Source organism: Nocardia sp. NPDC057353 (assembly GCF_042667085.1).
Taxonomy (GTDB): domain Bacteria; phylum Actinomycetota; class Actinomycetes; order Mycobacteriales; family Mycobacteriaceae; genus Nocardia.
On sequence record NZ_JBHVAK010000001.1, the window covers coordinates 1 to 110,033 of the forward strand.

Below are 110,033 nucleotides of genomic sequence, written 5' to 3' on the forward strand. Positions count from 1 at the left end.
CGCGATCGATGACCAGCTGGGCCAGGCGCAGTCGTGCGCGTGGTGTCAGGGCTGCGTTAGCGTGGGACACGAAGGCCTCCGGGTTGTGGTGAAGCGGTTCCTAGACAGCTCCACTTCACTACCGGGGGCCTTCACCTGTCACATCGACTCACCCACGTGGGGCAGGACAACCTCCCTGGACATCACACCTAGTCCGCGCGGGGGTGTCGGACCGCGATGGCAGGATTCCGGGCCATGACCGCCTCGGGGGACGATGTCCGCGCCTACGCCCTGTCGCTGCCGGAGACCGCCGAGGACTTCCTCTGGCAGATGCCGATCTTCCGGGTCGGCCGCTCGCTCTTCCTGACGCTGCCCGACGACGAGACCTCGATGGCGGTGCGCTGCCCGATCGTGGACCGGGACGAGTTGGTGGCGGCGGAGCCGGAGAAGTTCTGGATCGCCCCGCACGAGGCCGGGAACGCCTGGGTGCGGGTGCGGCTCGCCGCGCTCGACGACCACGAGGAGCTGCGCGCCATCGTGCTCGACTCCTGGCGGCTGGCCGCGCCGAAGCGGTTGCTCGAAACCTGAGCAACCGACCGGAATTTGGCCGGATCCGCCGCGATATGGGCAGTTCACGCCGCGTTTGCTCACCGGAAGCCACGGCGGCGGAACGCGAGTTGTGAGCGCGGCCGACGGCGAGAATCGTTGAGTCATGCAATTCGATGACTACGCCCAGTTCCTGCCGCCGGAGTACCGGGAGCGGGCGCGTCTCCGCCCGGCCGCGACGTGGTGGGAGTGGCGCGGCCGTCGGGTGCACATCGCGCGCGCGGCGGCGCCCGACGCGGGCGTGCGGGTGCTGGTGCTGCACGGCGGCGGCGGGCACGTCGGCGCGCTGTGGCCGCTGGCCGCCGCGGTCGTGCCGGACGGGGTGGAGTTGCTCGCGGTGGACCTGCCGCTCTACGGCGCCACCGACGAGCCGCGGCCGCGCGCGGTGCGGTACGGCGACTGGGTCGACCTGGTCTGCGATCTGGTGCGCGCCGAGACCGAGCGGGACCGGCGGCCGCTGGTGCTGTTCGGGGCGAGCATGGGCGGAATGCTCGCCTACGAGGCGTCGAGCCGCACCGGCGCGGTGGCGCACGTGCTCACCACCTGCCTGCTCGACCCGGCCGACCCGGCGGCCAGGCGCGCCGCCGCCCGCACCCCCGCCGCCGCGCGGATGGCGCCCGCGCTGGCCGCGCTGGAGCCGGTGCTCGGCGGGGTCATGGTGCCGATCCGGCTGCTCGGCGATCTCCGGGCAATGAGCACGAACCGGGAGCTGGCCCGGTACTGCGCCCGCGACCCGCGCGGCGGCGGCGCGCGGGTGCCGCTCGGCTTCATGTCCAGCTTCCTGAGCTACGCGCACACCGCGCCCGCGCGCTACACCGGCGCGCCGGTGACGCTGGTGCACCCGGCGGCGGACGCCTGGACCCCGCCCGAGCTCAGCCTGCGGGTGCTGCGGCGGATCGCGGCGCCGACCGAGGTGGTCATGCTGCCGGAGAGCGGGCACTTCCCGGTGGAGCGGCCGGGGCTCGACCAGCTCGCCGCCACCGTGCTCCGGCTGCGCGACACCGTTCAACCGGTCAGCCGCAGCACCAGCGCGACCAGCTGATCGACGTCCCGCGACACCCGGTGCACCTGCGCGTCGACCACGTGCACGACGGTGCGCGCCAGCGCCGCGGGGTCGTCGCCGCCGCGGCCGCAGCGCGCGAGGTGGAAGGCGACCTCGGCGGCCAGCCGGTCCTCGAGTGCGCGCACCGCGGCGAGCTCCTCGACCCGGCCCGCGGCCACCCGGTGCATGAGGTCGTGCAGCGCGGGGCGGTCGCTGTGCAGCTCGACGACGGCGGTCACCAGGGCGCGCACCGTCTCCTCGAAGGGCGGTGCGGTCGCCCTGAGCTCGGCCGTGACCGTCGCCAAGCGGGTTTCGGCCTGCCGCACGTGCCGGTGCGCGAGGCCGCGCAGCAGCGCCTGCTTGTCCGGGAAGTACTGGTAGAGCGTGCCGATGGAGAACCCGGCGCGCTCGGCGATCCGGTTCGTCGTGGTACCGAGCCCCTCCCGGGCGAACAGCTGGGCCGCCGCCTCGAGCAGGATGTCGACGGTCTCGCGCGCCCGCCGCTGCACCGGTCGCCTGCGGGCGGTCATGCCCGCGAGTCTAGCGCCGCAACCTGCGCTCGGCGGTGCGCAGCACCAGCTCGAAGCCGCTCCGCACGATCGGCGTCCAGACCCGGGTGAGCACCCCGGCCGCGACCGGCGTCGCGAGGGCGAACTCCGAGCGCCAGCGCACCAGGGTGCCGCCCGGCACCTCGGTGCAGGTGATGCTGCCCGCCTCGTGCCGCAGCGGCGGCACCGCGCGGACGATCCGGTACTCCATCCGGTGCGGCGGGTCGTAGGCGGTGACCAGCTCGGTCAGCGCCAGCGCCGCGGTCACCACCTGTCGCACCGCGCCGACGCCCTGCGGTACCGGGGCGCCCGGCGTCACCAGCCGGGCGCGCAGCACGCCGGGCACCGACCGGTAGTTCGCCGAGTCGGTGAGGAAGCCGAACACCTCGGCGATCGGCGCGGCCACCACCCGCTCCACCTCGACCGTGCGCGCCGCGGTCATCGTGCCCGCGCCCGGATCCGGCGGATCGTGCTGTGCCAGAGCAGCGCGGGCACCGCCGCCGCGCTCCGCCCGAGCTGCCCGGAGCTGCGGGTGAGCGCGATCTGGTCCTGCATGGCGAGGCGCCGCACCGCCGCCGACGCCTTGCTCGGGTGCCCGGCGTCCACCGGCGGCCGCGGGTCGTACTCGATGTCCAGCTGCGCCACCTCGGCGCGCTCCCGGCCGTGCAGCTCCTCGACCAGCCAGAGCGCGAGGTCGATGCCCGCCGAGACCCCGGCGGCGGTGGCGACCCGGTCGCCGTGCACCACCCGCTCGCCCGGCTGCGGCACCGCGCCGAGCGCGGCGAGCGCCCGCTCCGCCGCCCAGTGCGTGGTGGCGGGTCTGCCCTGCAGCAGCCCGGCCCCGGCCAGCACCAGCGAGCCGGTGCAGACCGAGACGGTCCAGCGGGTGCCGGGGTGCACCCGGCGCAGCCAGGCGAGCACCGCGGAGTCGGCGGCGGCCGCGAAGGCGCCGGGCCCGCCGGGGACGAGCACGATGTCCGGCGCGGGTGTCTCGGACAATGTGTGCGTCGCGCCGAGCACGAGCACCCCGCTGTCCGCCACGACCGGCCCGGTGGTGGTCGCGACGAAGCGCAGCTCGGTGCCGGGCGGCCAGCGCAGTACCTCGTACGGGCCGATCGCGTCCAGCGCCGTGAAGCCCGGATACAGCAGAACAGCGACCTGCACCGCGGTGCTCCCTCCACTCGAAACGCGCTCGCGAGCGTGCGAACGACAACTAACTTAGCGGTTTCCGCGCGCCGGTGGGCGGTAAATTCCCGGCACTCTTCTCGCCGATATGGACCACGGGGTCTCGGAATCAGCGGTAACATCGCCGTCTGAATCGTGTGGTGGTGCGCCCTGATCCGGGCCACCGGGAGCAGGGAGTTTCTCGTGGGCGTCGAGGTCAGGACCGAAGGTGTCACCAAATCGTTCGGCTCGCAGCGGATCTGGCAGGACGTCTCGCTGACGCTGCCCTCCGGTGAGGTCAGCGCCCTGCTCGGCCCGTCCGGGACGGGCAAGTCGGTGTTCCTGAAGTCGCTGATCGGGTTGCTGCGCCCGGAGCGCGGCTCCATCTACATCGACGGCGTCGACATCACGACGTGTTCGAACAAGCAGCTATACGACATTCGCAAGCTCTTCGGGGTGCTCTTCCAGGACGGCGCGCTCTTCGGCTCCATGACGCTCTTCGACAATGTGGCGTTCCCGCTGCGCGAGCACACCAAGAAGTCCGAGTCCGAGATCAAGCAGATCGTGATGGAGAAGCTGGAGCTGACCGGTCTGATCGGGGCGGAGGGCAAGCTGCCGGGTGAGATCTCCGGTGGTATGCGCAAGCGCGCCGGGTTGGCGCGTGCCCTGGTGCTGGATCCGCAGATCATCCTGGTCGACGAGCCGGACTCGGGTCTGGACCCGGTGCGGACCTCGTACCTGTCGCAGTTGCTGATCGATATCAACGCCCAGATCGATGCGACGATTCTGATCGTCACGCACAACATCAACCTGGCGCGGACGGTTCCGGACAATATCGGGATGCTGTTCCGGCGGCAGCTGGTCATGTTCGGCCCGCGCGAGGTGCTGCTCACCTCCGACGAGCCGGTGGTCAAGCAGTTCCTGAACGGCCGCATCATCGGCCCGATCGGCATGTCCGAGGAGAAGGACGAGACCCAGATGGCCCGCGAGCAGGCCATGGTCGACGCCGGGCACCACCACGGCGGCGCCGAGGAGGTCGAGGGCATCGCCCCGCAGATGCGCGCCACCCCCGGCATGCCGGTGCGCCAGGGCATGCTGCGGCGCAGGCAGCGGGTGCAGGAGATCCTGCACACCCTGCCGCCGAACGCGCAGGCCGCCATCCGCAACTCCTACGAGGACGGCGAGCGCACCGAGGTCATCGAGCACTACCCGGCGCAGAGCCGCTACTGAGCGGTCCTCCGTTCGTGGGCTTCGTTACGGCGGAAATTCGTCCTGGCGGGTATACGGCTGAGGAGTAGCCCGCTGACAGGAGAAGCCCATGAGCGCCGTGCGCACCGAGGACCGGACCGTACCCGGGCGGCAGGGCGCGATACCGGTCCGCGACTACCTGCCCGCGGCGCCGCGGGCCGGGGCGGCGCCGGTGATCTGGCTGCACGGCGGCGGCTTCGTCACCGGTGACCTGGACACCCCCGAATCGCACCGGGTGGCGCTGCGGCTGGCCGCCGGGGGGCGGCCGGTGCGCGCCGTCGACTACCGGCTCGCGCCGCGGCCGTGGGGGCGGCGCACGCGGAACACCCCGCCGGGGCACCACTACCCGGCCGCACTGGACGACGTGGTCGACGCGAGCCGGGACTTCGCCGATCGGCACGGGCGGATCGTGCTCGGCGGCGCCAGCGCGGGCGCCTGCCTCGCGGTGACCGCGGCCCAGCGGCTGGGCGGGACCGCGGGGCTGCTGCTCTGCTACGGCCTCTTCCACGCCGAACTCCCCGCGCTGCCCCCCTCGGTGCGCAGGCGCACCCGCGGGCTGGCGGGGTACCGGCAGTTCACCCCCGCGGCGGTGTACAAGATGAACGTCAACTACGTCGGCCACGCCGAGCTGCTCACCGGCGGCGCCTTCCCCGGCGGCACCGACCTCACCGGGCTGCCGCCCACCCTCATGCTCGACGCCGACTTCGACACCCTGCGCGCCTCCGGCGAGACCTTCGCGGGCGAGCTCGACGCCGCCGGGGTCCCGGTGGCGCACGCCGTGGTCCCGCACTCCTGGCACGGCTACCTGAACCGCCACCGCCTCAACGCCTTCCGCTTCGCGCTCACCGCCATGAACGGCTGGCTGGCCAAGCGCGACGCCGCCCGCACCGGCACGCCCTGATCAGCCGAGCCCGCGCCGGATCGCCGCCGACACCGGGAACGGCGCCGCGAGGTCGAGCTCGCCCACCGGCTCCAGCGGCGGCTGCGCCAGGAAGCGCGGCGCCCGGCCGCGGTGCGCCTGCGCGGAGTGCACCAGGAACGGGTGGCACAGGAAGACGTCGCCGATCCGCCCGGTCGCCGCGACCACCGGAAGCTCCGCGGTAGCGGGCACGACATCGGCGCAGACATCCATCCACGGCCGCCCCTCCCGGTCGGCGTCGCGCAGGAAGGGCGGCACGACCAGGTGCGACCCGATCCGGAGCAGCGTCGGCGCGTCGTCCACGCCGATATCGGAGAACAGGAAGAGCATGAGCAGCGCCCGCCCGCGCGAGCGCAGGTCGACGCGGGGCCCGCCGTCGGCGCCCGCGAACGACGCCTCGACGTGCCACCCCGCGGCCTCCGCGGGTTCGGTGCTGGGAAAGCGGAGCGGGAAGGTGCCGAGGCCGAGCCGCGGCCGCCAGCGGCCCGGCCCCACCAGCCGGTCGTACGCCGCCACCAGCGCCTCGGTGCCCGCCGCCGCGGTGAACGGCGGCGAGCTCAGCCCGGGCACCCAGATCAGGGGGCGGGTCCAGGACGCCGGGTCGTCGGCGTCGAGCCCGATGTGCGCCCAGAGCTCGGCGGCGCAGCGCAGCCCGAGGTCGCGCTCGAAGGCGCCCTCGATCCGCACGAAGCCGTCGGTGCTGAAGCGTTCGACCGCCGCGTCGTCCATGGGGCGTGAGGCTGCCGTCTCGCGACGGCAGCCGCAACCGAATTCCGGCTGCCATGGACACTGTCGGCGACCCCGGGCAGCGGCGGCCGCCTCGGGCAGCGGCGAGTGCCGGGGCGGGGCGGCTGCCCGAGGGGGGCGGCTCAGCTCAATTCCGCGGCGCGGGCCCAGACCCGGTGCTCGGGCAGCGCGGCGGCGAGCGCCGCGAACCCGGCGGTGAGCCCGTCGGCGGCGTCCACCCCGGCCGAGCCGGTGTCGATCCCGGCACGGGTCAGCGCCTCGGCGCCGCGCTCGGTGTAGGCGATGCCCTTGAGGTGCCGGTGCGCCTCCTGCAGCAGCACCCCGAGCTTGGGGTGCGCGGGCGCCGCGGCGATCAGCAGCGCGTCGAACTCGATCGAACGCGCGGTGTCCAGCGTCCGGGAGATCGGCACCGGGCCGAACTCGCCGCCGTGCGGGCCGATCACCAGCGGGGTCACCCCGGCCGCGAAGGCCGCCGCGACCGCGTCGGCCAGCTCACCGGTGTCGGTCTCGTCGTCGGCGACGATCCCGACCAGCCGCCCGTCCACCGGCCACTCCGCGCCGAGCTGGGAGAGCGCGGGCGACGGCGTGACCTCGGCGAGCTCGGGCGCGGGGCCGTCAAGCGCGAGCCCGAGGTTGCCCGCGACGGTGCGCGCCAGCTCCTCGTCGATGTGCCGCAGCACCCCGAGCGTGCGCTGCTTGATCGCCTTCTCGTACACCTTGCCCAGCTCGAAGGAGTACGCCTCGGCGACGTGCGCCCGCTCGATCGGGGTCAGGCTGGCGTAGAAGAGCCGCGCCCCGCTGAAGTGGTCGTCGAAGCTCGCGGGCGACTCGCGCACCTTGGTGCCCGCCACCATCTCCGGGAACTCGATGAGCGCCGCGGCCGGGTCCGCGGTGAACGGGCAGCCGCCGTCCAGGCTGTTCGGCCGGTACGGCGCGACCCCGGTGTGCACGGCGGTCTGGTGCATGCCGTCCCGCAGCATGTCGTTGACCGGGGCGTGCGGCCGGTTGATCGGCAGCTGCGCGAAGTTCGGCCCGCCGAGCCGGGTGATCTGGGTGTCGATGTAGGAGAAGAGCCTGCCCTGCAGCAGCGGGTCGTTGGTGACGTCGATGCCGCGCACCAGGTGGCCGGGGTGGAAGGCCACCTGCTCGGTCTCGGCGAAGTAGCTGCGCGGGTTGGCGTTCAGCGTCATGGTGCCGATGATCCGCACCGGCGCCAGCTCCTCCGGCACGATCTTGGTGGGGTCGAGCAGGTCGAAGCCCTCGAAGGTCTGCTCCTCGGTGTCCGGGAAGACCTGCACGCCCAGGTCCCACTCCGGGAAGGCGCCCGCCTCGATGGCGTCGGCCAGGTCGCGGCGGTGGAAGTCGGGGTCGACGCCGCCCGCGATCTGCGCCTCCTCCCAGAGCAGCGAGTGCACCCCGAGCCGCGGCTTCCAGTGGAACTTCACCAGCGACGAGCGGCCGTCGGCGTCGATCAGCCGGAAGGTGTGCACCCCGAACCCCTCCATGGTCCGGTAGGAGCGCGGGATGCCGCGGTCGGACATGTTCCACAGGGTGTGCGCGGTGGCCTCGGTGTGCAGCGAGACGAAGTCCCAGAAGGTGTCGTGCGCGCTCTGCGCCTGCGGGATCTCCCGGTCCGGGTGCGGCTTGGCGGCGTGCACCACGTCCGGGAACTTGATCGCGTCCTGGATGAAGAAGACCGGGATGTTGTTGCCGACCAGGTCCCAGACGCCGTCGTCGGTGTAGAACTTGGTGGCGAAGCCGCGGGTGTCACGGACCGTGTCGGCCGAGCCGCGCGAGCCGAGCACGGTGGAGAAGCGCACGAAGACCGGGGTCTCGACGCCTTCGGCGAAGAGCCCCGCGCAGCAGATCTCGGCGGCCGCGCCGTTGCCGATGAAGACGCCGTGCGCGGCGGCGCCGCGGGCGTGCACGGCCCGCTCCGGGATCCGCTCGTGGTCGAAGTGGGTGATCTTCTCGCGCAGGTGGTGGTCCTGCAGCAGCACCGGGCCGCGCGGCCCGGCCTTGAGCGAGTGGTCGGTGTCGCGCAGCCTGCCGCCCTGCGCGGTGGTCAGCGTCGCCCCCTGCTGGTTCCGTGCGCCCGGCTCGCCGCCGGTGGGGGAGACCGGCGCGGGGCCGCGCTGGTCGGCCTTGGGGGGCAGCGGTTCGCGGGGGGTGGTCGGCTCGGCGAGCGGGGCGGGCTCGGTGCCGGGCACACCGGGCGGCTGCGGGGTTTCCGACATGGCGGAGGAACCTCCTCGATCGGGGCTGATGCGGGCGCAAGCCGTGCTACCCGGACCCCGCCGCGTCGAAACGCCGCCCCGCTCAGCCCCGCTGATGCACCGTCAGCAGCACGTGGTCGAAGACCGTGCGCAGCCGGGCGGGCACCTCGACGCCGTCGGCCACCGCCGCGCAGAGCAGCTCGGCGAAGCGCGGAAGCTCCAGCCCGTGCTCGGCGGCGCGGGCGCGCAGCAGCTCGTCCGCGCGCCGGGCCTGCACGCCGTAGACCACCATGAGCATCCCCGCCGCCTGCTCGATCGGGCCGCGCAGCCGCGCGTAGTCCGGCAGCGCGGCATCGATCAGCGTGCGGTGCTGCGCCGCCACCGGGCCGGTGAGGTCGACGTAGAAGCCGTTCAGCCCGGTGCGGCCCGGCTCGGCGACCACGATCACCACCCGGTTGTCGCCCCCGGCGGCGGTGAGCCGCTGGCGCAGGCAGAAGCCGTCCCCGGCGCCGACGGCGGCGAGGAACAGCGCGCGGTCGTCCTGGTGCTGGTGCGCGGCGAGCAGTTCCGCGGTCGGCACCACCTCGCCGAGTTCGTAGCCGTGCATGGCCGCGGTCTCCGCGGACCACTGCCAGCGCTGCTCGTCGGCCCGGTAGCCGAAGGTGCCGGTGCGCAGCGCCGCCGGGGATCGCCTGCTTCTCATGAATCGGGTTCGGTGGGGGAGATGGTCATGGCCGTTTCAGTATCGTCCAGTCGCTCGGCGGTGCTGTGCGCGGGTCGGTGTCGCCGCTCGTGCGCCGCCTTCGCCCTGGCGTGCGCGGCGGTGAACAGCGCGGGCAGCGCGGAAGCGGTTCGGGGGCCGGGGTTCACCACCGCGAGCCAGCCCGCGCCCGCGTAGAGCGGGTGTGCGAAGAGGGTGTCGGTGGCGGCGGGGTCCGGGGCGGGTATCCCGGCCCGGGGAGGGTGCCCGGTGTGCGCGGTGAAGGCTTCGGCGCCCGCGGCGATATTGAGCCGGAAGCGCTCCGGGGCGCGCAGTCGGGAGCCGGTGTCGCCGGGGTAGTCCTTGGTCACGATGGTCGCGAAGGGCTGGGCGCGGGGGAGCTCGCCGTCCGGGGCGTAGAAGAAGAAGGTGTCGCCCCAGGCGATCTCGGGCACGGTGGGGTCGCCGTGTCGTGGGCGCTGCGCCAGCACCCCGTCGAGGCCGGAGACGTGGCGGGTGATCTCGTCGATGTCCATGCCTTCGAGCGTTACATTCGACTGCTTGTGGAGACTTTCATCGCGTCCACCCGGGAATCCGACCACCCGACCCTCCACTACGGCACGGCGCAGCTCGCCCGCCGGGCCCGCTGCTCGGCGCAGCACGTGCGCGACCTGGAGGCCGCCGGGGTGCTGCCGCCCGCCCGCCGCGCGGCCAACGGCTACCGCCGCTACGGCGCCACCCACCTGCACTGCCTGCTCGCCTACCGCGCGCTGGCCGGTGCCGTCGGCCCGGTGGCGGCGAAGGAGCTGCTGCGCGCGCTGCACCGCGAGCCGCGGGACGCCGTGCTCGCCCGGCTCGACGCCGCGCACGCCGGGCTGCACCGGGAGCGCGCCGAGCTCGCCGCGGCGACGGTTGCGGCCGCCGCCGTCGCGGCCGAGCCGGTGCCCGACCCGCGCCCCGCCGACGCCATGGGCATCGCGGAACTCGCGGCGGCGCTCGGCATCAGGGCCTCGGCGCTGCGGCACTGGGAGGCCGAGGGGCTGATCGGCCCGGACCGCGACCGCACCGGCACCCGCCGCTACACCCCGGTCCAGGTGCGCGACGTCAGGATCGTGCATCAGCTGCGCGAAGCGGGTTACCGGATCGGCGCGGTGCGCGCGGTGCTCGCGGGGCTGCCGCGCGGCGGCACAGCGACCGTCACTGCCGCGCTCGCCGCCAGGGAGCGCGATATCGCGACCCGTTCGCTGGCGCTGCTGACCGCGGCCGCCGCGCTGGCGCCGCTCTGCGCGGACGCGCACGTGCTCGCCGCGCCGCTCGGGCAGCCGGACATGACGGATCTCTCACCGCCGACCGGCGCCGGGCAGGGCATGCTCGATGGGGCGGCGATCGTCGAGTGAAAGGTGCTCCATGTCCGCGCTTCCCCACGGTCCGGAGCGGCCCGTCCGCTTCGGGTGGATGCGGCCGTGGCATCCGAGCCCGCTGCTGCGCCCGCTGGACCGCCTCGAGGCGGTGCTCCGGCTCGCCGTCGTCGCCGCCGTGCTGCTCACCGTCCCGCTGGCCTGGGGACTCGGCACCGAGGTCTACGCCGTCGACGCGGAGCGCATCCGGGTCGAGCGGGCGACCAGGACCCCGGTGCAGGCCACCGTGGTCACCGAGCCGGCCGAGGTCGCGCCGTACACCGTGCGGGCCACCGTGCGCTGGGACGAGAACGGCCGGTCCGGCACCGCGGAGACCTCGGTGCCGCAGACCGCATCGGCCGGTGATCGCGTCACGCTCTGGCTCGACCCCGCGAACCGCCCGGTGCTCGCGCCGCGCAGCCCCGACGCCGCCCCGATCGGCGGCATCGGCACCGGGCTGCTGGTGGTGTTCACCGCCGCCGGGCTCGGCTGGGCGCTGGTGCGCGCCGTCGCCGTGCTGCTCGACCGCCGCCGCTACGCCGCCTGGGGCGCGGCCTGGGAGCGCAGCGCCCCGCGCCGCTACCGGGACCCGCCCGCCGCGGTGTAGCGCAGCCCCCAGCTCCGCTCGGCCCGCTCGCCCGGCGCCAGCCGGACCAGCCCGCGCCCGGAGTTCAGCGCGTCCGGCGGCGCCGTCATCGGCTCCACCGCCACCGCGAGGCCGCGCACGCCGTTCCGCGGGAAGATCCGCGGCGTGAACACCTGCGCGTACCCCCAGTCCCGACCGTGCAGCAGCTCGACCGCGGCGCCGTCCGGCGCGGTGAGCCGGGCCGCGACGCCGTCCACCGGGGTCACCTCGCCGAAGGCGGTGTCCAGGTCCAGCTCCCCGACCCGCACCCCGCCGCGCAGGTCGAACGGGGTGCCCGCCACCGGGTGCTCGGCCACCGGGTTCATCCGCTCGTCCGCCTCGAACCGGGTGCCCGCGTGCAGCGTGAGCACCAGCTCCTCGATCGGGTGCGCACCGACCCGCAGGTAGGGGTGCGCGCCGACCGCCCACGGCGCGGTGCGCTCGGAGAGGTTGCGCACGGCGTGCGTGACCGCGAGGCCGTCCGGGCGCAGCGCGTACCGGACCGTGGTGTCGAGCAGGAAGGGCCAGCCGTGCTGCGGCGGGATCAGCGCGCCCAGCGTCACCGCGTCGGCGGCCCGCTCGAGCACGGTGTACTCGGTATTGCGGAGCAGGCCGTGGATGGCGTTGCCGCGGGCCGGTTCGGTGAGGTCGAGCTGCTGGGGCGCGCCGTCCAGGGTCCAGCGGCCGTCGCGCACCCGATTCGGCCACGGGACCAGGACCAGCCCGCAGCCCTGCGGCGGCGGCGCGGTGGCGGGCACCGGTTCGGTGACGGCGGTGCCGCCGACGGTCAGCGAACGGAGGACCGCGGCCACGGTGCCGATCTCGGCGCGCACGCCCGCCGCCTCCAGCGTGACCGCCCTTCCGGTGGCGGTGATTGCGGATTCGAGCACGTCGTGAGCCTACGGGGGAAAATGCCGGCTATCGTGGTCCGGTGCCATCCGGAATCGTGAAGCGGCAGGCGCGGCTCGCCGACGGCCGCGACCTGTTCTACTTCGACGACGCCGACACCACCCTCGGTCCAGAGCGCCGGATCGATGCCAGGACGCTGGAGCCGCGCCCCGGCACCGCCGCCATGCGGCTCGACGTGCTCACCGGTGAGTGGATCTCGATCGCCGCGGCCAGGCAGAACCGGGTGGTGCTGCCGCCGTCGGACCGCGACCCGCTGGCCCCGCAGACCCCGACCAACCCCTCCGAGATCCCGGACCGCTACGACGTGGCGGTCTTCGAGAACCGCTCGCCGTCCTTCGGCCCCGCGCTGCCCCCCGACGTCACCGGCGCGCCCACCGGCCTCACCGACCTGGCCACGCTCGGCCTGGGCCGCGAACTGGCCGCGGTGGGGCGCTGCGAGGTGGTGTGCTTCAGCCCGGAGCAGCACGGCTCGCTCGGGACGCTCGGCACCGGCCGGGCGCGCACCGTGATCGAGGCGTGGGCCGACCGCACCGCCGCGCTCTCCGCGCTGCCAGGCATCCAGCAGGTCTTCCCGTTCGAGAACCGCGGCGAGGCGATCGGGGTGACGCTGCACCACCCGCACGGCCAGATCTACGCCTACCCCTACGTCACCCCGCGCACCGCCCGCCTGCTGGACGCCGCCGAGCGGCTCGGGCCCGGGCTCTTCGGCGACATCCTCGACTTCGAGCGCGCGGGCCCGCGGGTGCTGCTCACCGGCGAGCACTGGACCGCGTTCGTGCCCTTCGCCGCGCGCTGGCCCATCGAGGTGCACCTGCTGCCGCACCGGCACGTCCCCGACTTCGCCGCCACCGACGAGGCCGAGCGCGCCGAGCTGGCCGAGTTGCTGCCGCGGCTGCTGCGCGGCATCGACGCGCTCTACGACACCCCGACGCCCTACATCGCGGCCTGGCACCAGGCCCCGGTGCGCGTCGGCCGGGACGCGCTGCGGCTGCACCTGCAGCTCACCTCGCCGCGGCGCGGCACGAACAAACTCAAGTACCCCGCGGGATCGGAGGCGGCCATGGGCGCGTGGATCGGGGACATCCCGCCGGAGACCGCGGCGGCGCGGATCCGCGAGGCGCTGGCATGAGCGGGTCAGGCCCGGAGGCGGGAGCGCAGCGTAGCCACGGAGGGCCCCCGCTCGTGCCGAGGGGAGACAGCATGAGCGGGTCGAGTCCTGAACGCGGTGGGGGCGCGGGGGCGCTGTTCCGGGAGTTGACCGGTGCCGATGCGGCCGGGGTGTGGTCGGCGCCGGGGCGGGTGAACCTGATCGGCGAGCACACCGACTACAACGAGGGCTTCGTGCTCCCGTTCGCCATCGACCGGCGCACCGAGGTCGCCGCCGCGCCGCGCGCCGACGGCGTGCTCCGGGTGGCGAGCACCTTCGGCGGCGACCCGGTCGCGCTCCCGGTGACCGAGCTGGTGCGCGCGCACGCCGCGGGCGAGCTGCGCGGCTGGTCCGCCTACCCGCTCGGCGTCGCCTGGGCGCTCGGCGAGTTCGGCGCCGACCTCGCCGCCGTGCCCGGCGCCGACCTCGCCATCGACTCCTCCGTCCCGGTCGGCGCGGGGCTCTCCTCCTCGGCGGCGATCGAGAGCGCCGTCGCGCTCGCGCTCACCGAGCTGTGGGGGCTCGAGCTCTCGAGGGAGACCCTGGCGAAGGTGGGGCAGCGCGCGGAGAACGACGCGGTCGGCGCCCCCACCGGCATCATGGACCAGTCCGCCGCGCTGCTCGGCGAGCTCGACGCCGCCGTCTTCCTCGACTGCCGCACGCTCGCCGCCGAGGTGGTCCCGCTCGGCTTCGCCGAGGCCGGGCTGGTGCTGCGCGTCATCGACACCGGGGTCAGGCACGAGCACGCCACCGGCGGCTACCGCGAGCGCCGCGCCTCCTGCGAGGCGGGCGCCGCCGCGCTGGGCGTCCCGGCGCTGCGCGACCTCGAGGTCGCCGACCTGGACCGGGCGCGCGAGCTGCTCGACGACGTCACCTTCCGCCGGGTCAGGCACGTGGTGACCGAGGACCGCCGCGTCCTCGACACCGTGCGCACCCTGCGCGCCGACGGCGCCGCCGCCATCGGCCCGCTGCTTGACGCCTCGCACGCCTCCATGCGCGACGACTTCGAGATCTCCGTCCCCGAGCTGGACGTCGCGGTGGCGGCGGCGCGCGCCGCAGGCGCGCTGGGGGCGCGGATGACCGGCGGCGGATTCGGCGGCGCCGCCATCGCGCTGGCGCCCGCCGATGCCGTCGCGGCGATCTCCGAGGCGGTCGAGCTGGCCTTCGCCGCACGGGGTTTCGCGCCGCCGACGCAGTTCACCGTCGTCCCCTCGGACGGCGCGCACCGGGACTCGTGAGCCGCGGCACCGACAGCGAGCCAGGCCGCGCCGCCGAAGCACCGCGCGACCCGCGCCGAGCCGGTCGGCTCAGCGGCGGTGCGAGCCCGCCTGCGCGGCGGGCGCGATCCGGCGCAGCACCGCGCCCCCGGCGATCCCGACCGCGATCAGCCCGATCCCGACCGCCGCGTGCGTGCCGTCGGTGATCAGCCCGGCGACGCCGACGCCGATCAGGAAGGGCGGGAACCAGTCCAGCAGCCGCGCGACCGGCTTGGGCGGGTCGGTGGGCTTGCCCGCCGCCTGCGCCGCCCGGTTCGGCGCGTACTCCGGGTACCACTCGGTGAAGGCGATGGCGAAGAGCGTGATGCCGATCTGCAGCACCCACCCGGTCCAGAAATTGTCCGGGTCGTGCTGGACCCCGTCGGCGAGGAAACCGAGCAGCGCGTTCGCCGCGAACGCCGCCGCCCACACCCCGGTGATCATGTAGTTCACCCGCAGGAAGAGCGGCGAGAGCCAGTACTCGCGCGGCGTCTGCTCGCGTGCGTACTGCAGGGTGAACGGCACCCGCGCGAGCAGCGAGCCGAGCGCGAAGAGCGCCAGCGCGATATTGGAGAGCTCCCCGGCCCAGAGCTCCAGCCACTCGATGAAGCCGGGCGAGGCCAGGATCCCGACCACCGCCAGCGCCCCGAAGAAGACCAGGTCGAACAGCTCCAGCAACTTCACCGAGGTGCCGCGCCGCCGCCCGGCCACGAAGACGAGCAGCGCGAACCCGAACGCCGCCGCCACCGCCTCCTCGAACCGGCCCGGCCCGTTGAACAGCGACATCACGATCCACGGCGCCAACCCGGCGAGCGGGGATTCGACGAAGCGGTCGAGCAGCCCGGAACGGGAGACGTGCGGACGGTTCACAGCGCCCTCCTCGACGGTCGGGATCCAGCGTATCCCCGCCTCGGGCGAATGTCCGGCAATCAGCGCCGCGGCGGCGAGGTGCTCCACAGCGCGAGCCCGATCAGCACCGGCTGGAAGAACAGCCGGATCAGCCGCTTCCGGTCGGTGTCGAGGCCGAAGCCGTCCCGCTTGTTCGTGTACTGCGCGATATTGCCCGGGAAGACCGCCACGAAGAAGAGCGCCAGCAGCCTGCCGAAGCGCGCCCGGTCCCGCGAACTCGCGGCGAGCAGCGTGCCGAGCGTGATCTCCACCCCGCCCGAGGCCATGACCACGCCGTCCTCGTCCAGCGGCGTCCAGCTCGGCACCTGGGCGCGGAAGGTCTCCCGGCCCCAGAACAGGTGGCTGAGCCCGGCGAAGACCATGCCGCCCGCCAGCCCGTAGCGGACGACGTCGCGCGCGGTCGTAGAAGAGTCCATGGTCGGAGGGCTACCCGCCCCGGCCGGTGCCAACCCGCCGGTTTCCGGCCGCGGAAACCGGACACCCCGCCGGTGGAACACCCGAACCGAGAGGAGCACGCGAATGTCGGACGAGGACATCGTCGCCCAGTTGAAGCAGGACATCACCACCGCCGACAACCTCGGTGACACCGCCACCGTCGAGCGGCTCACCGGTGAGCTGGAGAAGGCGAAGCAGGCCGCCGCCACCGGGGACGCGAGCCCGGAGTGAGCGCGCGCGGCGGAGCCGGGCCGGCTCCGCCGCACCCGGCAACCCCTGGGCTAGGTTCGTGGCGGACCGTCTGAGAGGGGAAATCCTTGCCGGATTACGAGAACCACGCGGGCACCCGCCCCGCCGCCTGGTACGAAGACGCCACCGCGGGCGCCGATTCGCCCTACGCGGGCCGCCCCGAGCCGGTGCGCGAACATCGCTACGCCACCCTCACCTACGAGGTCACCGACCGCGTCGCGCGGATCACCTTCGACCGTCCCGAGCAGGGCAACGCCATCACCCCGGACACCCCGCTCGACCTCGCGCACGCCGTCGAGCGCGCCGACCTGGACCCGGCGGTGCACGTCATCCTGGTCTCCGGCCGCGGCAAGGGGTTCTGCGGCGGCTACGACCTGTCGCTCTTCGCCGAGCAGTCCGGCACGCGGGACGACCCCGATTCCACCCTCGGCACCGCGCTCGACCCGATGGTGCAGGCGCGCAACCACAACCCGTGGGGCACCTGGGACCCGGTGCTCGACTACCAGATGATGAGCCGCTTCAACCGCGGCTTCGCCAGCCTGCTGCACGCGAACAAGCCGACCGTCGCCAAGCTGCACGGCTTCGCCATCGCGGGCGGCACCGACATCGCGCTCTACGCCGACCAGATCGTCTGCGCCGACGACACCCGCATCGGCTACCCGCCCACCCGGGTCTGGGGCATCCCGGCCGCGGGCATGTGGGCGCACCGCCTCGGGGACCAGCGCGCCAAGCGGCTGCTCTTCACCGGGGACTCGCTCACCGGCGCGCAGGCCGCCGAGTGGGGGCTCGCCGTCGAATCCTGGCCCGCCGCCGAACTCGACGCCCGCACCGAGGAATTCGTCGCCCGCATCGCCCGCATGCCGCTGAACCAGCTGGTCATGGCGAAGCTCGCGGTGACGAGTTCGCTGCTCGCCCAGGGCGTCGCCAACTCCGGCATGATCAGCACGGTCTTCGACGGCATCTCCCGACACACCCGCGAGGGCTACGCCTTCCAGCTCCGCGCCGCCACCGCGGGCTTCCGCGAAGCGGTCCGCGAGCGGGACGAGCCGTTCGGCGACTGGAAGGGGAAGCCGCAGGGCTGACCCCTGCCAATTCGCTTGCCACCGGCCGTATTTCACACCGTCGAGCCGCGCGTTCGGGCTACCCTGGAACCCGGCCGGCCGGAGCGGGGGATCCAGTGGCGAACATCGGGGTGGAGCGTAGGCGGCGCTGGGCGCAGGCACAGCTCGAGCGGTACCCGTTCCTGACCGCGCCGCAGCGCCGCTTCCTGTCGGTGCCGTTGATGGCGAGCGGCTGGCACCTGGTGGTGGACGGCTCCGGCGGTTCGCCCGGCCGGGCCGCCGCCTTCGCCATCGGGCGCACCGGCGTATACGCCCTGGTCTTCACCGACGAGGTCCCGGACCGGGGCAGGCTCCGACGGGTGCGCGTGCACGCCGAGGAGCTGTTCGCCGCGGCGCTCGCCGATGGGAGCAGGCTGGTGCCGCACACGCTGGAAGTGGTGCTGCTGATGCCGCGCGCGGTGCCGGTTCAGGTACACGACCCGTTCCTGGCGGCGGACGAGGCAGGCTTCGGGGCACTGCTGTTCGACGGCGACCGCACGGTGTCGCGGCCGCGGGTGCGCGAGCTGGCGCTCTCCGTCGCCGCGCGGTCCGAGCGGTACGAGCTGATCGCCGAGGACGACGCGCCCCGGCCCGAGCCGGACGGCACCGGCGAGCTCTTCGGCATCGGCGACCTGCGCGACGACGAGCGCCGCCGTGCCCTGGGCCGCCCGTTCCCGTAGTGGGTCACCTTCCTCGACCCGGACCAGATCGCCCTGGTGCACGCCGCTTTCACCGGCCCGGCCCGGCTCAGCGGCCCCGCGGGCACCGGGAAGACCGTCGTCGCGCTGCACCGCATGGCGCGCTTCGCGAAGACCAGGCCGGGCAGGCTGCTGTTCACCAGCTTCGTCCGGACCCTGCCCGGCTACCACCGCGCGGGTTTCGACCGGCTGGCCCCGCGGGTCGGGGAGCGGGCCGAGTTCATGGGGCTGCACGCCTGGGCGAGCCGATTCCTCGCCTGGCGCGGAGTCGCCTACCGGCTGCCGCGGGCGGACGAGAAGCCGTACGAGGACGCCTTCGCCCGCGCCTGGACCAGGGCCAGGAACGACCTCGCCGCGATCGAGGGCACCGACTACGAGTACTGGAGGGAGGAGGTGGGCCGGGTGATCGAGGGCCGCGGCATCACCACCCTCGCGGAGTACCTGGCGATCGACCGGCCCGGCCGCAACCGGATCCGGCTCGGTGCCACCCAGCGCACGACGGTGTGGCACCGGTTCTACCTCCCGTACCGGGAGCGGCTGGCGGAGCGCGGGATCGACACCTTCCACGACGTGATCGCGAAGGCGCTGGCCGAGATCACCGCCCGGCCGCTGGACCACACCGAGGACTACGGCCTCGTCGTCGTGGACGAGGTCCAGGATTTCACCCTCACGCAGCTGAGGCTGGCGCACCACATCGCGGGCGGCGGGCCGAACGCCCCGCTGCTGCTGGTCGGGGACGGGCAGCAGCAGGTCTACGCGGGCGGCTGGCGGCTCTCGGACGCCGGTATCCCGCTCGGCGGCGGCCGGGGCCGCGTGCTGCGGACCAACTACCGCAACCGGGACGCGGTGCTGCGCTACGCCCAGCGCATCGAGGCCATGGACACCGTCGACGACCTCGACGGCGGGCCCGGCTTCGCCGTCCGGGACAGCGACGGCGTCCTGCCCGGCGGCGACGCCGTCGAACTCCGGGTGCCGCGCACCGAGGTCGACGCCGCGCTGCTGCGGGCGGTCGCCGCGGTGCCGCCCGGCTCCGATATCGCGGTGCTGGTCGACGGCCGCACCGCCGTCAGGCACTACCTGCGGCTGCTGACCCGCGCCGGGCACGACGCGCTCGCCCTCGAGGAGTACGACGGGATGGAGGTCGCGGCGATCAAGGTCGGGACCGTGCACCGGGCCAAGGGCATGGACTTCGCCGCCGTCTTCCGGCTGGTGGACGAGGAACCCGACCAGGGCGACCGCGACCGGGCCGAGCTGCTCGCCCGGCAGCACCTGGTCGCCGCGAGCCGGGCCCGCGACTACCTCTGGGTCGCCACCGTGACCGGGCTCAGCGCTCCGAAATCCCCTCCGCGCGCGCGAAGCTCGCCTCCTCCCGGTCGACCAGGCCGAGCAGGGCCAGCGGGCGCTGGGTGACGGTGTTGGTCAGGTAGGTGATGACGACCGCCCACCGGTTCACCCCGCGCGGCACCGCGAAGGTGTGGTAGGCGCGGGTGACGGCCTTGGCGACCAGCCCGGAGAGCGGGATGCCGAGCGGGTTGGCGACCGCGAAGCGCGGGCCCAGGTCGACGACGAGGCCGAGGTCGCGGTGCCGGTACGGCGCGAAGGTGCCGATGCCGAGGCTGGCGGCGACATTGCGGGCCAGCGTCTTGCCCTGCCTGGAGGCGTGCTGCGCGGTGGGCGGGGTGATCTCGCCCGGCTTGGTGAGGTCGGGCACGGCGGCGGCGTCGCCACCGGCGAAGACCGACGGGTGGCCGGGCACCCGCAGCTCGGCGTCGACCACCAGCCTGCCGCGCTCCAGCGGCAGGTCGAGCGTTTCCAGCACGGGCGCGCCGGTCACGCCGGTCACCCAGGCGACGGTGTGCGTCGGGACGACGGTGCCGTCGGTGAGCTGCACCCGGTCCGCGTGCAGCTCGGCGAGCGAGGTCTCCAGCCGGATCTCGATGCCGCGCCCGCGCAGTTCGTGCAGCACCTGCTCGCCGAGCTCGGCGCCGACCTCGGGCATGACCTGCTTCGCGGTGTCGAGCAGCAGGAACCGGATGTCGTCGCGGCGCAGCCCGCGCCGGGCGGCGTAGTCGTCGGCGAGTGCGCGGAGCTGGGCGATGAGCTCGGTGCCCGCGTACGAGGCGCCGACCACGACGACGGTGCGGCGGGCGATCCGCACCTGCTCGTCCTCCTCCTGGTCGGCCAGCTCCAGCTGCCGCAGCAGCTGCTCGCGCAGGTAGAGCGCCTCGGCGACGGTCTTCAGCCCGCGCGCGTGCTCGTGCAGCCCCGGCACGTCGAAGAGCCGGGTCACCGAGCCGGGGGTGAGCACCAGCCGGTCCCAGGAGAGCGTGCGCGGCGCGTGGTGCTCGCTGGTCACCGTCACCGTGCGGGCCGCCAGGTCGACCGAGTCCGCGCTCGCCACCACCAGCCGCACCTTCGGCAGCGCGTCGGCCAGCGGGATGGCGACGAAGCGCGGATCGATCAGCCCGCCTGCCACGTCGGGCAGCAGCGGGGTGTAGAGCATGTAGTCCTGCGGGGTCACCAGCACGATCTCGATGTCGCGCCCCGACTTCGCCAGGCGCTTGCAGAGCTCACCGGCGCAGGTGAACCCGGCGAAACCGCTGCCGACGACGACGATCCGTTCACGGGCGGCACTGGTCTCGGGCACGGCGCACCCCTCCTTCGGTTTCGACTACGTTCGGCGTTGCCCGATCCGCGCCGCGGAAAACTCAGCCTGCCAGGCCGATGGCGAGGATCACGATGCCGAGCAGCGGCGCGGTCAGCTGGATCAGCGCGGGCCGCCGCTTGCGCGGGTCGGAGAGCAGCAGCACCAGCCCGGCCGCGACCATGCTGCCCGCACCGGCGAAGACCAGCGCCGCGCCGACCGCCCGGTGGTCGAGCGCGACCGCGACGATGCCGACCGCGACCATGACCGCCAGGAACAGGTTGTAGAAGCCCTGGTTGAAGGCGAGCGGCTTGGTGATCTCGGCATCCTGGGCGTTCACCCCGAAGATCGCCCGCGTGCGCGGCGCGGTCCAGGCCAGCGATTCCAGCTGGAAGATGTACACGTGGATCGCCGCGGCGATCCCGGCCAGGACGAGTCCGATGACGACGAGCATCAGCTCAGCGCCTCCGCGATCCGGCGCCACTCCGCGCGCGGCAGGGCACGCTGGTCGGCGCGGAGCACCTGCACGCAGACGTGGTCGGCGCCCGCCTCCCGGTGCTCGGCGATCCGGCGCAGCACCGCCTCCTCGTCGCCCCAGGCGATCACCGCGTCGAACAGCCGGTCGCTGACGGTCGCGATGTCCTCCTCGGTGAAGCCGGAGCGCAGCAGGTTGTTCGCGTAGTTCGGCATGGAGAGGTAGCCGCGCAGCCACGGCGTGCCGATCTCGCGCGCCTCGGCGGCGTCGGAGGTGAGGATGACGGTCTGCTCCGGCGCCAGCAGCGGGCCCGCGCCGAGCACCTCGCGCGCGGTCCGGGTGTGCTCGGGCAGCACCAGGTAGGGGTGCGCGCCGCTGGTCCGCTCCGCGGCCAGCGCGAGCATCTTCGGGCCGAGCGCGGCCAGCACCATGCGGTCCGCGGGCACCGGGCGCTCGGCGGCGTCCAACCCGTCCAGGAAGGCCTTCGTCGCGGCCAGCGGCTTGCGGTAGCGGCCGGGGGACTTCGCGTCGATGAGCGGGGCGTGGCTCACGCCGATGCCGAGCAGGAAGCGGTCGCCGTAGCTCTCCGCGAGGCGGTGGTACGCCGCCGCCACCTCGGCGGGCTCGTGCATCCAGAGGTTCAGGATGCCGGTCGCGATCACCACCTTCGAGGTGGCCCGCAGCAGGTTCTCCACCGAGTCCAGCACCGGGCCGCCGACGTCCGGGATCCAGAGCGCGGTGAAGCCCGCCTCCTCCAGTTCGGCCGCGGCCTCCGCCGCCGCCACCGGGTCGCCGTAGCGCAGCGGGGAGCTCCAAATTCCGACACCTGAGAGATTCACGGTCGCCATCTTTCCCACCGTTCGGGCTCCGCGCCAGCCCCGCCGGTCAGGGCGGGGGAGTGGTCGTCGAGGACGGGGTGGTCGTTGCGGGGAGTTCGCGGGCCGCGGGCGGGGTGGTGGTCGTGGTGGTCGGTGCGGGGGGCGGAGGTTGCGGGGCGGGGGTCGTCGTGGTGGTCACCGGAGCCGGGGGCGGGGCCGTGCTCGGTGTGGCGGTGGTGGTGGGGGCGCTCGTCGGGGGAGCGGTGGTGCCGGTCGGGGTCGTGGTGGCGGCGGCGCTGCTCGACGGAATCGACTGGGAGCGCAGGCCCGCGGCGGGACAGGCCACCGAGGTGGTGGTGACCGTCAGGTTCTGCTGCGCGAACTCGCTGGAGACGGCGGTGCCGTTCGTGGTCCGGATCTCCGCGACGGCGGCATTGCCGGTGCGCTGGGTCAGATCGAGGTCGGCGACCGCGATCGTGCTGGTCAGGCTCTGCCCGGCGGGCGCGGTGCCACCGGGCACCTGACGGGTCGACATGATGTTGCGGCTGGTGCCGTCCCGCACGATCACGGTGTAGCTGTACGGCGAGCCCAGATGCGGCCAGGCCAGGGTGGCGCGCGGAGCGGCATTGGTGCAGGAGGCCGAGGCGGGTCCGGGCACGTAGGCGGGAGCGCCGTTCTGCTCGGTGCGCAGCACGCCGCAGTCGAGGTCCTCCGGGGTGACCAATCCGACGAGCAGCACCTGCTGCACGCCGAAGCCACGCCACGCGGTGCCGACCGCACCCGAGGAAACGGGCGGGCCCGGAAGCACCGTGTGCACCTCCAGGTCGTAGAGATAGGGCAGGGCCAGCCGGGCGGGCAGCCCCGCTCCGGTGATCACGAAGCTCACCGTGTCGCCGGCCGCGGCCGGAACGGTGGTGACGTCCCAGGTGCGCCAGATCGTGTTGCTGAGATCGCGCAGCACCAGCCGGTAGAGGTACGGCGCGCCGATGTGCCGCCAGCGGATCGTCACCGGGTCCGGCCCCGACGCGGTCGCTTTGGCACAGGTGACGTAGGTGCCGTTGGAGAACGGCTGGTTGATCCGCGGCACGAACTCGGTGCGCGAGGTGAAGGCCCCGCTGTTCGCCGCCGCGGCATCGGTGCCTGCCTGCGCCTTCGCCTCCGGTGCCCCGCCCAACCCGGTGGCGGTGACCAGCGCCGCCACCAGGACCAGCGGCGCCGCGGCGTGCCTGCCGCTCCCCCCGGAGGCCGTGCGGGGGCGGAACGCGACGGCGAGCAGCAGCCCGGCGAAGGCGCCGCCGAGGAAGACCGCGGGCGGGCTCGCCAGCCACGCCACCGCGTAGCCGAGTTTCTCGACGTGGAAGAGAACCCGCTCGGCCTCGGTCACGGTGTAGGGCTGGGCGTCCTCGGCCTCGTTCGCATCGCCCTTGAGCCGGATCGTCGCGCTGTTGCCGGTGATCGAATCCACCGCCACCACCCGGTGCGTGAGCCGCTCGCCCGCGGCATTGCGCACCGACACCACGTCACCGGCCGCGAGCTCCGTCGCGTCGACGGCGCGCACCAGCGCCACCGCCCCGGTCCCGATCGCGGGCTCCATCGACCCGGAGCGGAACAGCAGCGGCTTGATCCCGAACAGCAGCGCCAGCGCCGCCGCGAGCAGGCAGATCGTCCCCGCCACCGCCCCGATCGTCAGCGCGATCTGCGCGGGGGTCCGCAACTCCGGCCGCGCGTGCCTCCGGCCCCCCGACTCCCCGTCCGGAACCGCAGGCCCACCGTTCCCGGCGCCCGTCCCCGGACCATCTCCGGCGCGCTCGAACCCCTCCCGCAGCGCCTCCCCGCGCCGCTCTGTCACGTCGGCCGCACGGAGGTGACCGGTCTCCGCCGTCCACCCGCCCGCATCGGGGTTCGCGGGAGCCGCTGCCCCCGGCCCCGGCCGCGGGAAATCCCGATTCCGCTGCCACGGCGGCCGCGCCGCCGGAACCCCGGTCACGGCTGCCCCACCGCGGTCGCGGTGAACGCGAAGCGCACCGAGGCGACGCTCTGGTTCTGCACCGCCACCGGCGCACCGGTGCTCAGCTGCGCCACCACGCAGAGCGGGTCGGTGCCCGTGCTCCCGGCGAGCGGCCGCGCCGTGGTCACCAGCGGCGTCGACCCGCCCGCGGTCAGCGTGCCCTGCGCCAGCCTGGCCCCGCTGCAGGTCCCGGTGCGCATCCCGTTCGCGGTGGCATTGCTCGCCGCCCCGCCGGGGTGGATGGAGATCGTCAGGAACCCGGCGAGCGCGGCACTGCCTGCCGGAGTGCTCGCCGCCATCGTGTAGGTCAACGGAATCGTCCCCCTGTTCTGCGCGGTGAGCTGAGCGGCGACGCTCTCGCCGGGCAGCATGCCGGTGAGCGCGAGCGCGGGCAGCGCGAGCTCCTTGGTGTCGTTGACCCTGAGGTCGAGCGTGCCGATGCTGAAGGTGCCCGAGGTGGCGGTGGCCGAGTCGCTCCACGCCGCGAGCGTGCCCGCGGTCCCGAGCCCGAGCACGATCCCGAGCGTCAGCAGGGCGCGCACCCGCGCACTCGCCCACAGGTTCCCGAGCGCGGTCAGGTATTTCACCGGTCCTCCCGCTTGGCCCGCACCCGGTCCCTGGTGTCGGTGGCGAGCGCGAACAGCGCGTACCCGCCGAGCAGCACGATGAGCGCGGCGATGGTGTAGGTCCGCTTCGGCCCGGAGAACCAGTTGTTGACGTAGCCGAGGTAGGGGATGGAATACCAGACCGCGCCGCGGATCTGCTCCGGCCGCACGATCTCCTGATCGTCGACCTGGTTGGCGTCGCCCCTGGTGATGAAGCCGATCTCGCCGTCGGCGCTGCGCCGGATCTGCACGATCCGGTGCGTCACCACCTCCGGCTGCCCCGAGCGGAGCTGATAGGTGATCGGGGTGCCGACCGCGAACTCGACCGGCTCCTCGGGCCGCACCACCACCAGCGTGCCCGGGGGATAGGTGGGCTGCATGGACCCGGTCAGGATGGTGTAGCGGTGCCCGCCCACCAGCAGCGGCAGCACGATGGTCACCACCAGCAACCCGACCAGCAGGAAGAGCAGCACCCAGGTCAGCACGGACTTGATCCACCAGCCCGCGCCGGTGGATTCCTCGGTGGGCGCCGCAGGCGCCGCGGTGCGGTGTGCGTTCACGATGAACTCGCCAGGAAGTCGAAGGTCACGGTCGTGGAGGTGTTCGGGGCGGCGGCCGCGCCGACGGTGGCGCGCAGGCACCAGACCGCGGTCGCGCCGGGCGTGAGCGTCGGCGCCCAGCCGGGTGCGCCCGGCACCTGGGCGCCCGCCATCTGCCCGCTGTAGAGCGCGGTCCCGCCGGGCGCCGCCGAGGCAGGGCAGCCGGATTCCGCGCCGACCAGCCAGATCTGCAGGGTGAGCGGCACCGCCGCGGAGCTCTGCCGCACGTTCTGTAGCCGGTAGAACATAGTGACGTCACCGGCATTGCGCACGGTGAGCGGCTTCTGCACCACCGCCGCGGGCGCCAGGTTCGCGCCGCCGAAGGCGTCGAAGACGTAGTTGCTCACCTGACTCGACGCCCCGCCGACGCGCAGCGCCAGCGTTCCGGAGCGAATGATGTCGCCGCCGATCCGCGACTCGGCGCGCCAGTAGGCGCCGGACTGCTCGGCCACCCCGAAGGCCAGCAGTGCCAGCGCCGCACCGGCGATCGCCCACCATCGCAACCGTCGCATTCCGCGGATCCCGGGTCAGGGTGCGGGATTGGTGTTCTGCGTGAGCGTGATCGCCACCCGGTTGAGGGTGACGCTCGCGTTCTGCGCCTCCTTGTTCGGCGTGGCCGGGTCGAAGGTGAGCCGGGCCGCGACCGTCAGGGTGTCGCCGTCGTTCGCCTCGGTGATCTGGGCGTTCGGCAGCACGCCGCCGCTGCTGCTGGTGGCGGTGAGCGAGGTGTCGATCAGTCGGGCCCGCAGCGCGGGATCGCTTGCCGGGTCGAACATCTGCGTGGTGTCCGCCGCGAGCGTCGCCGTCAGGTTGTCGCCGTCCGCGGCGACCGTGGTGGTGCAGGTGTAGCGCAGCGTGTCGCCCGGGACGATGCGGAAGTTCGCCACGTCGATGGGTTCCGCGGTGCCGCCGGTGATGTCCTCCCAGCCGGTGGCTCCGACCGGGGTGCACGGGCTGAGCGCCAACTCACCGGCGGTGATGGTGCCGCCGCCGGACTGCGTGCTGTCCTGCCAAAAGGCCAGACTACCGGCGCCGCCGAGCAGCAGAATCGCGGCCGCTCCGGCGGCGAGTGCCGCCTTTCCTCTCCTGTCCATTCGTCCTCATCCTCACGTCGCTGTCGGCTCGGTCGAATTGCATTGCGATGATTCCCGGGAATCCGGAGAAGCAAACATGTGGCAAATAGCCGTTTTCCGCACCGTAAAGTGGACTGAATGCCCAGTTCAGGGCGTACGGGGATGCGAGTGGGAGCGGGTCGAATTTTCCGGCTGAAAGCGTACCGCTAATCCGGTGGTTGAACCGGCGCCCTGGGCCGCAAGTAACATGCCAATACTTGGATATGCGCATCTAATTATGAGTTGCCCTGGTCGAGGCGGCGGCATCGGTCACGACTCTCGGCTGATCCCGGCGAGGGCCGCGATGGCGATAGCGAATCGATTGCCGTCGGGGAGTGGGGCATCGGGGGCGATGGTGTGCAGGAGCCCGAGGCCCTGCGAGAAGACGAAATGCAGCTCCGCGATGGCCCGCACCTGCTCGTCGGTGAGCTCCGGATGGGCGTCGCGCAGTGCGTCGGCGAGGTCGTCGAAACCGCCCTCGAGCATGGCCGCGAAGTGCTGCTGCGCCTCGGGGGAGCGGGCTACCCGGACCAGGTTCTCGGCGCTGGCGAGCATGGCCGCCCGGTTGGCGGCGAAGGCGGCGGGCATGGCGTTCCAGACGGCTGCGAAGCCGTCCAGCGGGGTGTGGCCGCGGCCCTCGCGGATGCGGTCCTCCATGGCATCGCCGATGGCGGTGCCGAGGGTGTCGCTGAGCGCCTCGGTGATCAGCTGCTCCTTGGAGCCGAAGTGGTAGCCGATGGCCGCGAGGCTGACCCCGGCGGCGGCCGCGATCTCCCGCGCGGTGGCCTTGGCGACGCCGCGCTCCACGATCACCCGCCGCGCACCGGCCAGCAGGTCCTCCCAATGCGGTGGTGGAATCGCGGGGAATGCGCTCGCGCTCGGGTTGGCGGCGAAGGGAACGCGCGCGACCGTGGTGGAGCGCGCGGCGGCGCCGCGGCCGGGCGGGCAGGCGGTGGATCTCCGCGGGCAGAGCCGCGCGGTGGTGGAGCGGATGGGGCTGCTGCCCGCCATCCGCGAGCGCAGGTTGCACGAGCGCGGCATGGCCTACGTCGACGCGCAGCGCAGGGTCTATGCCCGGCTGCCCGCGGAGATGTTCGACGGTGCGGGCCCGGTGGCCGATCTGGAGATCACCAGGGGCGACCTGAACGACGTGCTGCTCACCGCGCTCGGTGACCGCGCGGAGTACCGCTACGGCGAGTCGATCACGGCGCTGCGCGACGACGGCGCGGGTGTCGATGTCACCTTCGCCTCGGGGCACCGCGAGCGCTACGACCTGGTGGTCGCCGCGGACGGGCTGCACTCCGCCACCAGGGCGCTGGTTTTCGGCGCGGAGGAGCGGTTCACCACCCACCTGGGCGGCGCCATGTCGTTCTTCACCGTGCCGACGCCCGCCGATGCCGAGCCGGGCTGGTTCAGCCTGCACCCGGCGGTCGGGGTCTCCGTCGGAGTCCGCCCGGACGCCGACCCGGCCACCGCCAAGGCGATCGTGACGCTGCGCGCCCCCGCCGCCCCTGCGCTGCGCGGCGACGCCGACGCGCAGCGGGAGCTGGTGCGGCGCAGACTGACCGGGGTCGGCGGACACGCGCCGCACATCCTGGCCGCGCTCCCGGACGCGCCGGACTTCTACTTCGACGAGCTGGTGCGGGTCGACATGCCGTCGCTCTCGGCCGGGCGGGTGACGCTGCTCGGCGACGCCGGGTACTGCGGCTCTCCGCTCACCGGCATGGGTACCGCAGCGGCGATCGTCGGCGCCCACGTGCTGTGCGGCGAGCTCACCGCGGGCCCGGACGACATCCCCGCCGCGCTGGCCAGGGTCGAGCGGGTGCTCACGCCGTACCTGAAGCGGGCCAAGCAGGTGCCCGGCGGCGGCATCCGGGCCATGGTTCCCGGCTCCGCGGCGACCGCCGGCTGGCCCGCGCCGCGGCCGGGGTGATGACCTCGCGGGCGGCCCGCCCGATCATGCGCCGCATGTTCACCGGAACCGAGGAAGCCGTCCTCCCGGTGTACTGACCCGACGGGACCGGAGTTTGCTGCAACCCGTACTCACGCCTACTGTGGCCGTTCACAAGATACGTGGGCGTAGGAACTGGATTGCACGGGAGACCTCCGGCTCGCCCCCGACCCCCGGCGCACTCCGATACCGTCTGTCGCCGCACGGTCGACGGCGAACGAGACGGTGGGCGAGGGAGGAAGCGGCGTGGAGGACCGAAGGGGTACCGGAGAGCGCGACACCCGCGCGGCGACGCACGCGGCCTTCCACGTCGTGCTGACCCTGCTCGAAGTCGCGGAGCGATCGGGGATGCCGACCCTGGAGCGGCTGGAGCGCGCGGTGCGCAGCTGCGCCCAGCAGGGCATCCCGGCGCCGCGCGTGCTGGACGCGGTGGACGAGGGCATCGACGACGCGCTGCACCGGTGGCCCGGCGGGCGCCGCCCGGCGGTCACCGGGGAGACCGACGACTACCGGACCGCGCTGCGCGGGGTGATCCTGCGCGGTTACGCCTCCTGAGCGGGCGCTCCGGCTACGGCCGGAAGGGCGGGACCGGCATGTCGGCGCCGAAGATGTCCGGGATGTCGGCGCTCGGCCGGTCCGGGAAGCGGGCGGGCCGCTTCTCCAGGAAGGCGGTGACGCCCTCGCGGGCATCGGCGCTGGCCCCGCGGGAGAGGATGCCGCGGGTCTCCACCCGGTGCGCGATCATCGGGTGCTCGACGCCGAGCCCGCGCAGCAGCATCTGCCTGGAGAGCGCCACCGAGACCGGCGCCGAGTGCTCGGTCACCGAGCGGGCCAGCGCATACGCCTCGTCCAGCAGCTGCTCGACGGGGTACAGCCGGTAGAGCAGCCCGGCCTCGTGCGCCTCGGCGGCCTCCACCAGGCGCCCGGAGTAGACCCAGTCCAGCGCGGTCTGCAGCGGCACCAGCCGGGGCAGGAACCAGCTGGAGCCCGACTCCGGCACGATGCCGCGCCGGTTGAAGACGAAGCCGATCCGCGCGTTGTCGGCGGCCAGCCGGAAGTCCGCCGCGAGCGTCATGGTGATGCCGACGCCGACCGCGGGGCCGTTGATCGCGGCGATGATCGGCTTGCGCGATTCGAACATCCGCAGCACCACCCGGCCGCCGCCGTCGCGCCAGTCCTCGGGGGCGACGAAGGTGTCGGCGCCCGCGGAGAGGTCGGCGCCCGCGCAGAAGGCGCGCCCCGCGCCCGTGAGCACCACCGCGCGCACGGCGTCGTCGGCGTCGGTGCGGTCGAACGCCTCGATCAGCTCGTTCTCCATCACGGTGGTGAAGGCATTGAGCTTGGCCGGGCGGTCGAGGGTGATGGTGGCGATGTCGCCGCTGATCTCGAGACGAATGTCGGGCATTCGGACAGCATGCCACGACGGGGTGTCCGATTCGGATACCGCGTGAAACAGCACATTCGGGCTCAGCCCGCCAGGGCGGCGTCCACGCTGTCGTAGGTCGGGATCACCTTGGCCAGGCCGGTGGCCTCCATCGGCCGGTGCACCGCGCGCGAGGCGGCGATCCGCAGCTCGGCGCCGTCCGAGGCCTGGATGAGCGCGTTCAGCCCGGCCGAGTCGAAGAACGGGACGGCGGTCAGGTCGGCGACGACGATGCCGGAGCCCGCCTCGGTGAGCGCCTGCTGCAGCCGGGGCGCGGTGATGATGTCGACCTCGCCGCGGGCGGTCACCACGACAGCGGCATCGACCGACCTGACCTCGATCTGGAAATCGCGGGGCTGATCTGTGAAGCGCACGGTGAACCTCTCTCGACGGCGAAGGCCGGGCGGGCGTCGTCGGTTCCGGCACCGCCGGCACCGCGCGGGATCCCGCCGCGGGAGATCGCGGGAAGAGTTCGCTGCGGCTGTGAGCTCAACCGCCGTCCTCAGCGTATCCCATGGAAAACCCCGTTCCGGCGGTTCCGCCGGGGGGCGTTGCGGGGAAAACATACCGCAGGACGGTCATCCCGCGCCGGGCTCGGCCGCCAGGGTGAAGAGCACGGTGGTGCCGGTACCGGGCGCGGATTCCAACCACAGCGTGCCGCCGTGCCGCTCCACGATCCGGTCCACGATGGCGAGCCCGGCGCCGTGGCCGCCGCCGCGCGACTCCCGCGGGTGCAGCCTGCGGAACAGCCGCAGCACCTCCTTCTGGTCCGCCTCCGGGATGCCGATCCCGTTGTCCCGCACGAAGTACACCGGGACCCCGCCGTCGGCCCGCACCCCGACCTCGACCGTGCGCGGCAGCTCGTCGCCCGCGTACTTGGCGGCATTGACCAGCAGGTTGATCAGGATCTCCTGCAGCCGGTCCGGGTCGGCCGGAACGGTCACCCCCGGCTCGGGCAGGGTGACCTCGACCCGCTCCTCCTCCAGCCTCGCGCCCGCGATCTGCAGCGCGCGCTCGGCGGCGGCGCGCAGGTCGACCGGCTCTCGGCGCAGCTCGCCCTGGCCCAGCTGGGCGAAGTGCAGCAGCGAGTTGATCAGCTCGTCCATCCGCACCGCGAGCGTGCGGATGGTGCCGAGCCTGCGCACGGTGGTGGGGTCGAGGGTGTCGCCCGCGTCCTCGCCGATGAAGGTGGCGGAGTTGGAGATGCCGCGCAGCGGCTCCTTGAGCTCGTGCGCGGCGGCGTGCGCGAAGGTGTCGAGATCGTGGTTGGCCCTGCGCAGTTCGTTGTTCAGCGCGGCCAGCCGCGCGGTGTGCCTGAGCACGACGGTGGTGATGGCGTGCCCGAACTCCTGCACCACCGCCTCGTCCGGCGCGGTCCACGGCACCGAGCAGCCGCGCACCACCGCCTGGTAGACCGCCGACGAGCCGCGCGGCGTGAGCCGCTCGCCGCGCGGGCCGAGCCGCACCGGCTGCGCCGGATCGGTGGCCCAGGTGCGCGCCGCCCTGCGCTCCCGGCGCAGCCAGGCGATGCAGGTACCGGCGCCGTCCAGCGCGAGGACGAGCGCGCCGCTGAGCGCGGGGGAGAGCGCGGTGAGCGCCGGGTCGTGGTCGCCGAGGCAGCCGCTGCTCCAGACCTGCCCGGCCGGGATCGCGGGGATGAGCCGCCACAGGGTGTCCAGCGCGGCGGCGTCGAACTCGGCGTCGCCGTGCGCGACGGTGGTGGCGAACGCGCCGGTGGCCACGTCGGCGGCGCGCAGCACGACGGCGTCGGCAGGGACCAGCTGGGCCAGCAGCGCCCCGTTGTCGCGCACCGACTGGCCGATGTCGGTGTCCAGCGCGGTGACCAGCTCGGCCAGCGCCTTGCGCGCGGTCTGCCTCGCCTTCGAGGTCTCGGCGTCCTCCAGCGCGGCCAGCTGCAGCGAGAGCATCACGCCGAAGAACTCGCAGGCGGTGCGGACCTCGGGGCTCAGCGTGCGGGGCTCGATGCCGTGGCAGGCGATCAGCCCCCAGAGCTCGCCGTCGCGCAGCAGCGACACCGACATCGACGACCTGACCTCGATATTGCGCAGGTACTCCAGGTGGAAGCCGGAGACCGTGCGCAGCGTGGAGTCGGAGAGGTCGAGCGGGGCGCCGGTGTCGGAGAGCAGCGGCGGCACCAGCACCGCGGTGTCGTCGTCGACGTCGGAGATGACCCGGATCCAGTTGCGCTCGTAGAGCCTGCGCGCCTGCGGCGGGATGTCGGTGGCCGGGAACCACAGCCCCTGCCAGGGGTCGAGGCCGTCGGCGACCGACTCCGCGATCACCTCGCCGGGGCCGTCGCGGCCCTCGAAGCGGTAGGCGACGACCCGGTCGTAGCCGGTCAGCGCGCGGATCTCGGCGACTGCGGCGGCACAGGCGGCGAGCACGGTCCGCTCGTTCTGCAGGCGGGTGAGGGTGCCGCGCAGCCGGGGGTAGAAGCGGGCGAACTGGAACGGCCGCTCGACGGCGGCGGGCTCCAACTCGATGACGAGGGCGCCGTCCGCGCGGTAGACGGTGGCGTCGAACTCGGGGCCGCCGGGCGGGATGTGCAGCCCGATCAGCCCGCGGTCGCCGGTGGGGGCGCGCAGCGTCTCGTGCACGGCGAGCAGCCCGTCCCGGCCGATCAGCTCGGCGACCGGGGTGCCGACCAGGGCGGCGGCCGGGCGGCCGAGCACCTGCTCGCTGTTCGACCCGGCGACCGCGATCACGTCCGCGGCGTCCAGCGCGAGCAGGGTGCCGTAGGACTGGATGCCGCCGAGCAGGTGGATCGGCTCGTTGACGCACTGCGACAGGTCGAACGCGGTACCGGTCGCGGTTTCGGCCGCCAGGTCGCGGTCGTCGAGCCGGAACAGGGCGTCGTCGTCGGAGAGCGATGTCATCGCGGCTTCTTTTCCTGTGGGTCGCCGGGTGGAGCGAACGTGCGGGAACCTTACAGTAGGGGTCTGACCCGATCGGGGTCCGACGAGGAGCGGGAGGACGAGCCACCGATGCCGACGACCCCGCGCACCCCGTGGTCGACGCTGCTGCACGCCTCGTGGCGCTCGGCCTTCGACGCCCGCAGCGTGGCCGACCTGCCGGACGAGCTGGTCGGCGGGCTGCTCTCGCTGCCGGGGGTGGTGGCGACCTTCGCCGTCGGCGTCACGGCCGCCGACGCCGCGGTGGCGGCCCGCTGGGCCGACCGCGACGGCACCGCATCGGTGCCCGCCACGCTCGCCGCCGAGCTGGCCGAGCGGGCCGCCGAGTGGTGCCCGGACCGCGCCGACGGCTCCGCCGAGGCGACCCTGGTCGAGGTCGAGCCCGCCGAGCTGGCGGCCCGCACCCCGGAGCTCGCCGCCCGGCTGACCGCGCTCGGGGTGCGCGCGCTGCTGGTGGCGCCGTACCGGCCGCAGGCGGGGCCGCGCGGGCTGGTCGCGCTGGCGACCGACGTGGTCGGCCCGGTCGAGGCGGAGAGCGTGGTCGCGCTGCGGCAGGCCAGGGACATCATGATCACCATCGATCGGCAGGTCACCGAGCAGCGGGCGCTCTCCGACCGCAGCCTCGCCGACGCCATCCTGGCCGAGGCCTCGCTGCGGATGGGCTCCTCGCTGGAGATCGAGGAGACGCTGCGCGCGGTGGTCAGGATGATCGTGCCCGGCCTCGCCGACGGCGCGGCGGTGCACGTGGCCCGCGCCGGGCAGATGGAGCTGGTCGCGGTGGCGCACCTGGACGCGCGCCGGGAGCGCAGGCTGGCCGAGCACCTGCGCGCTGGCCGCTGGGCGGGCGCGCCGGTGCTGCTGCGCGCCGACCGCTCCGACTGGGAGGACGCGCGCCCCGCCGAGCTCCCGGCCGACGCGAACCTGGACACCGCCACCCTCTCCGTGCTGCGGGCGCGCGGCCAGGTGGTCGGGGTGCTGACCCTGTTCCACCGGCACGGCTCGGCGCGCAGGCCGACGCAGGCCTTCCTGCGCAACCTCGCTGGCCGGGCGGCGCTGGCCATCGACAACGCCGCGCTCTACGCCCAGCAGCGCGACGACGTCATGTCGCTGCAGCAGCACCTGCTCCCGGCCGCGCTGCCCGAGGTGCCAGGGCTGGAGATGGCGACCGCGTACCGGGTCGCCGACCACAGCCTCGAGGTCGGCGGCGACTTCTACGGCCTGGTGCACGAGCCGGGGCGGACGCTCACCGCGCTGATGGGCGACGTCTGCGGCCGCGGCGCCCCCGCCGCCGCGCTCACCGGGCTGGCCAGGCACACGCTGGAGACCATCCTGGCCGAGGGGCACAGCCCGGAGCACGCCTTCGACATCCTGAACACCAAGATGCTGCGCGCCGGGGTCGGCCGGTTCCTGACCCTGACCGCGGTCACCCTCGACCTGGCCGCGGCGGGCCCCGACGGGGTGCCGATCCGGGTGCTCTCCGGCGGCCACCCGGCGCCGCTGATCCTGCGCCGCGGCGGCGAGGTCGAGCAGCCGGACTGCTCCGGGCTGCTGGTCGGGGTGCGGCCGGAGCTCGGGCTGAAGCCCTACGACGGCGTGCTGCGCCCCGGCGACCTGATCCTGCTCTACACCGACGGGCTCACCGAGGCCAGGGACGAGGCGGGCCGGTTCTTCGAGGACGAGCTGCCCGCCACCCTCGCGGGGCTGCGCGACCTGCCCGCGGCCGAGCTGACCGAGACGCTCGCGGCCGGCGCCGAGCGCTACCGGGTCGGCGACGACGCCGCCCTGCTCGCCATCCGGCACCGCGGCGGCATCGGGGAGGCCCCGTGACCGAGCAGCGCCTGGTCCTGGTGATCGAGGACTCCGACGACGACCGCGAGGCGATCGAGCGCGCGCTGCGCGCCTCGCACCCGGACCTGCTGGTCGAGTTCGTCGCCGACGGCACCGAGGGGCTCGTCCGGCTCCGCGACCCGAGCGCCCCGCGCCCCGCCCTGGTACTCCTGGATCTGAACATGCCGGGCACCGACGGCTACACGGTGCTTTCCCGGATCCGGGCCGAGCCCGCCGCCGCGGAGCTCACGGTCGTGGTCTTCACCTCGTCAACGGCCTCCGGCGACATCGACCGGTGTTATGCGGCGGGTGCGGACAGCTATATCTACAAGCCGGTGGATTTCACCCTGTTCCGGACCGTGCTCCAGGGTGCGGTGGACTATTGGCTGGAGCAGGATCTGGACGACGGGGAACCGGGCGGGCCGGGGCCGGGGTGAGACGAACCTCAGGTGTGCATCCCGGAAAGACGGGTAGGCCCAGGAATGCCGGTTTTCGACGTGAATGAGGAGAGATGGACATAGTGGATCGCTCCCCGCGGGCGTTGGAGCTCGAGTTCCCGGCGCGCGCCGCCGTGCTCGCGGACGTCAGGCACGCCCTGCGCGACTGGCTCGCGGAGAACACGGCCGACCCGGACCGGGCCTACGACCTGCTGCTCGCGGCCAGTGAGGCCTGTACCAACTCGGTCGAGCACGGCCACCGCGAGGACGGCAGGGTGATCACGCTGCGCGCGGAGATCGAGGGCCGGAAGGTCTGCATCACCATCACCGACGGCGGCATCTGGCATCCGGCCGAGGAGGGCGCCGATTCGCACCGGGGCCGCGGCCTCATGCTCATCCGCGCCCTGGTTCCGGACACCAGGGTGATCGTCGGGGACACCGGCACCGTCGTCGAGCTGAGTGCTCCGCTGCCCTCCTGAGCTGCACGTACCCGGCTGCTGCCGGTACGCTGGGAAGACCCATGCAGACTCTGGCCTTCCACAGCGACGACCTGGGCGCGACCGAGGAGTTCCTCACCGCCGCCTACGTGAAGATGTCCATCGGCAACGGCGGCGACGGCCCCGCGTCCGCCGCGATCACCCGGGATTCCGTCGGCGGCGTCAGCCTCGACCGGCTCGCCCTCGGTTTCGAGATGCGCTACGACGCCGACCCGCTCGGGAAGATCTGCCTCTGCACCGTCGAGTCCGGTGCCGTCGAGGAGACCAGGCACGCGACCGCCCCCATCGGCCCCGGTGAGGTCGGGCTGCTGACACCTCCGGACCGCCCCTACTCCGGCACCGTGCACCGAGCCCGCTTCGGCATCACCATGTTCGACCCGGCGCTGCTCGACCGGGTCGCCGCGAACGCGCCGGGCAGCGGCGGGGAGCCGGTGCGGATCACCGGGCACCGGCCGGTCTCCGCCCGGGCGGGCGGCCACCTCGTCGCGGTCATCCACCACCTGCGGGAACTCGCCCGCGACCCGGCCGTGCTCGCCGATCCGCTGGTCGGCTCGGTCGCCGCGGACTACCTGGCGGCGAGCGTGCTGAACGCGCTGCCCAACACCGCCGCCGTCGAGCCGACCGCCGCCGACCGCGCCGACGCGCACCCGGACACCGTGCGCCGGGCCGTCGCCTTCATGGAGTCCGAGCTGCGCCGCGACATCGCGGCCACCGACATCGCGGCCGCGGCGTTCGTGTCGCTGCGGGCGCTGCAGCTCGCCTTCCGCAAGCACCTGGGGACCACGCCGATGGTGTACCTGCGGCAGCTGCGGCTGCGCGGGGCGCACGAGGAGCTGCGCCGGGCCACGCCCGGCTCCGGCGCCACCGTCACCGCGATCGCCGCGTCCTGGGGGTTCGGGCACCCGGGCCGCTTCGCCGCGGCCTACCGCAGCCTCTACGGCCGCTCACCCCAGGTCACGCTGTACTCCTGAGCCCGGAGCGCGCCGCGCCCACCAGGCCTTCGCGAGCCCGGCGCCGCCGACGGCGACCCGGCGCGGGATCCCGACCCTGGCCCGCCGGTCGAAGACCGCGAAGTCGCTCGCCTCGATCCGGTCCAGGATCTCCGAGTACAGGGTGAGCGCGGTCGCCACGCAGGCGCGCGAGCGCGGCTGCAGCAGGGCGATGCCGCCCTCGGCCCGCCGGTAGATCGTTCGGGTGATCGCGTGCTGCTCGGCGAGCGCGCGGCGCACCCGTGGCTCGGTGCTGCGGTGCGCCTGGCACCAGAGCAGCAGGTCGCGGTCGACGCCGTGCGCGGCGAGTTCGTCGGCGGGCAGGTAGACCCGGTCCCTGGCCAGGTCCTCGTTCACGTCGCGCAGGAAGTTCGTGAGCTGGAAGGCCTTGCCGAGCGCGGCGGCGTAGGGGGCGGCCTCCGCCTCGTCGCCGACGGTGCCGAGCACCGGGAGCACCTGCAACCCGATGACCTCGGCCGAGCCGTAGACGTAGCGGTCCAGCGCGGCCCGGTCGGGGTAGTCGGTGACGTCGAGGTCCATCCGCATGGAGGCCAGGAAGTCGTCGAAGAGCGCGTCCTGGATCCGGTACGCGCGGGCGGTGTGCAGCACCGCGGCGAGCACCGGGTCGGCCTCGGCCTCGCCGGCCCGGAACTGCGCGGCCAGCGCCGCCAGCCCCTCGGCGCGCTCGGCGGTGGTGCGGGCGTCGTCGAACTCGTCCAGGATGTCGTCGGCCCGGCGCGCGAAGCCGTAGAGCGCGTGGATCGCGGGGCGCTGGTCGGGGGCGAGCAGCCGGGTGGCGAGGAAGAAGGTCTTGCCGTACCTGGCGTTGAGCACCCGGCAGGCCTGGTAGGAATCGCGCAGGGCGGTGTCGGTGATGCCTGCGGCGTCGAGCTCCGTGCGGGTCATGGGCGCTCCGATCGGGTGGGCGTGGTTCCGGTGATGCGGTCGGCGGCGAGCCGCCCGGAGATGAGCACCGGCGGGATACCCACGCCGGGCACGGTCGAGCCGCCCGCCAGGACCACGTTGTCCACGCCGCGGATCATGTTCGCGGGCCGGAAGGGGCCGGTCTGCGCGAAGGTGTGGCCGAGCGCGAACGGGCTGCCCGCGAGCATGCCCTGCCTGGCCCAGTCCGCCGGGGTGATCACCCGCAGCAGCTCCGGGTTCGGCAGCGGCCGCGGCAGCCTGGCGTTGGTGACGGCCAGCACCTCCTCGGCGTAGGCCGGGGCGAAGCGGTCCCAGTTGATCCGGCCGCGGTCCAGGTTCGGCGCCGGGGCCAGCAGGTAGAGCAGGTCGCGGCCCGCGGGGGCGAGTGTCGGGTCGCCCGCCGTCGGGCGGGTGAGCAGCAGTGACGGGTCGGTCATCACCCGGCCGTCGGTGATGATGTCGCGGAACGTCTCGTCCCACGCCTCGCCGAAGAGCAGCGAGTGGTGCGGCAGGTCGGGTACCGAATCGACGCCCAGGTGCAGGATCACCGCCGACGGCGCCGGGTTGACCTTGACCGGGCGCCGGGACCGGTGCCCGAGCAGCTCGTAGGAGGTGTGCAGCTCGGTGGTGAGGACCAGCGCGTCGGCGGGCACCCGCTCGCCGTCGGCGGTGCGCACCGCGCGCACCCGGGCACCGTCCCGCTCGACGGCGGAGACGGTGGCGCCGTAGCGGATCTTCACCCCGGCGGCGGTGGCCGCGGCGGCCAGCGCGTCCGGCACCGCGCGCATGCCGCCGCGCGGGAACCAGACCCCGGAGATGGTGTCCATGTAGGCGATCACCGCGTAGGCGGCCAGCGCCTTGCTCGGCGCGACCCCGGCGTAGAGCGACTGGAAGGTGAAGACCCGGCGCAGCTCCGGGTCGGTGATGTGGTCCGCGACGGCCCGGTCCCAGCGCCGGAAGCCGCCCAGCGCCACCAGCTTGGCGAGCGCGGGGGAGACCAGCGACAGCGGGGAGTCGAAGTTGGACGCGATGAATCCGTCGAACTCGGCCTCGTACAGCCGCGCCAACCAGTCGCGCAGCCGCAGGTAGCCGCCCGCCTGCACCGGCCCGGCGAACTCGGTGATGGCGGCGGCCATCTGCCCGGCGTCGTGGTGCACCTCCAGTGCCCTGCCGTCGGCGAAGTGGGCGCGGTAGGCCGGGTCGACCCGGTCCAGGGTGAGCCGGTCGGCGGTGCGCTCGCCGACCGCGGCGAAGGCGTCGTCGAGCAGCTCCGGCATGGTGAGCACGGTAGGGCCGGTGTCGAGGCGGTAGCCGTCGATGTCGGCGCGCCCGGCGCGGCCGCCGGGGACGTCGTCGCGCTCGAGCAGGGTGACCTCGCGGCCGCGCCCCGCCAGGTGCAGTGCGGTGGTGAGTCCGGCCAGGCCGGCGCCCACCACGACGACTCGGTCGGTACGACCGGGGACAGTGCGCATCGTGCTGCTTCTCCTCAGAGTTCGCGGGTGGTGCAGATCAGCGCCATGCCGTCGAGCAGGCGCAGTTCGGGCTCCTCGATGCGAGCCCACCGGACGGCCTCGCGGGCCTCGGTGACCCGCTCGGTGATCATCGCCTCGATCCGCTCGGCCGCGCCGGTGGCGCTGATCAGCCCGCGCGCCGCGGTCACGGCGGCGGCGTCCAGCTCGGGGGCGGCGAGCAGCTCGGTGAGGGCGCGGGCGGTGGCCGGGTCGGCCATCTCCTGGGCCGCCACGACTACGGTGGTGGCCTTGCGCTGGCCGAGATCGCTGTCGGCGGGTTTGCCGGTGGTTTCGGCGCTGCCGAAGACGCCGAGCATGTCGTCGCGCAGCTGGAACGCCTCGCCGACCAGCCGGCCGTAGCGGGAGAGCGCCTCCACCGTGCGCTCCTGGCAGCCCGCCATGAGCGCGCCGAGCTCCAGCGGCCTGCGCACGGTGTAGTTGCCGGACTTGGCCCGCGCGATGGCGAGCACCGACTCCAGCGTGGGGGTTGCGCGCGCGTCGTTCACCAGGTCGGCGAACTGGCCAAGCGCGAGCTCGGTGCGCATCCGGTCGTACTGCGGCCAGGCGCGGGCGAGGCCGCGCTCGTCGACCCCGCTCTCGCGCAGCATGCGCTCGGACCAGACCAGGCAGAGGTCGCCGAGCAGGGTGGCCGCCGACTCGCCGAACCTGGCGGCGTCGCCGGGCAGCCCGAGCTCCCGGTGCGACGCCGCGAAGGCGCGGTGCGCGGCCGGTTCGCCGCGGCGCAGCTCGGCTTCGTCCATGACGTCGTCCTGCAGCAGCGCGAAGGCCTGCAGCAGCTCCAGCGCCGCGGCCGCGCGCAGCGCGGCCGGGCTGGGGTCGGCGCCGCAGAGCCAGCCCAGGTACAGGAACATCGGCCGCAGGCATTTGCCGCCGAGCGCGTAGTGCCGCAGGATGCCGTCCAGGGGGATGCCACTGATCGGCTCCGGCTGATTCCGCTGCACGAACGCTTCGAGTTCGCGGTTCACCTCGGCGCGCACCCCGGCCCGCCACCTGGTCGGCGAGCACTCCTCGCCGGTGGGAGCGGTGAGCAGGTGGCACACGCGATGTGGCTCGGAGGACACGGCACTCACTCGAACTCCTCGTGTGCGGTCGGGCTGGTCGCCATCGTAGCGCAACGATGCATAAACGATGCATCGTGTGCGGAGCGGTCATCTTCGTTTCGATGTGCGTCCGCGGGCGGATGGGACCGGATTAGGTAATTTTCTTAACGACCGTATTGCCCGAATGTCGCCGGCTCAACCCGGCGCGCGGAAACGGCTGCGCCGGGCGGTTTCAGGGGTGCGGCGGCGGAGACCACGGCTCGCCGCGCAGCGGGCGGTCGTCCGCGGCCCTGCGCTCGTTGTCCCGCAGCCGCGGCTCGTAGTGCGCGAAGAAGACCTTGCCGATGAGGTCACGCCTGCTGCGCACGCCGGTCTTCTCGAAGATGCCCTTCAGGTGCTGCTGCACGGTGTGCGCCGACAACACCAGCTCGGCGGCGATCGCGGAGGTCGACGCGCCCTGCAGGACCAGCCGGGTGACGTCCTTCTCCCGCTCGGTCAGGCCGTAGGCCGACATGAGCAGTGGGTACAGCCTGCCCGGGCCCGCCTGCTCGATGATGACGGCGATCCGCGGGGCGCCGGTCGAGGTCAAGCGGGCGCCGTGCAGCACGATCCAGGTCCCGGTGCGCGACAGCACCCGAGCCACCGGAACCAGGTCCGCGTGGTCCGGGTGCTCGGCCGCGCGCAGCGTCCGGCCCGCCAGCGCCAGCACCGATGACGGCAGCCTGCCCGCCGCCCAGTCGCCGTCCGGGAGCTCGGCGAGCCTGCGCTCCACGCCCGGCGTCGTCGACTCGACGGCGCAGTGCCGGTCCAGCACGAGCAGCCCGGGGGCGTCGGCGACATCGGGCTGGTGCGCCTGGCCGAGCAGCAGCGCCGCGCGGGCGGCCTCGGCGAGCAGCGGCGTCACCGAGCGCACGAAGTCCACCTCGCCCGCGCTGAAGAGCGGGGTGCGCGGTTCGCGGTAGAGCCCGAGCGCGCCCCATACCTCGCCGGAGCGCGTGCGCAGCCGCGCGATCAGCTCCTGGTCGCCGCCCATGGTCATATTCCGGTGCCAGCGGGGGCTGCGCGCGGGATCGCCGCCGGTCGCCTCGTGCAGGGTCGCGATGCCCGACGCCGAGCGGGCCACCGCCGCGAGCTGGTTGACATCGTCGGCGTAGTACTCGCTGACCAGCCAGTCGCCGGGGATCTCGGCGAGACCGTGGTGGTAGTGGCTGGTCATCAGCAGCGAGGCCGGGTCGAGGGTGTAGAAACACGGCGTCCAGTAGTGCGGGACGGCGCGCGCGAGGATCTCGGACGACTCCCGCCACAGCGACACCAGGTCACGGGGTTCGCCGCACAGCCGGGTGATCTGCTCCGTCGCCCGCCGGAACACCTCGGTGCTCATCACCCAACGGTACGACTCGCCGCGGCCGCACCGGAATGCCACCTTTCTGGTATTCCGGCACGCCGCCCCCGTCCCTAGCGTCATCGGTGAGCGAAGGGAGTTCCCGATGACGACCACGACGAGCGGGGTCCGGCTGGCCCCGCCGCCACGGGCACTGATGCGCACGATCAATCCGCTGGTGCGACGCGTGATCGCGCACCCGCGGCTCGGCAGGCGGGTCCCGCTCATGGCGCTGCTCGAGTTCACCGGCAGGCGCAGCGGCGCGCCGCTCCGGGTGCCGGTCTGCCTGCACTCGATCGACGGCGTGCCGATGGTCTTCACCCCGCGGTCATGGCGGCTCAACTTCACCGAGCCCGCGCCGGTCGCGGTGACCCGGTGCGGCCGGGTCCGGCGGGGATACGCCGTCCTGCTGCGGGTCACTCCCCAAGAGCGGGGAACGGCGCTGCGCCGGGCGCTCGACAACGGCGCAACCCCGTTCGAGCTCGGGCTGAAGGTCGACCGGGGCCACGAGATCACCGCCGGCGAGCTGTCGGGCATCGGCCTCGCCCTCATCCGCATCGACTTCTCCGAGGAGTGAAAAACCGTGCAGATCAACCGCATCGGACGCGACATCAGCGTCCTCGCCGACTGCCAGGAAGTGCCCGGCATCGGGTTCGTCCCGGTGAACGCCTTCGTCCTGCACGCCACCGAACCAGTGGTTATCGACACCGGGCTGCCAGGCGCCCGCTTCCTGGACGCGCTCGGGTCGGTGCTCGACCCCCGCGACGTCGAGTGGATCTGGATCACCCACCCGGACCGTGATCACACCGGGTCGCTGCGCGCGCTGCTCACCGCGGCCCCGCGCGCCCGCCTGATCACCACGTTCCTCGGCATGGGTATCCTGTCGATGGAGGGCCCGCTCCCGATGGACCGGATCTACCTCCTCAACCCGGGGCAATCGCTCGACGTCGGCGACCGGCGGCTCACCGCCTTCCGACCCCCGCTCTTCGACAACCCCTCGACCACCGGCTGCGCCGACGAGCGCACCGGCGCCTGCTTCAGCTCCGACTGCTTCGGCGCCCCGATGCCGACCGCCGAGCTCGCGACGTGCCCCGACGCCGGGTACCTCGACCGCGCCGAACTGCGCGCCCGCCAGCTGCTGTGGGCCACCGCCGACAGCCCGTGGGTGCACACCGTCGATCCAGTGAAGTACCGGGCCACCCTCACCGAGCTGCACGCGCTCGACCCGGCGCTGATCCTGGGCACCCACCTGCCGCCCGCGGCGGGCCGCACGCCGGAGTTCCTGGAGACGCTCGCCGCGGCCCCGGGCAGCGACCCCTTCCTCGGCCCCGACCAGGCCGCGCTCGAACAGCTGCTGGCCGGATTCGAACCGGTCGCCTGAACCCCGCACTCAGGGCAGCGGCGCCGACCAGCGCAGCACGGTGCCGCCGCGCTGCCCCTTCTCCAGCCCGAAGGTGCCGCCCGCCTCCTCGGCGCGCGCGGCGAGGTTGGCGAGGCCGCTGTAGCGGCCGGTGCGGTCCGGCATGCCCGCGCCGTCGTCGGTGATCACGATGGTGGCGTCGTCGTCGACGGTGAGTACCACCGAGATGGCGGAGGCGCCCGCGTGCCGCACCGCGTTGCTGACGCCCTCGCGCAGCACCGCCTCCACGTGGTCGGAGAGCGGCGGCCCGAGCACCGAGACCGGCCCAGCCAGCCGGACCGTCGTGCGCAGCCCGCTCTCCGCGGTGGTCTCGGAGACGATGCCGTGCAGCCGCTTGCGGAAGGTGGCGGAGTCGGCGGCGGTGTTGGACTGCAGGTCGAAGATGGAGTGCCGGATGTCCTGGACGATGGACTGCAGGTCGTTCACGGTGTCCGAGAGCCGGGTGCGGATCTCCGGGTTGTGCGAGCGCTGCACCGTCCCCTGCAGCGAGAGCCCGACGCTGAAGAGCCGCTGGATCACGTGGTCGTGCAGGTCGCGGGCGATCCGGTCGCGGTCGGAGAGCACGTCCAGCTCGCGCATCCTGCGCTGCTGCGCGGCCAGCCGCAGCGCCAGCGCGGCCTGCCCGGCGAAGGCCTGCATGATCGACTGCCCGGCGGCGTCCAGCGGCGGCGCGCCGTGCGGGCGCAGCGTGGTGAGCACGCCGATCACCGCGGTGCCCGCGTGCAGCGGCAGGATCAGCGCCGGGCCGAAGCGGGTGTGCGGCCCGAAGAGCGGCGCGGGCAGGTAGTCGGCGACCGAGACCGGGCGCCGGTCCCGGAAGGCGGCGCCGGAGCGGGATTCGTCGATCGGGATGGTGCGGCCGGTGATCGGCGCGGTCTCGGCGCCCGCGGCGGCGACCACCACCAGGTCGGTGACCTCCTCGTGCGGGATGTCCGGGTCCTCGGGCAGCGCGAGGAAGGCGCAGGCGGCGCCGGTCAGGGTGAGCGCGCGGCGCACGATCAGCTCCAGCACCTCGTCCGGCTCGCCGCCCGCGAGCAGCTCGGTGGCGACCTCCTGGGTGGCCTCCAGCCACTGCTGCCGGATCCGGGACTCCTCGTAGAGCCTGGCATTGGCGATCGCGATGCCCGCCGCGGCGGCCAGTGCCCGCACCACCACCTCGTCGTCCTCGGTGAACTCCTGCCCGCCCTTCTTCTCGGTCAGGTAGAGGTTGCCGAAGACCTCGTCGCGCACCTTCACCGGGACGCCGAGGAAGGTGCTCATCGGCGGGTGGTTGTGCGGGAACCCGACCGACCCGGCGTGCGCCGAGAGCTGCGCCAGCCGCAGCGGCTTCGGGTCCTCGATGAGCAGCCCGAGCACGCCGTGGCCGCGCGGGAGGTCGCCGATCAGCCGCCTGCCGCGGTCGTCGATGCCCTCGTAGACGAACTCGGCGAGCTGCTTGCTGTCCTCGCCGGTCTCCCGGACGCCGAGCGCGCCGTAGCCCGCGTCCACCAGCTCGATGGCGGTGTGCACGATGGTGCGCAGCGTGTTGTCCAGGTCGAGGCCCGCGGTGACGACCAGCATCGCCTCCATCAGCCGGTCCATCTTGTCCCGGACGCCGACGATCTGGGTGATCCGCTCCTGCACCTCCAGCAGCAGCTCGTTCAGCCGCAGCTGGGAGAGCGCTTGGGCGACCGGGGTGTGGCCGTCCATCCGGTCCGCGCCCGTCCCGGCGCCGGGATCAGCGTCCGTCACGGCCGAGTTTGGAGGCGAGGACCGCGGCCTGGGTGCGGCGCTCCACCCCGAGTTTGGCCAGCAGCCGGGAGACGTAGTTCTTCACCGTCTTCTCGGCCAGGAACATCTCGGCCGCGATCTGCCGGTTGGTCAGCCCGCGGCCGAGCAGCGCGAGCAGGGTCCGCTCCTGCTCGGTGAGGGTGGCCAGCGGCCCCGCCTTCTGCTCGGCCTGCGCGCGCAGCTTCGCCATCAGCGCCGCGGCGGCCCGGTTGTCCAGCAGCGACTTGCCCGCGCCGACCGCGCGGATGGCGTCCACCAGCTCCAGGGTGCCGATGTCCTTGACGACGTAGCCGCTGGCCCCGGCCAGGATGGCGTCGAGCATGGCCTGCTCGTCGGTGAACGAGGTCAGGATCAGGCAGCGCAGCTCCGGGAGCTGGGAGAGCAGCTCGCGGCAGAGCTCGATGCCGTTGCCGTCCGGTAGCCGGACGTCGAGCACCGCGACGTCCGGGCGCAGCGCGGGGATCCGGGCCAGCGCGTGCGCCACGCTCTCCGCGCCGCCGACCATCTCCAGGTCCGGCTCGGCGTCGATCAGGTCGGCCAGTCCGCGCCGCACGATCTCGTGATCGTCGACCAGGAACACCCGGATCATCGCCGTCGCCTCTCCTCGCACCGATTCCGATACCAGCATGACAGGCATAGCCCGGCTCCGGAGTGGAAGGGCTGGGGAGGAAGGGGACGAGCCGAGGAGGCACAGATGCGAGCACTGCGGTTGACGGCGTGGCAGTCCGATCCGGAGCTGGTCGAGGTGGATCAGCCGCATCCGGGGCCGGGGGAGGTGGTGGTCAAGGTCGGCGCGGCCGGGGCCTGCCACTCCGATCTGCACCTCATGCGCGACTTCTCCGACGACGCCCCCGTGCCGTGGCACCCGCCGTTCACGCTCGGCCACGAGAACGCGGGCTGGGTGCACGAGATCGGCTCCGGCGTCACCGGTTTCGAGGAGGGGCAGCCGGTCGCGGTGTACGGGCCGTGGGGCTGCGGGGTCTGCGCGCAGTGTGCGCGCGGCTTCGAGACCTACTGCGAGAACCCGGCGGCCGCGCCGGTGCCCGGTGGCGGCGGCGGGCTCGGGATGGACGGCGGCATGGCCGAGTACCTGCTGGTCCCGGCGGCCAGATTCCTGGTCCCGCTGCCGGACGGGCTGGACCCGGTGCGCGCCGCCCCGCTCACCGACGCCGCGCTCACCCCGTACCACGCCATTCGGCGCTCCTGGGGCAAGCTCACGCCGGGCAGCACCGCCGTGGTGATCGGCGCGGGCGGGCTCGGGCACCTCGCGGTGCAGATCATCAAGGCGACGACCGCGGCCAGGGTGATCGCGGTCGACCTGCGCGAGGAGGCGCTGGAGCTGGCCGCCAGGGCGGGCGCGGACCGCACCCTGCGCTCGGACGAGAACGCCGCGCAGGCCATCCGCGACGCCACCGGCGGGCACGGCGCCGACGCGATCTTCGACTGCGTCGGGGCCGACGCCACGCTCGCGCTCGGCGCGGCCGCGGGCCGGGTGCTCGGCGACCTCACCGTGATCGGGATCGGCGGCGGTACGCTGCCGGTGTCGTTCTTCTCGGTGCCCTACGAGCTGTCCGTGCAGACCACCTACTGGGGCGGCCGCTACGAACTCACCGAGGTGCTCGACCTCGCCGCCCGCGGCCTGCTGCACGCCGAGACCACCACCTTCCCGCTGGACGGTGCGGTCGAGGCGTACCACCGGCTGGAGCGCGGCGAGATCACCGGCCGGGCCGTGGTGGTGCCGTGACGAACCCGATTCGGTGACCTTCGGCCCTGATCACGGGCCGTCCGCGGGTGCACCCTGGACGGGTGATCGAAGGGGCAGTGGGCGATCGGACAACACAGGCGGGCACGGCGGGGTGCTCGGAGTCGGTGGTCGACGAGACCGTCGAGCGGTTACGCGCGGAATTCGAGGACCGGTTGGCGGCCGGGGCGATCGACGAGATCGTCCGGCGCTGCCTGAGCGATCTCGCCGGGATTCCGGCGGGGTCGCTGCCGGAACTCGCCGAGCGGTCGGCGCGGCAGCGGCTGCTGGAGGCGAGCGCCGGGCCCGGCCGGTGAGCGCTATCGTGCTTGCATGCCGCCGGATTTCACGCTCAGGGCCACCAATACCGCGCATCGGCTGCTGACCAGGCTGACCTTCGGGAAGTTCGGGCACAGCATCGGCGGCATGCCGTCGCTGGAGCTGACCACGGTCGGCAGGCGCTCCGGTAGGGAGCACCCCGTGCTGCTCACCGCGCCGATCGTGCAGGACGGCGGCTACGTGGTGGTCGCCTCCAGGGCGGGCGACGACAAGCACCCGGCCTGGTACCACAACCTGCTCGCGAACCCCGAGGTCACCGTGGCGGTGCAGGGCGGGCCGCGCACGCCCATGCGCGCCAGGGTCGCCGACTCCGCCGAGCGCGCCGAGCTCTGGCCGCGGGTGACCGAGCGCTACCCGATCTACGCGAACTACCAGACCCGCACCACCCGCGAGATCCCGCTGGTGCTGCTGAGCCCGCGGGACGGCGCGTGAGCGAGCTCCGCACCGCCGCCATCCGGGGCGCCCGCCGCACCGAGGCGGCCGCGGTCGCGGAGCTGCTGGCCGAGGCCATGGCCGACGACCCGCTCTCGCACTGGCTGCACCCGGTCGCCGAGTGGCGCCGCGCGGAGCTGCGCGCCTCCTTCCAGCTCGAGCTCGAGCGGGTGTGCAGGCCCGCGCTCGGTGCGCACGTGGTCGTCGACCCGGACGGCGTGCTGCTCGCCGCCGCGCTCTGGACCCCGCTCCCGTACCGCCTCACCTGGCTCCAGCAGACCGGGCTGCGCGCGGCGCTGCGCACACTGCACGGTGAACGCGACCCCTACCTGCAGCAGGTCAGCGCCGCCACGTTCACCGCGGCGCCGCCGCGCCCGCACTGGCACCTGCTCGCCATCGGCACCGTGCCCGCCGCCCGCGGCCACGGCCACGGGAGGGCGCTGCTCGACTTCGGCATCGCCCGCGCCGACGCCGAGGGGCTGCCCACCCACCTGGAGACCACCGAACCCGCCCGCCTCGCCTTCTACGCCCGCGCGGGCTACCGAATCGCCGCCGAGGTCGACCTGCCCTACGGTGGCCCGCGCTCGATCGTGCTCTGCCGCGAGGCGAGCTGAATTCGGCCGCCCGACGCATGGCGAGCCGTGGAGCGAGCAGGCGAGCCCTACGGCACCCCGTACTGGGCGAGCAGCAGCTCGATCATGCCGATCTCCTTGGTCTGCTCGGTGACCATCTCCCGCGCCGCCTGCTTGACCGGGCCCGCGGTGAGCAGGGCGTCCACGCCGCGGGCCATGGCGACGCCGCCGTAGTGGTGGCGCTGCATGAGGCGCAGGAAGAGGAGTTCGGCATCGCGGCCGCGGGCGGCGGCGAGCGCGTCGAGTTCGGCGCGGGTGGCCATGCCCATGGAGGTGTCGGCGGGGTCGGTGGCGGCGACCGGGGTGCCGTGGTGCCGCGGGCCGGGCTCGTGCAGCCATGCCATCGGGCGCGGGTTGCTTGGCAGCGCGTTCGCCAGTCGGAGCCAGCCGAGCATGGTGCCGAGCTCGACCCGCTGCACGTCGTCGACCTGCTGGGCCAGCCGGGCGATCACCGGCGTCACACCGGGGTCGAGGGCCTGCACCATGAGCAGCGCCTGTTCGTGGTGCGCCGTCATGTCCTGCAGGAAGGCGATCTCGACGGCGCTGAGGACCTCGCGCTCCGGCGCCCGGTCCGGCACGACGAGCGGGCGCAGTGCCGCGCCCAGCGTCACCAGCAGGACGGCGAGCGCGACGAACGCCGCGCCCGCGACGACGGAACGGCGGTCCACCCGCCGACGGTACCGCGCCCGGCCCCGCCGGTACCGGGAAATCGGCTCAGGGCTCCCAGGTGATCCGGCCGCCCTGGAAGTCCTGGGCCTTGCCGTCGCCGTAGTCGTACTCGTCGCTGGTCGGGTAGCCGTAGCGGCCGCCATCGCCGCCCGCCGCCACCCACTTCTCGCGCAGCGCGCCCCACACCACGTGCGCGCCGGTGGCCGAGGTCCAGTAGATCGCGCCGCCGTTGAACTGGTTGTAGCGCCCGCCGCGGGCGCCGGGCTGCTCGTCGGTGACCGGGAAGCCGAGCGCGCTGCCCTCCCAGCCGTAGCTGCCCCACTTGTCCCGGATCAGGCCGCTGACCTGGTGCGCCGCGGTTCCCACCGACCAGTAGACCGAGCCGCCCTGGAAGTGCGCGAACCGGCCGGTGTTGCCCGGGGTCGCGGCCTCGCGGGTGACCGGGTAGCCGAGCACGCCGCCCTCCGCGCCGAGCTGCCCCCACTTGTCGCGCACCGGGCCGGTCACGGTCTGCGCGCCGGTGGCCTCGGACCAGTAGACCGCGGCATTGCGCGCGAACCCCTGCCACTTCCCGCCGCGCGCGGCGTCCTGCTCCGGCCCGGTCGGCTCGCCCAGCGCGTCCACCCCGCCCGCCGCGTCGAACTCGACCTCGATCGCCCCGCCGACCTCGAACGGCCCCACCGGCCGTGCCCCCGCCGCCTGCGTGCCCGCCGTCAGCAGCAGTGCCGCCAGCGCGGCCGTGGTGGTAACCCTGGTCGCTCGCATGAAGTCGTCCTTCGCCGGTCGAGTGGGGGATCGGGGTTCAGGGTACCGAGGCGCCGCGGCGCGGGCCGTCAGTGCAACAGCTGACGCCAGTTGGCCGGGACCCGGTCGGTCGGGGCGGGCGCGGGCTGGTCGGCCGGTTTGCTCTCCGGTGGCGCGAGCCGCGGACCCTCGTACATCTGCTCGTCGCGGTAGTCGTAGTACCAGTCCTCGCCGGGCTCGAAGCTGGTGATCAGCGGGTGGCCGGTGGCGCCCGCGTGCGCGGTGGCGTGCTGGTTCGGCGAGGTGTCGCAGCAGCCGATGTGGCCGCAGGCGGCGCAGCGGCGCAGGTGGAACCACCAGCCGCCGTCGCGCTCGCACTCCAGGCAGCCGGTGCCGCTCGGCGGGGCGGCGGGGTCGATCTCGGGGGTTTCGCTCACCGGTTCATCAAACGCCGCGGCCCGGCTCCCGGCAACCGGTCGGCGAATCCGGGGCCAGTGCCTCGGCCCAGCGGGCGCGGATCGCGGCGACGGTCTGCTCCGGGGTCTGCGCGGAGGTGTCGAGGCGGAGGCCGACGGGCGGGGTGCGGTCGCGGAATTCGCGGTCGAACTCGGCCGGTGACCAGCCGCGGTAGCCGGTCTTGGCGCGCGCGGCGTCCCTGGCGGCGAGCACGGCGGGATCCGGCAGCAGGACGACGATGCGCAGCGGGCGGCCGGTGAGCAGGGCGCGCATCCGATCCAGCGCCGGGCCGGGGTAGAGATCCTGGAGGACCGGGGTGATCCCGGCGTCCGCGTAGCCGAGCGCGACCCCGGCTGCCAGCTCCTGCCGCAGTGCCAGCTGAGCCTCGGCTTCGGCGCTGAGCGGCGGCTCGGGCTCGGCGCGGCCACTGACGATCCAGCGCCGGAAGACGTCGCCACGCACGTGCGCGGCCCGCGGCAGCGCGCGGGCCAGCAGCTCGGCCACGGTGGACTTCCCCGCCGCCATGGCACCGGTGATCAGGACGATGTCCGTTGTCATCCGGGGCAGGGTAGTGGCGTGTTCCTGCCGGCGACAGCGAATTTCGGGTGCGACACTGCGGTCCATGAGCGATGGGGAGGTTCGCGCGCACGCCTGGTTCATCGAGGAGCGGGAGTACCGCAGGCACGAGGAGCGGCGGGGGCGGCGGTTCGCCTACCCGGTGCTCGACCCGGCGCGGACCGCGCTGGTGGTGATCGACATGGTGCCCTTCCACGTGGCGGGCAACCCGTACTGTCGCGGCATCGTCGGCCGCGTCGCCGAGCTCGCGGCCCGGCTGCGCGGCGCGGGCGGCACGGTCGCCTGGGTGGTGCCCGCCGCCCGGCCCCCGCTCCCGCACGCCGTCGAGTTCTTCGGCGCCGCGACGGCGGCGAACTACGCCTGCTCGGCGGGCGCGGGCCCGGTGGCGGAGCGGCTGTGGCCCGGCCTCGGCGCCGAACCCGGCGACCTCTACGCGGAGAAATCCGCCTACAGCGCCTTCTTCCCCGGCCGCAGCGACCTGCCCGACCTGCTGGCCGCGCGCGGCATCGACACCGTGCTGATCGCGGGCACCGTCACCAATGTCTGCTGCGAATCCTCGGCCAGGGACGCGAGCACCATCGGCTACCGGGTGATCCTGCTCGCCGACGCCACCGCCGCCCGCAGGGACGCCGACCACAACGCCACCCTGCACGTCGTCTACCGCTCGTTCGGCGACGTCAGGGCGTGCGCCGAGATCGCGGCGCTGCTCGATCAGGCGGCGAGTGCGGAGCGCAGCGAGACCACCTGGGCGGCGAGGTAGTCACGCGCCACCCCGGTGTCGGCGGCCACCTCGTCGAAGCCGTGGAAGGCGCCGGGCACCTCCAGCACCTGCACCTCGACGCCGGCCGCGCGCAGCCGCTCGGCGTAGGCGAGGTCCTCGGCGTGGAAGAGGTCGAGGGTGCCGACGCCGATCCAGGCGGGCGGGAGCCCGGCCAGGTCGGTGCGGCGGGCGGGGACGGCGGCCGCCGGGTCGGCGCCGCGCAGGTAGGAGCGCCAGCCGAAGCGGTTGGCGGCGGTGTTCCAGAGCCGGAAGGTCCCGGTCTCCAGCTCGGCGCCGGTCGAGCGGTCGTCCAGCATGGGGTAGGAGAGCACCTGCAGCACCGGCCGGACCCCGCCGCGGTCGCGCGCGGCGAAGGCGAGCGCGGCGGCCAGCCCGCCGCCCGCGCTGGCACCGGCGACGGCGATCCGGGCGGGGTCGATCTCCGGTTGCGCGCCGAGCCACTGCAGCGCGTCGTAGCAGTCGTCCAGCGCGGCGGGGTAGGGGTGCTCCGGCGCCAGCCGGTACTCCACCGCCGCGACCACCGCGTTCAGCTCGTCGGCGAAGAACCGGCAGAGCCGGTCGTTCTGCCGCGCGGTGCCGAGCACGTACCCGCCGCCGTGGATCCAGAGCAGCGCGGGCCCCGGCGCGGCGGCCAGCGCCGGGCGGTGCACCCGCACCGAGACGTGCGCGCCGACCTCGAAGACCTCGGCCCCGCCCGCCGGGATCAGGTCGCTGAGCCTGCGGATCAGCGGCAGGGTCAGCGCCGTGACCGGCCTGCCCGGCAGCAGCCTGGCGTGCAGCCGCAGCTCGGGGTGGAAGGCGGAGGGGTCGAGCCGGGCGCACACCGCGCCGAGCAGTGCGGTGGTGCCGCCGAGCAGCCGTCCGGGTAGCGCCGTCATCTCGGCCCCTTCCCCGCCCGGGACCGGACGGCTGTCGTGGCCGGGTCACCGGCGAACTCTCCGGGCAGTATGCCCGCTCCGGCCCGCCGCGGGGGTGCGTTTCGCGGCGGCCGTCTGGCAGGGTGGTCGTCAGCGCTGCCCGGGTGGGCGGCCCCGACGGAAAGTGGTCCGGCATGCCGCACGTGGAGATCACCCACTTCCCCGCCGACCTCGACGCCGCCGCCCGCGCGCGGTTGGACGCCGACATCACCGCCGCCGTCGCCCGCGCCTTCGGGGTGCGCGAGGGCGCGGTCTCCATCGGGCTGGAGGCGATCCCGAAGGACGAGTGGACGGACCGGATCTACCGCCCGCTCGTCACCGAACGCCCGGACGCCACCGGCCTGCTCCGCCGCCCGGACTACTGATCGGCGAACTCCGCCGACGCCGCGGGTTCCACTGCTCCGCGCGGCGTCTCGTGGCCTGCGGCCCGGAGCGCCGCGGTACCTTCCCCGACATCCGAGACGGAGGAGCGATGACCTCGACCACCGGTGCCGCCCTGCTCGCGGCCGCACTGACCGGCGCCGGACTCGCGCTCACCGCCCCGCCCGCGGCGGCCGGGCCCGGCTGCGGCGACGCCGAGCTGGTCATGGCGCGCGGCACCGATTACTCGCAGCCGGTCGCTTCCACCTGGGCGTCGGTGGACGACCCGACGGTCGGGCGGCCGCTCGATGCCGCCGTGCGCGCCGCCAGGCCGGAGCTGAGTTGGACGCTCTACAACGTGTCCTACCCCGCCGACAGCACCGGTCCGCGCTCGCGCGTGATCGGCGCCGTCGACCTGGTCGCGCACCTGGTGGTCCGGGCTGTCGAGTGCCCGGGGACGCGGTTCGTGCTCGCCGGGTACTCGCAGGGCGGGGAGGTGGTGTCCAACGCGCTCGGCATGGGCAGCGACGACTTCCCCGCCACCGCGGTCATCCCGCCCGTGCTCGCCCCGCGGATCGCCGCGATCCTGCTGTTCGCCAGCCCCATCCACGTCTACAACACCGCGATCCCCGAGCCGTACGCCGCCCGCACCGCGCAGTACTGCGTGCCGCAGGACCCGGTCTGCAACCCCGCGTCCGCGCTGCCGCCCGACGCCGGGTACGGCGCGCACACCCGCTACGGCGAAGCGGTCACCGCCGCAGCGGATTTCACGGCGCAGCGGGTGTGATCCCGGGAGTCAGTCGACCAATTCGATACCGCGAGCACGCAGGACGGCCCTGAGTTCGGGAGACAGCAGCTCCGCGCCGATCACGCGCCGCAGGTTCGGCAGCAGCGGGAGGTCGTCGAGGCGGGCGACGTCGAATTGGTCGCCTTCGCCGTCCCAGTGCGGGCAGCACTCGGCGTAGATCTCGCAGCCGCCGTCGAAGGTCAGTTGCTCGACCCCCGCGAGCAGGTCGGGGGAGAGCTCCAGGTTCTCGAAGTATTCCCGCGCCTCCGGCACGACCCGGTCGCGGTGATTGTCGAAGGACCACTCCCACAGGTCGCCGTCGAAGCCGCGTGCCTCGAGCGTGTCCTCCAGGGACCACGGCTCCAGTTTCGGGAACTCGCCGAACATGAGTTCCTCGATCACGGCCAGCTTGAAGTTGAAGTCCACGAACGTGTTCACGCGCTCACAGTAGCGGCGCCCGCCGACCGGAAGACGCGTGCCGGAACCGGTCAGTGGCGTTGCCGCGCGACGACCTCCGGTAGGCCGAAGCGGGCGCGGACCGTTGATTCCGGGTACCCGTCGGCGAGCGCACCCGCCTCGCGGAGCAGCGGGATGACGTCGCGGACGAAGGTCTTGAGGTCGTGGGGCAGGGTTGGGGGCTGGACGGTGTAACCGTCGACGACGCCGTCCCGCCACCAGTCCAGGATCTGCTCCGCCACCTCGGCGGGGGTCCCGAGGACGAGCCGGTGCCCGCCCTCGACCCGGCGGGCGATATCGCGCAGCGTCAGCTGCTCGCTCGCGACGAGGTCGTGCAGCGAGCGGGTGAAACCGACGGGGGACTGCTGGTCGTCGTCGGCGAGGAAGAGCTCGGGGATGAGGACGGCGTCGGGGTCGAAGGGGATGCCGTGCCGGTCGGCGAAGGCGTGGAGGAAGGAGTCCTCGGTGGCGTGGCCGTTGAGTTCCTCGTGGCGGCGCAGCGCCTCGGCGCGGGTCGGGGCGACGATGGGCACCAAGCCGGGGAGCAGGCGGATGCTCTCCGGGGCGCGGCCGTGCGCGACGGCGCGGGCCTGCACCCGGTCCCGGTACGACCGCGCCGCGTCCTTGCCGAGCAGCGCGGCGTAGAGCAGGTCGGCGTGCTTTCCGGCGAGATCGATCCCGGCATCGGAGGCTCCCGCCTGGGCGATGAGCGGATACCCCTGCGGCCCGAGCGGCACGTTCAAGGGGCCGCGCACATCGAAGAACGCGCCGTGGTGGTCGATGGTGCGAGCATTCGACGACGTCCACAGCGGGTCGCCGAGCGCGGCGGGCGCGGTGCCGGCGTCGTGGTCCCAGCTGCGCCACAGCTCCCGGACCACCGCGACGAATTCATCGGCCCTCCGGTACCGCTCGGCCCGGCCGGGGAGCGGTGCGGCGCCGAAGTTGGCGGCGATGTCGGGGTTGAAGCTGGAGACCACGTTCCAGATCACCCGGCCGCCGGAGATGTGGTCCAGGCTGGCCAGCCGCCGCGCCAGGTTGTACGGCGAGTTGTAGGAGCTGGAGGCGGTGATCACGAGCCCGATGTCCGGCACCCGGGCGGCGAGCGCGGTGCAGAGCACGATCGGGTCGAGGGTGTGCAGCGGGCGGTTGCCGGGGGCGCGCTGCAGGGCGGGGTGGTCGGAGAGGAAGACCGCGTCGAAGCCGGCGCCGCGGGCCAGCTCGGCCACCGCCACGTAGTGCTCGAACGAGACCCACCGGTCCCAGGCGGCGTCCGGCGCGAGCCACGAGTTTCCGTGGTAGCCGGTGCTGTTGACGCCGACGTTGAGGTGCAGTCTGCGGGGCATGGTGGTCTCCTTCTAGCCGGGAACCCGGCTGTCGCGGGCCCAGACGGCGTGCAGCCGGGCGTAGCGGCCGCCGCGGGCGATCAGGTCGTCGTGCGGGCCGTCCTCGGCGATCCGGCCGTCGTGGAAGAGCAGCACCCGGTCCGCCGTCTCGGCGGTGTGCATCCGGTGCGCGATGGTCAGGGTGGTACGGCCGCGGGTGAGCCGGGCGAGGGCGTGCTGCGCCCTGACATCGGTGCCCGCGTCGACGCCGCTGGTGGCCTCGTCCAGCACCAGGAGATCCGGGTTCACCAGCGCGGTCCTGGCCAGCGCGACCAGTTGGCGCTCACCCGCCGAGAGCGCCTCGCCGCGCTGCCCCACGGGGGTGTCGAGCCCGGCGGGCAGCGCGGCGACCCAGTCGGCGAGGCCGAGCTGCTCCAGCACACCGTGCACAGCGACGGCATCGGCGCCCGCCCGGCCGAGCGCGATGTTCTCGCCGACGGTGCGGTCGAAGAGGAAGGCGTCCTGCGGCACGATGGCGACCCGCAGGGTGAGCGCCTCGTCGGTGATCTCGGTGAGGTCGGCGCCCCAGAGCGTGAGCACGCCGCTGGTCGGCAGCAGTTGCCTGGTGACGAGCTTGGCGAAGGTGCTCTTGCCGGAGCCGGTCTCGCCGACCACCGCGACGTGCTCGCCCGGCGCCAGCCGTACGGTCAGCCCGCGCAGCGCGGGCCTGCCCGGCACGTACTCGAAGCCGACCCCGGTGAGCTGCACCGCGGGCGGTCCGGCGGGCAGCGCGACCCCCGCACGCGCCGCCTCGACCGGCAGGTCCAGGATCTCCACCACCCGGTGCAGCCCGGCCTCGGCATTGCGCGCGTCGGCCAGGCTGGCCACCGCGAACTGCATGGGCCGCACGAAGAAGGTCACCAGGAAGAGGAAGGCGACGATGCCGCCCGCGCTCAGCCCCAGCTCGACCCCGAACACCCCGACCCCCGCCGCGGTACCGACCACCAGCACCGACGCCGTGATCAACCCGCTCGCCACCTCGCCCACCGAGACGTTGAACCCCATGGGCCACAGCGTGCGCCGCTGTGCCGCCCACACCGCGTCGATCCGGGCGTCGGCGCGGGCCCGCATGCGCTCCTCGATGCCGTAGCCGCGGATGGTGTCGATCCCGACCAGCAGCTCCAGCAGCACCGCGTAGAGGTCGCCGACGGCGCCGCGCACCGCGTCGAAGCGGCGCGCGACCCAGCGCTGCAGCAGGTGCCCGCCGACCGGCACCAGAATGCCGACGATGAGCACCAGCAGCGCCAGCGGCCAGGAGTAGACCGCCATCACCACCAGGGCGAGCAGCATCTGGGAGATGTTCTGCACCAGTGTGATCCCGCCCGCCTGCGCGTACAGCGTGACCACGTCGACGTCGTTGGTCACCCTGGCCACCAGCGACCCGGCCGAGTCGGCGCGCGGGTCGGCGGGGGAGAGCCGCAGGATGCGGGCGAAGGCGGCCACCCGCAGGTCGCGCAGCGCCCGCTCGACCGTGCTCACCAGCCGGAAGTTCATGAAGGCCGAGCTGAGCATGGCCAGCAGCACCCCGCCGACGCCGACGCCGACTGCCAGCGTGATCACCCTGGTGCGGGTGGCGGCGTCCACCTCCGCGAGCAGGGCGTGGTCCAGCGCGTACTGGATGGTCACCGGGATGACGATGCGGCCGGAGGCGGCGACGGCCGCGGCCGCGAGGATCGCGGCGATGGCGCGGCGGGAGAGGACGGTGTCGCGGCGCACCCGGCGCAGCAGGGCGGTGGTGCTGTAGCGCCGAGCTTCGGAAGCGGCGACCTCCGGCCCGGTCATCCCAGCACCTCCGCGGCGTCGTAGGCGCCGAGCAGCGCCCGGTACCCGGGTTCGGCTTCGAGCAGCTCGGCGTGGGTGCCGTGCGCGACGATCCGCCCGGCCGCGAGGAAGACGACGGTGTCGGCGAGCGCGATGGTCGCGGCCCGGTGCCCGACCAGCACCACCGTCGCGGGCCTGGCGTCGCCCGCGTACTCGGCGCGCAGCGCCTCCACCACGGCCCGCTCCACCAGCGGGTCCAGCGCGGAGGTGGCGTCGTCGAGCAGCAGCAGCCCCGGCCGCCGGAAGACGGCGCGCGCCAGCGCGATCCGCTGCCGCTGCCCGCCGGAGAGCTGCGCGGTGTCGGAGAGCTCGGTGTCGGCCCCGTCCGGCAGCGCCGCCACGAAATCGGCCGCTCCCGCGACCTCGAGCGCGTGCCGCACCGACCCCGGCGCGCCGAGCGTCACGTTGGCGCGCACGGTGTCGGCGAAGAGGAAGGCGTTCTGGGTGACCAGCGCGGTCCGGCGGCGCACCGCGTCGGGGGCGAGCAGCCTGGTGTCGACGCCGCCCACCGCGACACCGCCGCGATCGGCCTCGAGCAGGTGCGCGAGCAGCGCGAGCAGCGTGCTCTTGCCCGCCCCGGTGGCCCCGACCACCGCGATCACCGCGCCGGGCCGCACCGCGAGCGTCAGGTCGCGCACCGCGGCGGCGTCGCCGCGCTCGCCGTAACCGAACCAGGCGCCGGTCAGCTCCAGCCCGACGCCGCGCTCCCGCTCGGGCAGCCGGTGCTGCCCGGCGGCCGGTCGCTCGGTGGCGGCCAGCACCCGCTGCACCCTGGTGTGCCCGGCGACGCCGAGCGGGAGCACGCCGAGGAACCGGGCGATGACGTTCAGCGGGATGGCGGTGGTGATCAGCAGGTACACCACCTCGACCAGCGCACCGACCCCGAGCAGGCCGTCCTGCACCCTGGCCACCCCGACCGCCAGGATGACCAGCGCGGCCAGCGGCGGCATGAGCTCGATCGCCGGGTCGAAGACCGCGCCCGCGTTACCCATTCGGCGATTGGCGGCACGGGACTCGTCGGCCGCCGCGGCGAACCGCTCGATCTCCCGGTCGGTGATACCGAGCGTGCGCACCACCTGCCTGCCTGCCACCGCCTCGTGCGCCAGCCCGCTGAGCACCGCGCGGTGCCGCTGCGCCACCCGCGCCCGCGGCGCCAGCACCCGCTGGTAGAGCAGGTTGGCGGCGAACACCAGCGGGATGAGCACCGCGGCGACCAGCGCCAGCCAGCCGTCCACCAGCGCGATATCGGCCATGACCAGCAGCAGCATCACCGCCATCCCGGTGGCGAAGGGGAAGTGCTGCATGGGATCCCATGCCGTCTCCGCATCCGAGACCACGCCGGAGACCAGCTGCCCGGCGGGCCTGCGCCGATGCCAGGAGACCCCGAGCCGCAGGTACTGCGCCACCACCGCCCTGCGATCCGCGGCCTCGCCGCCGAACTGCACGATCCCGGTGGCGACGCCGCGCCCGATGATGGTGACGATCCGCAGCAGCGACACCCCGAGCACGAACCCCGCCGCCAACAGCGCCGCGCCGAGCGGGAAGCGGTCGTCGCGGAAGCTCGGGAGCACCACGTGGTCGGTGGCCCAGCCCACCGCCTTGGCCGCCAGCACCATGCAGACCGCGTTGATCAGCGCGCAGCCGATGGCGATCGCGGCGGCGAGCGGCCGGTCGCGGCAGCCGCGCCACATCATGGCCAGCCCGGTGCGCAGGGTCCGGGAATCCCCGCCCGGCTGCTCCTCGACACCTGCCAGCAGCGCGCCCCTCCCGAAACTCATGGACGGCGACACTTCGCGTTCGACACCGTTTCTCCTCCTCCGCACACCCCCGACACAGTGCGATGGACTCATTGCCGAAGGCAACGAACTCGATCATGCCGATCGAAATTCGAAAGACTTGATGGCGACACGGCCTGGATCAACCTGGTCGCGGCCTACGAGAACCTGCCGCAGGAGCTGCGCGACTTCGTCGACACCCTGGACGCCGAGCACACCTTCGAGAACCGGGCCGCCGCGGGCGGCGTCGCGTTCTGGGACAACCGCGCCACCGCGCACCTGGCCATCGCCGACGCCGGGCAGCTCGAGCACGACCGGGTGCTCTATCGGGTGACGCTCGAGGGCGATGTCCCGGTCGGCGTGGACGGCCGCAGCTCGGAGTCACTGGAGGGCGAGCCGTTCTACGGCTCCTGATCGACCCGGGCGGTGGCACACCGCCCGCCGCGGGGCGATCCGAGATCGCTCGCCCCGCTGCCGGGTGAATCCGGCGTTGATCGGCCGATACAGTAGGTGCCGTGACAACCACCGGCAGGCAGTACGGGGGTCGGGCGATCTCCGAGCGCAAGCAGGAGCGGCGCGCCCGCTTCGTCGCGGCGGCGACCCGGTTGTTCGCCGAACGCGGCTACCCGCACTGCTCGCTCGCCGACGTCTGCGCCGCCGCCGGGCTCTCCAAGCGGCAGTTCTACGAGGAGTTCGAGACCCGCGAGGACGTCCTGGTCGCCGCCTACGACCGGATCCAGGACGAGGCCGCCGCCGCGGTCGGCACCGCGCTCTCCCGGCTCGGCCCCGCCCGCGACCCGCGCGCGGGCCTCACCACCGCCTTCTCCGCCTACCTCGGCTCCATCGATGCCGACCCCTACCGCGCCAAGGTCGCCTTCCTCGAGGTGGTCGGGGTGAGCGAGCGCATGGAGCGGCACCGCCGGGAGCGACGGCACGGCTGGAGCCTGCTCATCGAGATGGCCGTCGGGCCGATCGCGGGCCCCGGCGCGCACGTCCGCGGCGAGCCGACGCTCGCGGCGGGCGCGCTGATCGGCGCGGTCAACGGCGTCGCGCACGAGTGGCTGCTCATGGAGCCGCGCCCGCCCGTGGCCGAGCTGGTCGACCTGCTGGTCCCGGTGGCGCTGGCGATGATGGTGCAGCCCGCGCCGGAGTGACTCACCCCCGCGGGTGCACCTCGTGCCCGCTCACGATGGAGATCCGGTTGAAGGCGTTGATGGTGATGGCGATCCAGGCGACGGCGGCGAACTGGTGGTCGTCCAGGTGCTCGCGGGCCGCCGCGTAGGCGCGCTCCTGCTCGTCCGGCGGCGGCAGCACCGTCACGACCTCGGCCAGCGTGAGCGCCGCCCGCTCCTGGTCGCTGTAGACGCCGGCCTCGCGCCACGCGGCCAGCACGTTGAGCCGCTGCTCGGTCTCGCCCGCCTCCCGCGCGGCCCTCGTGTGCACGTCGAGGCAGCGGGCGCAGCCATTGAGCTGGGAGACGCGCACGTTCACCAGCTCGACCAGGAGCCGGTCCAGCCCGGCCCGCTTCGCCGCCTGCTTGGCCGCGAACGCGACCCCCACCTGGCTCTTGTAGACGGATGGGCTCTGCTCGTCGATCCCGATGCGGTCACTCATGCCGGGCTCCCGGCTCGTCGGAGGTCACCCTGGCATGATCGCGCACCGCGCGGAAGGCGCGGGTGAGCGCGGGGACGTCGGCCGGATCGATGCGGTCGAGCAGCGCGTCCCGGACCGCGGCGACGTGGCCGGGGCTCGCGGCGGCGAGCTCGGCGGCGCCGGTGTCGGTGAGCTCGGCCCAGGCCCCGCGGCGGTCGGACTCGCAGTCGGCGCGGCGCACCCGGCCGGACTGTTCCAGCCGGGTGACGGCGCGGGTGATGCCGCTGCGGCTGGTGCTGCTGGCCTCGGCGAGCGCGCTCATCCGCAGCCGCCGGTCCGGGGCCTCGGCGAGCAGGACCAGGATCTCGTAGTCGGCGAAGGCGATGCCCGCGTCCCGGGTCAGCTGTTTGTCCAGGGCGCGGAAGAGCAGGCGGGTGGCGTCGAGATAGGCCCGCCATAGCTCGTTCTCGTCGGCGTCGAGCCAGCGTGTCGCAGTCACGGGCTCCAGCGTACGCGCACTGGTTGACAAGGCAACGATATCGAGTACGCTCCAAGTAGTTGACAAAGCAACGAACTCGGAATCGAGGCACCGTGTCCGCTCCCACCACCCCGCAGATCGACGTCCGCCGCGCAGGCGACCGGCTGAAGACCCGGATCGGCTGGCTCGACTCCAAGCACTCCTTCTCCTTCGGGCAGCATTACGACCCGCAGAACACCCACCACGGCCTGCTGCTGGTGAACAACGACGACATCGTCACGCCGGGCATGGGCTTCGACACCCACCCGCACCGGGACATGGAGATCGTCACCTGGGTGCTGCGCGGCTCGCTGGTACACCAGGATTCCACCGGCCACTCCGGCGTGATCTACCCGGGGCTGGCGCAGCGGATGAGCGCGGGCACCGGCATCCTGCACTCGGAGAAGAACGACTCCTGGCGCTTCGAGGGCGCCACCGGGTCGTTCGCGCAGCAGCACGACGAGCCGGTGCACTTCGTGCAGATGTGGGTGCTGCCGGACGAGTCCGGGATCACCCCCGGCTACGAGCAGCTGGAGATCGACGACGCGCTGCTCTCCGGCGGACTCGTTCCGGTGGCCTCAGGCATGAAGGAGTACGCCGACCACTCCGCCATCCGGATCGCGAACAAGTACGCGACCATGCACGTGGCCCGGATCGGCGCGGGCGACGCGCCGATCACCCTGCCGGACGCGCCGTTCCTGCACCTGTTCGTCGCGCGCGGCGCGGTCGAGCTGGAGGGGACAGGGCCGCTGGCCGAGGGCGACTCGGTGCGGTTCACCGGCGCCGGCGGGCAGCGGCTGAACGCCGTCGGCGCGGCCGAGGTGATCGTGTGGGAGATGCACGCGACCATCGGGTGAGCTGCGCGGGCCCGCGCGTGGGGCGGCGCCCGAGGCCGCGGTGCCGGACCGCTGGGTGGCGGCCGCGCTCAGCCGATGCGCAGCACCCCGGTGACGGTGCCCTGCAGCATCCGGCCGTCCGGCAGGATCAGCGGCGACATCTGCAGCGGGTCGTCGAGGACCGTCCCCGGTGCGGGAGAATCGGCGAGCACCGCGCCGGTGGCCGGGTCGAGCACCGTGACCGAGAAGCCGTCGGCCGGGGTCGCGATCTCCGGCCCGTGCCGGGTGAGGGTGTAGAGCAGGCCGTCCGCGGTCGACAGGTGCGGCACCGCGGCGCTGCGAATTCCGCTGTCCCACACGGTGTGACACCCTGCCACGTCCACATCGACCCGGGTCATCCCGCCGGTGAACGGCGCCGCCGGCGGCACGGCGGGCCCGGCGTCACCGGGCACCGTCGGGTACGGATAACCGTAGGTCCCGGCCACGAACACCGAGCGCCCGGCGCCGACCGGCGAGTTCTCGCTGCCCGGCCCGCCCGCGGCGAGCACCGGCTGCGCGCAGACGAGTTCGCCGGTGCCGGAGCGGAAGACCAGCACCCGCACCCCGGCGTCGGCGCTGTCCACGACGGTCAGGTACTCCGAGCCGGTGTCCGGGCCGAAATAGGTGGGGGTCGAGCCGGTTCCGTGGCTCAGCTGGCCCGGCTTGCGCGCGCTGCCGCGGTCGTACGGTGCGCGCCAGGCGATCCGCGGCACCCCGTCGGCGGCGGTCAGCTCGTAGAGCGCGTGCGTGGTGGCGACCGCGACGCGCCCGTCCGGCGCGGCCGAGATGCTGTTCGCGACCTGCTCGCCGAGGTCGACCGTCGCGGTCCCGCCGTCCGGGGTGAGCACCCCGACGACGCCGCGGCCGGTGGCGAACCAGACGGTGCCCGACCAGTCCGGCACCAGCCCGGTCACGCTGTCGCCCTGCGGAATCGCGGCTGCGAGGTCGGTGCGCTCGGCGATCGCCAGCCGCCACCGGCCGTCGGCGTCCCGGTGGTGCGCCACCCGGATCAGCGCGCGCTCGCCGTCCACCGCCACCAGCCGGTCCTCGTGGTCGAGGTAGGCGTACACCCCGCCGAGCAGGCTGCCCTTCACCAGCGGCAGCGCGGCGAGCGAGCCGTGCTCGGGATCGAGCAGGTGCACCGTCGGCACCTGGCCCGCGATGCTGGTGCAGAGCGCGACCACCAGGCCGTCGCGGCCCTGCAGCAGGGTGGGGCAGGCGGCGGCGAGCGGATCGGCGCGCACCGTCAGCGGCCGGGTGCCGGGCCCGGGATACGGTGTGGTGTCCGAGGATCCGGCATCGCCGTGCATGGTCGCCGAGCCGGCCGGGCCGAGGAACGGGTGCGCCAGCTGCGCCGGGCCCCACGCCTGCGCGTGCGCCACCCCCGGCACGGCCAGGAGGCAGATGGCGGCGGCGAGGGCGAGCGAACGCATGCCACGCAGCCTAAGGTGCCGCCTATCCCCGGGCGACCTCCGCCTGTTCCGGCCCGCCCCCTGCCGCGGCCTCTGCCCCCGACTGCCCCGGCCCAGCCTGCCTGTGCCCGGCCCGACCCGGCTGTGCCAGGCCCGACCCGGCTGTGCCCCGGCCCGACCAGCCAGTGCCAGGCCCGCCTGTGCCCGGCCCAGCCCGGCTTGCCTCGAGCCTTCACCCCAACTTCGCCCCCGGACGAAAACGACCCCGCCACCCCCCGTCGGTGCGGCGGGATCGGGTCAGTACGCGCCCTCGCCCTCGGCGACCGCCCGCAGCGTCCGGGTGATGATCCAGAGATCGAGCGCCATGGACCAGTTCTCCACGTAGGAGATGTCCAGCTCCACCGATTCCGCGGGGGAGAGGTCAGAGCGGCCGCTGACCTGCCACAGCCCGGTCACGCCCGGCCGCACCAGCAGCCTGCGCCGCATGACGCCGTCGTAGGAGTGCACCTCGCGGCGCACCTGCGGGCGCGGGCCGACCACGCTCATCTCCCGGCGCAGCACATTGAAGAACTGCGGCAGCTCGTCCAGGCTGTACTTGCGCAGGAACCGCCCCACCGGCGTCACCCGCGGATCGTTCTTGATCTTGAAGAAGAGCGGGTTGCCGCCGTTCTCCGAGATCAGCGTGTGCACGTGCTTGTCCGCGTGCACGTACATGCTGCGGAACTTGATCATCCGGAACGGCTTGCCGTCCATGCCGATCCGCTCGGAGAGGTAGAAGACCGGCCCGTGGCTGGTGAACTTCACCGCCGCGGCGATGAGCAGCAGGATCGGCGAGATCGCGAGCAGCACCAGCGCGGAGAAGCAGACGTCGAAGACCGCCTTGCGCAGCGAGAGCGTGCGGTCGTACTGCGGGCGCTCGATGTGCAGCATCGGCATGCCCGCGAGCACCTGGCTCGACATCCTGGCGCCGGAGACGTCCATGATCCCGGCCGCGACGATCAACTCGGCGCCGAAGGCGTCCAGATCCCAGGCGAGGTGCCGGATATCGCGCGGGCCGAGCCGGTCGGTCGCCATCACCACCACGGTGTCGGCGCCGGTGCGCCGCGCGGCCCTGATCACCGAGCGGTCGTCGCCGACGATGGGGATCTCGCGCCCGCCCACCGCGATGGAGCCGGGCTCCTCCGGGTTCGGCCCTGCCGCGGTGCAGACCCCGACGACGTGGTAGCCGTACATGTGGTTGCGGTCGAAGTTGTGCGCGATGGCGCGCGCCGACTCCGGCCCGCCGACCACCAGCACCGAGCGGCGGTACCGGCCGAGCGCCCGGTGCCTGGCCGCGTGGCGGCGCCAGACGGCGCGGGTGCCGACCAGCCCGGCCAGCCCGACCGGCAGCGCCACCGCCAGGTGGTCGTGCACGGCGTCGGCGCGCAGCACCAGCGCGCCGATCGCGATGGCGCCGAAGAGGTGCAGCGTCACCGACAGCAACCGCCGGTACTCCTCGTTCCCGCTGCCGACGGTGCGGTGGAAGCGGGTGTCCTTCCAGCCGAGCGCGAGCGACCAGGCGACGACGACGCCCACCGAGAGCGCGATCGCGGCGGCGCCGAAATCCGGGGCCCAGGTGACCGGGCGCGCGCCGGTGAAGTCGACGTCGATCAGCTGGGCCAGCAGCGCGCCCGCGGCGATCGCCGTGATGTCGGTGGCGACCAGTCGCCGGACGTAGTTGACGCGCCAGCGGTCTCGCTCGCCGGGGCGGGAGAAGTGGTGGCGCAGGTCGACGGCACCGCCGGTGCCGCTGAGCTCGAGAACCATCTGTGAAACAACCTGCTTGAAGCTTGAAGCGCGAATTCTTCGCAACCGTAGGAAAACGAGGAATTCTTCGGGACCCAGCCCGTCCGGCGGCGTCGCGACGGTGCGAATCGAAGCCGGGCCGATCTGTTGCGAAGATATTGCCCCCGATGATCGCCGCGCACAACCCGTAGGAGCCAGGTCACAAGCACATACTGATCGGTATGACGTGGGCCGGTACGCGCGTACGGAAATGCGCAGGCGGGCCGGGACGCGCTGTGGCCGCGGTGATCCCGGACACCGGTCGGTGCGACCGGTAACTCGAAACAAGCTGTTCGAGGTTTTCGGGGCGGAATCGGTCAGTGTTCGGGTCGCGTCGGTTGCGCGGGGATGTTACTTTTTGTCCCGGTCGGTAGAGAAGTGACTTCTCGGGCTGCGGGGCGCCGCCGGCGGGATTGTTGTTTCGATGTGGAGCCCGTGTGCGTTGTCGTCTGTGTGATTCGCCCAGCCTGACCAGTGTGGTCGACCTGGGAGCCACACCACCCTGTGAGAAGTTCCTGTCCGCCGCCGAGCTCGATCTGCCCGAGCCCGCGTACCCCCTGCACCTGCGGGTCTGCGCGGAATGCCTGCTGCTGCAGATTCCCGCGCTGATCACCCCGGAGGAGACCTTCACCGAGTACGCCTACTTCTCGTCGTACTCGGACAGCTGGGTGCGGCACGCGAAGACCTTCGTCGAGGATGCTGTGCTCCGGCTCGGCTTGGACGACGGATCGTTCGTGGTCGAGGTGGCGAGCAACGACGGATACCTGCTGCGCAATGTGGTCGCGGCGGGCGTTCCCTGCCTGGGGATCGAGCCGTCGGTGAATGTCGGCGCCGCGGCGCGCGAGGCCGGTGTGCCCACGCTGACCGCATTCCTGGACGAGGAGCTGGCAGGCAGGGTCAGGGCCGAGCACGGCCCGGCGGATCTGGTGGTGGCGAACAATGTCTACGCCCATATCCCGGATCTGCGCGGTTTCACCCGCGCGCTGCGCGGGCTGGTGGCCGACGACGGCTGGATCTCGATCGAGGTGCACCACGCGCTGAATCTGGTCCGCTACGGCCAATTCGACACCATCTACCACGAGCATTTCCAGTACTACACGCTGCTCGCCGCGCAGCGCGCGCTCGCGGTGGCCGGGCTGGCGGTGGCCGATGTGGAGCTGCTGGAGACGCACGGCGGCTCGCTGCGGATCTGGGCCCGCCCGGAGGCGGTGGCCGAGCCGACCGCGCGGGTCGCCGAGCTGCTGGCGCTGGAGGCCGAGGCCGGGCTGCACACCGTCGCGGGTTACGCGGTCCTGCGCACGAAGGCCGAGGAGGTCAGGCACGACCTGCTCCGCTTCCTGCTCGACGAGCGGGCCGCGGGCAGGACGGTGGTCGGCTACGGCGCGCCGGGCAAGGGGAACACCCTGCTCAACTGGTGCGGGATCCGGCCCGACCTGCTCGCCTACACCGTCGATCGCAACCCCTACAAGCACGGCAAGTTCACCCCGGGCACCCGTATCCCGATCCATCCGCCGGAGCGGATCGACGAAGACCGCCCCGACGTGGTCGTGGTCCTGCCCTGGAATCTCGAGACGGAGCTGACCGCGCAGTTGCGGCACATCGGCGCGTGGGGCGGCCGGCTGGTCTTCCCGCTGCCCACCGTGCGCGTGGTCGACCTGGTTGACACGGAGGTCGGCACCCGATGAAGGTCGTTCTGTTCTGTGGCGGCTACGGCATGCGCATGCGCAACAGCGACACCGACGTGGTCCCCAAGCCCATGCAGATGGTCGGGCCGCGCCCGCTGATCTGGCACGTCATGCGCTACTACGCGCACTACGGCCACACCGAGTTCATCCTCTGCCTCGGCTACGGCGCGCACCACATCAAGAACTTCTTCCTGACCTACCAGGAGACGATGTCCAACGACTTCGTCATCCGCGGCGGCGAGGTCGAGCTGCTCGACTCCGATATCGCGGACTGGACCATCACCTTCGTCGACACCGGGCTGGAGTCGGCGATCGGGGAGCGGCTGCGCCGGGCGCGCCCGCACCTGGACGGCGACGAGATGTTCCTGGCCAACTACTCCGATGTGCTCACCGACGCCCCGCTGGACGAGGTCGTCGGGCGCTTCTCCGAGTCGGGCGCCGCGGCCTCCATGCTGATCGTGCCGCCGCAGTCGTCGTTCCACTGCGTCGACGTGCTGCCGAACGGCGAGGTCAAGCAGATCACCCCGGTGGCCAAGCTGCCGATCTGGGAGAACGGCGGCTACTTCGTGCTCACCCAGGAGATCTTCGAGCACCTGCCGCCCGGCGGCGACCTGGTCGAGGACGCCTGCGGCGCGCTGGCCTCGCAGGGCAGGCTCTTCGGCTACCAGCACTTCGGCTTCTGGAAGCCCGCCGACACCTTCAAGGAGCGCGCCGAGCTCGACACCGGCTACCACCGCGGCGACCGGCCGTGGATGGTCTGGGAGCGTCCGGCCTCGTGATCTCGCTGGTACCGGCGCGGCTCACCGAGATCGCGCTGCTCGGCGCGCACTGCGACGACATCGCGATCGGCGCGGGGGCGACGCTGCTGACCCTGGCGCGCGCGCATCCCGGGCTGCGGGTGCGCGCACTCGTGCTCTCCGGCGGCGGCACCGCCCGCGCGGCCGAGGAGCGCGCCGCGCTCGAATCGTTCTGTCCCGGCGCCGATCTGGTGCTCACCGTGCTCGACGTGCCGGACGGGCGGGTGCCCGCGCACTGGGAGCGGGTGAAGGAGGCGCTGGCCGAATTCCGCCGGAGCACCGAGCCGGAGCTGGTCTTCGCGCCGCACCGCGGCGACGCGCACCAGGACCACCGCACCCTGGCCGAGCTGGTGCCGACCGAGTTCCGTAACCATCTGGTGCTCGGTTACGAGATCCTCAAGTGGGAGACCGATACTCCGCGCCCGACGGTGCTGCATCCGGTGGCGCCGGAGGTGGCCGCCGAGAAGGCGGCGCTGCTGGCGCGGCACTACCCCTCGCAGGCCGGGCGGGACTGGTTCGACGACGAGTCGTTCCTCGGGCTGGCGCGGCTGCGCGGGGTGCAGTGCCACGCGCGGTACGCGGAGGGTTTTCTGCTGGACAAGGCCGTGCTGGACATGGGCCGTGCTGAATTTTCGGGAAGTGGGTAGCACGATGCGGGTTCTCGTCACCGGGCACCAGGGGTACCTCGGCACCGTCATGGTGCCGCTGCTGCGGGCCCGCGGGCACGAGGTGACCGGCCTCGACACCGGGTACTTCGCCGACTGCGTGCTCGGCGCGGCGCCGCAGGACCCGCCCGGGCTCGCCGTCGACCTGCGCGACGTCACCGCCGCGCAGCTGGCCGGTTTCGACGCGGTGATCCACCTGGCCGCGCTCTCCAACGACCCGCTCGGCGCGCTGGTGCCCGACATCACGCACGACATCAACCACCACGCCTCGGTGCGGCTGGCCCGGCTCGCCAAGGAGGCCGGGGTGCGCCGCTTCCTCTACGCCTCCACCTGCTCGGTGTACGGCGCGGCGGGGGACGGCCTGGTCGACGAGTCGGCGCCGCTGCGCCCGCTCACCCCGTACGCGGAGAGCAAGGTGCGGGTGGAAGACGATCTGTTGGCCGTCGCCGACAGTAGCTTCGCCCCGGTCTTCCTGCGCAATGCCACCGCCTTCGGCTTCTCGCCCCGGCTGCGCGCCGACATCGTGCTGAACAACCTGGTCGGCCACGCGGTGCTGAGCGGCGTGGTCAAGGTGCTCTCGGACGGCACCCCGTGGCGGCCGCTGGTGCACGCCGAGGACATCGCGGAGGCCTTCGCGGTCTGCCTGGAGGCGCCGGTCGAGGCGATCCACTGCCGCGCCTACAACATCGGCACCGAGCGGAACAACCGCACGGTGGCCGAGATCGCGCACGCGGTGGCCGAGGTCGTGCCCGGCGCCGAGGTGGTCATCACCGGCGAGTCCGGCGCCGACCCGCGCTCGTACCGCGTCGATTTCGCCGCCGCCCGGCGCGACCTCGGCTTCGAGGCGCGCTGGAGCATCGGGGACGGCGCCGCCCAGCTCTACCGCGAGTACCGCGACCGCGGGCTCACCGCCGACGCCTTCGGCTCCACCTTCGTCCGGCTCGCGGTGCTGCGCGCGCTCGGCGAGCGCGGGCTGGTCGATGCCGAGCTGCGCCGGGTCAGCGCCGATGCGTGAGCTCGGCGGCCGCGAGCTCGCGCCAGCTGCCCGCCGCCCGGTCCCGGGCGGAGACCACCGTGACCGGCTGCGGCCAGGTCAGCGCCAGGTCGGGGTCGTCGTGCGCCACCGCGAGGTCCTCGGCGGGGTCGTGCGGGCGGTCGATCCGGTAGCAGACGTCCGCGGTGGCGGTCAGCGCCTGGAAGCCGTGCAGGAAGCCGGGCGGTACGTACAGGTGCCGAAAGTCGCTGTCGTCCAGCAGGAACGCCTGGCTGCGACCGAAGGTCGGGGAATCGGGGCGGATGTCGACCAGGACGTCGTGCACCGCGCCGTGCGCGCAGCGGACCAGCTTGGCCTCGCCGCGACCCCGGCGCCCGTGCAGCCCGCGGACCACGCCGCGCACCGAGCGGGACTGCGAGTCCTGCGTGAACGCCGCGCTCGCGCCCGCGCCCACCGCGGCGTCGAAGAGCTCGGTGTCGAAGGTGCGGGTGAAGAAGCCCCGGTCGTCGTGGAAGGGCGTCGGGATCAGCAGGAGGACGCCGGAGAGCTCGGTCCGCTCGATACGCACCGGGTGATCGTGCCATGAGCAGCTGCCTGGCGTGCGGAAGCGCAGCCATGACCACGGTGCTCGACCTCGGCTCGATGCCCGCCGCCGACCACTTCCCGCTCGCGAGCGAGCCGCTGCGCGCGGACGAGGCGGCGCACCCGCTGGCCATGGCGCTCTGCGCGGCCTGCGGGCTGGCTCAGCTGGCCGCGGACGACACCGAGACCGCCGAGCCGCGCGGCGTCGAGCCGCGCGCGCTGCGCGAGCAGGCCGCCGCCGCGGTCGCGCTGGCCGCCGCGGCCGGGGTGCTGCGCGGCCGCACCGTGCGCGAGTTCGGCAGCCCGCACGGCGGGAGCTGGCTGGAGCTGCTCGCCGCCCGCGGCTACACGCCGAGCACCGACCCCGCCGACGTGGTGCTCGACTGCTTCGGGCTCATGCACGAGCGCGACCAGCGCGCGGCGGTCGCCGAGCGCGTCGCCGCCACCGCCCCCGGCGGCGTGCTGCTGGTGCAGTACCATCCGATCCACACCATTGTCGTGGGGGAGCAGTGGAATGCGTTGCGGCACGGGCACTTCGCCTACTACAGCCTGGCGGTGCTGCGCGACATGCTCGGCGCGGCGGGGATGTCGGTGGTCACGGCGTGGGACTTCGAGCTGTACGGCGGCACGGTGCTGATCGCGGCGGTGCACGGCGCGGCCGAGCCGGACGCGGCGGTGCGCCGGGTGCTGGCCCGCGAGGCCGCGTCGGCCGACCCGGTATTCGTCGGCGGGCTGCAGCGCGCGGCCGACCGGCAGAGCGAGAACCTGCGCGCCGCACTGGAATCGGAGGCGGCCTGCGGCTCGCGGGTGTACGCCTACGGCGCCGCCTCGCGCGCGGTGGCGCTGTTCTGCCTGGCCGGGGTCGGGCGGGAGCTGCTGGCCGGGGTGGCCGACGCCGCGCCCGCCAAGCAGGGCAGGCGGATGCCGGGCACCGACATCCCCATCATCGCGCCCGCCGAGCTGGTCGCCGCGCGGCCGGACCGGGTGCTGCTGACCGTGCCCGACCTGCTGGCCGAGGTCACCGAGCGCTACCCCGAGCTGACCGGGCGCTGGCTCGTCGGCGAGCCCGCTGTGAGGTCGCCCACTGGGGACAATCCGGGGTTTCCCCGCTGGTCGAATCAAGATAGCTTGGCCATTGCTCCTTCGAATTGGAATTGACGGAAATTCGGGAGCTGCACGTGATGAGGGCGTTATGAAAGACCTTGGGACCTGTTTCCGGTCCACCCGACCCGAGCCGATCGCGGCCGGTCCGATATTTCCCGCCATATTGCCAGCGCGTTGCTGAATTCATTTTTATCCCGTTAAAAGGAGGGGATATGGTCAGCCTTTCGGTCTGTGTTCCCGCCTACCAGGCGGGACGGACCCTGGAACCGACGATGCGCTCGATTCTGAGCCAGGACGTCGAGTTCGAACTCCTGGTGCTCGACAACGCGAGCACCGACGAGACCGGCGAGATCGCCGCGTCCTTCGACGACCCGCGGGTGCGGGTCGAGCGCAACGACAGCACGCTGCGCATCGGCGACAACTGGAACCGGGCCATCCGGCACTCCACCGGTGAGCTGGTCAAGGTGGTCTGCGCCGACGACATCCTGCTGCCCGGCGCGCTCGCCACCCAGCTGGAGGTCATGCGCGACCCGGCCTTCGTGCTGAGCTCGTCCCGGTTCCAGGTGATCGACGAGGGCGGCGCGCTGGTGGAGACCGGGCTCGGGCTGCCCGGGCTGGACGGCGTGCACGGCCCGCGGACGCTCGCGCGCACCATCGTCCGGCGCGGCCCCGCCGACTTCGGGCCGACCGCCGCGGCGATGTTCCGGCGCGAGCACTTCGACCGGGTCGGCGGGCTCCGCGGTGATCTGGTCTTCCCGATGGACGTCGACCTGTTCGCGCGGGTCGGCCAGTTCGGGCTCTTCTACGGCCTCACCGAGGTGGCGGCGGCGTGGCGGAACTCGACCTTCAACCTCTCCAGCCGCACCTCGTCGCTGAGCAAGCTCACCGAGATGCTGCGCTTCCACCACCGCATCGCGCGCGACTGCCCGCGGCTGCTCTCCCCGCTCGACGTCGCGGTGGGCGACATCCGGCTGGCCAGGGCCGCGCTGCACCGGCTGCGGGTGCGCACCGGGCACCTGATTCGCACCCGCCGCCGCGGGGGCAGGGCATGACCGCGGGCACCGCGCCGCGGGTACACATGACCGGGTCGGAGTGGTTCGGCTCGGCCCACGGCGGGCTGAACCGCTACTTCACCGACCTGCACGCCGCGCTCGCGGGCCGCACCGACGTCACCGTCGACGCCGCGGCCTTCGGCGACGCCCCCGCGGGCGCCCGCTCGTGGGGTCCGACCGGCGGCTCCACGCTGCACCGGGCACGCACCGCCTACGCCGACGCGCCGGCCGGAACGGCCGTGCTGGACCGGCACTTCGCGCTCTACGGCCCGCCGGCTCGGCGCGGCTCGGCGCTGGTGGTGCACTTCCACGGCCCGTGGGCGGCGGAGAGCAGGATGGCGGGCGATGGCGCCGCGGCGACCCGCGCCAAGTACCTGCTGGAGCGGGTGCGGGCGCTGCGCGCGGACCGGTTCGTCGTGCTCTCCGAGCACTTCCGCGACCTGCTCGTCGCCGACTACGGGGTGCGCGCGGAGGCGATCTCGGTGATCCCGCCCGGGGTCGACCTCGAGCAGTTCCGCCCGGCGCCCGCGGGGGCGGCGCCGCTGGTGCTGTGCGTGCGCAGGCTGGAACACCGGATGGGGATCGACGTGCTGCTGCGCGGCTGGCCCTCGGTGCTGGCCGAGCACCCGGAGGCGCGGCTGGTGATCGTCGGCACCGGCACCGCGGAGGCCGCGCTGCGCGCGCAGGCCGGGCCGCTCGGCGCGAGCGTGCGGTTCGCCGGGCGGGTGCGCGACGACGAGCTCGCCGCGCTGTACGCCGAGGCCGCGCTCACGGTGGTGCCGTCGGTGGCGCTGGAGGGGTTCGGGCTGATCGCGCTGGAGTCGCTGGCGGCCGGGCGGGCGCCGGTGGTCACCGCCTGCGGCGGGCTCCCGGACTCGGTGCGCGAGCTCGACGAATCGCTGATCGTGGTGCCCGGCGACGCCGCCGCGCTGGCCGCCAGGCTGGTCGCCGCGCTCGACGGCAAGCTGCCCGACCCGCAGCGCTGCCGCGCGCACGCCGAGACCTTCTCCTGGACGGCCGCCGCCGACCGGCACGTCGCGCTCTACCGGGAGCTGGCCGGATGATCGACGCCGTCTTCCTCACGCACACCGCCGCGCCGTCCGGCGCCGAGCTGGCGACGCTGCGGCTGCTCACCGCGCTGCGCGCGGGGACGGCGGTGCGGCCGTCGATGCTGCTCACCGCCAACGGCCCGCTGGTCGAGCTGCTGCGCGCCCGCGACATCCCGGTCACCGTGCAGCGCACCGGGTTCGACAGCCGCTCGCTGACCATCGCGGGCTCCGGCCCGCTGCGGCTGGTCGGCGGGGCGCTGGAGCTGGTGCGGCTGGGCCGCGCCCTGGGGGACACACTGCGCCGCGCGGAGGCCGATGTGCTGGTCGCGCAGAGCACCAAGGCGCTGCTGATGGGGGCGGTAGCGGCGCGGCGGGCCGGAATCCCGCTGGTGTGGCAGGTGCACGACCGGATCTCGGCCGACTACTTCGGCCGGGTCCTCGCGTTCGCACTGCGGGTGCTCGGCCGGTGGGCCGCGCGCGGGGTCGTGGCCAACAGCCGCGCCACCCTGGGCACCCTGTCCACCCGGCACCGGCCCGCCGTCGTGGCGTACCCGGGCATCGAGGCGACCGCGCCGCCGCCGCGCGCGCCGCAGCGCCCCGCCGACGCCGTGCGGATCGTGCTGGCGGGCAGGCTCACCCCGTGGAAGGGCCAGGACGTGCTGCTGCGCGCGCTCGCGCTGACCGTGCACCGCCCCGCCGCGGTGACCCTGGTCGGCGGCACCTTCTTCGACGAGGAGGAGTACCGGGCGCAGCTCGAGGAGCTGGCCGCCGCGCTGCCGGTGCCGGTCGAGTTCACCGGCCACGTCGCCGATCCGGAGCGGTACCTGGCCGCCGCCGACATCGCGGTGCACTGCTCGGTGACCGCGGAGCCGTTCGGGCAGGTCGTGGTCGAGGCCATGCGCGCGGGGTGCGCGGTGCTCGCCGCCGACGCGGGCGGCCCCACCGAGATCGTCCGGCCGGAGGTGGACGGCATCCTGGTCCGGCCCGGCGACCCGGCCGCGCTGGCCGCCGCGCTGGACCGGCTCGCCGCCGACCCCGCGCTGCGCTCCCGGCTGGCCGCCGCGGCCGTCGAGCGCTCCCGCGACTTCGGGATCGAGGCCACCGCGGCGGCTGTGACCGGGCTGCTGGCGACCGTGACCGGGCGGACGGCGGTACCCGCGCCGTGAATCGCTACTCGGAGATCACCGTCCCGATCCGGATCGTGCACCGGCACTACCCGGTGTCGCTGGACGGCATGCGGATGCCGGAGTACGACCCGCCCACCGAGGTCATGCCCGCCTTCATGGACTGGCCGACGCAGAAGCTGCCGGTCATCACGAAGGCACCGCCCGAGGAGCCGGTGTCGAAGCTGCGCGAGCTGCTCGGCGTGGTCCGCGACATCGCCTACGTCAGCTTCGGCAAGTACGGCCAGTACCTGGTGACGGTGGCGACGCTGCCGCTGATGGCGCGGGTGCTCGGCACCGAGGGGCTCGGGCTGCTCGCCGTCGGGATGTCCTCGTACTTCATCGGCTCACTGCTGGTCGACCTCGGGATCACCTCCTACATGGCGGCCCGGGTGCAGGAGTCGAGCGAGACCAGGACCCCGGCCGAGCAGCGGGTCTCGATCAACCGCACCCGCGGCACCTACCTGGTGATCCGCGGCGGCATCCTCGGCGTGCTGACGCTGGTGCTGGCCGTCGTGCTCGCCGTCGGCGCCCCCGAGTACCTGCTGATGATCGCGCTCGGGCTGTTCGTCGGCGGCGTCTGGTCGATGTCCGAGGACTGGCTGCTGATCGGGCAGGGCCGGTTCGGGGCCTCCACGCTCTACCAGGCGGTGGCGCGGGTCGCGTACCTGCTGCTGCTCATCCTGCTGCTGCCGCGCATCCCGACCGCGGAGGTCGCGCTGCTCTGCCTGCTCGGCAACTCGGTGCTCTGCGTGGTGCTGACCTGGTGGGACACCTGGCGCGGGTTCGGCCCGCCCGGCCGCCCGCGCGGGGTCGCCGCGCTGCTGCGCGCCGCGGCGCCGGTGGTCACCGGGCGGCTGCTGACGACCAGCTACGGGCAGGGCTCGGCCACCGTGTTCGGCTCGGTGCTCAACGCCGTCTCGCTCGGGCTGTACTCCGCCTCGGACCGGCTGGTCCGGGCGGTGCAGTCGCTGCTCGACGCGATCGGCTTCGCGCTGCTGCCCCGGATGGCCAAGCGCGGCGGCGACGAGCGGTTCTGGCCGGACGCGCTGCGCGCGCTGGCGGTCTGCGTCGGGCTGGCGTGCGCGGCGAGCGCGCTGCTCTGGCTGATCGCGCCGTTAGTGGTGCCGCTGGTCTTCGGCGACGAGTTCACCGGCGCGGTGGCGCTGTTGCGGCTCGAGGCGCTCATCCTCCCGGCCACCACCATCACCTCCTTCATCACCACCGCGATCCTGCCGGTGCGCCAGGACACCGTCGGCGTGCTGATCGGCGCGCTCGTCGGCACCTGCATCGCGGGCATCGCGCTGCTCGTCGCCGCGCGCACGCACTCTGTCTGGACCCTGGTCGGCGGCATCGTGGCCGCCGAATTCGCCGTAGCACTCTGGTATCTCGCGCGCACGCGCGGGCTGATCGTGCGTGAACGCGCCGCGGGCGGCTTCGTGCCCGCGGCCGCGGAAAGAAGGACGCGATGAAGATCCTCTTCGTCGGCGACGACTGGCTCGGCAGCAACGCCCGCTCGCTCGCCGAAGGTTTCCGACACCTCGGGCACGAGGTGATGGTGATCGACTCGACGGCGGCCACGCTGCCGCCGCGGCTCTCGCCCTCCTGGCTCTACGCCAAGTCGCACGAGCAGCGCGCGCCGTGGACGGTGGACCGGGTGCACCAGCGGCTGGAGCGCGCGGGCGCCGAGCTCCGCCCCGACCTGGTCTTCGGCTTCAAGTCGGTGCACCTGGACCAGCGCAGGCTGCTCGACATCCCGGCCGCGCTGCACGTGCACTACAGCCCGGACGATGTCGCCAACCCGCAGAACACCACCCCGGACTACCTGGCGCACGAGTCCGAGTGGGACCTGGTGGTCACCACCAAGCGGCACAACCTGCGCGAGCTCATGGCGCGCGGCGCCAAGGAGACGCTCTTCGTGCGCAGCGCCTACGACCCCGCCTGGCACCACCCGGCGGCCCGGCGCACCACCAGGCAGTACCTGGTCGGCTTCATCGGCGCCTGCCGCCCGGACCGGCGCGACGGCATGGTCTCGCTGGCCCGCACCTACGGCGCCCAGCTGCTGGTGGCCGGACCCGGCTGGCGGCGGGTGCGGCGGCTGCGCACCACCCGCGCCGAGGTGACCGGCGGCGTCTTCGGCGAGGACTTCTCGATGACCGTCGCCTCGGTGACGGCGAACCTGGTGCTGCTCAACTCCGACAACCGGGACACCCACACCTGCCGCACCTTCGAGGTCCCGGCCGCGGGCGGGCTCTTCGTCGGCGAGCGCACCGACGAGCACGCCGAGCTGCTCGACGACGGCGCCGAGGCCTTCCTGTTCTCCAGCCGGGACGAACTGGACGAGATCCTGGAGCGCTGCGCGCTCTTCCCGGACCAGGCCACCAAGATCGCCGAGGCGGGGTACCGGCGGATCGTCGAGGGCGGGCACAGCTACGCCGACCGCGCGCGGGAGATCCTGAATGCGCTCGACTAGGGTGCCGGAGTGCTGATCGGCAACACCCCGCTGATGATCATCGTGGCCGCGCTGGTCACGATGGTGATCGCCGCGCTGCTGCTCTCCGGCGTGCTGCGGGTGCTGCTCATCGCCCAGGCGCTGTACTGGACCATGTCGTACGTGGCGCGGCCGGTGGTGCTGCTCGTGGTGCAGCCCGCGTCGAGCTTCGGCGACAACATCGCCGACCCGCGGCTGGTCGCGCTCGGCTACGACCGCGGCATCGAGGCCGCGCTCACCCCGGTCGCCTTCGGCCTGGTGCTCTACGCGCTGCTCATGCTCGGCTATGCGCTGTGGTCGCGCCGCAACGGCCGTGCGCCGCGGCCGGTGCCGCTCGCGGGCGACCCGGACATGATCGCCACGCTCGGCGTGCTCTACGTGCTCGGCACGCTGGCCCGGCTGGCCAGCGTGGCGACCGGCTCCGCGGGCGCGGCGGGCGAGGTGGCCAGCGCCTCGCCGGTGCTGAGCCTGCTCGCCATGCCCGCCACGCTCGGCGCGGTCGGGCTGATCGTGCTCGCCAGGCCCGCACGCAACCGCGACACCATGCTGCTGCTCGGCCTCCTGGTCCTCGGCGAGCTGTGGTGGACCACCGCCATCCAGTCCAAGACGCCGGTGCTCGGGGCCGCGCTCGCGGTCGCGGTCCGCTTCGCGCTGACCGGCTGGACCAGGGACAAGGTGCTCGGCATCGGCGCGGTGTCGGTCGCGGGGATCGCGGGCTTCGACTGGCTGCAGTCGCTCAAGTCGACGCCGTTCCTGCGCGCCCAGGCGGCCTCGGTGGACGCCGCCTACCCGGAGCCGGTGCGCCCCTTCCTCAGCCTGCTGCGCCGCTTCGACCTGCTGGAGGCGGCGACCGACGCCTACTACACGAAACCGGGCAGCTGGCTCACCCCGGACCAGGTGCTGACCGCGCTGGCCCGCAGCCTGGTCCCCGGCCAGCTGCTGCCCGGCGAGAAGCTGCAGTCCGGGACGGCGTGGGCGACCGACGTGCGCGGGGCCTCGGTGGACATGAGCCAGGTCTCGGTGTCGCTGGCCGAGGGCAGCATTCCGGAGGGGTACGTGCTCGGCGGCTACGCCGGGGTGGTGATCGGGGTGACGTTCACCGCGATCGTCCTGGTCGCGTGGTCGCGCTCGCTGTACGCGCGGCACCTGGTGCCGGTGCTCTTCGGGATCGGGCTGATCGAGGTGCCGGTGGTCTTCGAGCGCGGCATGCTCGGCACCGCCGAGGTCCTCGGCAAATATCTGCAAGTGGTGGTACTGGCCTGGATGGTCCGCCTCGCGGTGGGCGAGTGGCGGCGGCACCGGGAACGAACGACGGCGCCGGTCGCGGCAGGAGTCCCCGTGCCGGTGGGAAGCGAAGGAAAACAATGAGGGAACTCTCCGACTACCTGGCGATCGTGCGGCGCCGCTGGGCCGTCCTGCTGGTCGGGCTGGTGCTCGGTATCGCGCTGGCGGCCTTCTCGGCGCAGTCGACGCCGAAGAGCTACAGCGCCACCAGCACCGTGTACGTGTCGATGGCGACCGGGACCTCGGTGGCCGACTCGTACCAGGGCGGGCTCGCCGCGCAGCAGCGGGTGCGCTCCTACCTGGAGCTGGTCGGCAGCGATTTCGTGCTGGACCGGGTGATCGGCCAGCTCGGGCTCGGGCTCACCCGCGACGAGCTGCGCGGCAAGGTCTCGGTGGACTCGCCGCCCGCCACCTCGCTGCTGAACATCACCGTGACCGACACCGAGGCCGAGCGCGCCCGGCTGCTCGCCGACGAGACCGTCTCGCAGTTCCGCGCGCTGGTCAGCGAGTTGGAGACGATCGAGGAGACCGCGGCGCCGCAGGCGCGGGTCGCCGTGGTCGACCCCGCCGAGCGCCCCGCCGAGCCCGCGCGCGGGAACAGCAAGCTGCTCGCGCTCGGCGCGGTCGCCGGGCTGGTCCTCGGCGGCGGGATCGCGCTGCTGCTCGAGCTGTTCGACCGCAAGGTGCGCACCGGCGCCGAGCTGGCCCCGCTCGGGCGGCCCCTGCTCGGCTCGGTGGCGCTGGGCGGGGCGACCGAGCGCGACGACCTGCGCGCGCTGCGCTCCCGGCTGCCGGAGGCCACGAAGACGGTGCTGCTCACCGGGATCGGCGCGCACTCCGAGCCCGCGCTGGCCATCGGGCTGGCCGGGGCGCTGGCCGCGACCGGCAGCCGGGTGCTGCTGATCGACGCCGACACCACCCGCACCGGCAGCTCGGCGCTGCTGCCCGCCCCGGAGATCGACTGGCCGGTGCGCAACGGCGCCCCGCAGCCGCAGCCCGACCTGGCGCTGGTCGGCGCGGGCGAGGGCCAGGAGAACGCCGCCCAGCAGACCACCAAGCTGGACCTGCGCGCCATCCCGGAGAACCGGCCGCAGCCGGAGAAGGTGCCGAGTTCGGTCGCGGCGGCCTGGCACACCGGCGGGCTGGCCGCGCTGCTGCGCGGCGACGGCTCGGTGGACGACGCCGTCACCCCGTGGCCGGGCGGCAACTTCGCGGTGCTCCCGCTCGGCGCCGCCGACGGCCAGACCCAGGACCTGCTCGCCTCCGGCCGGTTCGTCGCGGTGCTGCGCGCGGTCCGGGAGAAGTACGACCACGTGCTGATCGACACCGCCGCCCCCGGCGACAGCGCGGACGCCGTCGCGGTGGCGAGCCGCGCGGCGAGCACCGTCGGCGTCGTCGTCCTCGGCGACGCCCGCACCGACCGGGCCGAGGCCGCGCTGGCCACGCTGACCGCCGCGGGCGCCACCATCACCGGGCTGGTCACCGTCGACACCGGCCGCGGCTGGTGGCGGCGGCTCACCCGGCGCGGCCCGAAGCGCACCGCGCCCGCGACCGAAGCCGGGCGGGAGCAGTGAGCGGTTTACGACGGCGGCACCTGCTGGCCGCCTCGCTCGGCGCGGCCGCGGTGCCGCTGGTCGCCTGTGAGGCGCCGGAGGCACCGGCCCGGACCGGGCCGGTGAGCCCGACCGTGCGCAATGTGCGCGAGTTCGGCGCCGTCGGCGACGGCAAGGCCGACGACACCGCGGCCATCGCCGCCGCGGCGAAGACCGACGGCGCGCCCCCCGTCATCTACCTGCCCGCGGGCGACTACACCGTCACCGCCTGGCCCGACCTGCCGGACGGCGCCGTGATCTACGGCGACGGCGCCGACGTCACCACGGTGTTCTGCGACCGGGACACCACGCTGGTGTCGCTGCGGGACAAGCAGCGGGTTCGCTTCTCCCGCATGGGGTTCTACCTCACCGGTGCGAACGCGACCGCGATCCGGCTGAGCAACTGCTTCCGGTGCAGCTTCGACCAGGTGCTGGTCCGCGGCAACCACCTGAGCGACAACCACCCGCGCTACCTGCAGCAGCGCGGCGTCGTACTGGACAGCAACACCGGCGGCACCTCGTTCATCGACTGCGACATCAACAACTTCGGGGTCGGCATGGTGACCTCGTGCATCCAGAACTACGTGACCTCCTCGAAGTTCACCAGCAACTGGGTCGGGGTGCTCGGCACCGGCAACGACCACAATGCCGGGCTCTCGATCAGCAACAGCGAGTTCGTCTCCGACAACGACCTGACCACCACCGACCGGCACATCCTGATCGACGGCGCCGCCAACAACTGGTGGCTGACGAACATCTGGTTCGAGGGCGCCGAGGTGGCGGTGCAGGTCGGGGTGAACGGGCAGGGCGGGCCGTCGCAGTTCGGCATGGTGAACTGCAAGGTCTCCGCGCGCTCGGTCGTGCTCGACCTGGTGCACTGCCGCCAGCCGTACCTGGCGAACATCGCCTTCGACCCGGACCCGGGGCGGCGGCCGGTGGAGCTCCGAATCGACCCGGAGCGCTGCCCCGAGGGCACCGCGATCAACCTGATCTCCAGCGCGGGCGACGACATCGAGGCCGCGGCGTTCCCGGAGCACTGGCAGGTGATCGGCCGCGGCCGCACGCACCGCCCCAGCTTCACCGGGACGGTGACCGCCCAGGCCGCGGGGGACAGCGAGATCCTGCGGGCGCGCGCCGCCGACGGCGCCGCGGTGGCCTCGGTGCTGCCGAGCGGCGCCTACGTCTCCGACCGCGCCGACGCGGGCGTGGTGCTGCGCGACCCGGAGGGCGGCTACTGGCGGCTCGTGGTCGCACCCAACGGCGCGCTGACCACCGCCCCGCTCGGCAAGGATCGGCCCGCCCGCTGAGATGACCACGCCGCCGCCCGCACCCGCCGACCCCGCGCCCGCCACCCGGCCGCGGTGGCCGGTGCTGCGCCGGGTGGTGGTCGGGCTGGCCGGGCTGTTGCTGGTCCTCGGCGCGGGCGCGGTGGCAGGGGTACCGGTCTTCGTGCACCCGCAGGTGGACCCGCTGCGCCCGGCCGACGCCATCGTGGTGCTCGGCGGCACCCCCTACGAGCGCTTCGACGTCGGGCTGGAGCTGGCCGAGCGCGGGCTCGCGCCGGAGCTGGTCATCTCCGCCTCCACCGGGCTGGCCGACCCGGTCATGGCCCGTTACTGCGCAGGGGAGCACCCGTTCCGGGTCTCCTGCTTCGAGCCGGACCCGTGGACCACCCAGGGCGAGGCGCAGGAGATCCGGCGCCGTGCCGCGGCCGAGGACTGGCGGCACATCATCGTCGTCACCTTCACCCCGCACGTGTCCCGCGCCCGATACATCGTGGGCAAGTGTTTCGACGGCGAGGTGACCATGGTGGCCAGCCCGGCCCGCACCGACCTCGCCTTCACCGCCTGGATGTACGTCCGCCAGAGCGCGGGCTACCTCAGGGCCTTCACCGAAATCGGCTGCTGAGCCGGGAAGGAGCGAGGTGTGACCGACTTCTCGCGGAGCAGAGCCGCCCAGGCGCGGCTGCACGAACTGGTGCCCGGCGGCGCGCACACCTACGCCAGGGCCGAGGACCAGTACCCGGAGGGGATGGCCCCGGTGCTGGTGCGCGGCAGCGGCTGCCGGGTGACCGACTGCGACGGCAACGAATTCGTCGAGTACGGGATGGGGCTGCGCGCCGTCACGCTCGGCCACGGCTACCGCCCGGTGGTCGAGGCGGTGACCGCCGCCATCGCCGAGGGCAGCAACTTCTCCCGCCCCACGATGCTCGAGCTCGCCGCCGCCGAGGAATTCCTGGCGCTGGTGCCCGGCGCCGACATGGTGAAGTTCGCCAAGAACGGCTCGGACGCCACCACCGCCGCGATCCGGCTGGCGCGCGCCGTCACCGGCCGGGTGACCGTCGCGGCCTGCGCGCAGCCGTTCTTCTCGGTGGACGACTGGTTCATCGGCACCACCCCGATGGCGGCGGGCATCCCCGAGCCGGGCACCGTCTCCTTCCCGTACGGTGACGCCACCGCGCTGGAGGCGGTGCTCGCAGGCGGCGACGTCGCCTGCGTGATCATGGAGGCCGCGACGGCACTGCACGAGCCGCCGCCCGGCTACCTGGCCGCGGTCCGCGCGCTCTGCGACCGCTACGGCGCGCTGCTGATCTTCGACGAGATGATCACCGGCTTCCGCTGGGCGGCCGGTGGCGCGCAGGCGGTGTACGGCGTCGTGCCCGATCTGTCCTGCTGGGGCAAGGCCATGGGCAACGGCTTCCCGCTCTCCGCGCTGGCCGGCAAGCGCGAGTTCATGGAGCGCGGCGGGCTGCGCACCGACGAGCCGCGGGTCTTCCTGCTCTCCACCACGCACGGCCCGGAGACCGGGGGGCTGGCCGCCTTCCGCGCCGTCGCGCACGCCTACGCCACCACCGACCCGGTGGGCCGGATGGAGCGCGCCGGGCAGCGGCTGCGCGCCGGGTTCGAGGCGGTGGTCGCGGAGGCCGGGGTCGGCGCGTACCTGCGGGTCGCCGGGCGCCCCTCCTGCCTGGTCTTCCAGACCCTCGACCCGGCCGGGCAGCCCTCGCAGGAGTTCCGCACGCTGTTCCTGAGCGAGCTGCTGCGCCGCGGCGTGCTCGGCCAGTCCTTCGTGACCTCGGCCGCGCACACCGACGCCGACATCGACCACACCGTCGAGGCCGTGCGCGGCGCCGCCGCCGTCTACGCGCGGGCCATTGCCCATGGCTCCGTGGACGGCCTGCTCGACGGCCGCCCGGTCGCCCCCGCGCTGCGCGCCACCGCCGCGCCGCGCAGGTTGGCGGAGGTGCTGCGATGACCAGGATCGCCATCGTGCACGAGCGGTTCACCGAGTACGGCGGCTCCGAAGCCGTGGTCGGCGAGTTCGCCCGCGCCTGGCCGCAGGCCCGCGTCTTCGCCCCCCTCGTCGACCCCGCCGCCGCCCCCGACATCGCGCACCCGCCCTGGGACACCGTCGAGACCACCTGGCTGAACCGGCTGCACGCCGCCACCGGCCGCCGCTCGCACGCCCCGCTGCTCCCGCTCGTTCCGCGCGCGCTGCGCGGGCTGCCGCTGCGCGATTTCGACGCCGTCGTCGTCAGCCACCACGCCTTCGCCGTCCAGGCCGCGCTCGCCACCGACGCACCGGTCGTCGCCTACGTGCACAGCCCCGCCCGCTGGGCCTGGGACCCGGCCTTCCGGGCCCGCGAAGCGGGCGGCCCGCTCGGCCGCACCGCGCTCGCCGCGCTCGGCGTCCTCGCCAAGCGCGCCGAGCTCGCCGCCGCCCCCCGCCTCACCGGCGTGGTCGCCAACTCCCGTGCCGTCGCCGACCGCGTCCGCGACTGGTGGGGGCTGCCCGCCACCGTCGTCCACCCCCCGGTCCGCCTCGACCGCTTCGCCCCCGCCCCCGCCGTCGCGCGCGAGGACTTCCTGCTCTTCGCGGGCCGCCTCGTCCCCTACAAGCGCCCCGACCTCGCCATCCGCATCGCCCAGCGCACCGGCCGCCGCCTCGTCGTCGTCGGCGACGGCCGCTACCGCGGCCGGCTCGAGGCGCTCGCCGGGCCGGAGACCACCTTCCTCGGCGCCGCCCCCGACGACGTCCTGGTCGACATGTACCGCCGCTGCGCCGCCCTGCTCATGCCTGGCATCGAGGACTTCGGCATCGTCCCGGTCGAGGCCATGGCCTGCGGCGCCCCCGTCCTCGCCGTCGGGTCGGGCGGCGCGCTCGACACCGTCCGGCCCGAGGTCAGCGGCGCGCACGTACCCCCAGGCGCCGACGACGCGGTGCTCGAGGGTTTCGCGGAGGTCATCGGCGCGCACGAGGTCGCCGCCTACGACCCCTCCGCCATCCGCGCGCACGCGGAGTCGTTCGGCCCGGAGGCTTTCCGCGCCAGGATGGTGGCGGTGGTGGACCGAGCCCTCGAGGCGACGCCGGTCTGATTCGCAGACGCGGTGGCGTTCCCGAGCGCCCGCCTGCCTCCCTCGGTGCGCCGGGAGCGAAGACGCGTGTGCCCGCGAGCACCGCTGCGCCGGAACCCGCCGCACCGCGGTGTTCATCGCGGCCGGGCCGCGCGGGCGTGTCCGCCAGGTTCAGGTCTGGCGCGACGGCACGTACTCGTCCTCCTCGAGCCCGAAGGTCCACGCCACCCCGGCCTTGGCCGTGGCGGTGCCCGGCGGCACCCGCAGCCAGTAGGTGCGGAAGCTCCCGTCCGGTTCGGCGGTCGAGTTCACGACCTCGACCATGACCACGTCCTCGTCACCGGGGAGCGGAATGCGCCAGAGAATGCCGGTCTCGTCCCGGTGCACCGGCTCGGCATTCGACTCGGCGAGGTAGCGGTCGTAGCCGAAGTGCTCCAGCATGACCCGGCGCAGCTCGGCGTTCTCCTCCACCCGGATGCGCTCCGGGGTGAGGCTGCCGAGGTCGGCGACGAGCTCGGCGGGGACCGGCATACCGCTCCAGGCGTGCAGCGCGAAGCCGTCCGGGTAGGCGAGCGCGGCGCCGTCGCCGCAGTGCAGCCTGCCCGCTTCGTCGCGCAGCAACCGGATCGGGCGCTCGCTGAGCACGACGGCGTGCTCGTACGGCCACCACCAGCCCGCGGCTCCGGCGACGCCCGCCACCCCGGCCAGCGCGGGGGCGCCGTCGAAGGCGGCGAGCCAGGGCGCATCGTGCTGGCCGAGCACGGCGTCGAGCAGGATGGCGCGGATCCCGCTCTCGACCCGCCTGCGGCCCTTGGTGTTCGCCCCGAGGACGGCATCGGTCTGCGCGGCGACCACCGCCTCCCGCACCACGCCGGTCAGCGCCCCGGTGAGATCCCAGAGCCGGGCGCCGGTGTCGGCCCAGTGCGCGGCCCACCCGTCCTGGCCGAGTTCGGCGGTGAGCCGCGCCCGCTCCGCCGCCCACGGCTTGGTGCGCACCCGATCGCGCACGGAGGCACCGGGATTCGTCAGGCCGCGCACGGCGGTGACGGCGGTCGACGGAGAATCGGCCCAGATCACGGTGGTTGGGGCAGGCAGCCCGGCCCGGTGGTAGGCGAGCCGGACCGCGGCCTCGGCGGCGGGCCGGTCGGCGGGTGCGGCGGTGGCGGCGACCGCGCGCCAGCTGTCGATGCTCATCGGTGCTCCCGTGCTCAGTCGGCGACGATACGGATGGCGGACGGGGTGTACTCGCGCTGCCGAACCACCCGGTACCAGCCGCGCGGCAACGGAATGGCCGCATGCTCTTCATGGCTCAACCGCCCGCCCTCCGGCAGGTGCAGCAGCATCCGCTCGGCCCCCGTGCGTACCAGCTTGCCCGGCGCCACCAACGCGTGCGCGTGCCCGGTCACCTCACCCAGCGCCAGCACCATCCGCCCGCGCGCATCCCGCGGCTCGCCCGCGGCGTCGATCGCCTGCCGCGGCACCGACTCCTCCGGCACCGGCACGATCAGGACGTCTCCCTGTCGGAACATGGCTTCTCCCCGCGACGTTCGCCCGCGCCCGCTGCGCCGGTCTCGACAAGGAAGCTAGCGCGGGGGTCCGACAGGTCCCGGCCATCACTGTTCCGTCGGGACGGGCGCCACCACATCCCGCGAAAGCAGGTAGTCCGCTACGCGGTCTCGAGACGGGCCTCTTATGTGACGATTTATGCTCATCGACTATCGCGGCACCGCACCTCGATCGGTCGACCACGAATCAACGAGGAATGACGCCATGAGAAAACAATTCGCGCGCCTGACGCTGCTGGCCGTGCTCGCGATGGGAGTCGGCCTGTTCACGCCGAACGCCGCTGCCCACCCGCCCGATCCGTTCACGATCGTCAACCACTACTCGCGGCTGGTGGCAGATGTTCCTGACCCGACGGACTTCGTCTTCACCGTGCTCTGGGATTACTGGGGCGGGTCCAATCAGCATTTCGACATCGTTCGGGTCGATCCGAACAATCCGAACTCCGACGTCCAGTTGAGGGTGCAGAAGAACGGTCAATGCCTCGACGTCAACAACGCCAGTGGTGCCGACGGCGCGCGGGTACAGACGTTCTGGTGCCACGGCGGCCCCAGCCAACTGTGGTTCTTCGAGACGACCACCGACCCGACCGTGGTGTGCGGACCCGGGATGTTCTGCGACAACGTGCGAACGGTCATCCGCGCCCGGCACAGCGGCAAATGCCTCGACGCGTGGAACCCCAACCCGTCGCGGACGAACCTCCCGAAACGCGGCGCGGCGCTGCAGCAGTGGACCTGCCTCAACAATGTCAACCAATTCTGGGACATCAACGGCGGTCACGGCCCGCACTGAATCCCCGCGTGCTCGCGCCGCTTCGATGGGGGAAGCCGCGTCACCTTCGCGCCGAGGCCGTGCAGGCTGGGGCTGCCGGGAGCGGCCAACTCCGTGTCGGTCATTCATCCGACAATCCACAGTTAATTGCCCGCAACATGTCGCACAGCTCTAGTGTCTGTCGCCAAGGCGGGGCATTCAGGTAGTCCTGCCTGTGGATTCGTGCTTGTTGATCAGGGAGGTGTCGATGAAGACAGCGATGCGCGCGGCAATGTCGGCTGCGACAGCAATCGGAGCGGCGGCGGTGATCGGGTTGGGTTCGGCGGGCGAGGCGGCCGCGGGCACCTACGGTGGGCTGGGAGATCCGATCTCCTGCTCGAACTCCACCACGCTCAAGAGCCGCGGGATCTACTCGGGCACGAAGTGGCTCGGCACGGTCGAACTGCGGATCGGGAACTGCCCGGGCGGGGCCGGGATGTGGGCCAAGACCGTCTCGGCTATCGGCACCACCGATCTGGTCGCCAACGCCGGGCGGACTACCAACTTCTACGACCAAGCCCACGTCGACGCCCGCAGCACCGCCATCTACACCCGCTACCTGCGCTACGACTACGGCCGCACCCAGTTCTGCGCCAATGGTGCGATCAAAGATCCCGCTCGCAACATCTACCTCGGGGACACGATCTGCAACAAGTGAGCACCGGGGGCCGGTGCACCCGAACCGGAACCGGTGCGGCCGCCCACATCGGTACCGCGAAACGGCAAGGGCCGGTGGGCGGCACGGAGGGGAACCCGGACGGTCGATTGCGTAGGTGGCTGTCGCGAGTGTGAGGATCGTTGCCGAGAGCCGCTCGATGTACTCGGCGAAGGTCGGCACGACGGGCTCGATCCGGACGGAGGCGAGGGGGCAGGGAGGCGGCGTCGAGGCCGAGCTCGGCCGGCAGCGCTATCGCGGCAGCGGTGCGGGGTTGCTCGCTCATCGGGCGTCTCCGATCGCCGCACGCAGCCGCCCGCCGCGGTGGTCCTCGAGCAGTCGCGCCGAGGCCATCGGCCGCACTCGGCGCTCGCGGTTGGTGGCCGGCAGCACCCGATCGTTCAGTCGCCGCCGGATCGCGGCTGGTTCGGGTGCTTGTCCTTGGTCAGCGCTCGGCGGCCGTAGCCGCGACTTGTTGGTGGTAAACCCGCGCGGTCAGCCGCGTGCCGGGCCCTTACTCCGGATCGGGCAGGTGCGCCACCACACGCCCGCACTGTCCAGCTGACGGATCGCATGACCATAGGTGGGTCACCAACGTGGAACTGTCCCGGCCGGTCGGTCTGTCGGGAGCGCTTGATAGAACTGCTCCGACACCGAGACCCCGGCCGCTGGGAGCCCCACGAATGACCGTCAGTGAGCACCTGAAGGAGTGGCACGGCCTGCCCGTGTTCGACTTCCCCGACGCCAAGAGCACGACCGCGCTGCCCGCCCCCGCCGAGGTGGCGTGGCGGATCGCCGTCGAGCCCTACGACGACGACCCGGAGAAGTGGCCCGCCGCCTTTGCCCGCTTCTTGGCCGCGGTGGACACCACCGAGGTCACCGCGCTGGTGGTGGGCCAGTGGGGTGAGGCGTACGAGGACAGCGTCGACATCGTGGTCGAGGCGCTGACCGGCGCCGCCGACCGCTTTCCGGCGCTGCGTGCGCTCTTCGTCGGCGACATCACCTTCGAGCAGGCCGAGATCACCTGGATCGAGCAGGGCGACATCACCCCGCTGCTGGCCGCCTTCCCCGATCTGCGCGCCTTCGGCGTGCGCGGCGGGCAGAACCTGGCCTTCCCGGCGACCACGCACGAGTCGTTGCAGACGCTGATCGTGGAGGCGGGCGGGCTCGGGGCCGACGTGGTGCGCGGGATCGGCGCCAGCGAGTTCCCCGAGCTCGAGCACCTCGACATCTGGCTCGGCACCTCCTGGTACGGCGCGGACGCCACCGTCGACGACCTGGAGCCCTTCCTGACCGGCACCCGGCTGCCCAAGCTGCAGCACCTGGCGCTGCGCAACAGCGACATCCAGGACGACGTGGCCGCCGCGCTGGCGGGCGCGCCGGTGGTGGCCAGGCTGCACACGCTCGACCTGTCCATGGGCACGCTCGGCGACGAGGGGGTCGAGGCGCTGCTCGGCGGCCAGCCGCTGACCCACCTGCGCAAGCTCGATCTGCACCACCACTTCGTCGGGGAGACGCTGGCCGACCGGCTGCTCGCCGAGTTGACCGCCGACGGCGTCGAGGTCGACCTCTCCGGGCGGGAAGCCGCGGACCGCGGCCGCGAGGACCGCTACACCGCCGTCGCGGAGTGACCGCGGTGCCCGGCGTTCCCGTTCGCGGTGCCGGCCGCGCCGTTCGCGGTGACGGCCGCGCAGGGAACGGTGACGGCCGCGTGGGGAACGGTGACGGCCGCGTGGGGAACGGCTGCGGTCGCGCGGAGAGCGGTGACGGTCGCGCGGGGAGCGGTGGTGACCCCGCCCTGCGGATCGCCGTCGTTGGCGTGCCGGCGAACCGGCGCAGTGCGCTGTTCGCCGCGGCCGCCGCCCGCGCCGGGCTTCCCGCCCCGCGGCTGCTGTCCTGGCGCTCCGTCCTGGCGGGCACCGCCGCCTTCGAACCGGGCGAGCTGGTCCGGCTGGACTCGCCGGGCGAGGACCCCGAGCTGGACCTGCTGCTGCGCGGCCACACCGACTCCACCCGGGTCGAGGGCACCGCGCGCTGGTACCGCCGCTTCCTGGCGGCGGCGCGGGCGGTGGCCGAGCGGGCCGCCGCGGACGGCGCCGAGTTGCTGGACGATCCTGCCGACCTCGCCGTGCTCTTCGACAAGCGGCGCTGCCACGCGGTGCTGCGCGCGGCCGGGGTCCCGGTCCCCGCCTCGCCCACCTCGGGGCCGGATGCCGCGCCGGTGCGCGGCTGGGCGGACCTGCGCGCGCTGCTGGCCGAGCCCGGCATGCGCCGCGCCTTCGTCAAGCTCGCGCACGGGTCGTCGGCCTCCGGGGTGCTCGCGGTGGAGACCGCGGGCGGCGGCCGGGTGCAGGCGCTCACCTCGGTGCAGCGCGACGAGCGCGGCAGGCTCTTCAATTCGCTGCGGCTGCACCGCTACCGGGGCGAGCGCGAGGTCGCCGCGGTGATCGACGCGCTGGCGCCGGACGGGCTGCACGTGGAGCGCTGGCTGCCCAAGCCCGCGCTGCACGGCCGCAGCGCCGACCTGCGGGTGCTCGTGGTGGCCGGGCGGGCCACGCACGTCGTGGTGCGGACCGGGAGCTCCGCCATCACCAACCTGCACCTCGGCGGCGCGCGCGGCGAGCTGGCCGAGGTCGTGGCGGCGGCGGGGGAGCACTGGGCCGGCGCGCTCGCGGTCGCCGAGGCGGCGGCCGCGTGCTTCCCCGGCTTCTCCAGGGTCGGGGTGGACCTGCTGCCCGGGCTGGGCTGGCGGCGCTGGGCGGTCGGCGAGGTCAATGCCTTCGGCGACCTGCTGCCCCGGCTCACCGGGCTGCCCGGCAGCGGCGCGGAGGGGCTGGACACCTATGCGGCGCAGCTCGCCGCGATCGGGAGGAGGTCGCCGTGCCCGACATGAACACCGTGGTCGGCCACGACGACCTGCTCCTGGTCACCCTGGACACGCTGCGCTACGACGTGGCCGCCGAGCTGCTGGCCGCGGGCAAGCTGCCGAACCTGGCCGGGCACCTGCCCGGCGGGGTGTGGGAAAAGCGGCACGCGCCGGGCAACTTCACCTTCGCCTCGCACCAGGCCATGTTCGCGGGCTTCCTGCCCACCCCGGCCGCGCCGGGGCCGCACCCGCGGCTCTTCGCGGCCAGGTTCGAGGGCAGCGAGACCACCGCGCCCGGCACCTGGGTCTACGACACACCGGACCTGGTCTCCGGGCTGGCCGCCGAGGGGTACCGCACGGTGTGCCTCGGCGGGGTCGGGTTCTTCAACAAGCGCGGCCCGATGGGGTCGGTGCTGCCCGGCTACTTCCAGGAGAGCCACTGGTCGCCGGAGTTCTCGGTGGCCGCGCCCGGCTCGTTCGAGGCGCAGGTGGCCAAGGCCGAGGAGGTGGTCGCGGCGCTGCCCGCCGAGCGCAGGCTCTTCCTCTTCGTCAACGTTTCCGCGCTGCACCAGCCGAACTGGTTCCACCTGCCGGGCGCCACCCGCGCCGACGGCGACAGCATGGCGACACACGCCGCCGCGCTGGAGTACGTGGACCGGCACATCGGCAGGCTCTTCGCGGCCATGGGCGCGCGGCGGCGCTGCTTCGCCATCGTCTGCTCCGACCACGGCACCGCCTACGGCGACGACGGCTACACCGGGCACCGGCTCGGCCACGAATCGGTGTGGACGGTGCCCTACGCCCAGTTCTTCCTCGGGGGTCCCGCATGACGACCGCACTCGACCTGCGTCCGTACCAGAGCTACATCTACGGCTACCCGCACAAGACCGCCTACCGTCCGCTCGGCCAGGACCGGCCCGCGCTGCGCGCGCTCTGGGCGGACGAGCCGAAGGACGCGCTCTCCTTCTACACCCACCTGCCGTTCTGCGAATTCCGCTGCGGCTTCTGCAATCTCTTCACCCGGATCGGCGCGCCCGGCGACCTCACCACCCGCTACCTGGATGCCGTCGAGCGGCAGGCGATCGCGGTGCGCACCGCGCTCGGCGACGGCGAGGTCCGGTTCGCCACCGCGGCCTTCGGCGGCGGCACCCCGACCTTCCTGAGCGCCGCCGAGCTGACCCGGCTCTGCGATATCGTCGAGCGGCGCATCGGCGTCGACCTGCGCGCGGTCCCGCTCTCGGTGGAGACCTCGCCGGGCACCGCGACCCCGGACCGGCTGGCGGTGCTCGCCGGGCGCGGGACCACGCGGGCCAGCATCGGCGTGCAGAGCTTCGTCGAGGCGGAGGCGCGGGCGGCGGTGCGGCCGCAGCGCCGGGACGAGGTGGAGGCGGCGCTGGCCGCCATCCGGGAGTCCGGCATCCCGATCCTGAACATCGACCTGATCTACGGCATCGACGGGCAGACCGCCGCCACCTGGCGCACCTCGCTGGACGCGGCGCTCGCCTGGCACCCGGAGGAGCTGTACCTGTACCCGCTCTACGTCCGCCCGCTCACCGGGCTCGGCAGACGGACCCCGGTGGCCGAGGCGGAGTGGGACGCCCAGCGGCTCGCGCTCTACGCCCAGGGCCGCGACCACCTGCTGGCGAACGGCTACGAGCAGGTCTCCATGCGGATGTTCCGGCGCGCCGATGCGCCGCGCACCCCGGCCGACCACGCCTGCCAGACCGACGGCATGGTCGGGCTCGGCGCGGGCGCCCGCTCCTACACCGCCGGGCTGCACTACTCCTTCGACTACGCGGTGGAGACCCGCGAGGTCCGCGGCATCGTCGACGAGTACACCGCGACCACCGACTTCACCCGAGCCGAGGTGGGCAGGGCACTCGACGAGGACGACCGGCGCCGCAGGCACCTGCTGCAATCGCTGCTGCAGGCCGACGGCATGGACGTCTCCGCCTACCGCGCCCGCTTCGGCGCGGGCCCGCACGACCACTTCCCGGCCGAGCTCGCCGATTTCGCCGAGCGCGGCTGGCTCGACCCCGACGCGGGCTCCGACCTGCTCCGGCTCACCTCGGAGGGGCTGGCCTGGTCGGATGCGCTCGGCCCGCAGCTCTTCTCACCCGGCGTGCGCGCCGCCATGGCCGGCTACCGGCCGCGGTGACGCCGTGCGGCTGACCATCCTCTACCGCGGCCCGCTCGCCTCCTGCGACTACGACTGCCCGTACTGCCCGTTCGCCAAGCGGCGGGACAGCCGCGAGCAGCTGCGCGCCGACCGGGCGGCGCTGGAGCGCTTCGCGACCTGGGTGGCGGAACAGCACGGCGACCAGCTGTCGATCCTGTTCACCCCGTGGGGCGAGGGGCTGGTGCGCTCCTGGTACCGGCGCACCCTGGTCGAGCTCTCCCGGTTGCCGCAGGTGCGCCGGGTCGCCATCCAGACCAACCTGAGCGGCCGCACCGGCTGGACCGCGGAGGCCGACCCGGAGACGCTCGCGCTCTGGTGCACCTTCCACCCCGGCCAGACCCCCTACGACCGGTTCCTCGGCAAATGCCGCGAGCTGGCCGCGGGCGGCATCCGCTACAGCGTCGGCATCGTCGGCTTCCCCGAGCACCTGGCGGTGGGCCGCAGGCTCCGCGCCGACCTGCCGGAGCAGGTCTACCTGTGGGTGAACGCCCCCGACGGGCACCCGCTCACCGACGCCGAGGCCGCGGCATGGACCGAGCTCGACCCGCTCTTCGGCTACAGCCGCTTCCCGCACACCTCGGCGGGGCTGCCCTGCCGCACCGGGGAGTCGGTGATCTCGGTGGACGGCGAGGGCACCGTGCGGCGCTGCCACTTCGTCCCCGCCGAGCTGGGCAACCTCTACGACGGCTCGTTCCGAGCGGCGCTGCGCCCGCGCGGCTGCCCGCTCGCCGCCTGCGACTGCCACATCGGCTACGTGCACCTGGAGACGCTGCCGCTCTACGATGTGTTCGCGGGCGGTGTGCTGGAACGCATCCCGGCCGTGCCCCCTGCACTACCGCTGGTCCGGATCGGCCGACGCGCCGAGACTGGTACCGGTCGCTGACGCGGCCCTGACGAAAGGGAGCAGGATGCAGGCGAACGAGATCCTCGCGGCGGCGACGGATTCGATGACGGTGCGCCGGGTGTACGGCGAGCCGATCGAGCGGGACGGGGTGCTGGTCATCCCGGCCGCCGCGGTGAGCGGCGGCGGCGGCTTCGGCGGCGGCGGCAAGGCCGACGGCGAGCACGGCGAGGGCACCGGGTTCGGGCTGAGCGCCAAGCCGGTCGGCGCCTTCGTGATCAAGGACGGCTGCGTGCGCTGGCGGCCCGCGCTCGACGCCAACCGGACGGTGCTGGTCGGTGCAGGGCTCGTGCTCTCCGGGCTGGTCGCCGGGGTCGCCATCTCGATCACCGCGATCCGGAGCTGCCGGTAGCGGTCCCCGCAGCACGAGCCGATCGGCCGTCGCCGCGGTGACCTTCGGCACTGCGGCGGGTCGCATCGCCCGTGATGGCATGGAGGCGACATCCCCGAACAGGAAGGCAGGCGGCCGGTGACCGAGCGCGAACCGTGTCCGATCACCGGCGATCCGGTCCGGCACACCGTCGACCTGGGCCGGGCCGAGGCCATGCGGCTGCTGGCGAGCGTGCCGTACGGGCGGATCGTCTTCACGCACAATGCCCTGCCCGCCATCCGACCGGTGAATCACCTGGTCGACAACCAGGTCATCGTGGTGCGCACCGCGTTGAGCTCGGGGTTCTCGCACTCGGTGCGGGAGGACCGGTCGATGGTGGTGGCCTACGAGGCCGACGAGATCGACCCGGCGCTGCGGCTCGGCTGGTCGGTGGTGGTGACCGGGCTCGCCTACCCGATCACCGCGCCGTCGCTGCTCGCCGACTACGGCGGGCGGCTGCGGCCCTGGGTGCAGCGGCAGATGGACTCGCTGATCGCCATCGAACCCACCCTGATCACCGGCACCGCGCTGGTCGAGGCCGCCGCAGCCTGACCCTCAGCGCAGGATCGTCAGCACCTCGTCCACCGGGAGCCGCCGCGTCCGCTCCGCGCGCTCCGCTGCGGGCGCGGTGCCGACCCGGACCAGCACCTGCGGGACGCCGGGGCCGCGCAGCAGGCCGGTGAGCAGGGTGCGCACCGTGCTCGATTCGGTGAGGTGGGTCAGCGTGCAGCAGGCGGCGCCGCTCGCCGCGCACTCCAGCAGGATCGCCGAGAGCGCCTCGCCGGTCCGCAGCCACTGCTCGGGTCCGTCGGCGGCGCTGCTGAGCACGATGAGCTCGGCGGCGTCGCGGTGGCCGCGGGTGCCGCCGGTGCCCGCGCCCGCGAAGGTCCGGCCGACCGGCACCGCGGCGGCGTCGGCGCCGGAGGCCAGGGCCGCGGCGGGCACGCCGATGTCGTCGAGGTGCCCGGTCCACCAGTGCAGTTCGTCGCGGTAGCCGGGGTCGGCCTCGTGCAGCGCCCCGACCCGCGCCGAGGCGGCGGCGAGCCGCGGCCCCGCCGCGCCGTCCAGCGCGTCGACCTCGACGAAGTGCGGGGAGGCCAGCATCCGCAGCCGGTGCAGCAGGTCGGGCCAGCGCGGCGGCGGGAGCAGCGGCCGCCGGTCGGTGCGCCGCCCCTCGATCGCCGCGGCGCGCCGCAGCACGCCGTCGGGCGGGGCGGGCCAGGGCCGGAAGCGCAGCGTCGCGAGCCGCTCCCGGCGCGCGGGGTCGGGCAGCCGGGCCAGGTCGGTGCGGTAGCCGTGGGCGCCGAAGACGGTCCTGGCGTGGTGCAGCACGGCGCCGCAGCTGATGGTCAGCTGCCTGCCGTTCGGGTCGGCGACGGCGAGCCCGCGCTCGGGGTCGGCGGCCAGGTGCAGCACGGCGGCCTCCAGCTCCCACCGCCACGGCTGGGTGTTGTGCACCGACGGCGCGCGGTTCGCGCTGCGCAGCGCCGCGCGGATGTCGTCGTCGGCGGGGCGGGGCAGGGTTTCGTGCGCGGCCATGGTGCGAGTCTTCGCCGGTGCGCGGCGCCGCGGCTACGGCACTCGAGACCGGAATCGGGGGTCTTTGGTCCCCCGGCTCAGCCCCCGTGCGCCACCAGCACCGGGCAGTGTGCCCGCTGCACCAGCGCATTGCTGGTGGAGCCGAAGAGCAGCCCCGCGAAGCCACCGCGGCCCCTGCTGCCGACCACGAGCAGCTGCGCCGCCCGCGACCAGCGCAGCAGGTGGTGCCGCGGCCCGGAGAGGTAGAGCTCACGGCGCACCGCGACCTCCGGGTACTTCTCGCTCCAGCCCGCCAGCTGCTCGCCGAGCATGCGGGTCGCCGTGCCCGCAGGCTCGGGGTCGTCGATCCCGTCCGACGGGCCTGCGAACTCGCCGTAGGGCAGGTCGATCCAGGAGTGCAGCGCCACCAGCTCGGCGCCGCGCGCGCTCGCCTCGGCGAAGGCGGTCGCGATGGCGGCCGCGCACGCGGCGCTGCCGTCCACCCCGACCACCACCGGGCCCGCCGGGTCGGCGCGCCGCTCGAACTCGTGGTCCCGCACCACGACGACGGCGCCGTGGCCGTGCGTGCCGACCGCCAGCAGCGTGGAGCCCAGATGCGCGGCGCTGCCGCCGGTTCCGGTGGCGCCGAGCACCACCAGGTGCGCGGCGGCCGAGCGCTCGATCAGCGCACCGGCGGGGGCGCCCTCGGCCAGCTCGGTGCGCACCCTGAGCTCGGGGGCCGTGCGGGCCGCCAGCTCCGCCGCGGCGAGCAGCACCGCACCCGCCCGGACGCGGAGCGAGCCGACCAGCGGCTCCGCGCCGCTGAGCGCGCGCACCGGCTCCAGGTCGACGGCGTGCACCAGCCGCAGCGTGCGGCCGCGGGCGGCGGCGGTGGCCGCGGCCCAGCGCACCGCGCGATCGCTGCCCGCCGAGCCGTCCACCCCCGCCACGATCGGCGCCGCGACCCGCGGACGGAACTCATCGGAGCGAACGGCCATGGTCAGGTCCTCTCGGTGGTGGGGCGGGGCCCTCCGAGTCTCGGTGCCGCGCCGACCGATCGGTACGGCCGTGCGCCCCGACCCAGCGGTGGCTTTGGTCATCGGCTCGCAGTGCCGATCGGCAGGGGCCATCGGCGCACCCGTCGCACGGGGATAGCGGATTGGTCTGCACAGCAACGTTTTCGGCCGTTAAGGTGCTCGGTATGAACCACAAGGTCTGGTTGCTCGGGCGATCGTTCGGAGTCGGCGCGCACATCCTGGGGGAGCGGGTGACGCGGCCGCGGGCGCGCACGGTGGATGACGTGCCGGTCTCCGGCGCCACGCTCACCTCGGAGTGGCTGACGGCGGTGCTCTGCGGCGCGGTGCCCGGCGCGGAGGTGACGGAGTACGAGGTGGCGGGCGGCAGCGTCGGCACCGCGACCCGCACCGCGCTGCGCGTGCGCTACAACGAGGCGGGGCGGGCGGCGGGGCTGCCGGAGGCGCTCTTCGCCAAGACCACCACCGCCTTCGCCCAGCGCATCCTGCTCGGCGGCGGCAAGATGATCGACGGCGAGACCCGCTTCTTCCGCGACTTCCGGCCGCAGGTCGAGATGGAGGCGCCGATCGGCTACTGGGGCGCCGCCGACCCCGGCTCCTGGCGCTCGATCGCGCTCATGGAGGACATCGCCGAGACCCGCGGCGCCGAGTTCATCGAGCCGACCGCGCGGATCGACCGGGACCGGATGGAGGACCTGGTCCGCAACCTCGCCAAGCTGCACCGCACCTTCTGGCGGCACCCCGACATCGCCGACCTGAAGGACACCAAGGAGGCGCTGCAGGCCTACCTGGCCGCCATCGACATGCGCAAGCGCTGCGAGGTCGGGCTGCGCCGGGCCGAGGCGGTGATCCCGGAATCGCTGCGCGGCAACGCCGATCGGCTCTGGGCGGGGGTGGAGAAGGCCATCGCGCTCGCCACCGACGAGCTGCCGCCGACGCTGCTGCACGGCGACCCGCACATCGGCCAGACCTACGTCACCGCCGCGGGCCGGATGGGATACGTGGACTGGCAGGTGGTGATGCGCGGCGGCTGGGCGCACGACTTCGCCTACACCGTGAACTCCGGCTGCGACCCGGCCGACCGGCGGGCCTGGGACCGCGAGCTGCTCGCCGCCTACCTGGACGAGCTCGGCGCGGTCGGCGGCGAGGCCCCTACCTTCGACCAGGCCTGGACCGCCTACCGGCAGCAGGCGCTCTTCGCCTACGCGGCGTGGGCGTTCACCATCGGCCGCGCGGTGTACCAGCCCAGGATGCAGTCCGAGCAGACCTGCCTGACGCTGCTGGAGCGGATCACCGCGGCCATCGACGACCACGAATCGCTGGCCGCGCTCGGCGTCTGAATACCCGGCCTCCTCCCTGTTTCCGCTGCGGTCTCCCAACCCGAATTACGTTCTGACAAGTATGTTTTCGGCCCGGTGCGCGGCCGCGTACCGGGCTCGATAGCATCGACCGGTCCCGGTTCGCGCCGGTCGACATTCGAGGGGGAGCGGCCGTGCCACGGCGTTGTGGTGCGCGGCCCGCCCCGTACCGCAGCCGATCAGCAGGGAGACAACGTGACGAGTACGTCGGAGGCCGGGATTCCGGTTCGGTCGTGCCCGGTGGCGCACGGCGCACCCGGAGATTCCGACGAGCCGCGCGTACCGCTGCACGCACCGGACTTCGCGGCGGACCCGCACCACTACTACGAGGCGATGCGCCGCCGCTACGGCGCCATGGCGCCGATCGAGCTGGCGCCAGGGGTGCCCGCCACCCTGGTGCTCGGCTACCGCACCGCGGTCCGGGTGCTGAACGACCCGGAGCACTTCCCGGCCGACCCGCGCGCCTGGCAGCAGACGGTGCCCGCGGACTGCCCGATCCTGCCGCTGCTGGAGTGGCGCCCGATGGCGAGCCGGAGCACCGGCGCCGACTTCACCCGCTACCGCGGCGCGATCACCGCGAGCATGGACCAGGTCGACCTCTACGCCCTGCACGACGTGGTGGAGTCGCTGGCGATCCCGCTGATCGACTCCTTCTGCGCCACCGGCGAGGCCGAGCTGATCAGCCAGTACGTCTACCCGCTGGTCTTCGGCATCGTGAACTACCTGCTCGGCTGCCCGCCGGAGATCGGCGCCCAGGTCGCGGCGGGCACCGCCGCGCTGCTCGAGGGCGTCGACGCCGAGGAGGGCAACCGCATCCTCGGCGAGGCGCTCATGCAGCTGGTGACGCTCAAGCGCGGCCAGCCGCGCCGCGACATCACCTCGGTGCTGCTGCAGCACCAGGCCGGGCTGGACGACGTCGAGGCATCGCACCACGTCTCCCAGGTGTACGGCACCGGTATCGAGTTCGAGCTGAACCTGATCGTGAACACCCTGCTGCTCATCCTGAACGACGACCGGTTCGGCGGCCGGGTGCTCGGCGGCCACCTCTCCACCAGGGACGCGCTGGACGAGGTGCTCTTCAACGACCCGCCGCTGGCCAACCTGCTGATCACCTACCCGCGCCAGCCGGTGCTCCTGGACGACGTCTGGCTCCCCGCGCACCAGCCGGTGGTGATCAGCATGGCCGCCTGCAACAACGACCCGGTTGTTCGCCGCGGCGACCAGATCACCGGCAACCGCTCGCACCTGGCCTGGGGCATCGGCCCGCACGCCTGCCCGGCGCAGAGCATCGCCTACCTGATCGCGCAGGACTCCATCGACCAGCTGCTGGACGCGCTGCCGGAGCTGCGGCCGAACATGCCCGAGGGCCCGGTCTGGCGGCCGGGGCCGTTCCACCGCGCGCTCACCGCGCTCCCGGTCACCTTCCCGCCCACCCCGCCGATGAATCCGGCAGCTGCCGCGCCGTCCTGACGATTCCGGCCTCGGCCCGGCTCGCGTCCGCGACAATCGGAGCGTGGTGCGATCGAAGGCGCGCGGGTGGACGCCCGAGCAGGCGGGTAGCCAGGCGGGGCGGGTCGCGGTGGTCACCGGGGCCAACAGCGGGATCGGGCTGGAGACCGCGCTCGCGCTCGCCGTCGCGGGCGCGAGCGTGGTGCTGGCCTGCCGCAATACCGAGAAGGGCGCGGCGGCGCTCGCGCGGATCGCCGAGGCGGCCCCGGACGCCGAACTCCGGGTCGAGCCGCTCGACCTCGCCGACCTGGCATCAATCGGGAAGTTCGCGGCGCGGCTACCCGAGCCCGCGGTCGACCTGCTGATCAACAACGCCGGGGTGATGGCGTCGGCGTCGGGACGCACCGCGGACGGGTTCGAGACCGACTTCGGCACCAACTTCCTCGGCCCGTTCGCGCTCACCGGGTTGCTGCTCGACCGGCTGGCCGCCGCCCCCGCCGCCCGGGTCGTCACCGTCGGCAGCCACACCGACCGGACCCCGGCCGCCCGGCTCGACTTCGGCGACCTGCAGAGCGAGCACGGCTTCCGCACCTCGAGCGCGTACGCGCGCTCCAAGCTCGCGGTCACCACCTTCATGGTGGAGCTGGACCGCAGGCTGGCGGCGGCCGGGTCGACCACCCGCGCGCTCGGCGCGCACCCGGGCGGGGTGCGGACCGGCATCCTGAACCAGCAGAACCGCCTACTGCGCATCGCCTTCGACGAGCGGCTCGCCCGGCTCACCAACTGGTTCAGCCAGAGCCCCGCCGACGGCGCCCGCCCCATCCTGCGCGCCGCGCTCGACCCGGCGGCCCACGGCGGCGACTACTTCGGCCCCGGTGGCTGGAACCCGCTGGTCGGCCCGCCGGTCCGGGTCCCGATCGCCCGGCCCGCGCAGGACCCGGTGCTCGGCGGCAGGCTCTGGAGCGCCGCCGAGGAACTCACCGGCGTCCGCTACCTGAGCGAGTAGTCCGCCTACACGACGTGATTGACACCACACCACGCTGCTCCTACATTACTGAACCAATATCGGTTCAGTTTTGGAGGTCCCGTGTCCTCGTTCCTGCGACGAACTCTCACCGCGGTCTGCGCGGCCGCCGTCCTGACCGCCTGCGGCGGCTCGCCCGGCCCCTCCGCGCCGGTCTCCGGCAGCTGGGACGACGTGGTCGCGGCCGCCCGCGCGGAGGGCAGCGTCTACCTGTACTCGACCCAGCACCCGGACAACCTGGCGAAGCTGAAGGCGGCGTTCGAGCAGCAGTACCCCGGGATCACGCTGGAGTTCACCCGCGGCACCGACGTGGAGATCAACCCGCGGGTGGAGACCGAGAACCGCACCGGCCGCGGCACCGCGGACGTGCACATGACCTCCGACCCGGTGTGGACCGCGACCGCCGCCGAGTCCGGGAGCTACTCGGTCGAGCCGGTCGGCCCGTCCTTCGACGCCGCGGCCTACGACCGCGAGCGCAGCTTCCGCGGCACGACCCTCTTCCTGACCAGCGCCGCGGTCTTCGGGCTCGGCTGGAACACCGCCGCGGTGCCGCAGGGCCTCGCGGCACCGGCGGACCTGCTCGACCCGGCGCTGCGCGGGCGGATCGGGGTGACCAATCCGAGCGGGTTCGCCGCGGTCGTCGACCAGTACCGCTTCTTCGACCGGAACTGGGAGCCGGACGACTTCGTCCGCAGGCTCGCCGAGCAGCAGCCGCGGATCTACCCCAGCGCGCTCGCCGTCGCGCAGGCGCTGAACTCCGGCGAGATCGCCGCCACCCCCATGGTGCAGCCGCTGGTGCGCGAGCAGCAGGCGGGCGCGCCGGTGGGCTGGCTGCTGCCCGAGCAGGCGTGGGGCACACCGTGGTACAGCCACGTGCTCGCCGCGGCTCCGCACCCGAACGCCGCGCAGTTGCTCGCCGACTTCCTGGTGACGCAGGCCGGGCAGACCGCGCTGTCCTCCGGGTACGCCTCCGCACTGCCGGACATCCCCGGCGCGGTGGCGCGCGCCCAGGACGTCCCCTTCCCGGACACCGCCGCGCTAGGCCCGGACGCCGTGCGCACCTTCCAGCAGTCCTGGCAGGGCATGTTCCAGCGCTGATGCCCGCGCGGGCGGTCCGAACACGACCGCCCGCGGCGGTGCCTGCTGCCGGTAGGCAGCGTGGGGGCGGCGGGAAGCCGTCCCGCACGGTGGCGGGGTGCCGGGGGACGGCGGAGAATGTCCGGAGAAGCGACCACCGGGGAGGCCGCATGTTCGATGAACTGTTCAACCGCGCCGCCGTTGCGGCCGGGCTCGCCGTGGTCGGCGCGCTCTGGCTCGCCTTCTTCACGCTGCTCGGCGCGGCGGGGTCCGCGACGCCGTACGTGCTCGGGGTGCTCGCCGCGCTCGGCCTGCTGTGGGCCTGGCGCTACGCCGCCGCCGCGCCGGTCCGGCGCTGGCGCCGCTTCGCCTGCCGATTCCCGCCGCCGGTGCGGGACGCCGTCGCCGTCGTGATGGACGAGACGGGGGTGGACCGGGCCTGGGCCGCCGCCGGACTCTCCCGCCCGATCCTGGTGGACCGGGCGGGCGACTGGGGCGTGCTGCCCACCGCCGACGGCGCCGCGCTCCGGATCCGCCGCCGCCCCGGCCACCACGTCCCCGACTACGCGGGCGCCGCCCCGCTGCTGGCCCGCGCGCTCGGGGTGGCCGCCGTCCGGGTCACCGGCGGCCGGGACGGCGTCCTGCACCTACACCTGCACGCCCGCCGCGTCCCCGCGGGCAAGCCCGCTACTTGATCAGCGGATCGCGCGGCATGCCGAGGATCCGCTCGGCGATCTGGTTGCGGGTCACCTCGGAGGTGCCGCCCGCGATCGCCATGCCGCGGGCGCCGAGCGTGGCCAGCGCGACGGTCGCGGCCGGGCCGTCCACCAGGGCCAGCTGCTCGCCGAGCAGCGCGCCCGAGATGGCCGCCCACTCGTTCATGTGCTCGGCCAGCGCGAGTTTCGTGATGTTGCCCTCCGGCCCCGGCCCGGCGCCCTCGATGCTGCGGGCGGCCCGGCGCAGGTTGAGCAGCCGCAGCGCGTGCTCGTCGGCGATGTAGCGCCCGGCCCGCGCCCGGATGCCGTCCGGCGGCTCCGGGTGCCCGTTCACCCCGGCCACGATCGCCGAGACCGGCAGCATGGCGGCGCCGGAGCCGCCGCCGATGCTCACCCGCTCGTTGCCGAGCGTCGCCCGCGCCACCGTCCAGCCCGCGCCGGGCGCGCCGACCACGTCCTCGTCCGGCACGAAGACGTCGTCGAAGAAGACCTCGTTGAACTCCGCGCCGCCGGTGATCATCCGCAGCGGCCGCACGGTGACGCCCTCGGCGTGCATGTCGATGATGACGGTGGTGATGCCCGCGTGCTTGGACGCCGCCGGGTCGGTGCGCACGGTGGCCAGGCCGCGGTGGCAGTAGTGCGCGCCGCTGGTCCAGACCTTCTGCCCGGTGACCCGCCAGCCGCCGTCGACCCTGGTGGCCTTGGTCGTGATCCCCGCCGCGTCCGAACCCGCGGCGGGCTCGGAGAAGAGCTGGCACCAGATCTCGTCGCGGCGCAGCGCGGCGTCCACGAAACGCTCGATCTGCGAGGGGGTTCCGTGCTGGATCAGGGTGAGCACCACCCAGCCGGTGATGGAGTAGTCCGGGCGCTGCACCCCGGCGGCCCGGAACTCCTCGTCCACCACCAGCTGCTCCACGGCGCCCGCCGCCCGGCCGAACGGCTTCGGCCAGTGCGGCATGATGTAGCCGGTCTCGATCAGCCGGTCCAGCTGCGCCGCTTCGTCACCGGCGGCGGCGATCTCGGCGGCGGCCGCGCGGGCCTGCGCCCGCAGCTCGTCGGCCTCCGGCGGCAGGTCCAGGCTGTCCGCGCGGCGCACGCCCGCGGCGGTGCGGCGCAGCACGTCCTCGGCCGGGCCGTCGCCGCCGAAGAGCGCGCGCACGGTCAGCGCGCGGCGCAGGTGCAGGTGCGCGTCGTGCTCCCAGGTGAAGCCGATGCCGCCGTGCACCTGGATGTTCAGCTCGGCATTGCGCACGTAGGCCGGGAAGGCGACGGTGGCGGCCGCTGCGGCGATCAGCCGGAACTGCTCCTCGTCCTCGCCCGCCGCGCGCGCCGCGTCCCACACCAGCGCGACCGCGGACTCCGCCGCCACCAGCATGTTCGCGCAGTGGTGCTTGACCGCCTGGAAGGTCGCGATGGTGCGGCCGAACTGCTCCCTGACCTGCGCGTAGGCGACCGCCACCTCGACGCAGTCGCTCGCCCCGCCCGCGGCCTCGGCGGCCAGCAGGGTGCGGGCCCGCGCCACCGCCGCGTCCCGCGCGCCCGGCAGCACGTCGGTGACGGCCACGCCCGCCAGCGTGACCCGGCCGGAGCGGCGGGTCGGGTCCAGGTTCTGCGGCGCCTCGACGGTGACGCCGTCGCTCCCGCGCTCCACGATCAGCACGTCGTCGCCCGCGACCAGCAGCAGCAGGTCGGCGGCGGCCGCGCCGAGTACCACCCCGGCGTCGCCGTCGGCGCGGCCGTCGGTCACCACGACCCGGCCGCGCAGCCCGACGGCGGCGGTCACCGAGCCGTCGGCGAGCCCGGGCAGCAGCCGGGCCCGCTGCTCGTCGCTGCCCGCGGCGGCCAGCACCGCCGAGGCGATGACGGTGGGCAGGAAGAGCCCGGGCGCGGCCGCCCGGCCCAGCTCCTCCACCACGACGACCAGCTCGGGCAGCCCGTACCCGGAGCCGCCGAACTCCTCCGCGATATGCAGCCCGAGCCACCCCGCGCCCGCGATCTCGGACCAGAACGGCGGCACCGCCTCGGTCTCGGCCTCCAGGAGCGCCCGCGCCGCGTCCCGCGCCTTGTGCGCGGTGAGCAGCGAACGGGCCACCCCGGCCAGCTCGCGGTGGTCGTCGGTCACTGCAATGCCCATCGGGGCCTCCCTGTCCTCGTGCCCTGGTCCACGGTAGGCGAGGGCAGGCAGCGTGGAGGCCGAAATCTCTCACTCTGTCGGCGCGCGCGCCGCGCCGACGCTCCGCGGGCTCGAGAGTGGTTGCGCGAGGGCGAATTCGGCGAATGCAGGGTACACGGTGTCCGGCTGTATGCTGGCGCGGTGACGAACGATCTCGAGGCTCATCTCGACACTCTGCTGAACGAGGCGGTCGCCGAGCATCGCAGGCGGAAGGACGAACTGAGCAGGGCCAGCTGGGGTCTGAACGTCGGCGCGATCGCGCTCAGCGCGTGCACCACCGTCCTGCTCGGGCTGCACATCGAGGGCGCGTTCCACGACGTCTCGCGCAATATCGCGCTGGTGCTGAGCGCCGCGCTCACGCTCATCGCCAGCGTGAACATGTTCTGGGGCATCGACAAGTACTGGATGCGCCGCAAGGTCATCTACAACGACCTGGTGGTGCTGAAGGAGGAGTTCGACTACGTCCGCGCCATGCGCGGGCCGGGGATGCGCAAGGAGATGGAGGAGATCTTCGGCAGTTACCTGCACATCCTGCGCAAGCACACCGACTACTGGGAGGTGCGCGAGCGGCAGTCCAGCCTCGCCGTGCTCCCGCTCCCGACCGGCCGGGCCGAGTACAGCTCCTCCTGACCACGGGCGGGTGACCCCGGGCCCGGCTTCGTACCATCGACCCATGCGTCACCTCCTGCGCTCGGTGTGGGCCGAGCCCGCCCCGCCTGACCCGCCGCCGCCGCGCCGGCGGGACGTGACGCTGCTCGCCCTGCTGTTCGTGCTCGTCGCCCTGGAAGTCGCGCTGAAATCCGAGGTGCCGCACCGGGCCGCCTGGTGCGCTCTGGCGGCGCTGATCCTGCCCGCGCTGCTCTGGCGCCGCAGCCGGCCGCTGGCCGCCGTCGCCTACGCCATCGGCGTGTCGTCGGCAGGCACCCTGCTGCTCGGCGAGCCGTCCGGGCTCGACACCTTCGGCGCCATGCTGTTGCTGCCGTACGCCCTGTTCCGCTGGGGTTCGGGCCGCGACATCGTGCTCGGCGCGGCGATCCTGCTCGTCGGCGGCGGGTTCGGCACGCTGGGCAACGGCCTCTCCGCGGCCGACACGGCGGGCGGGTTCACCGTGCTCTTCGCCGCCGTCGTGCTCGGCCTCGCGCTCCGGTACCGGGCCGGGGCGGCGGCGCGCGAGCTGGAGCGGATCAAGCTGCTGGAGCGCGAGCAGCTGGCCAGGGAGCTGCACGACACCGTCGCGCACCACGTCTCGGCCATCGCCATCCGGGCCCAGGCCGGGCTGGCCACCGCGGGCACCCGACCGGAGGCCGCCACCGACGCGCTGCGGGTCATCGAGGACGAGGCCGCCCGCACGCTCGCCGAGATGCGGGCCATCGTGCGCGCGCTGCGGGCCGGGAGGGCCGCCGAGCTGGAGCCGGATCCCGGCATCGGCGACCTGACCGGGCTGGCCCGCCCCGCAGGCGGCGGCCCGGCGGTGGAGGTGCGGGTCGGTGGCGCGGTCGGCGGGCTCTCGTCCGCGGTCGGCGCCGCCGTCTACCGGCTGGCCCAGGAGTCGGTGACCAATGCGGTGCGGCACGCCAGGAACGCCACCCGCATCCAGGTGCTGGTGCAGGCGGACGACACCGAGGTCCGGCTCTCGGTGCGCGACGACGGCGAGCAGCGCCCGCCCGGGCCGCCGGGGTTCGGCAGGATCGGGATGCGGGAACGGGCCGCGCTGCTCGGCGGCAGCTGTGTGAGCGGCCCGGCGCCGGACGGCGGCTGGGAGGTCGCCGCGGTGTTGCCGCTGGCGGTGCGGGCGTGACGCTGCGGGTGCTGGTCGCCGACGACCAGGAGATCGTGCGCACCGGGCTGGTGCTGATCCTGGACGCGCAGCCGGGGATCGAGGTGGTCGGCTCCGCCGCCGACGGCGACCTGGCCGTCGCGCTGGCCCGCGAACTGCGCCCCGACGTCTGCCTCTTCGACATCAGGATGCCGGGCACCGACGGGATCGAGGCCACCCGCAGGCTGGCGGGCCCGGAGGTCGCCGACCCGCTCGCCGTCGTCGTGATCACCACCTTCGACCTGGACGAGTACGTCTTCGCCGCGCTGCGGGCCGGGGCGCGCGGGTTCCTGCTCAAGGAGGCGGGCCCCGAGCTGCTGGTCCAGGCGGTGCGCGCGGCCGCCGCCGGGGACGCGCTGATCGCGCCGAACATCACCGCCCGGCTGCTCGCCACCTTCGCCGCCGCGGGCCCGGAAGCCGCACCGCCGCAGCCGCTCAGCCCGCTCACCGCGCGCGAGGAGGACATCCTGGCCGCGGTGGCCCGCGGCCGCACCAATGCCGAGATCTGCGCCGAACTGCACATCGGGCTGAGCACGGTGAAGACGCACATCGCGAGCCTGATGGCCAAGCTCGGCGTCCGGAACCGGGTGGAGATCGCCATCTGGGCGTACGAGACCCGGCGGCGCTGATCGGCCGAAAGGCCGAGGAATCTCCGGCCGCCGGGCCGATGCGCGCGACCCGCGGGCGCGGCCATCATTCCGGTATGACGGAAACGATGCGCGCGGTCGTGCAGCGCGGCTACGGCAGCCCGGACCGAGTCCTGGAGCTCACCGAGATCGAACGCCCCGAGCCTGGCGCCGGCGAGGTGCTGGTGCGGCTGCACGCCACCAGCGTCAACACCCCGGACTGGGTCCTGGTCACCGGTACCCCTGCGGTGCTGCGGCTCGGCGCCGGGCTGCGCCGCCCCGCCGCCCCGGTGCGCGGCAGCGACATCGCGGGAACCGTCGCCGCCGTCGGGCCCGGCGTCACCGACCTCGCCGTCGGTACCGAGGTCTTCGGGTCGGTGTGGCAGAACCGCGCGGGTGCCGGGGCCGGGACCTTCGCCGAGTACACCGTCGCGCCCGCGGATCAGCTGCTGCGCAAACCGGCGGAGCTGCCGTCCGCCGAGGCCGCCGCGGCGGTGATGTCCGGGATCACCGCGCTCACCGCGGTGCGCGACGCGGCGGGCGCCGGTCCCGGCACCAGGCTGCTGATCAACGGCGCCTCCGGCGGCGTCGGCACCTTCGCGGTGCAGATCGCGGCCCGGCTCGGCGCGCGGGTGACCGCGGTGTGCAGCGCCCGCAACGCCGAGTTCGTGCGCGCGCTCGGCGCCGAGCGGGTGATCGACTACGCCGTCGAGGACTACACCCGGGGCACCGAGCGCTACGACGCGATCCTGGACAACGTGCTCAACCACCCGCCTGCCGCCAGCGCCGGGGTGCTGACGCCGACCGGTGTGCTCATCCCGAACAGCGTGGGCCGGGGGAGCGCGTTGCTGGCCGGGCTGCCGCGGATGGCGCGGGCCGCCACCATGCGCTGGACCGGCACCCGCGTCCGCACCGTCACCTGCGTGCCGGATCGGGCGAACCTGTCCGCGGTCGCGGCGCTGCTCGGCACCGGCGAGGTCACCGCCGTGGTCGAGCGCAGCTACCCGCTCGCCGAGGCGGCGCGGGCGGTGGCGCACATGCTCGGGCACCGAGCCAGGGGCAATATCGTGATCACGCCGTAGCCCGGCATTTCGCTACCTTCCAGTTACCGTCGGACGTAGAGTCGACTCCTCCGGCCCGAAGGATCGCGCATGAGATCGCTCTGCGTCGCGCTCGCCCTGCTGCTCGCGCTCACCGGCTGCGCCGCCGACGATTCCGGCGGCTCGGCGGGCGCGAGCGGCAGTACCCCGCCCGCCGCGGACAGTGAGGCGGCCCGGCTCACCGACCTGATCCGAGGCAAGGTCGCGGCGGCGGGCGTCACCGGCGCGGTCTTCGGGGTCTGGCGCGGGGACGAGCAGGTGCTGCTCGGCGCGCTCGGCGATTCTCCGGTCGGCGTGCCCGCCGCCGCCGACCAGCGGGTCCGGGTCGGGCAGCCGATGGAGCCCATGCTCTCGACTGTGCTCTTCCAGCTGGCGGGCGAGGGCGTGCTGACGCTGGACGAGCCGATCGCGCGCTGGCTCCCGGACTTCCCGCGCGCCGCCGCCATCACCCCGCGCATGCTGGCCGACAGCACCAGCGGCGTCGCCGACTACGTCACCGACCCGGAGTTCCTGCGCCGCTTCCAAGAGAACCCGATCCGCCCCTACACCGCGCGTGAGCTGCTCGAGCTGGCCACCGCCAGGCCGCCGCTGTTCGCGCCCGGCACCGGCTGGTCCTACGCGCACAGCGACCTGGTGCTGCTCGGCGAGGTACTCCAGCACGCCTCCGGCAAACCGCTGGGCGAGCTGATCGCCCAGCGCATCACCGGCCCGCTCGGCATGGCCGCCAGCGCGGTCGTACTGACCTCCGAGATCGCCGAGCCCTACCTGCACGGCTACACCACCGAGCGCGGCGTCTTCGAGGACTCCACCTTCTGGAACCCGACCGCCTTCCTGCACTCCGGCAACATGAACGCCCCGGTCGCCGACATCGGCCGCTGGGTGCGCGCGCTCGGCACCGGGGAGCTGCTCGCCCCGGAGCAGTTCGAGGCCATGATGGGGCCGTCGACGGCCGGGCTCGGGCCGTTCACCACCGAGCGCTACTTCGCCTTCGGCGTGGTGCACCTGGGGGAGTGGCTGTTCATGAACCCGGCCTACGGCGGCTACGACGGCGTCGCGTTCCACGACACCACCACCGGGACGACGATCGTCGTCTACACCACCGACGGCCCCGCCTCGGACGGCAATGCCAACCCCGCCATCCCGATCGGCGCCGCCGTCGCGGGCGCGCTGGTGCCCGACCGCCCGCCGCAGCTGCCCTGAGCCCGGCTCACGCCGCCCGCGTGCTGTCCAGCACGGCCGCCGCGACCAGGTTCGGGTCGTCGATCATCGGCACGTGCCCGACGCCGGGCAGCACCCGAAAAGTCGCTCCTGGCAACCGCTCCCGCGCGATCGGGCCGAACCGCTCGACCGGCAGGATCGCGTCGTGCTCGGACCAGGCCACCGTCACCGGGCAGGCCGGGGTTCGGGCCGTCAACGCCTCGTCGCTGCCGAGCAGGTCGGCGGCGACGGCGCACTCGGCGGTGTCGAGCGCGGTGCGCGCCGCGTCCGCGGCGGTCAGCCGGTCCCCGCGCAGGGCCACATCCCGCAGCACCAGCCTGCGCACCGGCGGGAGCCGCAGGAAGGGCGGCGCCACCGGCTGCGACACCCGCGCCAACCACACCAGCCTGCGTAGCTTCCGCACGGCGCCTGCGTGCGCCGCGTCGTCGTGCCAGAACCCGGCGGGGGAGAGCGCGCAGACGCTCGCCGCGCGGCCGCGGGCCGCGAGCTCCAGCGCCACCCAGCCGCCCATGGAGTTGCCCGCGAGGTGCGGCCGGTCCAGCCCCAGCTCGTCCAGCAGCCGCTCGGCGTCGTCGACCACGTCGGCGAAGCGCGCGGGCCGCCGGAGCGCGGTAGCCCCGCCGCGGTGGCCGAGCGCGGTCGGCGCGTGCACCCGGTGGTGCGGCTCCAGCAGCGGCACCACCTCGCGCCACACGGCCCCGGACATGACGACGCCGTGCAGCAGGACCAGATCGGAGCGTGCGGAGACCACGCGCGAATTGTGTACCGCCGCACGGGCGGGACGCCAGTGGTGATTTAGATGGCTCGTCACTTGATTGTGCACAACTCATGCGGCACGATCGCCGCATGAGCACTCCCGAGGTCGCCGACCGCACTCCGTCCTCGCCCGCCGTCCGGGTCCTGCGCCTGCTGGCCCGGCTCTGGCTCGGCATCAGCCTGGTCTTCGCCGGGATCAGCCACCTGAGCTTCGCCCGCGCGGACTTCCAGGCCCAGGTGCCGGCCTGGGTCCCGCTGGACGAGGATTTCGTGGTGCTCGCCTCGGGGGTGGTGGAGATCGGGCTGGGCGCCGCGCTGCTGCTCGCCCCGCTGCGGTGGCGGCCCCTCGTCGGCGTGGTCGCCGCGGTGTTCTTCGTCGTGATCTTCCCCGGCAATATCGGTCAATGGCTCGAGGGCGTCGACGCCTTCGGCCTCGACACCGATGCCAAGCGCTTCGTCCGGCTCTTCTTCCAGCCGGTGCTGATCGCGATCGCGCTCTGGTCGACCGGCGGCTGGGAGTGGCTGCGGGCGCGGGTGCGCCGCTGATCAGCGGTCCGGCAGCCGCATCCCGACGGCGGTCCAGTCGCCGGAGACCTCGACCCGGCCGATGATCGCCAGCCCGGCGCGGGCGGTCGCCTCCGCCACCCGGTCGCCGTCCAGGTGGCCGGGGCGGACGGCGGTCGGGGTGAGCAGCCACAGCCGGGTGCGCGGGGCCATGGCCTCGGCGCAGCTGAGCAGCCGGTCCTCCAGGTCGCCGTCGGCGCCGCGCCACCAGACCAGCAGGATGTCCGGCGCCCGCAGGGTGGAGCCGCCGGTCATGGCGGTGCCGGTGACCGCCTCGACCTCCGCGCGGAAGGGTTCGTCGGCGTCGGTGCCGTGACCGATCTCCCGCACCACCTGCCCGGGCCGGAACCCGAACCGCACCACCGCCGCGATCGACGCACTCACCTGGGGGACTCCTTCGGCTCTCACCCGGACCGGTGCCGCGCACCCCCGATCCCGGTGAGCCGATCGAGGTGCCTGCTCGGTACCCGAACCACCCCGGTTCACACCGCCGGTTCGGCGTCGTTGCCGAATCGAGTCCGAACCGGGTCAGCGGCGCCACTCCGGGTCCCGGCCGAGCAGCGCCACCACCCGGTCCAGCTGGTCGGTGCCCGACCACTCCACCTCGGGTCCGAAGGGGGAGCCGGGCGCGGTGCGGGCCGCGCCGCCCGGCACCACCGCCGCCACCTCGTGCGCCGCGGCCACCACTGGCGCGTCGAAGCGCACCGGGAGTCCCAGCGTCCGAGCGAGATCCCAGGCGTGCACCACGTAGTCGACGAAGTGGAAGCACAGCGCCTGCGCGCCGGAGAACTCGCCGCCGAACTCCACCAGCGGAACCCGGCGCGCCAGGACGCCCGGCTCGGCGAAGGCGGCGAGCACCGCCTCGGCGGCGGCCGCGTACTCGCCCGCCGGATCGCCGCCCAGCGGCCGCACCTTCCAGACGGCGGGGTCGGCGTCGCCGCGCACCGCGGCGGCGAAGCCCAGGTGCTGGGCGATCGAGTGCGTGAGCAGGCCGTGCAGCGTCCAGTCGGCGCACGGCGTCGGCAGCCGCAGGTCGGCGGCGCGCACCCCGGCGACCAACTCGACGGTGGTGCGCAGGG

115 protein-coding genes and 1 pseudogene (1 of these 116 running past the window's edge) are annotated in these 110,033 nt (G+C 73.8%); 66 read left to right on the top strand and 50 right to left on the bottom strand.

The window, feature by feature from the left end; all coding sequences use genetic code 11:
• Window positions 1-234: 234 nt before the first annotated feature.
• Both ACFUUZ_RS00005 and ACFUUZ_RS00010 read left to right on the top strand, forming a co-directional pair.
• Window positions 235-567, top strand: coding sequence for an MmcQ/YjbR family DNA-binding protein (locus ACFUUZ_RS00005; RefSeq protein ID WP_378690421.1), 333 nt, complete (start codon window positions 235-237; stop codon window positions 565-567).
• Between the two features lie 124 nt (window positions 568-691).
• The gene (locus tag ACFUUZ_RS00010; protein ID WP_378690423.1) at window positions 692-1,627 is read left to right on the top strand and encodes an alpha/beta hydrolase; all 936 of its coding nucleotides are present in this window, start codon (window positions 692-694) and stop codon (window positions 1,625-1,627) included.
• Here the strand turns inward: ACFUUZ_RS00010 and ACFUUZ_RS00015 are convergent.
• The 3 genes from ACFUUZ_RS00015 to ACFUUZ_RS00025 are packed head-to-tail and all read right to left on the bottom strand — an operon-like array spanning window position 1,591 to window position 3,339.
• Window positions 1,591-2,157, bottom strand: a complete 567-nt coding sequence (locus tag ACFUUZ_RS00015) for a TetR/AcrR family transcriptional regulator (protein WP_378690426.1) — start codon at window positions 2,155-2,157, stop codon at window positions 1,591-1,593. The genes ACFUUZ_RS00010 and ACFUUZ_RS00015 overlap by 37 nt on opposite strands.
• A 10-nt stretch (window positions 2,158-2,167) precedes the next feature.
• Window positions 2,168-2,617, bottom strand: a complete 450-nt coding sequence (locus ACFUUZ_RS00020; protein ID WP_378690429.1) for an SRPBCC family protein — start codon at window positions 2,615-2,617, stop codon at window positions 2,168-2,170.
• Window positions 2,614-3,339 (bottom strand): DJ-1/PfpI family protein, encoded by a 726-nt coding sequence (locus tag ACFUUZ_RS00025; protein ID WP_378690431.1) that lies wholly within the window; start codon window positions 3,337-3,339, stop codon window positions 2,614-2,616. The genes ACFUUZ_RS00020 and ACFUUZ_RS00025 overlap by 4 nt, the downstream gene beginning before the upstream one ends.
• Window positions 3,340-3,543: 204 nt before the next feature.
• Here ACFUUZ_RS00025 and ACFUUZ_RS00030 point away from each other — a divergent pair, with 204 nt between their 5' ends.
• Together ACFUUZ_RS00030 and ACFUUZ_RS00035 are read left to right on the top strand one after the other, a co-directional pair.
• Entirely contained in the window at window positions 3,544-4,569 is a 1,026-nt protein-coding gene (locus tag ACFUUZ_RS00030) for an ABC transporter ATP-binding protein (RefSeq protein ID WP_378690434.1), read from the top strand.
• Window positions 4,570-4,657: 88 nt separating this feature from the next.
• Window positions 4,658-5,488, top strand: a complete 831-nt coding sequence (locus ACFUUZ_RS00035) for an alpha/beta hydrolase fold domain-containing protein (RefSeq protein WP_378690437.1) — start codon at window positions 4,658-4,660, stop codon at window positions 5,486-5,488.
• On the opposite strand, the gene ACFUUZ_RS00040 is transcribed toward ACFUUZ_RS00035, so the two are convergent.
• The 4 genes from ACFUUZ_RS00040 to ACFUUZ_RS00055 all read right to left on the bottom strand — a co-directional run bounded on the left by ACFUUZ_RS00040 (window position 5,489) and on the right by ACFUUZ_RS00055 (window position 9,705).
• Window positions 5,489-6,235: a phytanoyl-CoA dioxygenase family protein gene (locus tag ACFUUZ_RS00040; protein ID WP_378690439.1), complete on the bottom strand. Its 747-nt coding sequence runs from the start codon at window positions 6,233-6,235 to the stop codon at window positions 5,489-5,491.
• 140 nt (window positions 6,236-6,375) lie between these two features.
• On the bottom strand, window positions 6,376-8,490 hold the full coding sequence (locus ACFUUZ_RS00045) for a catalase (RefSeq protein ID WP_378690442.1): 2,115 nt from the start codon (window positions 8,488-8,490) through the stop codon (window positions 6,376-6,378).
• An 82-nt stretch (window positions 8,491-8,572) separates the two neighbouring features.
• Window positions 8,573-9,172: an ANTAR domain-containing protein gene (locus tag ACFUUZ_RS00050; RefSeq protein WP_378690445.1), complete on the bottom strand. Its 600-nt coding sequence runs from the start codon at window positions 9,170-9,172 to the stop codon at window positions 8,573-8,575.
• Window positions 9,169-9,705 carry a DUF6194 family protein gene (locus ACFUUZ_RS00055; RefSeq protein WP_378690448.1) on the bottom strand — a complete coding sequence of 179 codons (537 nt, stop codon included), beginning with the start codon at window positions 9,703-9,705 and terminating at the stop codon, window positions 9,169-9,171. The genes ACFUUZ_RS00050 and ACFUUZ_RS00055 overlap by 4 nt, the downstream gene beginning before the upstream one ends.
• Before the next feature lie 27 nt (window positions 9,706-9,732).
• On the opposite strand from ACFUUZ_RS00055, the gene ACFUUZ_RS00060 reads away from it, so the two are divergent.
• Both ACFUUZ_RS00060 and ACFUUZ_RS00065 read left to right on the top strand, forming a co-directional pair.
• On the top strand, window positions 9,733-10,566 hold the full coding sequence (locus tag ACFUUZ_RS00060) for a MerR family transcriptional regulator (protein ID WP_378690451.1): 834 nt from the start codon (window positions 9,733-9,735) through the stop codon (window positions 10,564-10,566).
• Between the two features lie 10 nt (window positions 10,567-10,576).
• A complete protein-coding gene (locus tag ACFUUZ_RS00065; RefSeq protein ID WP_378690453.1) occupies window positions 10,577-11,173 on the top strand; it encodes a hypothetical protein in 597 nt (198 codons plus the stop codon).
• On the opposite strand, the gene ACFUUZ_RS00070 is transcribed toward ACFUUZ_RS00065, so the two are convergent.
• Entirely contained in the window at window positions 11,146-12,081 is a 936-nt protein-coding gene (locus ACFUUZ_RS00070) for an aldose 1-epimerase family protein (protein WP_378690456.1), read from the bottom strand. The two genes, ACFUUZ_RS00065 and ACFUUZ_RS00070, sit on opposite strands and share 28 nt — an antisense overlap.
• A gap of 41 nt (window positions 12,082-12,122) precedes the next feature.
• On the opposite strand from ACFUUZ_RS00070, the gene galT reads away from it, so the two are divergent.
• The gene (galT, locus tag ACFUUZ_RS00075; protein ID WP_378690458.1) at window positions 12,123-13,229 is read left to right on the top strand and encodes a galactose-1-phosphate uridylyltransferase; all 1,107 of its coding nucleotides are present in this window, start codon (window positions 12,123-12,125) and stop codon (window positions 13,227-13,229) included.
• Between the two features lie 71 nt (window positions 13,230-13,300).
• Entirely contained in the window at window positions 13,301-14,485 is a 1,185-nt protein-coding gene (galK, locus tag ACFUUZ_RS00080; protein WP_378690461.1) for a galactokinase, read from the top strand.
• A 69-nt stretch (window positions 14,486-14,554) separates the two neighbouring features.
• On the opposite strand, the gene ACFUUZ_RS00085 is transcribed toward galK, so the two are convergent.
• Both ACFUUZ_RS00085 and ACFUUZ_RS00090 read right to left on the bottom strand, forming a co-directional pair.
• The gene (locus tag ACFUUZ_RS00085) at window positions 14,555-15,373 is read right to left on the bottom strand and encodes a hypothetical protein (protein WP_378690464.1); all 819 of its coding nucleotides are present in this window, start codon (window positions 15,371-15,373) and stop codon (window positions 14,555-14,557) included.
• 59 nt (window positions 15,374-15,432) lie between these two features.
• Window positions 15,433-15,828, bottom strand: a complete 396-nt coding sequence (locus ACFUUZ_RS00090) for a hypothetical protein (protein ID WP_378690467.1) — start codon at window positions 15,826-15,828, stop codon at window positions 15,433-15,435.
• 103 nt (window positions 15,829-15,931) lie between these two features.
• Here ACFUUZ_RS00090 and ACFUUZ_RS00095 point away from each other — a divergent pair, with 103 nt between their 5' ends.
• The 4 genes from ACFUUZ_RS00095 to ACFUUZ_RS00110 all read left to right on the top strand — a co-directional run bounded on the left by ACFUUZ_RS00095 (window position 15,932) and on the right by ACFUUZ_RS00110 (window position 19,304).
• Window positions 15,932-16,078 carry a hypothetical protein gene (locus ACFUUZ_RS00095; RefSeq protein WP_378690470.1) on the top strand — a complete coding sequence of 49 codons (147 nt, stop codon included), beginning with the start codon at window positions 15,932-15,934 and terminating at the stop codon, window positions 16,076-16,078.
• A gap of 86 nt (window positions 16,079-16,164) precedes the next feature.
• Window positions 16,165-17,178 (top strand): crotonase/enoyl-CoA hydratase family protein, encoded by a 1,014-nt coding sequence (locus ACFUUZ_RS00100; RefSeq protein WP_378690473.1) that lies wholly within the window; start codon window positions 16,165-16,167, stop codon window positions 17,176-17,178.
• Window positions 17,179-17,273: 95 nt separating this feature from the next.
• The gene (locus tag ACFUUZ_RS00105; protein WP_378690476.1) at window positions 17,274-17,876 is read left to right on the top strand and encodes a hypothetical protein; all 603 of its coding nucleotides are present in this window, start codon (window positions 17,274-17,276) and stop codon (window positions 17,874-17,876) included.
• Between the two features lie 36 nt (window positions 17,877-17,912).
• Window positions 17,913-19,304: a UvrD-helicase domain-containing protein gene (locus ACFUUZ_RS00110; RefSeq protein WP_378690479.1), complete on the top strand. Its 1,392-nt coding sequence runs from the start codon at window positions 17,913-17,915 to the stop codon at window positions 19,302-19,304.
• On the opposite strand, the gene ACFUUZ_RS00115 is transcribed toward ACFUUZ_RS00110, so the two are convergent.
• The 9 genes from ACFUUZ_RS00115 to ACFUUZ_RS00155 all read right to left on the bottom strand — a co-directional run bounded on the left by ACFUUZ_RS00115 (window position 19,219) and on the right by ACFUUZ_RS00155 (window position 26,968).
• Window positions 19,219-20,541: an NAD(P)/FAD-dependent oxidoreductase gene (locus ACFUUZ_RS00115; protein WP_378690482.1), complete on the bottom strand. Its 1,323-nt coding sequence runs from the start codon at window positions 20,539-20,541 to the stop codon at window positions 19,219-19,221. The genes ACFUUZ_RS00110 and ACFUUZ_RS00115 overlap by 86 nt on opposite strands.
• 61 nt (window positions 20,542-20,602) lie before the next feature.
• Window positions 20,603-20,992, bottom strand: a complete 390-nt coding sequence (locus ACFUUZ_RS00120) for a DUF1304 domain-containing protein (RefSeq protein ID WP_378690485.1) — start codon at window positions 20,990-20,992, stop codon at window positions 20,603-20,605.
• Entirely contained in the window at window positions 20,992-21,852 is an 861-nt protein-coding gene (locus tag ACFUUZ_RS00125) for an LLM class F420-dependent oxidoreductase (RefSeq protein ID WP_378690488.1), read from the bottom strand. Before ACFUUZ_RS00125 ends, ACFUUZ_RS00120 begins: the two co-directional genes overlap by 1 nt.
• Window positions 21,853-21,898: 46 nt before the next feature.
• Window positions 21,899-23,506, bottom strand: a complete 1,608-nt coding sequence (locus tag ACFUUZ_RS00130; RefSeq protein ID WP_378690491.1) for a S26 family signal peptidase — start codon at window positions 23,504-23,506, stop codon at window positions 21,899-21,901.
• 308 nt (window positions 23,507-23,814) lie between these two features.
• The gene (locus ACFUUZ_RS00135) at window positions 23,815-24,426 is read right to left on the bottom strand and encodes a TasA family protein (protein ID WP_378690493.1); all 612 of its coding nucleotides are present in this window, start codon (window positions 24,424-24,426) and stop codon (window positions 23,815-23,817) included.
• Window positions 24,423-25,004 (bottom strand): signal peptidase I, encoded by a 582-nt coding sequence (locus ACFUUZ_RS00140; protein ID WP_378690496.1) that lies wholly within the window; start codon window positions 25,002-25,004, stop codon window positions 24,423-24,425. Before ACFUUZ_RS00140 ends, ACFUUZ_RS00135 begins: the two co-directional genes overlap by 4 nt.
• Window positions 25,001-25,555, bottom strand: coding sequence for a hypothetical protein (locus tag ACFUUZ_RS00145; RefSeq protein WP_378690499.1), 555 nt, complete (start codon window positions 25,553-25,555; stop codon window positions 25,001-25,003). Before ACFUUZ_RS00145 ends, ACFUUZ_RS00140 begins: the two co-directional genes overlap by 4 nt.
• Window positions 25,556-25,570: 15 nt before the next feature.
• Window positions 25,571-26,137, bottom strand: a complete 567-nt coding sequence (locus ACFUUZ_RS00150) for an alternate-type signal peptide domain-containing protein (protein WP_378690501.1) — start codon at window positions 26,135-26,137, stop codon at window positions 25,571-25,573.
• A gap of 288 nt (window positions 26,138-26,425) precedes the next feature.
• Entirely contained in the window at window positions 26,426-26,968 is a 543-nt protein-coding gene (locus ACFUUZ_RS00155) for a TetR family transcriptional regulator (RefSeq protein WP_378690504.1), read from the bottom strand.
• Here ACFUUZ_RS00155 and ACFUUZ_RS00160 point away from each other — a divergent pair.
• Both ACFUUZ_RS00160 and ACFUUZ_RS00165 read left to right on the top strand, forming a co-directional pair.
• Entirely contained in the window at window positions 26,892-28,088 is a 1,197-nt protein-coding gene (locus tag ACFUUZ_RS00160; RefSeq protein WP_378690506.1) for an FAD-dependent monooxygenase, read from the top strand. The two genes, ACFUUZ_RS00155 and ACFUUZ_RS00160, sit on opposite strands and share 77 nt — an antisense overlap.
• A 264-nt stretch (window positions 28,089-28,352) precedes the next feature.
• Window positions 28,353-28,661: a hypothetical protein gene (locus tag ACFUUZ_RS00165; protein WP_378690508.1), complete on the top strand. Its 309-nt coding sequence runs from the start codon at window positions 28,353-28,355 to the stop codon at window positions 28,659-28,661.
• A gap of 13 nt (window positions 28,662-28,674) precedes the next feature.
• On the opposite strand, the gene ACFUUZ_RS00170 is transcribed toward ACFUUZ_RS00165, so the two are convergent.
• The 3 genes from ACFUUZ_RS00170 to ACFUUZ_RS00180 all read right to left on the bottom strand — a co-directional run bounded on the left by ACFUUZ_RS00170 (window position 28,675) and on the right by ACFUUZ_RS00180 (window position 32,426).
• Complete coding sequence (locus ACFUUZ_RS00170; protein ID WP_378690511.1) at window positions 28,675-29,511, bottom strand: crotonase/enoyl-CoA hydratase family protein; 837 nt, start codon at window positions 29,509-29,511, stop codon at window positions 28,675-28,677.
• Between the two features lie 62 nt (window positions 29,512-29,573).
• On the bottom strand, window positions 29,574-29,903 hold the full coding sequence (locus ACFUUZ_RS00175; RefSeq protein WP_378690514.1) for an anti-sigma factor antagonist: 330 nt from the start codon (window positions 29,901-29,903) through the stop codon (window positions 29,574-29,576).
• A 204-nt stretch (window positions 29,904-30,107) separates the two neighbouring features.
• The gene (locus ACFUUZ_RS00180; protein WP_378690517.1) at window positions 30,108-32,426 is read right to left on the bottom strand and encodes an ATP-binding protein; all 2,319 of its coding nucleotides are present in this window, start codon (window positions 32,424-32,426) and stop codon (window positions 30,108-30,110) included.
• Between the two features lie 108 nt (window positions 32,427-32,534).
• On the opposite strand from ACFUUZ_RS00180, the gene ACFUUZ_RS00185 reads away from it, so the two are divergent.
• The 4 genes from ACFUUZ_RS00185 (at window position 32,535) to ACFUUZ_RS00200 (ending at window position 36,194) form a co-directional block, all read left to right on the top strand.
• Window positions 32,535-34,289 carry a PP2C family protein-serine/threonine phosphatase gene (locus tag ACFUUZ_RS00185; RefSeq protein ID WP_378690519.1) on the top strand — a complete coding sequence of 585 codons (1,755 nt, stop codon included), beginning with the start codon at window positions 32,535-32,537 and terminating at the stop codon, window positions 34,287-34,289.
• Window positions 34,286-34,726 carry a response regulator gene (locus ACFUUZ_RS00190; RefSeq protein WP_378690522.1) on the top strand — a complete coding sequence of 147 codons (441 nt, stop codon included), beginning with the start codon at window positions 34,286-34,288 and terminating at the stop codon, window positions 34,724-34,726. Before ACFUUZ_RS00185 ends, ACFUUZ_RS00190 begins: the two co-directional genes overlap by 4 nt.
• Window positions 34,727-34,800: 74 nt before the next feature.
• Window positions 34,801-35,205 (top strand): ATP-binding protein, encoded by a 405-nt coding sequence (locus ACFUUZ_RS00195; RefSeq protein WP_378690525.1) that lies wholly within the window; start codon window positions 34,801-34,803, stop codon window positions 35,203-35,205.
• A gap of 41 nt (window positions 35,206-35,246) precedes the next feature.
• Complete coding sequence (locus ACFUUZ_RS00200) at window positions 35,247-36,194, top strand: helix-turn-helix transcriptional regulator (RefSeq protein WP_378690527.1); 948 nt, start codon at window positions 35,247-35,249, stop codon at window positions 36,192-36,194.
• On the opposite strand, the gene ACFUUZ_RS00205 is transcribed toward ACFUUZ_RS00200, so the two are convergent.
• The 4 genes from ACFUUZ_RS00205 to ACFUUZ_RS00220 form a co-directional block, all read right to left on the bottom strand.
• The gene (locus ACFUUZ_RS00205) at window positions 36,168-37,118 is read right to left on the bottom strand and encodes a phytoene/squalene synthase family protein (RefSeq protein ID WP_378690529.1); all 951 of its coding nucleotides are present in this window, start codon (window positions 37,116-37,118) and stop codon (window positions 36,168-36,170) included. The genes ACFUUZ_RS00200 and ACFUUZ_RS00205 overlap by 27 nt on opposite strands.
• The gene (crtI, locus tag ACFUUZ_RS00210) at window positions 37,115-38,608 is read right to left on the bottom strand and encodes a phytoene desaturase family protein (RefSeq protein ID WP_378690531.1); all 1,494 of its coding nucleotides are present in this window, start codon (window positions 38,606-38,608) and stop codon (window positions 37,115-37,117) included. The genes ACFUUZ_RS00205 and crtI overlap by 4 nt, the downstream gene beginning before the upstream one ends.
• Before the next feature lie 14 nt (window positions 38,609-38,622).
• On the bottom strand, window positions 38,623-39,738 hold the full coding sequence (locus ACFUUZ_RS00215) for a polyprenyl synthetase family protein (RefSeq protein WP_378690534.1): 1,116 nt from the start codon (window positions 39,736-39,738) through the stop codon (window positions 38,623-38,625).
• 202 nt (window positions 39,739-39,940) lie between these two features.
• Complete coding sequence (locus ACFUUZ_RS00220) at window positions 39,941-41,089, bottom strand: LuxR C-terminal-related transcriptional regulator (RefSeq protein ID WP_378690537.1); 1,149 nt, start codon at window positions 41,087-41,089, stop codon at window positions 39,941-39,943.
• A gap of 106 nt (window positions 41,090-41,195) precedes the next feature.
• Between ACFUUZ_RS00220 and ACFUUZ_RS00225 the strand changes: the two genes are divergently transcribed.
• Together ACFUUZ_RS00225 and ACFUUZ_RS00230 are read left to right on the top strand one after the other, a co-directional pair.
• On the top strand, window positions 41,196-41,666 hold the full coding sequence (locus ACFUUZ_RS00225) for a grhN (RefSeq protein ID WP_378690539.1): 471 nt from the start codon (window positions 41,196-41,198) through the stop codon (window positions 41,664-41,666).
• Between the two features lie 6 nt (window positions 41,667-41,672).
• A complete protein-coding gene (locus ACFUUZ_RS00230; RefSeq protein WP_378690542.1) occupies window positions 41,673-42,470 on the top strand; it encodes an MBL fold metallo-hydrolase in 798 nt (265 codons plus the stop codon).
• Between the two features lie 9 nt (window positions 42,471-42,479).
• Here ACFUUZ_RS00230 and ACFUUZ_RS00235 read toward each other — a convergent pair whose 3' ends face one another.
• Window positions 42,480-44,198, bottom strand: coding sequence for a GAF domain-containing sensor histidine kinase (locus ACFUUZ_RS00235; RefSeq protein ID WP_378690865.1), 1,719 nt, complete (start codon window positions 44,196-44,198; stop codon window positions 42,480-42,482).
• Between the two features lie 28 nt (window positions 44,199-44,226).
• The gene (locus tag ACFUUZ_RS00240) at window positions 44,227-44,868 is read right to left on the bottom strand and encodes a response regulator (RefSeq protein WP_378690867.1); all 642 of its coding nucleotides are present in this window, start codon (window positions 44,866-44,868) and stop codon (window positions 44,227-44,229) included.
• A 105-nt stretch (window positions 44,869-44,973) separates the two neighbouring features.
• Between ACFUUZ_RS00240 and ACFUUZ_RS00245 the strand changes: the two genes are divergently transcribed.
• From ACFUUZ_RS00245 to ACFUUZ_RS00260, 4 genes are all read left to right on the top strand, one after another.
• A complete protein-coding gene (locus tag ACFUUZ_RS00245) occupies window positions 44,974-46,023 on the top strand; it encodes an NAD(P)-dependent alcohol dehydrogenase (protein WP_378690544.1) in 1,050 nt (349 codons plus the stop codon).
• A 62-nt stretch (window positions 46,024-46,085) separates the two neighbouring features.
• The gene (locus ACFUUZ_RS00250) at window positions 46,086-46,337 is read left to right on the top strand and encodes a hypothetical protein (RefSeq protein ID WP_378690547.1); all 252 of its coding nucleotides are present in this window, start codon (window positions 46,086-46,088) and stop codon (window positions 46,335-46,337) included.
• A gap of 16 nt (window positions 46,338-46,353) precedes the next feature.
• Window positions 46,354-46,791: a nitroreductase/quinone reductase family protein gene (locus ACFUUZ_RS00255; RefSeq protein ID WP_378690549.1), complete on the top strand. Its 438-nt coding sequence runs from the start codon at window positions 46,354-46,356 to the stop codon at window positions 46,789-46,791.
• Entirely contained in the window at window positions 46,788-47,405 is a 618-nt protein-coding gene (locus tag ACFUUZ_RS00260; protein ID WP_378690551.1) for a GNAT family N-acetyltransferase, read from the top strand. The genes ACFUUZ_RS00255 and ACFUUZ_RS00260 overlap by 4 nt, the downstream gene beginning before the upstream one ends.
• 47 nt (window positions 47,406-47,452) lie before the next feature.
• Here the strand turns inward: ACFUUZ_RS00260 and ACFUUZ_RS00265 are convergent, their stop codons facing one another.
• From ACFUUZ_RS00265 to ACFUUZ_RS00280, 4 genes are all read right to left on the bottom strand, one after another.
• Entirely contained in the window at window positions 47,453-48,091 is a 639-nt protein-coding gene (locus tag ACFUUZ_RS00265; RefSeq protein WP_378690554.1) for a DUF305 domain-containing protein, read from the bottom strand.
• A 46-nt stretch (window positions 48,092-48,137) separates the two neighbouring features.
• Window positions 48,138-48,857 (bottom strand): LGFP repeat-containing protein, encoded by a 720-nt coding sequence (locus ACFUUZ_RS00270; protein ID WP_378690557.1) that lies wholly within the window; start codon window positions 48,855-48,857, stop codon window positions 48,138-48,140.
• Window positions 48,858-48,925: 68 nt separating this feature from the next.
• Complete coding sequence (locus tag ACFUUZ_RS00275) at window positions 48,926-49,273, bottom strand: UBP-type zinc finger domain-containing protein (RefSeq protein WP_378690560.1); 348 nt, start codon at window positions 49,271-49,273, stop codon at window positions 48,926-48,928.
• 7 nt (window positions 49,274-49,280) lie between these two features.
• On the bottom strand, window positions 49,281-49,850 hold the full coding sequence (locus tag ACFUUZ_RS00280) for an AAA family ATPase (protein ID WP_378690562.1): 570 nt from the start codon (window positions 49,848-49,850) through the stop codon (window positions 49,281-49,283).
• Between the two features lie 64 nt (window positions 49,851-49,914).
• On the opposite strand from ACFUUZ_RS00280, the gene ACFUUZ_RS00285 reads away from it, so the two are divergent.
• Window positions 49,915-50,628 carry an isochorismatase family protein gene (locus tag ACFUUZ_RS00285; RefSeq protein WP_378690565.1) on the top strand — a complete coding sequence of 238 codons (714 nt, stop codon included), beginning with the start codon at window positions 49,915-49,917 and terminating at the stop codon, window positions 50,626-50,628.
• On the opposite strand, the gene ACFUUZ_RS00290 is transcribed toward ACFUUZ_RS00285, so the two are convergent.
• The gene (locus tag ACFUUZ_RS00290; RefSeq protein ID WP_378690568.1) at window positions 50,580-51,527 is read right to left on the bottom strand and encodes an alpha/beta hydrolase; all 948 of its coding nucleotides are present in this window, start codon (window positions 51,525-51,527) and stop codon (window positions 50,580-50,582) included. The two genes, ACFUUZ_RS00285 and ACFUUZ_RS00290, sit on opposite strands and share 49 nt — an antisense overlap.
• 173 nt (window positions 51,528-51,700) lie before the next feature.
• On the opposite strand from ACFUUZ_RS00290, the gene ACFUUZ_RS00295 reads away from it, so the two are divergent.
• Window positions 51,701-51,931 carry a hypothetical protein gene (locus ACFUUZ_RS00295; protein ID WP_378690571.1) on the top strand — a complete coding sequence of 77 codons (231 nt, stop codon included), beginning with the start codon at window positions 51,701-51,703 and terminating at the stop codon, window positions 51,929-51,931.
• Between the two features lie 107 nt (window positions 51,932-52,038).
• Window positions 52,039-52,713, top strand: coding sequence for a cutinase family protein (locus tag ACFUUZ_RS00300; RefSeq protein ID WP_378690574.1), 675 nt, complete (start codon window positions 52,039-52,041; stop codon window positions 52,711-52,713).
• Between the two features lie 9 nt (window positions 52,714-52,722).
• Here the strand turns inward: ACFUUZ_RS00300 and ACFUUZ_RS00305 are convergent, their stop codons facing one another.
• Genes ACFUUZ_RS00305 through ACFUUZ_RS00320 form a run of 4 tightly spaced genes read right to left on the bottom strand, consistent with a single transcriptional unit; the run spans window position 52,723 to window position 58,150 of the window.
• Window positions 52,723-53,151 (bottom strand): DUF6892 domain-containing protein, encoded by a 429-nt coding sequence (locus ACFUUZ_RS00305; RefSeq protein ID WP_378690577.1) that lies wholly within the window; start codon window positions 53,149-53,151, stop codon window positions 52,723-52,725.
• A gap of 50 nt (window positions 53,152-53,201) precedes the next feature.
• The gene (locus ACFUUZ_RS00310) at window positions 53,202-54,512 is read right to left on the bottom strand and encodes an NtaA/DmoA family FMN-dependent monooxygenase (protein WP_378690580.1); all 1,311 of its coding nucleotides are present in this window, start codon (window positions 54,510-54,512) and stop codon (window positions 53,202-53,204) included.
• Between the two features lie 12 nt (window positions 54,513-54,524).
• Entirely contained in the window at window positions 54,525-56,333 is a 1,809-nt protein-coding gene (locus tag ACFUUZ_RS00315) for an ABC transporter ATP-binding protein (protein ID WP_378690582.1), read from the bottom strand.
• Window positions 56,330-58,150: an ABC transporter ATP-binding protein gene (locus ACFUUZ_RS00320; protein ID WP_378690585.1), complete on the bottom strand. Its 1,821-nt coding sequence runs from the start codon at window positions 58,148-58,150 to the stop codon at window positions 56,330-56,332. The genes ACFUUZ_RS00315 and ACFUUZ_RS00320 overlap by 4 nt, the downstream gene beginning before the upstream one ends.
• A 123-nt stretch (window positions 58,151-58,273) precedes the next feature.
• On the opposite strand from ACFUUZ_RS00320, the pseudogene ACFUUZ_RS00325 reads away from it, so the two are divergent.
• Together ACFUUZ_RS00325 and ACFUUZ_RS00330 are read left to right on the top strand one after the other, a co-directional pair.
• Window positions 58,274-58,561 (top strand): annotated as a pseudogene (locus ACFUUZ_RS00325) (TauD/TfdA family dioxygenase); the annotation flags it as partial.
• 101 nt (window positions 58,562-58,662) lie between these two features.
• A complete protein-coding gene (locus ACFUUZ_RS00330) occupies window positions 58,663-59,301 on the top strand; it encodes a TetR/AcrR family transcriptional regulator (RefSeq protein ID WP_378690588.1) in 639 nt (212 codons plus the stop codon).
• A gap of 1 nt (window position 59,302) precedes the next feature.
• On the opposite strand, the gene ACFUUZ_RS00335 is transcribed toward ACFUUZ_RS00330, so the two are convergent.
• Window positions 59,303-59,761, bottom strand: coding sequence for a carboxymuconolactone decarboxylase family protein (locus ACFUUZ_RS00335; protein WP_378690590.1), 459 nt, complete (start codon window positions 59,759-59,761; stop codon window positions 59,303-59,305).
• The gene (locus tag ACFUUZ_RS00340) at window positions 59,754-60,239 is read right to left on the bottom strand and encodes a MarR family winged helix-turn-helix transcriptional regulator (protein WP_378690593.1); all 486 of its coding nucleotides are present in this window, start codon (window positions 60,237-60,239) and stop codon (window positions 59,754-59,756) included. Before ACFUUZ_RS00340 ends, ACFUUZ_RS00335 begins: the two co-directional genes overlap by 8 nt.
• A 92-nt stretch (window positions 60,240-60,331) precedes the next feature.
• On the opposite strand from ACFUUZ_RS00340, the gene ACFUUZ_RS00345 reads away from it, so the two are divergent.
• On the top strand, window positions 60,332-61,114 hold the full coding sequence (locus ACFUUZ_RS00345) for a pirin family protein (protein WP_378690596.1): 783 nt from the start codon (window positions 60,332-60,334) through the stop codon (window positions 61,112-61,114).
• 68 nt (window positions 61,115-61,182) lie between these two features.
• Here the strand turns inward: ACFUUZ_RS00345 and ACFUUZ_RS00350 are convergent, their stop codons facing one another.
• Together ACFUUZ_RS00350 and ACFUUZ_RS00355 are read right to left on the bottom strand one after the other, a co-directional pair.
• Window positions 61,183-62,565, bottom strand: coding sequence for a hypothetical protein (locus tag ACFUUZ_RS00350; protein WP_378690598.1), 1,383 nt, complete (start codon window positions 62,563-62,565; stop codon window positions 61,183-61,185).
• A 276-nt stretch (window positions 62,566-62,841) separates the two neighbouring features.
• Window positions 62,842-64,350, bottom strand: a complete 1,509-nt coding sequence (locus ACFUUZ_RS00355; protein ID WP_378690601.1) for a sugar transferase — start codon at window positions 64,348-64,350, stop codon at window positions 62,842-62,844.
• 455 nt (window positions 64,351-64,805) lie between these two features.
• Here ACFUUZ_RS00355 and ACFUUZ_RS00360 point away from each other — a divergent pair, with 455 nt between their 5' ends.
• Genes ACFUUZ_RS00360 through ACFUUZ_RS00375 form a run of 4 tightly spaced genes read left to right on the top strand, consistent with a single transcriptional unit; the run spans window position 64,806 to window position 68,530 of the window.
• Window positions 64,806-66,053, top strand: a complete 1,248-nt coding sequence (locus ACFUUZ_RS00360) for a methyltransferase domain-containing protein (protein WP_378690604.1) — start codon at window positions 64,806-64,808, stop codon at window positions 66,051-66,053.
• Window positions 66,050-66,832: a glucose-1-phosphate cytidylyltransferase gene (locus ACFUUZ_RS00365; RefSeq protein ID WP_378690606.1), complete on the top strand. Its 783-nt coding sequence runs from the start codon at window positions 66,050-66,052 to the stop codon at window positions 66,830-66,832. Before ACFUUZ_RS00360 ends, ACFUUZ_RS00365 begins: the two co-directional genes overlap by 4 nt.
• Window positions 66,829-67,497, top strand: coding sequence for a PIG-L deacetylase family protein (locus ACFUUZ_RS00370; protein WP_378690609.1), 669 nt, complete (start codon window positions 66,829-66,831; stop codon window positions 67,495-67,497). The genes ACFUUZ_RS00365 and ACFUUZ_RS00370 overlap by 4 nt, the downstream gene beginning before the upstream one ends.
• 4 nt (window positions 67,498-67,501) lie before the next feature.
• Entirely contained in the window at window positions 67,502-68,530 is a 1,029-nt protein-coding gene (locus ACFUUZ_RS00375) for an NAD-dependent epimerase/dehydratase family protein (RefSeq protein WP_378690612.1), read from the top strand.
• On the opposite strand, the gene rfbC is transcribed toward ACFUUZ_RS00375, so the two are convergent.
• Window positions 68,514-69,077 (bottom strand): dTDP-4-dehydrorhamnose 3,5-epimerase, encoded by a 564-nt coding sequence (gene rfbC / locus ACFUUZ_RS00380; RefSeq protein ID WP_378690615.1) that lies wholly within the window; start codon window positions 69,075-69,077, stop codon window positions 68,514-68,516. The two genes, ACFUUZ_RS00375 and rfbC, sit on opposite strands and share 17 nt — an antisense overlap.
• 14 nt (window positions 69,078-69,091) lie before the next feature.
• Between rfbC and ACFUUZ_RS00385 the strand changes: the two genes are divergently transcribed.
• The 12 genes from ACFUUZ_RS00385 (at window position 69,092) to ACFUUZ_RS00440 (ending at window position 83,202) form a co-directional block, all read left to right on the top strand.
• Window positions 69,092-70,249 carry a class I SAM-dependent methyltransferase gene (locus ACFUUZ_RS00385; protein WP_378690618.1) on the top strand — a complete coding sequence of 386 codons (1,158 nt, stop codon included), beginning with the start codon at window positions 69,092-69,094 and terminating at the stop codon, window positions 70,247-70,249.
• A gap of 158 nt (window positions 70,250-70,407) precedes the next feature.
• A complete protein-coding gene (locus ACFUUZ_RS00390) occupies window positions 70,408-71,247 on the top strand; it encodes a glycosyltransferase family 2 protein (RefSeq protein WP_378690620.1) in 840 nt (279 codons plus the stop codon).
• A 26-nt stretch (window positions 71,248-71,273) separates the two neighbouring features.
• On the top strand, window positions 71,274-72,311 hold the full coding sequence (locus tag ACFUUZ_RS00395; protein WP_378690870.1) for a glycosyltransferase family 4 protein: 1,038 nt from the start codon (window positions 71,274-71,276) through the stop codon (window positions 72,309-72,311).
• Complete coding sequence (locus ACFUUZ_RS00400) at window positions 72,308-73,462, top strand: glycosyltransferase family 4 protein (protein ID WP_378690623.1); 1,155 nt, start codon at window positions 72,308-72,310, stop codon at window positions 73,460-73,462. Before ACFUUZ_RS00395 ends, ACFUUZ_RS00400 begins: the two co-directional genes overlap by 4 nt.
• Window positions 73,459-74,931, top strand: coding sequence for a lipopolysaccharide biosynthesis protein (locus ACFUUZ_RS00405; RefSeq protein ID WP_378690625.1), 1,473 nt, complete (start codon window positions 73,459-73,461; stop codon window positions 74,929-74,931). Before ACFUUZ_RS00400 ends, ACFUUZ_RS00405 begins: the two co-directional genes overlap by 4 nt.
• A complete protein-coding gene (locus ACFUUZ_RS00410; RefSeq protein ID WP_378690628.1) occupies window positions 74,928-75,932 on the top strand; it encodes a glycosyltransferase in 1,005 nt (334 codons plus the stop codon). Before ACFUUZ_RS00405 ends, ACFUUZ_RS00410 begins: the two co-directional genes overlap by 4 nt.
• A 9-nt stretch (window positions 75,933-75,941) precedes the next feature.
• Complete coding sequence (locus ACFUUZ_RS00415) at window positions 75,942-77,318, top strand: hypothetical protein (RefSeq protein WP_378690631.1); 1,377 nt, start codon at window positions 75,942-75,944, stop codon at window positions 77,316-77,318.
• The gene (locus tag ACFUUZ_RS00420) at window positions 77,315-78,808 is read left to right on the top strand and encodes a protein tyrosine kinase (protein ID WP_378690634.1); all 1,494 of its coding nucleotides are present in this window, start codon (window positions 77,315-77,317) and stop codon (window positions 78,806-78,808) included. Before ACFUUZ_RS00415 ends, ACFUUZ_RS00420 begins: the two co-directional genes overlap by 4 nt.
• Window positions 78,805-80,133, top strand: coding sequence for a glycosyl hydrolase family 28-related protein (locus tag ACFUUZ_RS00425; RefSeq protein WP_378690636.1), 1,329 nt, complete (start codon window positions 78,805-78,807; stop codon window positions 80,131-80,133). Before ACFUUZ_RS00420 ends, ACFUUZ_RS00425 begins: the two co-directional genes overlap by 4 nt.
• Window position 80,134: 1 nt before the next feature.
• The gene (locus tag ACFUUZ_RS00430) at window positions 80,135-80,734 is read left to right on the top strand and encodes a YdcF family protein (protein WP_378690638.1); all 600 of its coding nucleotides are present in this window, start codon (window positions 80,135-80,137) and stop codon (window positions 80,732-80,734) included.
• Window positions 80,735-80,752: 18 nt separating this feature from the next.
• Window positions 80,753-82,081, top strand: a complete 1,329-nt coding sequence (locus tag ACFUUZ_RS00435; protein ID WP_378690641.1) for a glutamate-1-semialdehyde 2,1-aminomutase — start codon at window positions 80,753-80,755, stop codon at window positions 82,079-82,081.
• Window positions 82,078-83,202, top strand: a complete 1,125-nt coding sequence (locus ACFUUZ_RS00440; RefSeq protein WP_378690643.1) for a glycosyltransferase — start codon at window positions 82,078-82,080, stop codon at window positions 83,200-83,202. Before ACFUUZ_RS00435 ends, ACFUUZ_RS00440 begins: the two co-directional genes overlap by 4 nt.
• A gap of 150 nt (window positions 83,203-83,352) precedes the next feature.
• Here the strand turns inward: ACFUUZ_RS00440 and ACFUUZ_RS00445 are convergent, their stop codons facing one another.
• Both ACFUUZ_RS00445 and ACFUUZ_RS00450 read right to left on the bottom strand, forming a co-directional pair.
• The gene (locus tag ACFUUZ_RS00445; protein ID WP_378690645.1) at window positions 83,353-84,375 is read right to left on the bottom strand and encodes a DUF6745 domain-containing protein; all 1,023 of its coding nucleotides are present in this window, start codon (window positions 84,373-84,375) and stop codon (window positions 83,353-83,355) included.
• Between the two features lie 14 nt (window positions 84,376-84,389).
• Window positions 84,390-84,710 (bottom strand): hypothetical protein, encoded by a 321-nt coding sequence (locus ACFUUZ_RS00450; RefSeq protein ID WP_378690648.1) that lies wholly within the window; start codon window positions 84,708-84,710, stop codon window positions 84,390-84,392.
• Between the two features lie 175 nt (window positions 84,711-84,885).
• Here ACFUUZ_RS00450 and ACFUUZ_RS00455 point away from each other — a divergent pair, with 175 nt between their 5' ends.
• From ACFUUZ_RS00455 to ACFUUZ_RS00495, 9 genes are all read left to right on the top strand, one after another.
• Window positions 84,886-85,536, top strand: a complete 651-nt coding sequence (locus ACFUUZ_RS00455; RefSeq protein WP_378690650.1) for an RICIN domain-containing protein — start codon at window positions 84,886-84,888, stop codon at window positions 85,534-85,536.
• Between the two features lie 226 nt (window positions 85,537-85,762).
• The gene (locus ACFUUZ_RS00460; RefSeq protein WP_378690653.1) at window positions 85,763-86,212 is read left to right on the top strand and encodes a hypothetical protein; all 450 of its coding nucleotides are present in this window, start codon (window positions 85,763-85,765) and stop codon (window positions 86,210-86,212) included.
• 680 nt (window positions 86,213-86,892) lie between these two features.
• A complete protein-coding gene (locus ACFUUZ_RS00465; RefSeq protein WP_378690656.1) occupies window positions 86,893-87,840 on the top strand; it encodes an STM4015 family protein in 948 nt (315 codons plus the stop codon).
• 101 nt (window positions 87,841-87,941) lie between these two features.
• Window positions 87,942-89,102 carry an STM4014 family protein gene (locus ACFUUZ_RS00470; RefSeq protein WP_378690659.1) on the top strand — a complete coding sequence of 387 codons (1,161 nt, stop codon included), beginning with the start codon at window positions 87,942-87,944 and terminating at the stop codon, window positions 89,100-89,102.
• On the top strand, window positions 89,099-89,905 hold the full coding sequence (locus tag ACFUUZ_RS00475) for an STM4013/SEN3800 family hydrolase (protein ID WP_378690872.1): 807 nt from the start codon (window positions 89,099-89,101) through the stop codon (window positions 89,903-89,905). Before ACFUUZ_RS00470 ends, ACFUUZ_RS00475 begins: the two co-directional genes overlap by 4 nt.
• Window positions 89,902-91,233: an STM4012 family radical SAM protein gene (locus tag ACFUUZ_RS00480; protein WP_378690662.1), complete on the top strand. Its 1,332-nt coding sequence runs from the start codon at window positions 89,902-89,904 to the stop codon at window positions 91,231-91,233. The genes ACFUUZ_RS00475 and ACFUUZ_RS00480 overlap by 4 nt, the downstream gene beginning before the upstream one ends.
• Before the next feature lie 4 nt (window positions 91,234-91,237).
• Complete coding sequence (locus tag ACFUUZ_RS00485; RefSeq protein ID WP_378690665.1) at window positions 91,238-92,137, top strand: STM4011 family radical SAM protein; 900 nt, start codon at window positions 91,238-91,240, stop codon at window positions 92,135-92,137.
• A gap of 25 nt (window positions 92,138-92,162) precedes the next feature.
• Window positions 92,163-92,507, top strand: coding sequence for a spore germination protein GerW family protein (locus ACFUUZ_RS00490; RefSeq protein WP_378690668.1), 345 nt, complete (start codon window positions 92,163-92,165; stop codon window positions 92,505-92,507).
• A 192-nt stretch (window positions 92,508-92,699) separates the two neighbouring features.
• Window positions 92,700-93,077, top strand: coding sequence for a pyridoxamine 5'-phosphate oxidase family protein (locus ACFUUZ_RS00495; protein ID WP_378690875.1), 378 nt, complete (start codon window positions 92,700-92,702; stop codon window positions 93,075-93,077).
• Between the two features lie 3 nt (window positions 93,078-93,080).
• Here the strand turns inward: ACFUUZ_RS00495 and ACFUUZ_RS00500 are convergent, their stop codons facing one another.
• Both ACFUUZ_RS00500 and ACFUUZ_RS00505 read right to left on the bottom strand, forming a co-directional pair.
• Window positions 93,081-94,064: an Acg family FMN-binding oxidoreductase gene (locus ACFUUZ_RS00500; protein ID WP_378690671.1), complete on the bottom strand. Its 984-nt coding sequence runs from the start codon at window positions 94,062-94,064 to the stop codon at window positions 93,081-93,083.
• A 77-nt stretch (window positions 94,065-94,141) separates the two neighbouring features.
• On the bottom strand, window positions 94,142-95,041 hold the full coding sequence (locus ACFUUZ_RS00505; RefSeq protein WP_378690674.1) for a universal stress protein: 900 nt from the start codon (window positions 95,039-95,041) through the stop codon (window positions 94,142-94,144).
• Between the two features lie 203 nt (window positions 95,042-95,244).
• Here ACFUUZ_RS00505 and ACFUUZ_RS00510 point away from each other — a divergent pair, with 203 nt between their 5' ends.
• The 5 genes from ACFUUZ_RS00510 (at window position 95,245) to ACFUUZ_RS00530 (ending at window position 100,680) form a co-directional block, all read left to right on the top strand.
• The gene (locus tag ACFUUZ_RS00510; protein ID WP_378690677.1) at window positions 95,245-96,417 is read left to right on the top strand and encodes an aminoglycoside phosphotransferase family protein; all 1,173 of its coding nucleotides are present in this window, start codon (window positions 95,245-95,247) and stop codon (window positions 96,415-96,417) included.
• Between the two features lie 213 nt (window positions 96,418-96,630).
• Window positions 96,631-97,905: a cytochrome P450 gene (locus ACFUUZ_RS00515; protein WP_378690680.1), complete on the top strand. Its 1,275-nt coding sequence runs from the start codon at window positions 96,631-96,633 to the stop codon at window positions 97,903-97,905.
• Window positions 97,906-97,948: 43 nt separating this feature from the next.
• The gene (locus tag ACFUUZ_RS00520; protein ID WP_378690683.1) at window positions 97,949-98,890 is read left to right on the top strand and encodes an oxidoreductase; all 942 of its coding nucleotides are present in this window, start codon (window positions 97,949-97,951) and stop codon (window positions 98,888-98,890) included.
• A gap of 81 nt (window positions 98,891-98,971) precedes the next feature.
• Window positions 98,972-100,006, top strand: a complete 1,035-nt coding sequence (locus tag ACFUUZ_RS00525) for an ABC transporter substrate-binding protein (RefSeq protein ID WP_378690686.1) — start codon at window positions 98,972-98,974, stop codon at window positions 100,004-100,006.
• A gap of 149 nt (window positions 100,007-100,155) precedes the next feature.
• A complete protein-coding gene (locus ACFUUZ_RS00530) occupies window positions 100,156-100,680 on the top strand; it encodes a hypothetical protein (protein WP_378690689.1) in 525 nt (174 codons plus the stop codon).
• On the opposite strand, the gene ACFUUZ_RS00535 is transcribed toward ACFUUZ_RS00530, so the two are convergent.
• Entirely contained in the window at window positions 100,673-102,835 is a 2,163-nt protein-coding gene (locus tag ACFUUZ_RS00535) for an acyl-CoA dehydrogenase (RefSeq protein ID WP_378690691.1), read from the bottom strand. The two genes, ACFUUZ_RS00530 and ACFUUZ_RS00535, sit on opposite strands and share 8 nt — an antisense overlap.
• Before the next feature lie 180 nt (window positions 102,836-103,015).
• Between ACFUUZ_RS00535 and ACFUUZ_RS00540 the strand changes: the two genes are divergently transcribed.
• From ACFUUZ_RS00540 to ACFUUZ_RS00560, 5 genes are all read left to right on the top strand, one after another.
• A complete protein-coding gene (locus tag ACFUUZ_RS00540; RefSeq protein WP_378690693.1) occupies window positions 103,016-103,504 on the top strand; it encodes an SLATT domain-containing protein in 489 nt (162 codons plus the stop codon).
• Window positions 103,505-103,547: 43 nt separating this feature from the next.
• A complete protein-coding gene (locus tag ACFUUZ_RS00545; protein ID WP_378690696.1) occupies window positions 103,548-104,672 on the top strand; it encodes a sensor histidine kinase in 1,125 nt (374 codons plus the stop codon).
• A complete protein-coding gene (locus ACFUUZ_RS00550) occupies window positions 104,669-105,319 on the top strand; it encodes a response regulator (RefSeq protein ID WP_378690699.1) in 651 nt (216 codons plus the stop codon). Before ACFUUZ_RS00545 ends, ACFUUZ_RS00550 begins: the two co-directional genes overlap by 4 nt.
• Before the next feature lie 74 nt (window positions 105,320-105,393).
• Entirely contained in the window at window positions 105,394-106,398 is a 1,005-nt protein-coding gene (locus ACFUUZ_RS00555; protein WP_378690701.1) for an NAD(P)-dependent alcohol dehydrogenase, read from the top strand.
• 69 nt (window positions 106,399-106,467) lie between these two features.
• Window positions 106,468-107,616 (top strand): serine hydrolase domain-containing protein, encoded by a 1,149-nt coding sequence (locus tag ACFUUZ_RS00560; protein ID WP_378690703.1) that lies wholly within the window; start codon window positions 106,468-106,470, stop codon window positions 107,614-107,616.
• 7 nt (window positions 107,617-107,623) lie between these two features.
• On the opposite strand, the gene ACFUUZ_RS00565 is transcribed toward ACFUUZ_RS00560, so the two are convergent.
• On the bottom strand, window positions 107,624-108,385 hold the full coding sequence (locus ACFUUZ_RS00565) for an alpha/beta fold hydrolase (RefSeq protein ID WP_378690706.1): 762 nt from the start codon (window positions 108,383-108,385) through the stop codon (window positions 107,624-107,626).
• Between the two features lie 95 nt (window positions 108,386-108,480).
• Between ACFUUZ_RS00565 and ACFUUZ_RS00570 the strand changes: the two genes are divergently transcribed.
• On the top strand, window positions 108,481-108,936 hold the full coding sequence (locus ACFUUZ_RS00570; protein ID WP_378690709.1) for a DoxX family membrane protein: 456 nt from the start codon (window positions 108,481-108,483) through the stop codon (window positions 108,934-108,936).
• On the opposite strand, the gene ACFUUZ_RS00575 is transcribed toward ACFUUZ_RS00570, so the two are convergent.
• Window positions 108,937-109,338: a DUF3052 family protein gene (locus ACFUUZ_RS00575; protein ID WP_378690712.1), complete on the bottom strand. Its 402-nt coding sequence runs from the start codon at window positions 109,336-109,338 to the stop codon at window positions 108,937-108,939.
• A 144-nt stretch (window positions 109,339-109,482) separates the two neighbouring features.
• Window positions 109,483-110,033, bottom strand: partial view of a TIGR03086 family metal-binding protein gene (locus tag ACFUUZ_RS00580; RefSeq protein ID WP_378690715.1) — the 3' portion only. 76 nt of this gene lie beyond the right edge of the window; the window shows 551 of its 627 coding nt (coding positions 77-627); its start codon lies off the right edge, out of view — the gene reads right to left on this strand; it ends in the stop codon at window positions 109,483-109,485.

Coding starts and splice junctions, on each gene's coding strand:
- ACFUUZ_RS00005 (WP_378690421.1), top strand. CDS start 235: ATGACCGCCTCGGGGGACGATGTCCGCGCCTACGCCCTGTCGCTGCCG.
- ACFUUZ_RS00010 (WP_378690423.1), top strand. CDS start 692: ATGCAATTCGATGACTACGCCCAGTTCCTGCCGCCGGAGTACCGGGAG.
- ACFUUZ_RS00015 (WP_378690426.1), bottom strand. CDS start 2,157: ATGACCGCCCGCAGGCGACCGGTGCAGCGGCGGGCGCGCGAGACCGTC.
- ACFUUZ_RS00020 (WP_378690429.1), bottom strand. CDS start 2,617: ATGACCGCGGCGCGCACGGTCGAGGTGGAGCGGGTGGTGGCCGCGCCG.
- ACFUUZ_RS00035 (WP_378690437.1), top strand. CDS start 4,658: ATGAGCGCCGTGCGCACCGAGGACCGGACCGTACCCGGGCGGCAGGGC.
- ACFUUZ_RS00040 (WP_378690439.1), bottom strand. CDS start 6,235: ATGGACGACGCGGCGGTCGAACGCTTCAGCACCGACGGCTTCGTGCGG.
- ACFUUZ_RS00045 (WP_378690442.1), bottom strand. CDS start 8,490: ATGTCGGAAACCCCGCAGCCGCCCGGTGTGCCCGGCACCGAGCCCGCC.
- ACFUUZ_RS00050 (WP_378690445.1), bottom strand. CDS start 9,172: ATGAGAAGCAGGCGATCCCCGGCGGCGCTGCGCACCGGCACCTTCGGC.
- ACFUUZ_RS00055 (WP_378690448.1), bottom strand. CDS start 9,705: ATGGACATCGACGAGATCACCCGCCACGTCTCCGGCCTCGACGGGGTG.
- ACFUUZ_RS00065 (WP_378690453.1), top strand. CDS start 10,577: ATGTCCGCGCTTCCCCACGGTCCGGAGCGGCCCGTCCGCTTCGGGTGG.
- galK (WP_378690461.1), top strand. CDS start 13,301: ATGAGCGGGTCGAGTCCTGAACGCGGTGGGGGCGCGGGGGCGCTGTTC.
- ACFUUZ_RS00090 (WP_378690467.1), bottom strand. CDS start 15,828: ATGGACTCTTCTACGACCGCGCGCGACGTCGTCCGCTACGGGCTGGCG.
- ACFUUZ_RS00095 (WP_378690470.1), top strand. CDS start 15,932: ATGTCGGACGAGGACATCGTCGCCCAGTTGAAGCAGGACATCACCACC.
- ACFUUZ_RS00120 (WP_378690485.1), bottom strand. CDS start 20,992: ATGCTCGTCGTCATCGGACTCGTCCTGGCCGGGATCGCCGCGGCGATC.
- ACFUUZ_RS00145 (WP_378690499.1), bottom strand. CDS start 25,555: ATGCGACGGTTGCGATGGTGGGCGATCGCCGGTGCGGCGCTGGCACTG.
- ACFUUZ_RS00150 (WP_378690501.1), bottom strand. CDS start 26,137: ATGGACAGGAGAGGAAAGGCGGCACTCGCCGCCGGAGCGGCCGCGATT.
- ACFUUZ_RS00160 (WP_378690506.1), top strand. CDS start 26,892: ATGGCCGCGAGGCTGACCCCGGCGGCGGCCGCGATCTCCCGCGCGGTG.
- ACFUUZ_RS00170 (WP_378690511.1), bottom strand. CDS start 29,511: ATGCCCGACATTCGTCTCGAGATCAGCGGCGACATCGCCACCATCACC.
- ACFUUZ_RS00180 (WP_378690517.1), bottom strand. CDS start 32,426: ATGACATCGCTCTCCGACGACGACGCCCTGTTCCGGCTCGACGACCGC.
- ACFUUZ_RS00185 (WP_378690519.1), top strand. CDS start 32,535: ATGCCGACGACCCCGCGCACCCCGTGGTCGACGCTGCTGCACGCCTCG.
- ACFUUZ_RS00195 (WP_378690525.1), top strand. CDS start 34,801: ATGGACATAGTGGATCGCTCCCCGCGGGCGTTGGAGCTCGAGTTCCCG.
- ACFUUZ_RS00200 (WP_378690527.1), top strand. CDS start 35,247: ATGCAGACTCTGGCCTTCCACAGCGACGACCTGGGCGCGACCGAGGAG.
- ACFUUZ_RS00205 (WP_378690529.1), bottom strand. CDS start 37,118: ATGACCCGCACGGAGCTCGACGCCGCAGGCATCACCGACACCGCCCTG.
- crtI (WP_378690531.1), bottom strand. CDS start 38,608: ATGCGCACTGTCCCCGGTCGTACCGACCGAGTCGTCGTGGTGGGCGCC.
- ACFUUZ_RS00220 (WP_378690537.1), bottom strand. CDS start 41,089: ATGAGCACCGAGGTGTTCCGGCGGGCGACGGAGCAGATCACCCGGCTG.
- ACFUUZ_RS00225 (WP_378690539.1), top strand. CDS start 41,196: ATGACGACCACGACGAGCGGGGTCCGGCTGGCCCCGCCGCCACGGGCA.
- ACFUUZ_RS00235 (WP_378690865.1), bottom strand. CDS start 44,198: ATGGACGGCCACACCCCGGTCGCCCAAGCGCTCTCCCAGCTGCGGCTG.
- ACFUUZ_RS00240 (WP_378690867.1), bottom strand. CDS start 44,868: ATGATCCGGGTGTTCCTGGTCGACGATCACGAGATCGTGCGGCGCGGA.
- ACFUUZ_RS00245 (WP_378690544.1), top strand. CDS start 44,974: ATGCGAGCACTGCGGTTGACGGCGTGGCAGTCCGATCCGGAGCTGGTC.
- ACFUUZ_RS00255 (WP_378690549.1), top strand. CDS start 46,354: ATGCCGCCGGATTTCACGCTCAGGGCCACCAATACCGCGCATCGGCTG.
- ACFUUZ_RS00270 (WP_378690557.1), bottom strand. CDS start 48,857: ATGCGAGCGACCAGGGTTACCACCACGGCCGCGCTGGCGGCACTGCTG.
- ACFUUZ_RS00280 (WP_378690562.1), bottom strand. CDS start 49,850: ATGACAACGGACATCGTCCTGATCACCGGTGCCATGGCGGCGGGGAAG.
- ACFUUZ_RS00285 (WP_378690565.1), top strand. CDS start 49,915: ATGAGCGATGGGGAGGTTCGCGCGCACGCCTGGTTCATCGAGGAGCGG.
- ACFUUZ_RS00290 (WP_378690568.1), bottom strand. CDS start 51,527: ATGACGGCGCTACCCGGACGGCTGCTCGGCGGCACCACCGCACTGCTC.
- ACFUUZ_RS00295 (WP_378690571.1), top strand. CDS start 51,701: ATGCCGCACGTGGAGATCACCCACTTCCCCGCCGACCTCGACGCCGCC.
- ACFUUZ_RS00300 (WP_378690574.1), top strand. CDS start 52,039: ATGACCTCGACCACCGGTGCCGCCCTGCTCGCGGCCGCACTGACCGGC.
- ACFUUZ_RS00310 (WP_378690580.1), bottom strand. CDS start 54,512: ATGCCCCGCAGACTGCACCTCAACGTCGGCGTCAACAGCACCGGCTAC.
- ACFUUZ_RS00315 (WP_378690582.1), bottom strand. CDS start 56,333: ATGACCGGGCCGGAGGTCGCCGCTTCCGAAGCTCGGCGCTACAGCACC.
- ACFUUZ_RS00320 (WP_378690585.1), bottom strand. CDS start 58,150: ATGAGTTTCGGGAGGGGCGCGCTGCTGGCAGGTGTCGAGGAGCAGCCG.
- ACFUUZ_RS00335 (WP_378690590.1), bottom strand. CDS start 59,761: ATGAGTGACCGCATCGGGATCGACGAGCAGAGCCCATCCGTCTACAAG.
- ACFUUZ_RS00350 (WP_378690598.1), bottom strand. CDS start 62,565: ATGCGTTCGCTCGCCCTCGCCGCCGCCATCTGCCTCCTGGCCGTGCCG.
- ACFUUZ_RS00355 (WP_378690601.1), bottom strand. CDS start 64,350: ATGGTTCTCGAGCTCAGCGGCACCGGCGGTGCCGTCGACCTGCGCCAC.
- ACFUUZ_RS00365 (WP_378690606.1), top strand. CDS start 66,050: ATGAAGGTCGTTCTGTTCTGTGGCGGCTACGGCATGCGCATGCGCAAC.
- ACFUUZ_RS00375 (WP_378690612.1), top strand. CDS start 67,502: ATGCGGGTTCTCGTCACCGGGCACCAGGGGTACCTCGGCACCGTCATG.
- ACFUUZ_RS00385 (WP_378690618.1), top strand. CDS start 69,092: ATGAGCAGCTGCCTGGCGTGCGGAAGCGCAGCCATGACCACGGTGCTC.
- ACFUUZ_RS00390 (WP_378690620.1), top strand. CDS start 70,408: ATGGTCAGCCTTTCGGTCTGTGTTCCCGCCTACCAGGCGGGACGGACC.
- ACFUUZ_RS00395 (WP_378690870.1), top strand. CDS start 71,274: ATGACCGGGTCGGAGTGGTTCGGCTCGGCCCACGGCGGGCTGAACCGC.
- ACFUUZ_RS00400 (WP_378690623.1), top strand. CDS start 72,308: ATGATCGACGCCGTCTTCCTCACGCACACCGCCGCGCCGTCCGGCGCC.
- ACFUUZ_RS00410 (WP_378690628.1), top strand. CDS start 74,928: ATGAAGATCCTCTTCGTCGGCGACGACTGGCTCGGCAGCAACGCCCGC.
- ACFUUZ_RS00420 (WP_378690634.1), top strand. CDS start 77,315: ATGAGGGAACTCTCCGACTACCTGGCGATCGTGCGGCGCCGCTGGGCC.
- ACFUUZ_RS00430 (WP_378690638.1), top strand. CDS start 80,135: ATGACCACGCCGCCGCCCGCACCCGCCGACCCCGCGCCCGCCACCCGG.
- ACFUUZ_RS00440 (WP_378690643.1), top strand. CDS start 82,078: ATGACCAGGATCGCCATCGTGCACGAGCGGTTCACCGAGTACGGCGGC.
- ACFUUZ_RS00445 (WP_378690645.1), bottom strand. CDS start 84,375: ATGAGCATCGACAGCTGGCGCGCGGTCGCCGCCACCGCCGCACCCGCC.
- ACFUUZ_RS00450 (WP_378690648.1), bottom strand. CDS start 84,710: ATGTTCCGACAGGGAGACGTCCTGATCGTGCCGGTGCCGGAGGAGTCG.
- ACFUUZ_RS00455 (WP_378690650.1), top strand. CDS start 84,886: ATGCTCATCGACTATCGCGGCACCGCACCTCGATCGGTCGACCACGAA.
- ACFUUZ_RS00460 (WP_378690653.1), top strand. CDS start 85,763: ATGAAGACAGCGATGCGCGCGGCAATGTCGGCTGCGACAGCAATCGGA.
- ACFUUZ_RS00465 (WP_378690656.1), top strand. CDS start 86,893: ATGACCGTCAGTGAGCACCTGAAGGAGTGGCACGGCCTGCCCGTGTTC.
- ACFUUZ_RS00475 (WP_378690872.1), top strand. CDS start 89,099: ATGAACACCGTGGTCGGCCACGACGACCTGCTCCTGGTCACCCTGGAC.
- ACFUUZ_RS00480 (WP_378690662.1), top strand. CDS start 89,902: ATGACGACCGCACTCGACCTGCGTCCGTACCAGAGCTACATCTACGGC.
- ACFUUZ_RS00490 (WP_378690668.1), top strand. CDS start 92,163: ATGCAGGCGAACGAGATCCTCGCGGCGGCGACGGATTCGATGACGGTG.
- ACFUUZ_RS00495 (WP_378690875.1), top strand. CDS start 92,700: ATGCGGCTGCTGGCGAGCGTGCCGTACGGGCGGATCGTCTTCACGCAC.
- ACFUUZ_RS00500 (WP_378690671.1), bottom strand. CDS start 94,064: ATGGCCGCGCACGAAACCCTGCCCCGCCCCGCCGACGACGACATCCGC.
- ACFUUZ_RS00505 (WP_378690674.1), bottom strand. CDS start 95,041: ATGGCCGTTCGCTCCGATGAGTTCCGTCCGCGGGTCGCGGCGCCGATC.
- ACFUUZ_RS00510 (WP_378690677.1), top strand. CDS start 95,245: ATGAACCACAAGGTCTGGTTGCTCGGGCGATCGTTCGGAGTCGGCGCG.
- ACFUUZ_RS00530 (WP_378690689.1), top strand. CDS start 100,156: ATGTTCGATGAACTGTTCAACCGCGCCGCCGTTGCGGCCGGGCTCGCC.
- ACFUUZ_RS00535 (WP_378690691.1), bottom strand. CDS start 102,835: ATGGGCATTGCAGTGACCGACGACCACCGCGAGCTGGCCGGGGTGGCC.
- ACFUUZ_RS00545 (WP_378690696.1), top strand. CDS start 103,548: ATGCGTCACCTCCTGCGCTCGGTGTGGGCCGAGCCCGCCCCGCCTGAC.
- ACFUUZ_RS00555 (WP_378690701.1), top strand. CDS start 105,394: ATGACGGAAACGATGCGCGCGGTCGTGCAGCGCGGCTACGGCAGCCCG.
- ACFUUZ_RS00560 (WP_378690703.1), top strand. CDS start 106,468: ATGAGATCGCTCTGCGTCGCGCTCGCCCTGCTGCTCGCGCTCACCGGC.
- ACFUUZ_RS00570 (WP_378690709.1), top strand. CDS start 108,481: ATGAGCACTCCCGAGGTCGCCGACCGCACTCCGTCCTCGCCCGCCGTC.